The sequence below is a fragment of the Pseudomonadota bacterium genome (assembly GCA_039193195.1).
Lineage (GTDB): Bacteria > Pseudomonadota > Gammaproteobacteria > Steroidobacterales > JBCBZW01 > JBCBZW01.
Genome location: JBCCWS010000002.1, coordinates 115,344 through 229,151, shown reverse-complemented (window position 1 = coordinate 229,151; position 113,808 = coordinate 115,344). Strand labels below are relative to the sequence as shown.

102 protein-coding genes and 1 tRNA gene (1 of these 103 cut by a window edge) are annotated in these 113,808 nt (G+C 64.6%); 33 read left to right on the top strand and 70 right to left on the bottom strand.

The window, feature by feature from the left end; genetic code table 11:
- Window positions 1-87 precede the first annotated feature (87 nt).
- Both AAGA68_03255 and AAGA68_03250 read left to right on the top strand, forming a co-directional pair.
- Window positions 88-714: a FlhC family transcriptional regulator gene (locus tag AAGA68_03255; protein ID MEM9384050.1), complete on the top strand. Its 627-nt coding sequence runs from the start codon at window positions 88-90 to the stop codon at window positions 712-714.
- A gap of 292 nt (window positions 715-1,006) precedes the next feature.
- Window positions 1,007-2,836 (top strand): SLC13 family permease, encoded by a 1,830-nt coding sequence (locus tag AAGA68_03250; protein MEM9384049.1) that lies wholly within the window; start codon window positions 1,007-1,009, stop codon window positions 2,834-2,836.
- A gap of 20 nt (window positions 2,837-2,856) precedes the next feature.
- Here AAGA68_03250 and AAGA68_03245 read toward each other — a convergent pair whose 3' ends face one another.
- Genes AAGA68_03245 through dapF form a run of 11 tightly spaced genes read right to left on the bottom strand, consistent with a single transcriptional unit; the run spans window position 2,857 to window position 12,573 of the window.
- Complete coding sequence (locus AAGA68_03245) at window positions 2,857-3,297, bottom strand: PaaI family thioesterase (protein MEM9384048.1); 441 nt, start codon at window positions 3,295-3,297, stop codon at window positions 2,857-2,859.
- Window positions 3,294-4,499 (bottom strand): MFS transporter, encoded by a 1,206-nt coding sequence (locus tag AAGA68_03240; protein MEM9384047.1) that lies wholly within the window; start codon window positions 4,497-4,499, stop codon window positions 3,294-3,296. Before AAGA68_03240 ends, AAGA68_03245 begins: the two co-directional genes overlap by 4 nt.
- A gap of 5 nt (window positions 4,500-4,504) precedes the next feature.
- Window positions 4,505-6,148, bottom strand: a complete 1,644-nt coding sequence (ubiB, locus tag AAGA68_03235) for a ubiquinone biosynthesis regulatory protein kinase UbiB (GenBank protein ID MEM9384046.1) — start codon at window positions 6,146-6,148, stop codon at window positions 4,505-4,507.
- A 30-nt stretch (window positions 6,149-6,178) separates the two neighbouring features.
- Complete coding sequence (locus AAGA68_03230; GenBank protein MEM9384045.1) at window positions 6,179-6,778, bottom strand: hypothetical protein; 600 nt, start codon at window positions 6,776-6,778, stop codon at window positions 6,179-6,181.
- A 30-nt stretch (window positions 6,779-6,808) separates the two neighbouring features.
- Window positions 6,809-7,609 (bottom strand): bifunctional demethylmenaquinone methyltransferase/2-methoxy-6-polyprenyl-1,4-benzoquinol methylase UbiE, encoded by an 801-nt coding sequence (gene ubiE / locus AAGA68_03225; GenBank protein ID MEM9384044.1) that lies wholly within the window; start codon window positions 7,607-7,609, stop codon window positions 6,809-6,811.
- Entirely contained in the window at window positions 7,606-8,004 is a 399-nt protein-coding gene (locus tag AAGA68_03220) for a gamma-butyrobetaine hydroxylase-like domain-containing protein (protein MEM9384043.1), read from the bottom strand. The genes ubiE and AAGA68_03220 overlap by 4 nt, the downstream gene beginning before the upstream one ends.
- A gap of 14 nt (window positions 8,005-8,018) precedes the next feature.
- The gene (hslU, locus tag AAGA68_03215; GenBank protein ID MEM9384042.1) at window positions 8,019-9,356 is read right to left on the bottom strand and encodes an ATP-dependent protease ATPase subunit HslU; all 1,338 of its coding nucleotides are present in this window, start codon (window positions 9,354-9,356) and stop codon (window positions 8,019-8,021) included.
- A gap of 48 nt (window positions 9,357-9,404) precedes the next feature.
- Complete coding sequence (hslV, locus tag AAGA68_03210) at window positions 9,405-9,968, bottom strand: ATP-dependent protease subunit HslV (protein MEM9384041.1); 564 nt, start codon at window positions 9,966-9,968, stop codon at window positions 9,405-9,407.
- Between the two features lie 57 nt (window positions 9,969-10,025).
- Window positions 10,026-11,006 carry a tyrosine recombinase XerC gene (gene xerC / locus AAGA68_03205; protein ID MEM9384040.1) on the bottom strand — a complete coding sequence of 327 codons (981 nt, stop codon included), beginning with the start codon at window positions 11,004-11,006 and terminating at the stop codon, window positions 10,026-10,028.
- Window positions 11,003-11,713 (bottom strand): DUF484 family protein, encoded by a 711-nt coding sequence (locus AAGA68_03200; GenBank protein MEM9384039.1) that lies wholly within the window; start codon window positions 11,711-11,713, stop codon window positions 11,003-11,005. Before AAGA68_03200 ends, xerC begins: the two co-directional genes overlap by 4 nt.
- Window positions 11,710-12,573 carry a diaminopimelate epimerase gene (gene dapF, locus AAGA68_03195; protein MEM9384038.1) on the bottom strand — a complete coding sequence of 288 codons (864 nt, stop codon included), beginning with the start codon at window positions 12,571-12,573 and terminating at the stop codon, window positions 11,710-11,712. The genes AAGA68_03200 and dapF overlap by 4 nt, the downstream gene beginning before the upstream one ends.
- A 118-nt stretch (window positions 12,574-12,691) precedes the next feature.
- Between dapF and ubiD the strand changes: the two genes are divergently transcribed.
- A complete protein-coding gene (gene ubiD / locus AAGA68_03190; GenBank protein ID MEM9384037.1) occupies window positions 12,692-14,158 on the top strand; it encodes a 4-hydroxy-3-polyprenylbenzoate decarboxylase in 1,467 nt (488 codons plus the stop codon).
- Window positions 14,159-14,202: 44 nt separating this feature from the next.
- On the opposite strand, the gene AAGA68_03185 is transcribed toward ubiD, so the two are convergent.
- The 10 genes from AAGA68_03185 to AAGA68_03140 all read right to left on the bottom strand — a co-directional run bounded on the left by AAGA68_03185 (window position 14,203) and on the right by AAGA68_03140 (window position 23,142).
- Window positions 14,203-14,802 (bottom strand): AraC family transcriptional regulator, encoded by a 600-nt coding sequence (locus tag AAGA68_03185; GenBank protein ID MEM9384036.1) that lies wholly within the window; start codon window positions 14,800-14,802, stop codon window positions 14,203-14,205.
- Between the two features lie 307 nt (window positions 14,803-15,109).
- Entirely contained in the window at window positions 15,110-16,441 is a 1,332-nt protein-coding gene (locus AAGA68_03180; GenBank protein ID MEM9384035.1) for a heme biosynthesis HemY N-terminal domain-containing protein, read from the bottom strand.
- Window positions 16,438-17,613: a uroporphyrinogen-III C-methyltransferase gene (locus AAGA68_03175; GenBank protein MEM9384034.1), complete on the bottom strand. Its 1,176-nt coding sequence runs from the start codon at window positions 17,611-17,613 to the stop codon at window positions 16,438-16,440. The genes AAGA68_03180 and AAGA68_03175 overlap by 4 nt, the downstream gene beginning before the upstream one ends.
- Window positions 17,614-17,644: 31 nt before the next feature.
- Window positions 17,645-18,448, bottom strand: a complete 804-nt coding sequence (locus AAGA68_03170) for a uroporphyrinogen-III synthase (protein ID MEM9384033.1) — start codon at window positions 18,446-18,448, stop codon at window positions 17,645-17,647.
- Window positions 18,445-19,365 carry a hydroxymethylbilane synthase gene (gene hemC, locus AAGA68_03165; GenBank protein MEM9384032.1) on the bottom strand — a complete coding sequence of 307 codons (921 nt, stop codon included), beginning with the start codon at window positions 19,363-19,365 and terminating at the stop codon, window positions 18,445-18,447. The genes AAGA68_03170 and hemC overlap by 4 nt, the downstream gene beginning before the upstream one ends.
- Before the next feature lie 166 nt (window positions 19,366-19,531).
- Window positions 19,532-20,278, bottom strand: a complete 747-nt coding sequence (locus AAGA68_03160; protein MEM9384031.1) for a LytTR family DNA-binding domain-containing protein — start codon at window positions 20,276-20,278, stop codon at window positions 19,532-19,534.
- On the bottom strand, window positions 20,275-21,303 hold the full coding sequence (locus tag AAGA68_03155) for a histidine kinase (protein MEM9384030.1): 1,029 nt from the start codon (window positions 21,301-21,303) through the stop codon (window positions 20,275-20,277). Before AAGA68_03155 ends, AAGA68_03160 begins: the two co-directional genes overlap by 4 nt.
- An 80-nt stretch (window positions 21,304-21,383) precedes the next feature.
- A complete protein-coding gene (locus tag AAGA68_03150; GenBank protein MEM9384029.1) occupies window positions 21,384-22,271 on the bottom strand; it encodes an NAD(P)-dependent oxidoreductase in 888 nt (295 codons plus the stop codon).
- Window positions 22,272-22,284: 13 nt separating this feature from the next.
- Window positions 22,285-22,752: a DUF4124 domain-containing protein gene (locus tag AAGA68_03145; protein MEM9384028.1), complete on the bottom strand. Its 468-nt coding sequence runs from the start codon at window positions 22,750-22,752 to the stop codon at window positions 22,285-22,287.
- 126 nt (window positions 22,753-22,878) lie between these two features.
- The gene (locus AAGA68_03140; GenBank protein MEM9384027.1) at window positions 22,879-23,142 is read right to left on the bottom strand and encodes an accessory factor UbiK family protein; all 264 of its coding nucleotides are present in this window, start codon (window positions 23,140-23,142) and stop codon (window positions 22,879-22,881) included.
- A 190-nt stretch (window positions 23,143-23,332) separates the two neighbouring features.
- Here AAGA68_03140 and AAGA68_03135 point away from each other — a divergent pair, with 190 nt between their 5' ends.
- On the top strand, window positions 23,333-24,913 hold the full coding sequence (locus tag AAGA68_03135) for a YifB family Mg chelatase-like AAA ATPase (GenBank protein MEM9384026.1): 1,581 nt from the start codon (window positions 23,333-23,335) through the stop codon (window positions 24,911-24,913).
- 2 nt (window positions 24,914-24,915) lie between these two features.
- Here AAGA68_03135 and AAGA68_03130 read toward each other — a convergent pair whose 3' ends face one another.
- Window positions 24,916-25,686 (bottom strand): c-type cytochrome, encoded by a 771-nt coding sequence (locus tag AAGA68_03130; protein ID MEM9384025.1) that lies wholly within the window; start codon window positions 25,684-25,686, stop codon window positions 24,916-24,918.
- Between the two features lie 168 nt (window positions 25,687-25,854).
- On the opposite strand from AAGA68_03130, the gene AAGA68_03125 reads away from it, so the two are divergent.
- From AAGA68_03125 to AAGA68_03115, 3 genes are all read left to right on the top strand, one after another.
- A tRNA-Arg gene (locus AAGA68_03125) sits at window positions 25,855-25,931 on the top strand.
- Between the two features lie 99 nt (window positions 25,932-26,030).
- Window positions 26,031-27,134, top strand: a complete 1,104-nt coding sequence (locus AAGA68_03120) for a PA0069 family radical SAM protein (protein MEM9384024.1) — start codon at window positions 26,031-26,033, stop codon at window positions 27,132-27,134.
- A gap of 14 nt (window positions 27,135-27,148) precedes the next feature.
- Entirely contained in the window at window positions 27,149-28,366 is a 1,218-nt protein-coding gene (locus AAGA68_03115; GenBank protein MEM9384023.1) for a L,D-transpeptidase, read from the top strand.
- 10 nt (window positions 28,367-28,376) lie between these two features.
- Here the strand turns inward: AAGA68_03115 and AAGA68_03110 are convergent, their stop codons facing one another.
- Both AAGA68_03110 and AAGA68_03105 read right to left on the bottom strand, forming a co-directional pair.
- On the bottom strand, window positions 28,377-29,087 hold the full coding sequence (locus AAGA68_03110) for a thiol:disulfide interchange protein DsbA/DsbL (GenBank protein MEM9384022.1): 711 nt from the start codon (window positions 29,085-29,087) through the stop codon (window positions 28,377-28,379).
- A gap of 133 nt (window positions 29,088-29,220) precedes the next feature.
- Window positions 29,221-29,829, bottom strand: coding sequence for a c-type cytochrome (locus AAGA68_03105; GenBank protein MEM9384021.1), 609 nt, complete (start codon window positions 29,827-29,829; stop codon window positions 29,221-29,223).
- A gap of 73 nt (window positions 29,830-29,902) precedes the next feature.
- On the opposite strand from AAGA68_03105, the gene yihA reads away from it, so the two are divergent.
- A complete protein-coding gene (gene yihA, locus AAGA68_03100) occupies window positions 29,903-30,547 on the top strand; it encodes a ribosome biogenesis GTP-binding protein YihA/YsxC (protein ID MEM9384020.1) in 645 nt (214 codons plus the stop codon).
- Between the two features lie 200 nt (window positions 30,548-30,747).
- Here the strand turns inward: yihA and polA are convergent, their stop codons facing one another.
- The 4 genes from polA to AAGA68_03080 form a co-directional block, all read right to left on the bottom strand.
- Window positions 30,748-33,525, bottom strand: a complete 2,778-nt coding sequence (gene polA, locus AAGA68_03095; protein ID MEM9384019.1) for a DNA polymerase I — start codon at window positions 33,523-33,525, stop codon at window positions 30,748-30,750.
- A 190-nt stretch (window positions 33,526-33,715) separates the two neighbouring features.
- Window positions 33,716-35,029: a diaminopimelate decarboxylase gene (lysA, locus tag AAGA68_03090; protein ID MEM9384018.1), complete on the bottom strand. Its 1,314-nt coding sequence runs from the start codon at window positions 35,027-35,029 to the stop codon at window positions 33,716-33,718.
- Window positions 35,029-35,193 (bottom strand): lipoprotein, encoded by a 165-nt coding sequence (locus AAGA68_03085; GenBank protein ID MEM9384017.1) that lies wholly within the window; start codon window positions 35,191-35,193, stop codon window positions 35,029-35,031. Before AAGA68_03085 ends, lysA begins: the two co-directional genes overlap by 1 nt.
- On the bottom strand, window positions 35,190-35,618 hold the full coding sequence (locus AAGA68_03080) for a hotdog fold thioesterase (GenBank protein ID MEM9384016.1): 429 nt from the start codon (window positions 35,616-35,618) through the stop codon (window positions 35,190-35,192). Before AAGA68_03080 ends, AAGA68_03085 begins: the two co-directional genes overlap by 4 nt.
- 132 nt (window positions 35,619-35,750) lie before the next feature.
- Between AAGA68_03080 and AAGA68_03075 the strand changes: the two genes are divergently transcribed.
- The gene (locus AAGA68_03075) at window positions 35,751-36,461 is read left to right on the top strand and encodes a dienelactone hydrolase family protein (GenBank protein MEM9384015.1); all 711 of its coding nucleotides are present in this window, start codon (window positions 35,751-35,753) and stop codon (window positions 36,459-36,461) included.
- Here the strand turns inward: AAGA68_03075 and AAGA68_03070 are convergent.
- The 5 genes from AAGA68_03070 to nudC all read right to left on the bottom strand — a co-directional run bounded on the left by AAGA68_03070 (window position 36,458) and on the right by nudC (window position 45,777).
- A complete protein-coding gene (locus AAGA68_03070; GenBank protein ID MEM9384014.1) occupies window positions 36,458-38,521 on the bottom strand; it encodes a S9 family peptidase in 2,064 nt (687 codons plus the stop codon). The two genes, AAGA68_03075 and AAGA68_03070, sit on opposite strands and share 4 nt — an antisense overlap.
- 64 nt (window positions 38,522-38,585) lie before the next feature.
- Complete coding sequence (locus AAGA68_03065) at window positions 38,586-42,239, bottom strand: translocation/assembly module TamB domain-containing protein (protein ID MEM9384013.1); 3,654 nt, start codon at window positions 42,237-42,239, stop codon at window positions 38,586-38,588.
- Complete coding sequence (locus AAGA68_03060; GenBank protein MEM9384012.1) at window positions 42,236-43,969, bottom strand: autotransporter assembly complex family protein; 1,734 nt, start codon at window positions 43,967-43,969, stop codon at window positions 42,236-42,238. Before AAGA68_03060 ends, AAGA68_03065 begins: the two co-directional genes overlap by 4 nt.
- Window positions 43,970-44,007: 38 nt before the next feature.
- Window positions 44,008-44,811 (bottom strand): NRDE family protein, encoded by an 804-nt coding sequence (locus tag AAGA68_03055; protein MEM9384011.1) that lies wholly within the window; start codon window positions 44,809-44,811, stop codon window positions 44,008-44,010.
- 3 nt (window positions 44,812-44,814) lie between these two features.
- Window positions 44,815-45,777 carry an NAD(+) diphosphatase gene (gene nudC / locus AAGA68_03050; protein ID MEM9384010.1) on the bottom strand — a complete coding sequence of 321 codons (963 nt, stop codon included), beginning with the start codon at window positions 45,775-45,777 and terminating at the stop codon, window positions 44,815-44,817.
- A gap of 273 nt (window positions 45,778-46,050) precedes the next feature.
- Here nudC and AAGA68_03045 point away from each other — a divergent pair, with 273 nt between their 5' ends.
- Together AAGA68_03045 and AAGA68_03040 are read left to right on the top strand one after the other, a co-directional pair.
- Window positions 46,051-47,037, top strand: coding sequence for an ABC transporter ATP-binding protein (locus AAGA68_03045; protein ID MEM9384009.1), 987 nt, complete (start codon window positions 46,051-46,053; stop codon window positions 47,035-47,037).
- Window positions 47,034-47,807: an ABC transporter permease gene (locus tag AAGA68_03040; GenBank protein ID MEM9384008.1), complete on the top strand. Its 774-nt coding sequence runs from the start codon at window positions 47,034-47,036 to the stop codon at window positions 47,805-47,807. The genes AAGA68_03045 and AAGA68_03040 overlap by 4 nt, the downstream gene beginning before the upstream one ends.
- Before the next feature lie 49 nt (window positions 47,808-47,856).
- Here AAGA68_03040 and AAGA68_03035 read toward each other — a convergent pair whose 3' ends face one another.
- From AAGA68_03035 to AAGA68_02980, 12 genes are all read right to left on the bottom strand, one after another.
- Window positions 47,857-50,040, bottom strand: a complete 2,184-nt coding sequence (locus AAGA68_03035) for a xanthine dehydrogenase family protein molybdopterin-binding subunit (protein ID MEM9384007.1) — start codon at window positions 50,038-50,040, stop codon at window positions 47,857-47,859.
- Window positions 50,041-50,043: 3 nt separating this feature from the next.
- Window positions 50,044-50,505 carry a (2Fe-2S)-binding protein gene (locus AAGA68_03030; protein ID MEM9384006.1) on the bottom strand — a complete coding sequence of 154 codons (462 nt, stop codon included), beginning with the start codon at window positions 50,503-50,505 and terminating at the stop codon, window positions 50,044-50,046.
- A 202-nt stretch (window positions 50,506-50,707) separates the two neighbouring features.
- Window positions 50,708-52,108 (bottom strand): hypothetical protein, encoded by a 1,401-nt coding sequence (locus AAGA68_03025; protein MEM9384005.1) that lies wholly within the window; start codon window positions 52,106-52,108, stop codon window positions 50,708-50,710.
- Between the two features lie 82 nt (window positions 52,109-52,190).
- Complete coding sequence (locus AAGA68_03020) at window positions 52,191-54,107, bottom strand: DegV family protein (protein ID MEM9384004.1); 1,917 nt, start codon at window positions 54,105-54,107, stop codon at window positions 52,191-52,193.
- A gap of 6 nt (window positions 54,108-54,113) precedes the next feature.
- On the bottom strand, window positions 54,114-54,968 hold the full coding sequence (locus AAGA68_03015) for a general secretion pathway protein GspB (GenBank protein ID MEM9384003.1): 855 nt from the start codon (window positions 54,966-54,968) through the stop codon (window positions 54,114-54,116).
- 8 nt (window positions 54,969-54,976) lie between these two features.
- On the bottom strand, window positions 54,977-56,770 hold the full coding sequence (locus AAGA68_03010) for an AAA family ATPase (GenBank protein MEM9384002.1): 1,794 nt from the start codon (window positions 56,768-56,770) through the stop codon (window positions 54,977-54,979).
- A gap of 86 nt (window positions 56,771-56,856) precedes the next feature.
- Window positions 56,857-57,564 (bottom strand): putative metalloprotease CJM1_0395 family protein, encoded by a 708-nt coding sequence (locus AAGA68_03005; GenBank protein ID MEM9384001.1) that lies wholly within the window; start codon window positions 57,562-57,564, stop codon window positions 56,857-56,859.
- A 123-nt stretch (window positions 57,565-57,687) separates the two neighbouring features.
- Window positions 57,688-58,764: a DNA polymerase IV gene (gene dinB, locus AAGA68_03000; GenBank protein MEM9384000.1), complete on the bottom strand. Its 1,077-nt coding sequence runs from the start codon at window positions 58,762-58,764 to the stop codon at window positions 57,688-57,690.
- A gap of 26 nt (window positions 58,765-58,790) precedes the next feature.
- A complete protein-coding gene (locus AAGA68_02995) occupies window positions 58,791-59,384 on the bottom strand; it encodes a YceI family protein (GenBank protein MEM9383999.1) in 594 nt (197 codons plus the stop codon).
- A gap of 80 nt (window positions 59,385-59,464) precedes the next feature.
- A complete protein-coding gene (locus AAGA68_02990) occupies window positions 59,465-60,490 on the bottom strand; it encodes a DUF3667 domain-containing protein (protein MEM9383998.1) in 1,026 nt (341 codons plus the stop codon).
- Window positions 60,491-60,498: 8 nt separating this feature from the next.
- Complete coding sequence (locus AAGA68_02985; protein MEM9383997.1) at window positions 60,499-62,994, bottom strand: acyl-CoA dehydrogenase; 2,496 nt, start codon at window positions 62,992-62,994, stop codon at window positions 60,499-60,501.
- A 65-nt stretch (window positions 62,995-63,059) separates the two neighbouring features.
- The gene (locus AAGA68_02980; GenBank protein ID MEM9383996.1) at window positions 63,060-64,040 is read right to left on the bottom strand and encodes a malate dehydrogenase; all 981 of its coding nucleotides are present in this window, start codon (window positions 64,038-64,040) and stop codon (window positions 63,060-63,062) included.
- 148 nt (window positions 64,041-64,188) lie between these two features.
- On the opposite strand from AAGA68_02980, the gene AAGA68_02975 reads away from it, so the two are divergent.
- From AAGA68_02975 to AAGA68_02965, 3 genes are all read left to right on the top strand, one after another.
- On the top strand, window positions 64,189-65,370 hold the full coding sequence (locus AAGA68_02975; GenBank protein ID MEM9383995.1) for a hypothetical protein: 1,182 nt from the start codon (window positions 64,189-64,191) through the stop codon (window positions 65,368-65,370).
- Window positions 65,371-65,397: 27 nt separating this feature from the next.
- On the top strand, window positions 65,398-68,502 hold the full coding sequence (locus tag AAGA68_02970) for an efflux RND transporter permease subunit (GenBank protein MEM9383994.1): 3,105 nt from the start codon (window positions 65,398-65,400) through the stop codon (window positions 68,500-68,502).
- 61 nt (window positions 68,503-68,563) lie between these two features.
- The gene (locus tag AAGA68_02965) at window positions 68,564-69,622 is read left to right on the top strand and encodes an ABC transporter substrate-binding protein (protein MEM9383993.1); all 1,059 of its coding nucleotides are present in this window, start codon (window positions 68,564-68,566) and stop codon (window positions 69,620-69,622) included.
- A 12-nt stretch (window positions 69,623-69,634) separates the two neighbouring features.
- Here AAGA68_02965 and AAGA68_02960 read toward each other — a convergent pair whose 3' ends face one another.
- From AAGA68_02960 to AAGA68_02945, 4 genes are all read right to left on the bottom strand, one after another.
- Window positions 69,635-70,738, bottom strand: a complete 1,104-nt coding sequence (locus AAGA68_02960) for a hypothetical protein (protein MEM9383992.1) — start codon at window positions 70,736-70,738, stop codon at window positions 69,635-69,637.
- Window positions 70,739-70,748: 10 nt separating this feature from the next.
- Window positions 70,749-71,720 carry a helix-turn-helix domain-containing protein gene (locus AAGA68_02955; GenBank protein ID MEM9383991.1) on the bottom strand — a complete coding sequence of 324 codons (972 nt, stop codon included), beginning with the start codon at window positions 71,718-71,720 and terminating at the stop codon, window positions 70,749-70,751.
- Window positions 71,721-71,856: 136 nt separating this feature from the next.
- Window positions 71,857-74,292, bottom strand: a complete 2,436-nt coding sequence (locus AAGA68_02950) for a hypothetical protein (protein MEM9383990.1) — start codon at window positions 74,290-74,292, stop codon at window positions 71,857-71,859.
- 27 nt (window positions 74,293-74,319) lie between these two features.
- Window positions 74,320-75,168, bottom strand: coding sequence for a hypothetical protein (locus AAGA68_02945; protein ID MEM9383989.1), 849 nt, complete (start codon window positions 75,166-75,168; stop codon window positions 74,320-74,322).
- Window positions 75,169-75,338: 170 nt separating this feature from the next.
- Between AAGA68_02945 and AAGA68_02940 the strand changes: the two genes are divergently transcribed.
- Entirely contained in the window at window positions 75,339-76,772 is a 1,434-nt protein-coding gene (locus AAGA68_02940; protein ID MEM9383988.1) for a tetratricopeptide repeat protein, read from the top strand.
- Between the two features lie 57 nt (window positions 76,773-76,829).
- On the opposite strand, the gene AAGA68_02935 is transcribed toward AAGA68_02940, so the two are convergent.
- Entirely contained in the window at window positions 76,830-78,257 is a 1,428-nt protein-coding gene (locus AAGA68_02935) for a sigma-54 dependent transcriptional regulator (GenBank protein MEM9383987.1), read from the bottom strand.
- On the bottom strand, window positions 78,254-79,816 hold the full coding sequence (locus tag AAGA68_02930) for an ATP-binding protein (protein ID MEM9383986.1): 1,563 nt from the start codon (window positions 79,814-79,816) through the stop codon (window positions 78,254-78,256). The genes AAGA68_02935 and AAGA68_02930 overlap by 4 nt, the downstream gene beginning before the upstream one ends.
- A gap of 204 nt (window positions 79,817-80,020) precedes the next feature.
- Here AAGA68_02930 and AAGA68_02925 point away from each other — a divergent pair, with 204 nt between their 5' ends.
- Window positions 80,021-81,244 (top strand): NAD-dependent epimerase/dehydratase family protein, encoded by a 1,224-nt coding sequence (locus AAGA68_02925; protein MEM9383985.1) that lies wholly within the window; start codon window positions 80,021-80,023, stop codon window positions 81,242-81,244.
- Between the two features lie 76 nt (window positions 81,245-81,320).
- Here the strand turns inward: AAGA68_02925 and AAGA68_02920 are convergent, their stop codons facing one another.
- Window positions 81,321-81,560, bottom strand: a complete 240-nt coding sequence (locus AAGA68_02920; protein ID MEM9383984.1) for an EF-hand domain-containing protein — start codon at window positions 81,558-81,560, stop codon at window positions 81,321-81,323.
- Between the two features lie 214 nt (window positions 81,561-81,774).
- Here AAGA68_02920 and AAGA68_02915 point away from each other — a divergent pair, with 214 nt between their 5' ends.
- From AAGA68_02915 to AAGA68_02890, 6 genes are all read left to right on the top strand, one after another.
- On the top strand, window positions 81,775-82,224 hold the full coding sequence (locus AAGA68_02915) for a GntR family transcriptional regulator (GenBank protein ID MEM9383983.1): 450 nt from the start codon (window positions 81,775-81,777) through the stop codon (window positions 82,222-82,224).
- The gene (locus tag AAGA68_02910; GenBank protein MEM9383982.1) at window positions 82,221-83,090 is read left to right on the top strand and encodes an ABC transporter ATP-binding protein; all 870 of its coding nucleotides are present in this window, start codon (window positions 82,221-82,223) and stop codon (window positions 83,088-83,090) included. The genes AAGA68_02915 and AAGA68_02910 overlap by 4 nt, the downstream gene beginning before the upstream one ends.
- Window positions 83,087-84,034 carry a hypothetical protein gene (locus tag AAGA68_02905; GenBank protein ID MEM9383981.1) on the top strand — a complete coding sequence of 316 codons (948 nt, stop codon included), beginning with the start codon at window positions 83,087-83,089 and terminating at the stop codon, window positions 84,032-84,034. The genes AAGA68_02910 and AAGA68_02905 overlap by 4 nt, the downstream gene beginning before the upstream one ends.
- A gap of 107 nt (window positions 84,035-84,141) precedes the next feature.
- Entirely contained in the window at window positions 84,142-84,498 is a 357-nt protein-coding gene (locus tag AAGA68_02900) for a phage holin family protein (GenBank protein MEM9383980.1), read from the top strand.
- Between the two features lie 76 nt (window positions 84,499-84,574).
- Window positions 84,575-86,398, top strand: coding sequence for an ABC transporter ATP-binding protein (locus AAGA68_02895; GenBank protein ID MEM9383979.1), 1,824 nt, complete (start codon window positions 84,575-84,577; stop codon window positions 86,396-86,398).
- A 90-nt stretch (window positions 86,399-86,488) separates the two neighbouring features.
- Window positions 86,489-87,853 carry a TlpA disulfide reductase family protein gene (locus tag AAGA68_02890; protein MEM9383978.1) on the top strand — a complete coding sequence of 455 codons (1,365 nt, stop codon included), beginning with the start codon at window positions 86,489-86,491 and terminating at the stop codon, window positions 87,851-87,853.
- On the opposite strand, the gene AAGA68_02885 is transcribed toward AAGA68_02890, so the two are convergent.
- Window positions 87,807-88,268, bottom strand: coding sequence for an NUDIX domain-containing protein (locus AAGA68_02885; GenBank protein MEM9383977.1), 462 nt, complete (start codon window positions 88,266-88,268; stop codon window positions 87,807-87,809). The two genes, AAGA68_02890 and AAGA68_02885, sit on opposite strands and share 47 nt — an antisense overlap.
- 217 nt (window positions 88,269-88,485) lie before the next feature.
- On the opposite strand from AAGA68_02885, the gene AAGA68_02880 reads away from it, so the two are divergent.
- The 3 genes from AAGA68_02880 to AAGA68_02870 are packed head-to-tail and all read left to right on the top strand — an operon-like array spanning window position 88,486 to window position 91,460.
- Entirely contained in the window at window positions 88,486-90,216 is a 1,731-nt protein-coding gene (locus AAGA68_02880) for an AMP-binding protein (GenBank protein ID MEM9383976.1), read from the top strand.
- Entirely contained in the window at window positions 90,213-91,010 is a 798-nt protein-coding gene (locus AAGA68_02875) for a hypothetical protein (protein MEM9383975.1), read from the top strand. The genes AAGA68_02880 and AAGA68_02875 overlap by 4 nt, the downstream gene beginning before the upstream one ends.
- Window positions 91,011-91,037: 27 nt before the next feature.
- Window positions 91,038-91,460: a DUF1294 domain-containing protein gene (locus tag AAGA68_02870; protein ID MEM9383974.1), complete on the top strand. Its 423-nt coding sequence runs from the start codon at window positions 91,038-91,040 to the stop codon at window positions 91,458-91,460.
- On the opposite strand, the gene mutM is transcribed toward AAGA68_02870, so the two are convergent.
- Window positions 91,457-92,275: a bifunctional DNA-formamidopyrimidine glycosylase/DNA-(apurinic or apyrimidinic site) lyase gene (gene mutM, locus AAGA68_02865; protein ID MEM9383973.1), complete on the bottom strand. Its 819-nt coding sequence runs from the start codon at window positions 92,273-92,275 to the stop codon at window positions 91,457-91,459. The genes AAGA68_02870 and mutM overlap by 4 nt on opposite strands.
- A 299-nt stretch (window positions 92,276-92,574) precedes the next feature.
- Between mutM and AAGA68_02860 the strand changes: the two genes are divergently transcribed.
- Window positions 92,575-93,759, top strand: coding sequence for a fatty acid desaturase (locus AAGA68_02860; GenBank protein MEM9383972.1), 1,185 nt, complete (start codon window positions 92,575-92,577; stop codon window positions 93,757-93,759).
- A 151-nt stretch (window positions 93,760-93,910) separates the two neighbouring features.
- Here AAGA68_02860 and rpmG read toward each other — a convergent pair whose 3' ends face one another.
- From rpmG to AAGA68_02835, 5 genes are all read right to left on the bottom strand, one after another.
- Window positions 93,911-94,078, bottom strand: coding sequence for a 50S ribosomal protein L33 (gene rpmG, locus AAGA68_02855; protein ID MEM9383971.1), 168 nt, complete (start codon window positions 94,076-94,078; stop codon window positions 93,911-93,913).
- Window positions 94,079-94,092: 14 nt separating this feature from the next.
- Entirely contained in the window at window positions 94,093-94,329 is a 237-nt protein-coding gene (gene rpmB, locus AAGA68_02850; GenBank protein MEM9383970.1) for a 50S ribosomal protein L28, read from the bottom strand.
- Window positions 94,330-94,471: 142 nt separating this feature from the next.
- Window positions 94,472-95,395, bottom strand: coding sequence for a DUF4097 family beta strand repeat-containing protein (locus AAGA68_02845; protein MEM9383969.1), 924 nt, complete (start codon window positions 95,393-95,395; stop codon window positions 94,472-94,474).
- Window positions 95,392-95,988 carry a hypothetical protein gene (locus AAGA68_02840; protein MEM9383968.1) on the bottom strand — a complete coding sequence of 199 codons (597 nt, stop codon included), beginning with the start codon at window positions 95,986-95,988 and terminating at the stop codon, window positions 95,392-95,394. The genes AAGA68_02845 and AAGA68_02840 overlap by 4 nt, the downstream gene beginning before the upstream one ends.
- Before the next feature lie 14 nt (window positions 95,989-96,002).
- Entirely contained in the window at window positions 96,003-96,608 is a 606-nt protein-coding gene (locus AAGA68_02835) for a sigma-70 family RNA polymerase sigma factor (GenBank protein MEM9383967.1), read from the bottom strand.
- 203 nt (window positions 96,609-96,811) lie between these two features.
- Here AAGA68_02835 and AAGA68_02830 point away from each other — a divergent pair, with 203 nt between their 5' ends.
- A complete protein-coding gene (locus AAGA68_02830; protein MEM9383966.1) occupies window positions 96,812-97,393 on the top strand; it encodes a hypothetical protein in 582 nt (193 codons plus the stop codon).
- Between the two features lie 64 nt (window positions 97,394-97,457).
- Here the strand turns inward: AAGA68_02830 and radC are convergent, their stop codons facing one another.
- Complete coding sequence (radC, locus tag AAGA68_02825) at window positions 97,458-98,126, bottom strand: DNA repair protein RadC (GenBank protein ID MEM9383965.1); 669 nt, start codon at window positions 98,124-98,126, stop codon at window positions 97,458-97,460.
- A gap of 132 nt (window positions 98,127-98,258) precedes the next feature.
- Between radC and coaBC the strand changes: the two genes are divergently transcribed.
- The gene (gene coaBC / locus AAGA68_02820; protein ID MEM9383964.1) at window positions 98,259-99,494 is read left to right on the top strand and encodes a bifunctional phosphopantothenoylcysteine decarboxylase/phosphopantothenate--cysteine ligase CoaBC; all 1,236 of its coding nucleotides are present in this window, start codon (window positions 98,259-98,261) and stop codon (window positions 99,492-99,494) included.
- Between the two features lie 4 nt (window positions 99,495-99,498).
- Window positions 99,499-99,963, top strand: a complete 465-nt coding sequence (dut, locus tag AAGA68_02815; GenBank protein MEM9383963.1) for a dUTP diphosphatase — start codon at window positions 99,499-99,501, stop codon at window positions 99,961-99,963.
- Window positions 99,964-99,973: 10 nt separating this feature from the next.
- Here the strand turns inward: dut and AAGA68_02810 are convergent, their stop codons facing one another.
- Complete coding sequence (locus AAGA68_02810; GenBank protein ID MEM9383962.1) at window positions 99,974-100,678, bottom strand: DUF4124 domain-containing protein; 705 nt, start codon at window positions 100,676-100,678, stop codon at window positions 99,974-99,976.
- A gap of 95 nt (window positions 100,679-100,773) precedes the next feature.
- Window positions 100,774-101,427: an orotate phosphoribosyltransferase gene (pyrE, locus tag AAGA68_02805; GenBank protein ID MEM9383961.1), complete on the bottom strand. Its 654-nt coding sequence runs from the start codon at window positions 101,425-101,427 to the stop codon at window positions 100,774-100,776.
- 87 nt (window positions 101,428-101,514) lie between these two features.
- Here pyrE and AAGA68_02800 point away from each other — a divergent pair, with 87 nt between their 5' ends.
- Window positions 101,515-102,309, top strand: a complete 795-nt coding sequence (locus AAGA68_02800) for an exodeoxyribonuclease III (GenBank protein MEM9383960.1) — start codon at window positions 101,515-101,517, stop codon at window positions 102,307-102,309.
- Here the strand turns inward: AAGA68_02800 and AAGA68_02795 are convergent.
- Window positions 102,297-103,841, bottom strand: a complete 1,545-nt coding sequence (locus AAGA68_02795; protein ID MEM9383959.1) for an MFS transporter — start codon at window positions 103,839-103,841, stop codon at window positions 102,297-102,299. The two genes, AAGA68_02800 and AAGA68_02795, sit on opposite strands and share 13 nt — an antisense overlap.
- 42 nt (window positions 103,842-103,883) lie before the next feature.
- On the opposite strand from AAGA68_02795, the gene AAGA68_02790 reads away from it, so the two are divergent.
- Window positions 103,884-104,246 (top strand): Rieske (2Fe-2S) protein, encoded by a 363-nt coding sequence (locus AAGA68_02790; protein MEM9383958.1) that lies wholly within the window; start codon window positions 103,884-103,886, stop codon window positions 104,244-104,246.
- Between the two features lie 19 nt (window positions 104,247-104,265).
- On the opposite strand, the gene AAGA68_02785 is transcribed toward AAGA68_02790, so the two are convergent.
- A complete protein-coding gene (locus AAGA68_02785) occupies window positions 104,266-104,565 on the bottom strand; it encodes a DUF6763 family protein (protein ID MEM9383957.1) in 300 nt (99 codons plus the stop codon).
- A 122-nt stretch (window positions 104,566-104,687) separates the two neighbouring features.
- Between AAGA68_02785 and AAGA68_02780 the strand changes: the two genes are divergently transcribed.
- Window positions 104,688-105,464 (top strand): MarC family protein, encoded by a 777-nt coding sequence (locus AAGA68_02780; protein ID MEM9383956.1) that lies wholly within the window; start codon window positions 104,688-104,690, stop codon window positions 105,462-105,464.
- Here AAGA68_02780 and trmB read toward each other — a convergent pair.
- From trmB to AAGA68_02750, 6 genes are all read right to left on the bottom strand, one after another.
- Entirely contained in the window at window positions 105,461-106,174 is a 714-nt protein-coding gene (trmB, locus tag AAGA68_02775) for a tRNA (guanosine(46)-N7)-methyltransferase TrmB (protein ID MEM9383955.1), read from the bottom strand. The genes AAGA68_02780 and trmB overlap by 4 nt on opposite strands.
- A 3-nt stretch (window positions 106,175-106,177) precedes the next feature.
- Window positions 106,178-106,987 (bottom strand): thiazole synthase, encoded by an 810-nt coding sequence (locus AAGA68_02770; GenBank protein ID MEM9383954.1) that lies wholly within the window; start codon window positions 106,985-106,987, stop codon window positions 106,178-106,180.
- An 18-nt stretch (window positions 106,988-107,005) separates the two neighbouring features.
- Window positions 107,006-107,233: a sulfur carrier protein ThiS gene (gene thiS / locus AAGA68_02765; protein ID MEM9383953.1), complete on the bottom strand. Its 228-nt coding sequence runs from the start codon at window positions 107,231-107,233 to the stop codon at window positions 107,006-107,008.
- Window positions 107,234-107,276: 43 nt separating this feature from the next.
- On the bottom strand, window positions 107,277-107,465 hold the full coding sequence (locus AAGA68_02760; GenBank protein MEM9383952.1) for a hypothetical protein: 189 nt from the start codon (window positions 107,463-107,465) through the stop codon (window positions 107,277-107,279).
- An 87-nt stretch (window positions 107,466-107,552) separates the two neighbouring features.
- Window positions 107,553-108,497, bottom strand: coding sequence for an SPFH domain-containing protein (locus AAGA68_02755; GenBank protein ID MEM9383951.1), 945 nt, complete (start codon window positions 108,495-108,497; stop codon window positions 107,553-107,555).
- Window positions 108,498-108,677: 180 nt separating this feature from the next.
- The gene (locus tag AAGA68_02750; GenBank protein MEM9383950.1) at window positions 108,678-112,352 is read right to left on the bottom strand and encodes a CHAT domain-containing protein; all 3,675 of its coding nucleotides are present in this window, start codon (window positions 112,350-112,352) and stop codon (window positions 108,678-108,680) included.
- Between the two features lie 546 nt (window positions 112,353-112,898).
- On the opposite strand from AAGA68_02750, the gene AAGA68_02745 reads away from it, so the two are divergent.
- Window positions 112,899-113,808, top strand: partial view of a YCF48-related protein gene (locus AAGA68_02745; GenBank protein MEM9383949.1) — the 5' portion only. 35 nt of this gene lie beyond the right edge of the window; only the first 910 of its 945 coding nucleotides appear in the window; its start codon is at window positions 112,899-112,901; its stop codon lies beyond the right edge, outside the window.

The following is a 113,808-nucleotide window of genomic DNA, read 5'->3' as shown; positions in this document are numbered from 1 at the left end:
CTGATCCAAATGGCGCAATTTCCGTGTGCAATGCACCATGATTCTTGCGGTACACCTGCATGGCAGGCCACCGATAAGGAGACGAGGATGGAGCAGATTGCCGGCTACATGGATGAGTGCCAACGCACCGAATTAGCCTTGCGCATGATCGGCCACGAGGCGCGCACGTGCACGATCAAATTCTGTACGGGGCTGTCGGACGATCGAATTCGCCGGCTCTACGCTCGCTACTTCAAGGACGATGCTCAGGCGGTCAAGCGCCAGCGCGGCAAGTCGCCTTCGCGCACGGCGATCTACGTGCGCAATGCCACCTTTCAGTGCGAAGCCACGTCCCTAGCGATGTTGCTGCTGGCGAGCGATGTGCTGTCGTTGGCGTCAGACGGCCGCTTCGAGGATGCCGAGCGCGAGAATCCTCTGAAACTCGGCTTTAGTTTCTGCCTTGCCTACGAGACTTACCGCTCCCTTCACCGTACTCCGCATTTCTGTTTCGAGCGCGCGTGGGGCCTCTACCGCGCCCTCGAGCGCGGTGATGAGCTGGTGCTGATGGCTTGTGCCGCCTGCGCGGGCGTGTACGTCCATCACGTCATGGAGATGGATGAGGGGCACTGCCCCTGCTGCCGCCTCAAGGGCGTGCAGCGGCGGCGCTCAGCAAAATCAGTGCAAGACCTAGCCACCCGCCGGCGCTACGCGGCGAGCCGCGCTCAGGCGGGGTAATCGCCCGCCCTTGCCCGCCTGCCCGGGGCCGATTACCCTGCCTGGGCGTTCGCTGAGCGACGGGCTAGCATTCCCCGCGCTGAGCAGGCCAAACACGAACGCTTCGCGTTCGCCACTTCTCAATCGAGCTCCGGGGGAATCATGTCGGCATCCGTCTGCGCTGCCGCAGCAGCGTCGTCTGCGATTGCTTCGGCGCCGCGTTTCGCTTCGGTGTGGGTGCTGCGGCTTCGCTGCCGCTGAGCTTCTCCCTCACCGAACCGCACTCTAGCTTCGGCCGAGCTCCCCAGCGTCCATGGCTTCCCTGCCCGATCTGCACGGCCTCATCGTCATGCTGCTCACGCTGGGTGCGCTAGTGCTTTTCTCCCGCGATCGCCTGCCCCTGGAAACCTCCTGCCTGACCATCCTGGTTTTGCTGGTGCTGCTGTTTCAGTTCTTCCCCTACGCGCCTCAGGGTGTACCCCTCGCGCCTGCGGACTTTCTTACGGGTTTCGGACACGAGGCACTCATCACGATCTGCGCCCTGATGATCGTGGGCAAGGGCTTGGAGACCACCGGGGCGCTCAAACCGCTTGCCGTCGCCCTGTCCCAGGGGTGGCAGCGCAATCCGGTCATGTCCCTTCTCCTAACGCTCACGCTAGGTGCCCTACTCAGTGCCTTCGTCAACAACACGCCGATCGTCGTGATGTTGCTGCCGATTCTCGTCAGCGTATCGATCCAGACTCGAAAGCCTGCGTCCGGCGTCTTGATGCCGATGGGCTTGGCGACGCTCCTCGGTGGCATGGCGACCACCATCGGCACCTCCACTAACCTTTTGGTGGTCTCCATCGCGCAGGATCTGGGGCAGCCGCGCATGGGCATGTTCGACTTCACGCTGCCAGCGCTCATCGCTGGAACCGTAGGAGTTATCTACCTTTGGCAGGTGGCACCGCGCCTCCTCCCCGAGCGTCAGGCCCTGCTGAGCGATACGTCGCCGCGAGTGTTCACCGCTCTGCTCCACGTTAGCGAGGACAGCTTCGCCAACGGGCGCACGCTCGCTGAGGTGCGTAAGCGTACGGAAGATAACATCAAGATCGAGCGCATCCAGCGCGGTGAGAATCTCTACCTCACCCGTCTGCCCTCCGTGCAGATCACGGCGGGTGATCGTCTGGTGGTGAACGATACGCCGGAGCGACTGAAGGAGTTTGAGCGTGTCCTGGGTACACGGCTGCATAGCGCAGACGACCCCGAGCAGCCCATCACGGGCGACGAGCAACTCGCTGCGGTTGGTCAGCAGCTAGCCGAGGTGGTGGTGACCCGCGGCTCGCCCCTGCACCATCGCACCTTGCGGCGGACGCGCTTCTCCACACGGTACCGCTTGATGCCGCTGGCGATCCACCGAGCCAAAGGCGATCCTACGGGCAACAGCGAATTGCGCGACGTACGCCTGCGCGCGGGCGATGTCATCCTCGTGCAAGGCACGCGTGATGCAATCAATGAGCTGAAACGTTCAAACGACATGCTCGTCTTGGACGGGACCACGGACCTGCCGTACACCGAACGCGCCCGCTGGGCGTTGGGCATCATGCTTGCGGTTATCGGCTCCGCGGCTCTCGACATCATGCCGATCTCCATTAGCTCAATCAGCGGTGTGGCGTTGATGATCCTGACAGGATGCTTGACTTGGCGCGACCTGAGTTCCGCCCTGAGTGCGCCCGTCATCCTGGTGATCGTAGTGAGCCTCGCCTTAGGCTCGGCCCTGATGGCAACGGGGGGAGCTGCCTTCCTCGCAGACTCCTACGTGGGGCTGACGCAGAATCTGCCCATTCCCATCGTGATGAGTGGCTTGATGCTGCTAATGGCTGTGATCACAAACGTGGTCTCGAACAACGCCGCTGCGGTTATTGGTACCCCGATTGCGATTGGCATTGCGCAAAGCCTAGGTGCCCCGATTCAGCCCTTCGTACTAGCGGTTCTCTTCGGTGCCAATATGAGCTATGCCACCCCTATCGGCTACCAGACCAATCTGCTAGTACTGAGTGCCGGGGGATACAAGTTCAGTGACTTCCTGCGCGTGGGTGTGCCGCTGACCTTAATCATCTGGTTGACCCTGTCGGTGGTGCTGACGCTTTTCTACGGGCTATAGCGCGTCCCAGGCTCACCATGCTATTCGCGGGCAGCTCGCACCGGCATCAGCGTGACCGTCGCCTTGCTCACCAAGCGCGGACCCTGCTCTGCCTCCACCATCACCGCTGACTCGGCGACCACGATCCGCCTGCCGGACTTCAGCACTTCGCTGCGACAGCGCAACTTGTTGCCGCGCGCCCCCCGCAGCAGGTTCAATTTGAACTCGACGGAAACGACTGTTTGCGCGTCGTCGATCACCGTGGTCGCTGCGGCGCCGGCCGTGTTGTCGGCCAGGGTGGCCTGAACCCCTGCGTGCACAACACCCGTTTGTTGCAGATGGTTCGGAGTTAGCAGCAGTTCGGTCTCGACCCAACCCTGCCCGGCGTTCACCACTTCCACGCCTAGCCAACGGACGAAGGGGGCGTCAGCGGCAAGGGCGCGCACCCGTGCGAGGGCGGCTCGGGAGTCTGCACGGGTCATGGGTTGGGCCTCTTTTCGCGAGAGAGAATGAGCAAAGTGAGGGCTGCCAAGGCAGAGCCGAGCGCGGCACTCAGGAAGGCCACTGACACGCCGAACTGCTGCCAAAGCAGCCCGAATAGGGCGGTGCCTGGCAGCATCGCTAGGCCCGTGAGCATGTGGTACGTACCGAGGAGCGTGCCACGCTGGCCATCGGGCGCCGCTCGTGTGAGCAGGGCCAACTCAGCGGGGGCGCTCCAGGCCATCGCCGCCGCAAGTGACACGACCCACAAGATCGCTGCGGGCGTCGTCGCCTGCGCGGACGAAGCGCTCGCGATCCACAGCAGTAGGCCAATGCGCAGGGTCCAGCCGACTAGGATCGTCGGCAAGGTGCCAAGGCGGTCGCTGAGTTCGCCGCCAAACATAGCGACGACGGCGCGTACACCGTTGATCAGGGCGAACACCAGGAGTACGGAGGCGATGTGGTCCAGCTGCTTCGCCAGCCAGAGCACGAGAAAGGCGTCGTGCACGGCGCTGACGGCGAGCAAGGTGGCCGCTAGAAGCAGTCCACGAAGACGCCCGGGCAAGCTGGCCCATGCAGGTAGCGCTCGAGGCTTGTCTGCCGAGCGCGACCCTAGGCGCTCGCTACTCACACCGAAGAGAATCAACACCATCACCGCCAATCCCGGGATCACCGCTAGGGCGAAAAGGCCCTTGAGCGACATCCCTAGGGTGAGGGCGCCGGCACCGATCGCGGGCCCTAGGCCGGAGCCCACGTAGTCCATCGCGCGATGGAAACCGAAGGCGCGGCCCAGGCGAGCATCGTCCACGGAGGCCGCGAGAAGGGCGTCGCGCGGAGCGCCACGCAACCCCTTGCCGATACGGTCCAGGGCGCGTAGGGCCAGGACGAGGCCCCAGCTGCTGGCGATGCCGATCAGTGGCCGTACGCTACTGGCGAGTCCATAACCGGCGAGCATGAGGCGTTTGGGTCGAACACCGTTGTCAACGAGCAGTCCGGCAAGCAGCTTGAGTACACTCGCGCAGGATTGCGCGAACCCCTCCACGAGCCCGACGATCGCAGGGCCCGCACCGAGCGTTGTCGTTAGGAATAGGGGGATGACTGGCGCGAGCATCTCCCCGGCAAGATCATTGCATAATGAGATGATGCCGAGCACCACGGCGGCCCGCGGTAGGAAGCGTTGTGGGGTGACGGCCGCCTCAGCCATCGGCGCTAGTTGGGTCTGGACACGAGCATTAAGGCCAGGCCTAGGCCCGCCATTCCCCACCCGAGCCAAGGCGGCTGACCGCCGTTGAGGCCGATCAAAATCGCGCCAGCCACCAGCAGGGCGGCACCGACGTAGACACCGTGGCGCCAGCGCGCGTTCTCGCGCATGGCGCCTTGCAGCTGCTCCATCGGTGCGCTGTCCAAGCGCAGGCGGAAATCACCCCGTGAAAGGTGGTGCAACGCCTCGAGTGCAAGGGACGGCAGAGACTGCACATCCTCGCGCAGCTGCGGCAGGTGAGCGCGCAGCTTCTCGAGCGTCTCCCGACCGCTCAGGCGCTCGGTCATCCACTCCTCGAGGAACGGTTTTGCCGTGACCCAAAGATCCAGGTCCGGGTAGAGCTGGCGGCCCAGACCTTCGATGTTGAGCAGGGTTTTCTGTAGCAGGACCAGCTGCGGCTGAATCTCCATGTCGAACTGGCGAGCGGTTTGGAACAGGCGCAGTAGGAACATGCCGAAGGAGATTTCCTTCAGAGGTTTGTTGAAGACCGGTTCGCACACGGTGCGAACGGCCGTTTCCAACTCATCTACGCGGGTCCCGGCCGGCACCCAGCCGGACTCCACGTGTAGCTGGGCTACACGCTTGTAGTCGCGCTTGAAGAAGGCGAGGAGGTTGGCGGCGAGGTAATGCTGGTCTTCCGCGGTCAGGGTGCCGACGATGCCGAAGTCGACGGCTATGTAGCTCGGGTTGTTTGGCTCACTAGCGTTGACGAAGATGTTTCCCGGGTGCATGTCCGCGTGAAAGAAGTTGTGGCGGAACACCTGCGTGAAGAAGATCTCGACGCCGTAGCGCGCTAGCTGTTCCAGATTCGCATTCACCGCGTTGAGCGCTGGAACGTCGTTCACGGGAATGCCGTGAATTCGCTCCATGACCATCACGTTGGGACGGCAGAACTCGAAGTGTACCTCCGGTACGTAGAGTTGATCGCTCTCCTCGAAGTTGCGCCTCAGCTGCGCCGCGTTGCCTGCCTCTCGCATGAGGTCGAGTTCGTTGAGAATGGTCTTGCGGTACTCGCTCACCACTTCCACGGGGCGCAGTCGTCGTGCTTCAGGCCAGTACTTCTTTGCGAGTCCAGCGAGCGTCTGCAGCACCTGCACATCACTGTGGATAGTCTTCTCGATTCCCGGGCGCAGCACCTTGACGATCACCCGTTGGCCGCCGGGGAGGGTGGCGGCGTGAACTTGGGAGATCGACGCCGCTGCCAGTGGTTTCTCATCGAACTCAGCGAAAACCTCCGTTAGTGGCTTGCGATACGCTTTCTCCAAGATGGCGCGCGCTTGAGCGCCCGGAAACGGGGGTACTCGGTCTTGGAGGCGCGTTAGCTCGGTGGCGATATCGTCTGGCAGTAGATCTGGTCGTGTGGACAGTGTTTGGCCGAATTTGACGAAGATCGGGCCGAGATCCTCCAGCGCAGCCCGCAGGCGTGCACCCGCCGGTGCGCTCTCACGCCGACGCCTGCGACCGGGACGCAGGAGCAGCACAAAGCGGTAGGGCCCCAGGAGCCGCAGGTTGACGACGATGTGCTCGAAGCCGTGACGGGCGAGGACCTGGGCGATGGCAACCAGGCGTAGGAGCTGACGAATTACGGACACGTGGAGTGTGCTTTCTACCTATCGAATCACCTAACGACGGCCCATCGCCTCGACGCGCTCGCGCAAGCTGTCGATGCGCTCGCTCAAGGCGGTCAGTCGATCCTCGAAACGCTGCACCTCATCTCGCGGCGGCACGTCCCGACTCTCCTCCTTCAGAAAGTCGCTGAGGTCTCGCTGCAAGGTGCTACCGGCGCGTACGAAGAAGTCTCCAAGGCCACGCATGGCCGAGCCCAACTGGTGGGCTGGCAGGTCACCGACTAACCGTGACAGCTCCGCTTCAAAGTCCGGTCGAGCGATTGCGAATAGGCTAGCGTAGCCACCGGCAGTCCGTACGTCGCCCTGCACGTTTACCTCCACATCGCGGGCCGCTTCGAGGCTGCCCGCTTGAGCGAAGCGAGTGAGCTCAAGCAGGGGCCCAGAGACGATCGCATTCGGCTGTTCGACCACTTCGAAGCTCAAGCGCAGGGCACCCTCGACCACCGTGAAGGCGATCGCAGGCGCCTCCGTCGGATCGATCACGAGCGTTCGACCCTCGAGGTCTGCACACAGGTCATGGGCAGGCGAGGCGGCCGCGATGCGCCGGTTGAGGAGCGCTTCCAAGGGCATCAACAGGGAGTCAGGCAAAGGCATCTCGGATCTCCTTAGACCGCACGCAGTGGGCTACAGGCGATAACCCCGGTGGACCGCGACGATACCACCCATGAGGTTATGGTACCGGCAGCGGCCGAATTGCGCGTCCTCCATCATGGCCAGCAGCGTGTCCTGATCGGGGTGCATGCGGATGGACTCAGCGAGGTAGCGGTAGCTGTCCGCGTCGTTCGCTACCAGTTTGCCCATCGCCGGGAGTACATCGAAAGAGTAGCGATCGTAGAGCGGCTGGAGGGGCGGTAGGGTGAGGCGGGAGAACTCCAGCACTAGCAGCTGGCCGCCGGGCTGCAGCACGCGTCGCATCTCGCGCAGGGCACGGGGCTTGTCGGTGACATTGCGCAAGCCGAAGGCGATCGTTACCACATTGAAGAAGTTCGACGGAAAGGGCAGGGCCTCAGCGCTGGCCTGGACGAAGGCGCAGTTGGCCCCAGCGCCGGCATCGCGCAGGCGATCCCGCCCGCGTGAGACCATCCGCGCGTTGATATCTGACATCACCACCAGGCCCTCGCGTCCGACCTCGCGTAGCATCGAGCGCGAGAGGTCACCGGAGCCGGCAGCCACGTCTAAGGCGCGCTGGCCCGGGCGCAAGCGAGCGATGTCGATCGTGAAGCGCTTCCATATGCGGTGCATTCCGCCTGACATGAGATCGTTCATCAGGTCGTAGCGATCGGCGACTGAGTCGAATACTTCGCGTACGCGACCGGCCTTGTCCTCGCTGCGTACGTTCGAGAAGCCGAAGTGGGTGGTGTCTCCGGGAGTGCTGCCGTCATCTCGCCGCGGCGCCTCGTGGGCCGTGGTCTTATCGTCGCTCATGACTCATCTGCTCCATGCAATCCATCCACATGCGCCAGGTACTTCGCCCAGTTGTCATCGTGATCTCGGCCGAGCTCGTAGAGCACGCGCCAAGAGTACAGCCCCGAGTCGTGGCCATCGTCGAATACGAGGCGCACCGCGTAGTTTCCCACCGGTTCGATTCGCTCGATCACCACTTCGTGCTTATCGAGCGGCCAGTTTTCCTGACCCGGCCCGCCATGCCCACGCACCTCGGCTGAGGGGGAGTGTACGCGCAGGTACTCGGCACTAAGCGAGAAGGACCCCCCGCTCGCGTAGGAGACCTTCAGTTCGCCTCCGCTCGCTCGCAGGCGTAGCTCACTCGGCACGGGCTCCCCGAAGCGTCGCTCTGCGCTGCGCTGGTCATGCTCGCTCATGGCGGCTGGCTCGCCTACAGCACGTAGCGGGTGAGATCATCATCGGTGAGCAGATCACCCAGATGCTGATCCACGTATGCCGCGTCGATAACGATCTCGCGCCCGCCCCAGTCTGCGGCGTGGTAGGAGATCTCCTCCAACAGGCGCTCCATCACCGTGTGCAGGCGACGGGCGCCGATGTTCTCCATCCGCTCGTTGACGTGAAAAGCCACCTCTGCGATGCGCTGCACGCCCTCATCGGCGAAAGTCAAGCTAACGTTTTCTGTCGCCATGAGCGCGGAATACTGCTCACACAGGGCGCCATCGGTCTCCGTGAGTATGCGCTGGAAGTGCTCGCTGGTGAGCGCGTTCATCTCCACTCGAATCGGGAATCGCCCCTGGAGCTCGGGAATTAGATCCGAAGGCTTGGAAAGGTGAAAAGCGCCGGAGGCGATGAACAGCACGTGGTCCGTTTTGATCATGCCGTACTTGGTGTTGACGGTGCAGCCTTCGACCAAGGGCAGCAGATCGCGCTGCACGCCTTCGCGGGAAACGTCGGCGCCGCTAGCGCTCGCGTCGGCGCGACGCGTCACCTTGTCGATCTCGTCGATGAACACGATGCCCGACTGCTCCACAGCCTCGAGCGCCTTCGCCTGCAGCTCTTCTTCGTTGACCATGCGTGAGGCTTCATCGTCCGTAAGGAGTTTCATCGCTTCGCGCACGGTCACGCGCCGCGCTCGGCGCTGTTGCTGATTCAGGCCCTGGAACATGTTCTGGATCTGCCCACTGAGCTCTTCCATGCCTGGCGGCGTCATGATGTTGAAGGAGGTGGGCGTAGTGCTTACCTCGATTTCGATCTCCCGTTCATCGAGCTTGCCTTCGCGCAGCATCTTGCGGAACTTCTGGCGCGTATCGCTGCTCGAGGCGTCGGCCGCTTCGGCGAAGCTGTCGCGCTTAGATCCGGGGAGCAGTGCATCGAGCACTCGTTCCTCCGCCCCATCCTCTGCGCGATGGCGCAGGCGCGCCACCTCGCGTTCGCGGGCCAGTTTCATCGAAACGTCGGCGAGGTCGCGAACAATGCTGTCCACCTCACGCCCCACGTAGCCCACTTCCGTGAACTTCGAGGCCTCCACCTTTACGAACGGGGCGTTCTCCAGTCGCGCCAGGCGCCGCGCGATTTCCGTCTTACCCACGCCCGTGGGGCCAATCATCAGGATGTTCTTCGGCGTTATCTCGTGGCGCAGGGGTTCGTCGACGGCGGAGCGGCGCCAGCGATTTCGCAAGGCGATGGCCACGGCGCGTTTGGCGTCTTCCTGGCCGATGATGTGCTTGTCCAGTTCCTGGACGATCTCTCTCGGTGTCATCTGAGACATGGTGAAACCTACCGTTCGGTGGTCAACGCGGGCGCGGCTCAGCCGCGTTCACTCCGCGGTGGTGCTCTCCAGCTCTTCAATCGTGAGCTGGTCATTGGTGTAGATGCAGATGTCGGCCGCGATATGCAGTGCTTGCTCGACGATGCTGCGCGCATCAAGGGTGCTGTGGTCGATGAGGGCACGGGCAGCGGCCTGAGCGAAGGCACCCCCGGAGCCAATGGCCATCAGACCGTTGGGTGGCTCGATCACATCGCCGTTACCACTAACGATCAAGGAGCGCTCCTGATCCGCCACGCAGAGCAACGCCTCGAGCTGGCGCAGGGAGCGCTCGGCGCGCCAGTCTTTGGCCAGCTCGATCGCCGCCCGGGTAAGGCTGCCGTATTGCTGAAGCTTGCCCTCGAAACGCTCGAAGAGCGTGAACGCATCCGCTGTGCCGCCGGCGAAGCCCGCGATGACCCGATCGTCGCCAAGTCGGCGGATCTTCCGCGCGTTGTGCTTCATCACCGTATTGCCGAGGGTGACTTGCCCGTCGCCGCCGAGGGCAACCCGGTTGCCCCTGCGCACGGAGACTATCGTGGTGCCGTGGGCGTCGAAGAAGGGTTGATGACTCATTAATTTGTCTCCCGGCGCCTCGCGTGGACACGCGGGCCGCCGACTAGGCGTCAGCGATCAGTCTTGATCGGTGGAGCGGCGGCGCCCGGCGCGCGGATGAGCGCTTTCGTAGACGTTCGCCAGATGCTGGAAGTCCAGGTGCGTGTACACCTGTGTGGTGCTGATGTCCGCATGGCCGAGGAGTTCCTGTACTGCGCGCAGGTCCCCGCTCGATTCGAGCACATGGGTGGCGAAGCTGTGGCGGAACAAATGCGGATGCACCGTGTGATCTAGGCCTTGGGCCCGCCCCCACTGCTTCACCCGTTGCTGGACCGAACGTCTGCTCAGTCGCCTGCCCCGTTGACTGGTGAACAGAGCTTGCTCGCCCTCCCGCGCCGAGCGCACCCGAAGCCAGCGCGTCAAGGCATCGCGGGCCTGGCTGCCCACTGGCACGATGCGCATGTTGTTGCCCTTCCCAGTGACTCGGATCGTACCGTCGCGAAGGTCGAGGTCGCTGAGATTGGCACTGGTGAGCTCAGCGAGGCGAAGGCCTGAGGAGTAGAACAACTCCATGATCGCGAGGTCACGCTGTGTCAGCGGATCATCATCGACCTCCCGTAGGAGACGCGCCATCGTGTCCGGCGCCAGCACCGCGGGTAAGCGCTTATCTGCCTTGGGCGCTTGTAAGTCCTGAGCGGGATTGTTGGGGAGTTCGCCGAATTGCACGAGGGAGTTGAGCCACTGCCGAACTGCGCTAAGGCGCCGCGCCAGGCTGCGCGGGGCAAGCCCACGTCGGTGTTCCCGGGCGAGCCAATCGCGCAGTGCCGAGGCGCCGAGTTCAGCAGGGGTATCGAGTTCGCGGTCTCGACAAAACGCGAGCACGCTTGCGATGTCGCGGGTGTAGTTGCTGATGGTGTGCGCGGAGGCCCGCCGCTCCACCGCGAGTCCATGCAAGAAACGTTGGGCGCCGCGGCGCAAGGCGGGCGAGAAGGCGTCCAGGGGATCGGCTGCCGGTGCCTGTCCGTTGTCCGCCTGCTGGCTCACTTGCTCGCGGTTCACCGTTCCCGTTGGCGGATCGCCTGGGCGACCAGGCCGCCGACGCGGTTTAGGAAATCAACGCTCATGGTCGGCAGGAAGCGATCGGGGTTGATACTGCCGATCGCGAGCATGCCAATGGCGGGATCGCCGAGTGGGGTGAGGGTGGCGGAGGCCACGCGCTTCCCGTCCTCCTCGCCGAAGATGAATGTGCGCTGCGCTTCGGTGAGACGCCCACAGCGTGGTGTTTCGGAGTTCAGCAAGGAGACGAAATCACCGTTCTCATCACGTCGATCGATATGCCGAACCCATGCGCTTTCGGCTGGCGTGCCTGCCTCCAGGGCGTCTTCGAACATCAGCAGCACCGAGAACTCGGCGCTGAAGTCCTCGTTCAGGGACCGTTCGAGCTCGGCCACGGCCTCGTCGGCAGAGCGAGTCGCCAGCAACTTCTCCGCCAAGCCATGGATCTTCTCCGCCAGCGCAGTATTGCTGCCGACGATCGAGACAAGTTCTTGCAGCTTGCGCTCGAGCTTCACGTTACGAGCACGCAGGATGGCCACCTGGCGCTCTATCAGCGACACGGCGGGCCCGCTGCTCGGATCGCTCAGGCGCAGGGCGCTGAGCAAGGGGCCGTGGCGCTCGAAGAAGTCGGGGTGCATCTGCAGGTAATGAGCGATCGCCTCTTCGGAGAGATCCTGACCCGAGATTCCAGTTTTTTGTTGTGAGCTCATACTGTTACTTGTCCCCTGAACACCCATCGGGTGGCCCCTTCGAGCCACACGGGGTGGCCCTCGCCGGGCCAGCTTATCACCAGTTCTCCGCCGCGCAGCGCCAGCCTTACCACCCCCCCGACGAACTTTCCGACGCGCAGACCAACCACGGCTGCGGCGCAGGCGCCAGAGCCGCAGGCGAGCGTCTCGCCGACGCCGCGCTCGAAGACTCGCAGCCTTCCGCGGTGGTCAGTAAGGGGTTGCAGGAAGCCCACGTTCACGCCCTTCGGAAAGGCGTCTAGCTGCTGGATTGCAGGGCCGAGTTGTTCGACGGGAGCGTCGTCGACGTCCTCGACGAAGAGCACGCCGTGAGGGTTTCCCATCGAGACGGCCCCCAGTGTAACCGTTTCATTGGCCACATCGAGCCGGTACCCCCCATTCGGCCCCGGCTTCGCCGCGATAGGCACCATCGCGGGGGCGAACTCTGGCACGCCCATCGAGACGCTGACGCGCCCTTGTTCGATTCGTGCCCGGATCGTGCCAGCTGGGCTTCCAATGGTGAATTCCCCTGGGAAATCATGGCGTTCATGCAATAGGGCGGCGACGCATCGGGCGCCGTTTCCGCATTGTCCTGCGGCCGAGCCGTCAGCGTTGTAGATCCTGAACTCCGCCGTGGGTTCCGCCCCGCTTGCGGTGCGTTCGACGAGCAACAGCTGGTCAAATCCGATGCCAAGGCGGCGGTCTGCTAGGCCCTGGATGAGGGAAGGAGACAGCAGGAGTGGCCCGTGCGGCCGTTCGAGGAGGTCCAGCACCACGAAATCGTTGCCGCAGCCCTCCATCTTGTCGAAGTTCAGCTCCATAGGGGCTTCGAGCTTACCCATCAGCGCTCCGCGAACAAGCATCGTTCGTGGCTAGTGGTGCGTGATTCGTCCGCGCATGGTGGCCCCAGGAGCGGTCGGGGTATCATCTCGGCCCTTGCCAGTGGAGCCGAGCCATTTCATGAAATACAGCGACTTACAGGACTTCGTGGGGCAGCTCGAGGCGATCGGTGAGCTGCGACGGGTGCAGATCGAGGTCGATCCTAAGTTGGAGATGACGGAGATTTGTGACCGCACCCTGCGCAAGGGTGGGCCCGCGCTGCTGTTCGAGAAGGTGAAGGGGCACGATATGCCGGTGCTCGGCAATCTGTTCGGTACCCCGCGGCGGGTTGCGTTGGCGATGGGACAGGACTCGGTGGATGCCTTGCGCGAAGTGGGCGAATTGCTGGCCTTCCTGAAGTCTCCGGAGCCTCCGGCGGGTATGCGTGATGCGTGGTCGAAGCTGCCGATTTTCGGTCAAGTGCTGTCAATGGCGCCGAAAAGCACAGGAAGTGCGCCGTGGCAGCGCAACGTGTTGGAAGGTGATGCAGTCGATTTGGAGCGCCTGCCGATTCAAACGTGCTGGCCCGGCGATGCTGGGCCGCTGCTGACATGGGGCCTGACGATCACCCGAGGGCCCGCCCGAAAGCGCCATAACTTGGGCATCTATCGCCAGCAGCTGATCGGGCGCAACCGCTTGATCATGCGCTGGCTCGCCCATCGTGGTGGTGCTACGGATTTTCAGGCGTTCCAGCAGGCGCATCCAGGGGAGCCCTTTCCCGTCGCGGTTGCCCTCGGCGCCGACCCGGCGACGATCTTGGGCGCCGTGACACCAGTGCCTGACACCCTGTCCGAGCATGCGTTCGCTGGCCTACTGCGCGGCTCGCGCACGGTGACCGTGAGGAGTGACCTGACGGGACTGGATGTGCCTGTCAGTGCCGAAATAGTGCTCGAAGGCCACCTCCGGCCCGGTGACACGGCACCGGAGGGCCCTTTCGGTGACCACACGGGCTATTACAACGAGGTCAGCGATTTTCCGGTCTTCACGGTGGATCGCATGAGCTGGCGTGATCAGGCGATCTACCACAGCACTTATACGGGGCGCCCACCGGACGAGCCGGCCATCCTAGGGGTCGCTCTCAATGAGGTTTTCGTCCCCATACTGCGCAAGCAGTTCCCAGAGATCGTCGACTTCTACCTGCCGCCGGAAGCCTGCTCCTACCGCCTAGCTGTAGTCACGATGAGAAAGGAGTATCCGGGCCACGCGAAGCGCGTGATGATGGGAGTCTGGTCTTTCCTGCGCCAGTTCATGTACACCAAATTCGTGATCGTTCTCGATGACGACATCGATGCGCGGGATTGGCAGGACGTTATCTGGGCGATCTCTACGCGCGTGGACCCCACGCGCGATGTTACGATGATCGATAACACACCTATCGATTATCTTGACTTCGCCTCGCCCGTTGCGGGCTTGGGCTCGAAGATGGGTATCGACGCTACATCGAAGTGGGCAGGCGAGACCGATCGCGAATGGGGAACGCCCATTCGGATGGATCCCGCGGTTATCGCGCGCGTAGACGCGATGTGGAGCGATCTCGGTATCGACTAGGCGCGCGCGCTTGGCGAACCCCCGCGCGGCGACGGACGATTCGCTTAGGCCGAATCGTCGCGTTGCTGCAGGCGTGCGTCGTCGGAGGCGCGTTCGGACGTACCACCCCCGCTGCCCTGGTCATTGCTCCGACGCTCGGAGTGGCCGTTGCCATTTCCGTTGCCAACAACACCGTAGTGGCCGTTGCTGTGAGTCAGATGACCGTTGCCGTTCGAGTGCGCCGCGACCAGGCGATGTCCCGCGTTGACCGGTACCCGGGCATCGCGCTCTGCCTGCTCGGCCCGTGCTTGCTTGCGGTACTCCGTGGGCGTAACGCTCGCAAAGCGCTTGAAGGCACGCTGGAACGTGCGCAAGTCACGGAAGCCAACCTTACGCGAGACATTGGTGATGCTCAGGTCCGTGTCCGCAAGCAGGTGCATCGCTCTCAGGACGCGCGTGTAGTTGAGCCAGCTGTGGAAACAAACACCCGTCTTCTCGTGGAAGAAGGACGAGAAGTAGCTAGCTTCCAGATTGGCCACTCGCGCAGCGTCGACGAGGGAGATACGCGCGGTCGGATTGTCCTCACAATACCGCCTCACCCGGGCGAGTCGCGGGTTATCGCGAAACGACTCCGTCTTGATCTTGTCAGGATCGAACTCTGCCACTGCCGTCATCCCATCTTGGGGCCAGTGAGCGAGCGGGCGTGCCCCGCCGTTGTGATCTCTGGCCTTGTGCAAATCCCCGCGCGCGCCCCCTAGGGACCCGTCGCGGTAAGTCCATCTGACCACATTTGTGTCTAGATTGCATTACAGATGCATGTGTCAGGACGGGATTACACGCAATTCTTGCCGTGGGCTCCTCCGCTTTCCCGCAATGAATCCAAAGAAACGCCGGGTTCCGCTCCGCAGCCGGTAGGTTTGAGCGGCGGAAGAGGCTCAGGGGGGCTGTGGCGCAACGGGGTATCCAGGACCGCTAAGGTTTGGCGCGGCGTTTGCGCCCCCGGCTTCCGGGCCTCCGTGGCCCGCGTGTTGCACCGGCGGAGTCTGACGTCTCGTCCCCGACGCCCACCATGGCGGGTTCCGGCGGCGGGCGATCGTTGACTGCGAGCTGCTCCAGCCTCGCCGGAACGCCGCTGCTACGCCCCTCAGTGGTGTGGGCAAGAGCTGAACGAAAGGCGATCGTGGCTTCCGCGTGGCGACCTTGCTCGTCCAACAGGCGGCCGTACAGCTCGAGACTTTCGAGTCGAGGGGCTTGCTCGAGGGAGGACTCTAGGCGCGCAATCGCCTTCAGGGGGTCATGGGCTGCGCCGATCGCTGCGGCAGCGAAGAGCAGCGCCGGGTCCTCCTGGCGCTTGCGTCGCCAGGCGGTGATTTGGGGCTGCAGCCTGCGTTGCTGCGCCTCGCTTAGCTGACCGACCGTGTACAGCAGCTCCGGCTGCCACTGGTCCCGCATACTGCGTTTGATCACCTCGGCCGCCTCGGCTTCGTCGCCGGCTTGGATAAGTGCGCCGACGTAGCAGTGGGTGAGGCGAGGGTCTTTCTGCTTCCTGCCGAGTTGCTTCCAACGACGCTTCAAGCCTGGCCCGTCGAGGCGCTTCGCCGCAATCGTAATAGCGTGGCCCGTCACTTCGCTCTCGAGTGCTTGCAAGCTGAGGGCCGGGAGCGCCTTCTCCTTCTTGAGGCGCGGCAAGAGCTCGTCCAACAGGCTCCATTCCTGCCGTTGCTGGTAGATTTGCGCCTGAAGGGCGAGGCAGCGCGCGTGGCGGGGGCGGATCGTCTCCAAGCGCCTCAGCGTTTTGAGCGCGCGGTCGAGATCCCCCTCACCGATCTCGAGCTCGGCCTGAGTAATAAGAACTGCAGGGGCATCGCCCGGCGCGTGGTCGTTGGCGCGTTTCAGCCAACTGTCTCGACGCGCGCGTGCACCCTGACGCTGCGCTGCCCTTGCCGCTTCCAGGTAGGCGAGCACCGGCGCATCGCCGCGCACCGCTTGGCGAGTGAGGATGCGTTCGCCCCGCGCTAGGTTTCCGGCGCTGATCTCGCTCAGGCCCCGTGTGAGCGCACCCTGGGCAATCGCTTTCTCACGTGCGCCTAGGGCGCTGCCGATACGTCTGGGTGCACCCAGTACCTGGGCGAGTATGCGGATGGCCACGTACAGAGCCACCAGAATCATGATCAGTCCGGGAACGGATGTTTGCAGGCTCGCGTCGAGGAATCGGATCTGCACGTAGCCCCGGTCTTCGAGGAGAAAATGGGCACTGAACGCGCCGAGGAACAGCCCGATTAGCAGAACGATGCCAAGCCTCATGGCGAACGCTCCGAGGCCTCGCGCAGGGCTACTAGAGATGCGCTGATGTCGGGACGCTCGGGCGCGATCTGCACTTCCCATAGGGCGCCGAGTTGCTCGCGCATTGCGTTCACCGAGCCTGATCGCAGATCAAACCCGCCGCCGGTCAGCGTCCGTTGCGCCGCTTCTATGCTCACGCGATAGTTGATTTGATCGCCTTTCAGACATGCTAGGCGTGCCGTTAGCAGTTGCAGCTCGAGGTTTCGGTGGAGGAAAAACTTCTCGTCCGGCTCGAGTAAGGGAATCACCGGTGAGTCGTCGCGGCGAAAAGACACTAGACTCGAAAGAGCGCCCTGAAACGCTGCCCGAGCGCGGCCCCAGCCTGCCGGCTCCTGTGGATCCCCGCCCTCTACGAGAAGGTTGCGCGTACGGTCTTCCAGCAAGGGCAGTTCCAGCGCCTGGGCAGCTAGGGCCCCCAAGCTAATCGCCACGCCCGATACGTCGGTACGCGGCATCGCTTGCACAGCCCCTATGTCCGCTGCTAGCGCCTCGCGAACAGTCGTCAGGCGTGGTGAGGTGAGCGATGCTAGATGGTCGTCCGCCGCTTCTAGTGCCGCGAGGGCGACCTGCCGATCGCCGGCCAGGGCAAGCGCCGTATTGGCCGTTTGCATTAGGTACTCGGCTTCGGCCATCACCCATCGATCACGGGCGTTACGGAGCACACCGCCCGCATCCGCCAGTGCTTGCTCGTTGCGACTAATGCTCTGTCGTACCTCGCTAAGTTGTAAGGTAAGGCCCTCCACTGTGCGCCCGAGGGCCTCGATCGCTGCATCCCCCTGAGCGCTCTGTACCTCGAGGGCCGAAACGGCAGGCGCGAGTTGACGCAGGGTGCTTTCCTGATTGTCGATGCGGTTAGCGAGGCGCATCTCGATGGCGCTCGACGTATTGGCCACATCTGCGCGGGCGGCGCCGGCTGCTTCCCTTGCGGAGCCTAGGTCTTGCAGGAGCGAGGATTGGTTCTGCCAGAAGGAAAAGACCGCGATGCAGGCCACGGCCGCCAGCACCAACGCCGCGAACCCAAGCGGGTTCTGGGTGGCCGCCGACGTATCTTCATGGTTGCTGGACGAGGTGCTGGTTTGCCGGCTGCTGTCGGCTGCTGAGGCGCTCTCCGGCTCGGGTGTGGTGCTGCTCATGCCCGGCGCCTCCAGACGGAGCGGCGAAACGCTAGCGTCGTGATCCCCACCATGCCTCCATGGCGCTTAGCAGCGCCTCGTTGTCGGCGCCCCGGCTTGTCAGGGGCGGTAGCTTGAACCCAGCCACGCTCATGGCGGCCTGGGCGATCCGTCGGCTCGGCGCTATCACGTGCGATGAGCTCCGCACTAAATCGGCCTCAGCACCGAGCAATAACAACGTATTATCCAGAATTTCTAAACTAGTTGCTGTAATGATGTGTGGGGCACCCGCCGACCGAATGGCAGCCCTTGCGGCAACGGCGCGCTCGGGCCCCGGCCGGCGCCTGACGTATGCCTGCGCGTAGCGCACATCGAAACCGCGCTCGCCCAAGGTGCTGGCGAGCAACTCGCGGCCGCCCACGCCGCGCACGATGAGCACCTCGGACTGGTCTTCGGGATGCGCCAATGCAGGATGCCCCAGCAGGGCCTCGGTGGTGTAGGTGTCATTCTCCGGCGTTATATCTACGCGGATGCCGCGCGAAGCCAGTGCTTTGGCCGTGGCACTACCGATTGCGGCGACCTGCCGGCCGCGCACGTGGTTCTCAGTGAGCAAGCAACTGCCGTGGGCGACGGCGGGCACGCTGACGAAAATCACCAAACCCACGTCACGCGTCTGCGCGAGCTGGCCAACGAGCGCAGGGCGATCGACAGGCTCGGTCTCGATCGCCGGCAAGCAGACCGCCTCGCCATCGCGCCGTTCTACGGCATCGGCAAGTGCTCGATTGGAGGGCTCCGGACGCGTTATGAGGGCGCGTAGGCCCCGTAGGCTGCTGCTAGGCTGTGCATGGTCCCTCAAGCGCTGGGGGCGGCGACCAATTTCGCCGCGCCCTGTGCCAGCAACGCTTCGGCGACCTCATGCCCCAGGGCCTTCGGATCACCGCGCGAGCTGGCGCTTGCTTCGAGCAGACGCGATCCATCGAGCGCGCCCACGCGCCCCCTGAGGGTGAGCTCTCCATCATCGGCGAGCGTGGCGAAGCCCGCGATCGGAGAATGGCAATTGCCTTCCAGGGCCATATTGAGCGCGCGTTCGGCCGCGACGCAGGTGGCTGTTGGCACGTGGTTGATGGTGGCCATGAGCTCGATCACTCGTGCATCAGCCTCGCGACACTCGATGCCGACCGCGCCCTGACCGATCGCCGGTAGGGACGTCTCGATGTCGAACGCATCGGTGATGCGCGCTCCCAAGCCCAGTCGCTCCAGCCCAGCGACTGCCAGCACGATGGCATCCCACTGCTCAGACTCGAGCTTGCTGAGGCGTGTCTGTAAGTTGCCGCGCAGGGTGCCGATCTGCAGATCCGGCCGCTTTGCTAGCAGTTGAACGCGGCGGCGGAGGCTGGAAGTGCCAAGGCGCGCGGCTTCGGGTAGATCCGCAAAGCGCTCATGCTTGAGGGATACGAAGGCGTCGCGAGGATCTGCTCGCTCCAGCACGGCACAGATAGTCATGCCGTCGGGTAAGTCGGCAGGCACGTCCTTCATAGAGTGCACGGCGATCTGTGCACGCTCTTCCACGAGAGCCACTTCGAGCTCTTTCAGGAACAGCCCCTTTCCACCGATCTCGGCGAGAGACTGGGAGAGCATCTCGTCGCCCTGCGTGGTCATCGGGAGCAGGTCGGTGGCGAGATCGGGGTGAGCGGTGGCGAGGGCGTCTTGAACGTAATGCGCCTGCCAGAGGGCGAGTTCACTGCGTCGCGTGGCGATGCGTAGGCTGGACATGCGGGCTCCGGTCCTTCGGCTGCCGCGCCTGCGATGTCTCTCGCAGGGCAACGGCAATCGCAATCGAACGGAGTAGCGGCTGTAGGCGGCTACCCCCTCAGGTCAAACCGCAAGTGTGCCCGACTGTGCTCCCGACATGAAGCGCGCGAGTTGCCGGTCGCCTAAGTCAGAGTGCCCGCAGCCGTTGCTTGACGGAGGCAGCGTGTCGTCGGCTGACGCGGAAGCAACGGCCTTCGCCACTCGCCTCGGTCATCCGAACCTGGTAGTGACCCTCCCGGGTGCGCTCCAGGGCGTCGAGGTGTCGGAGCGAGATCAGCGTTTCCCGGTGGATACGCACGAAGCGCTCTGGGAACTCAGCCTCCAGTGATTTCAAGGACTCGTCGATGAGCACTTCCCCAGCGTGATGGATCACGTTGGTGTACTTATTGTCTGCACAGAAGGCGACGATCGTGTCCAAGGCGATCACCTGAAGGCGTTCGCCGCAACGCGCGCTGATGGTAGTCCGCTGCTCCTTGCTGGGGGCGGGCGGCGCCTCGATTTCGCGGATCTGGGGACGCGTCGGGCGTTTCGCCTTCTCCAAGGCATTGGCGAGTTTTTCCTGGCGAATGGGCTTCACCAGGTAGTCTGCGGGGCTCGCCGAGTAGGCCTCCAGAGCGTGCTCACCATAAGCCGTCGTAAAGATCACCGCCGGTGCGCTCGGCATGCTGCTGATTTTCACCGCAGCCTCCAACCCGCCCATGCCGGGCATGCGGATGTCCATCAGCACCACGTCTGGTTCCTGTTGCGAGCACAGACGTACCGCGTCTTCCCCGGACATGGCTTCGGTAACCTTATTGCTGGGCGCGATGTCTACCAATTGCCGGCGCAGGCGTTCGCGCGCCGGAGCTTCATCGTCGACGATAAGAATCTTCACTGACTTTCGTCCCTGGATTGGTCCATGGGCAGCGTGAGCGTGGCGCGGAAGCCGTCCTGCCCACGGTGAGTGTCGAGCCGCGCTCGACCTTCACTGATAAGCGCCAAACGTTCGTGAATGTTCGCAAGTGCCATCCGATTTCCTTGGTGCGGCGGCGCAGCAGTCTGCTTCAGGCGTGGCACCGGATTATGTATGATGAGCTGGACGCACTGCTCGATCACCTGACCCCGAATGGAGACGGTGCCGCCGTCCGTCAGGCGCTCGACGCCATGATAGATGGCGTTTTCCAGGAGCGGCTGCAGCGTTAGCGCGGGAATGGCCACGTTCATCGGAACATCCTCTACCTGCCAATCTACGACCAAACGTTCGCGAAGCCGCTGCTGTTCGACCCGCGCGTAGACTCGGCATATTTCGATCTCTTGAGCGAGTGGGATGCGCTGACCGGTATCGGACAGGCTAGCGCGCATCAGTTCCGCCACGTCTTCCACCGCGGCTTCCGCCGCCGGTGGATCGGAGCGGGTCAGGGAGGCAATGGTGTTCATGCTGTTGAAGAGAAAGTGCGGTCGCATCCGTGCCTGCAGCACGCCGATGCGCGCCTTCGCCTGCCGTTCGAGGTTCAGTCGCCACTGGTGTGCTACGTAGAAGTAGCGCAGCAACAGCGCGCAGACCACGGCGCTTACTGCCAGGCTGCCGAGCAGGAAGGGGCCGTGGCGCTGTGGGAAAAACAGTTGAGGGCCTCCTCCTGTGCCGCCGAGAGTGAGGACGCCAATCCACCAGGTCGCCTCGGCAATCACGGCGGTAACGCCGAGAATCACCAAAAAGCAGCCGATCGATAGGCCCAACGTCCCGAGCGGCGCGAGTCTTGGGCGCAAGCTGCACAGCAACGCGGTGCCTGTCAGAGCGATCCAGATCAACAGCAGGGAGATCCGCGCGAGTTCGAGCCAGAAGAGCTCGCCGATCGGGACCCGAGCGAAGGTGAGCACGATCGCCACCAGCTCGACGATCAGCACCACCGTTAGCGCCATGCGCGGTTGGCAGAAGTCGGGGAGGTAGCAGGCGTCGAGGAGCGCCGACGGGGAGGTGTCGGACCCGGTCGGGGCCTCGCTCAGCTGTCGTCGCCGGCGAACATTCCCCGTTTCAGGCGGAACAGCGATGAGATGTCCTCCTCCGCATCGGGATCGCGTGCGAGCAGGCGTTCGTAGTGCAGCAAGGTCATCTCGACCACGGGCAGCCGCACGTCGTGCTCGTCAGCGATGGCCCGACAAATGGCCAGATCCTTGGCATGTAGGGCAACTTTGAATCCTAGTGGGTAGGTGTCGTTGCGCATGTTCGGGCCCCGCTGCTGCAGGAACCAGCTGCCGGCTGCGCCCGTCGATAAGGTAGCGATGACCGCCTCAAGGTCCAGGTCTTCAGCCTGCGCCAAGGCCATCCCTTCGCTCACCGCTTGGTTGATCCCCGCCACCATGATCTGGTTGACCGCCTTCGTCACCTGCCCTGCGCCCACCGGCCCCATGTGCGTGATTCGCCGGCCAAGGGCACTGAGTACGGGCAAGGCACGCTCAAAGGCTGCGAACTCGCCGCCGACGAGAATGGCGAGGGTGGCGTTGACGGCTCCCTCGGTGCCGCCGGTGACCGGACAATCCAAGAATTGAGCGCCGCGCGTCGCCACCCGTTGCGCCGCATCGCGAGCGGTTTGTGGCGAGGTGGTGGAGCAGTCGAGAACGAGCTTGCCCTCGCGTAGACCCGGCAGTAGCTGGTCGACCACGTTCAGCACGTCCGCGTCTGCACTGACGTTGGTGATCAGTACATCGCAGTCAGAAGCGAGGTCAGCGGGCGTATTCGTCTGCAGGCAACCTAATGATTCCGAGAGCTCCGCTGCGACGCTTGAGGTGCGGTTCCAGACCCCGCCCAGCAGCGCCTCTTTAGCGAGGTTAGCAGCCATCGGGGCGCCCATCGCGCCAAGGCCCAGAACGCCTGCGCGCAGGGTAGTCATTTGCAGAGAACCGTCACGGGTTACCGCTGCACCATTGGTCGACGGCCGCTTGGGCCTGCGCTTGTTCGGCGGCGATCTGCCCGTCGTTCAGGTAGATCTGCTGACCGTTCTCATCGACGCGGAAGGGGCGTCGTGCCACGGAGAGGGTGCGCAGGCGAGAACGAGCCTGGTCGCACCGATAGCGTCGTTGCTCCCGCTCGCGTTCACGCTCGACGCTGGCTTGCTGTGCGTCCTCAGCAGCCTGCTCGCGAGCGGCCTCCTGCGCTTCGCGCGTGGCTACTTCGTTTGCTACGCGCGCCTCATCCGTACGCCGGCTGGCCATTTCCATCGCCTGGGCGCCCGGGTGTTCGGGCTTATCGCTGTAGTGCACGGTGCCGTCGGCGTCGACCCATGTGAACAGGGTCTGCTCCTCGGCCAAGCTGGCGCTCGCGAGCACAGTGAGCAGGGCGGCGGCGGCGTAGTGCGATCGTTGCTTAGCCATCACTTACAGGTCTCGAAGAAGATCCCAATGACAATTTTCAGTCTATCACCGCTGTTGGACATGAATTCTCGACGACCGCACGTTTCCGTAGGGTGACGCCGATCAACGGTAGTGACGCGGCGACGGTCAGTCTTGAGGGGACTTACCCTCCAATTCAGCGATGCGCTCCTCGAGCTGCTCGACGCTCTCGTAGAGCCGCTTGAGCATATCGTTGCGCACATCGAACTCCTCGCGCGTGACCAAGTCCATGCGGCCGAGCGCTGATTGCAGAACGGCCTTGAAGTTGCCGTGAACGTCCTCGCGTAGGGCCCGCAGTCGCTCCGGCATGGCCGCATCGAGGCGGCGTGCGAGATCGTCGATGAATCGTGGGTCGAACCCTGGGTTGCTCATGGTGAGGTCCTCGTCGCGTCCGCCGCACCAACCTTGCGCCCAGCGGACATCGCGTAACTCGGAATCTTCGTCAGAAATCCGTGCCCAAGGCGCTGGCGATCCCGCGCACACTCGGCTCGGAGTGCCGTCTCGCCTGCTCCGAGGGAGCTGGTGAGAGGCAATGCTAACAAAGGTCGCGGGAGACCTGACGATGACGCTGGCACGCGTGCTCACCAGAGCTCAGTTGGGGGTTGAGGCGCCGCAGGTCACCGTGGAGGTGTTCCTGGGCCGGGGCCTGCCTCGCTTCACGATGGTCGGGCTCCCGGAGACGGCCGTCCGTGAGGCTCGCGAGCGGGTGCGCGCCGCCATCATGCAGAGCGGCTACGAGTTCCCTGCGCGGCCGATCACGGTGAACTTAGCGCCCGCCGACCTACCCAAAGAGGGTGGCCGCTTCGATCTGGCCATCGCGGTGGGCGTGCTCGTAGCGACGCGCCAACTGCCCGGCAACGACTTGCAGGCCATCGAGTGCTACGGCGAACTCTCTCTGGGCGGCACGTTGAGGCCGATCCGAGGTGCGATCTGCGTGGCCGCTCAAGCAGCGAGGGCCAAGCACGCCGTAATCGTGCCCGTAGCGAACGGCGAGGAAGCCGCCCTGCATGGGCAGGCCGAGGTTTTCGCGGCAGCCACCCTCGAGCAGGTCTGCGCCCATCTGTGTGGGCGACGTCCCCTGCGCGCCTGCGCGCCGCCGCGCCGCCCGCCGCCTGTCCAACCCGCCGACGCTCTCGACCTGTGTGACATACAGGGTCAGGCCACGGCGAGGCGAGCGCTTGAAATCGCGGCGGCAGGGGGGCACAGCTTGCTGATGGTCGGGCCCCCTGGCACCGGGAAGTCCATGCTGGCAACGCGTCTGCCAGGCCTATTGCCTGCGCTAACATCCGATGAACAGCTGCAGGTGGCCGTCGTTCACTCGCTAGCGGGCGCAGCGGTGGGTCCGCAGCTGGAGCGACCCTTCCGCGCGCCCCATCACAGCGCGACGGCCGCCGCTATGCTGGGGGGTGGTTCGAGCTTGCGGCCGGGCGAGATCTCCCTGGCGCACGGGGGTGTGTTGTTTCTCGACGAGCTTCCCGAGTTTCGCCGAGACGTGCTGGAGGGGTTGCGGGAGCCGCTCGAAGCGGGGCTGGTGCAGCTTGCGCGTGCGGCCGGCACAGCGTGCTTCCCGGCTCGCTTTCAGCTAGTGGCGGCGATGAACCCATGCCCGTGCGGCTACCTGGGCGAGGCGCGCTGCCGCTGCACGCCAGCGATGGTCAATCGTTATCGTCAGCGCATCTCCGGCCCGCTCCTCGATCGCATCGATCTGCAGCTTCATGTGCCGCGTCCCGCGCCGAGCGACCTGGACCCGGTGCGCCCAGCGTCGCCGCAGAGTGCCAACGTCGCCCAACGTGTGGCCGCCGTGCACGAGGTCCAGCGTGCGCGAAGCGGGTGCCTGAACAACGCGCTGACGCCGAGGCAGCTGAGGCAGGTGTGCCCACCAGACGCCCCGGGGCGAGCGCTCATGCGCGCGGCGGTTGAGCGCTTTGGACTCTCCGTCCGCGCGTTCCATCGGATGTTGAGGGTGGCGCGGACGGTTGCCGACTTAGAGGGAGAATCAGAGGTGACAACGAGTCACCTTTCAGAAGCACTAGGTTGGCGGGTGTCGCTAGATGTGCACTCGGCGGGTGTTGGAGAGGCAAGAGGGGCCGCTCGAGGGCGCCCCGACCTGCAGAGCGGGGCGCCAGCGTCGGGAGAGCCGTGAAGCTACTGGCTTTCGGTCACCATGTGGTCGACCGCAGCCTTCACCTGATCATCTGAGAGGTACGCGAAGCCGCCTTTCGCTGGCATCGCGTTCCACCCGTTGATTGCGTGCGCGTAGAGGGTTTCGTTGCCCTGTGCGATACGAGCGGTCCACGCTGCGGCGTCACCCACCTTCGGCGCGCCGGCGATACCAGCTGCGTGGCAGGCGTTGCAGCCCTGGTTGTAGATCGCGCTGCCGTCGATGGCTGGGACCGCCGCGGTGACCTCCTCCTTGGCCTGCGCCACCGCCGCCTCCGCTGTGTCCAATGCGGTTGCGACACCGTCGTCGGCGCTTTCGACCGCCTCTGCGGCCCCTGATGCGGCCTCCTCGACAGGCGCGCCGACGGACTCCGTGGCTGCGACGACGGCCTCAGCGGGGGAATCGCCTTCGCTATGGCTTTCGCTAGCGTCCTCGGCGTGGTGCTCCTCGGTTGCGTCACCGTGGCCATCGCCGCCGTGACTTGAGTCACCGTGGGCGGGGGGCGGGTCGCGAAAGGTCAGAGCGGTGGACCCCGTTGGACTGACGGTTACGCCGTCCCCTGCGGCCGCGACGGTGCCGACGGGTGCCGTCCTGGCCTCGATGGCTTCAAGGCGAGCGGGGTCCGCGCTCACCCATTGATCTTGAGTGTTGCCATCGACCACTTTCGCTAACACGTAGATGAAAATCGTGAATGCCACCAGCGAGGCGAGCACGTAGGAAAAGGTCTGAAAAAACCGGATATCTTGTGCAGTCACGTTTGCAACCTTGACTCATCTGGGCCGGAAGAGATCGCGCAGTATAACGGTGCGGCAAGGCAGCAGAAAGCGCCCGTTCGCACGTGTCGTGGACGTCGTGATACCGGCGCGGTTATATTGCGCGCTGGTTCTCGACAGGGCGATCCCGCCGGTCACGCCACCCCCAAAGCGCCTGTAGCTCAGCTGGATAGAGTACCGCCCTCCGAAGGCGGGGGTCACAGGTTCGAATCCTGTCAGGCGCGCCATCTCTGACCCACGAAAGCCGGTGGTCACGCGCCGCGTCCTCAACGTTCGCTCATTTCTTGGTACTGTGTAGATAATCAGTGATCCACGAGGTGGCGAAGATGACGGACGCTCGCGTTGTAAGCGGTCGTGGGGCGACCTGTTCGCCCAAACCGCGCTTTCTCGCGATTCAGCATGAGACAACTCCCGATGGTTGGACCGTGCCCGAGCCGCAGCGCGCTCCGCACACCCAAGTGCGCCGGGAGGTGCCGCGCACTCTCGTCACCTTCAACAGGTCGCCAGACCTGCCCTTCGATCGCACGGTCAATCCTTACCGCGGGTGTGAACACGGCTGTGTGTACTGCTTCGCGCGCCCTACCCACGCTTATCTGGATCTCTCGCCCGGCCTCGACTTCGAGACCAAGCTCGTCTGGAAGGCGGACGCGGATCAGGTGTTGCTGCGCCAGCTAGCCAGCCCGTCCTACCGCTGCGCGCCCATCGCCCTGGGCGCGAGTACCGATCCTTACCAGCCCATTGAACGTCGCTACGGTGTGACGCGCCGGGTACTGGAGACCCTGCTGGCCTGTCGCCATCCCGTCTCCATCGTCACCAAGGGTGCATTGATCGAGCGCGATCTCGATCTGCTCACCGAGCTTGCGGCACGGCGGTTAGTCAACGTGGCGATCAGCGTCACGACCCTGAGTGCTGACCTGAAGCGCAAGCTGGAGCCGCGCGCCAGCAGTGGCCAGCGGAGGTTGCAGATCATCGAGACCCTGGCTGGCGCGGGGGTGCCGGTGAGCGTACTGGCCGCGCCGATCATCCCCTTTGTGAATGACGCAGAGCTCGAGGACATTCTGCGGGCCGGGGCCCGGGCCGGCGCCATCGGCGCCAGCTACGTGATCCTGCGCTTACCCCACGAGGTGGCCGCCTTGTTCGAGGATTGGCTGGAGCAACACTACCCCGACCGCAAGGGGCGCGTGTTGAACGCCGTGCGGGGCATGCGAGGCGGCCGCCTGTACGATGCTCGATGGGGGCGCCGCCAGGCGGGACAGGGTGTGCTGGCGAAGCTGATTGCGCGGCGCTTCGACCTCGCCCGTGTCCGCTTCGGCCTGACGGACTCGGCCGATCGCACGCGCCTGGATGCCACGGCCTTCGCCGTGCCACCATCCCTACTTGCACGGCTCACGCGCGCATCGCAGAGTGAGCCGCAACTCGATTTGTTCTGAGCTCATCTCGCCCTATGCATAGAGCCGTCGCTTACGTCACCTGCAACCTAGCATTTTTGTTCATCGCCCTAGAGGCAGCGCCAAGCGCAGGCGCGGCGCTGGAGCAATCGGCACAGCAGTCGGTGTTCGATAGCTTGGCACCGACGGAGCAGGGCTTGCTCAGGATTCTTGACGCGGTGAGCGCCGGTGATCGCAAGCAAGCCATCGAGCTTTCGAATACGTTAGCGTCCACGGTGAGCGGTTTTGCACTGCTCGACGCCCTGCGAGAGGATCTGCGCGCTGCGCACGACGCCTCCACGATGGCGCTGCTGCAGGCGCGCTGGTTGGCGTCAGCGGCGCCGTCGCACAGGAGCTCTTCGACGGACGACACCTCGCTGCTTGCGCATGAGGCTGTTCAACGGTGGCGCCATCGAGACTACCCCGTACCCTCCTCGGTGCCGTTTGTGCTCGCCCTCGACAGATCGATTCGTCACCTGATAGTGGTGGAGACCTCAAGCTCGCGATTGTTTCTCTTCCGCAATGAGCCAGAGGGGTTGCGGCTGGAGCGTGACCTGTACGCGTCTCTTGGGCGCCGTGGCCCGGGTAAGAACATGGAGGGCGATGAGCGCACGCCCTTGGGCATCTACTTCACGCTCAGCCGAATGGATGAGGAGGGCCTGGCAGAGCGCTACGGTGCTCACGCGTTTCCCCTGGACTACCCCAACGCATGGGACCGGCGAGCGCAGCGTACGGGGCGTGGCATTTGGATTCACGGCGTGCCGGCGCAGACCTACTCGCGGCCCCCGCTCGACAGCGATGGCTGCGTGGCCCTGACGAACCCAGACATCCAATGGATGGCGAAGCGCTTGGCACCACGGCGAACGCCGGTGGTAATCGTCGAGCGCGTGCCTTGGAGCGTAGCGGGGCCGCCCGTACCGGATGCCGCCACGTTAGGGGAGCGCATCGAGCAGTGGTTGAGGGTGTGGGCTCTGGGCGGTGACGATGCTGCGTTGGCAGCATTCTACGAATCGCCCGCGCTGGCCCTTGGCCGCGCTCGACCGATCGTTGAGGAGGCGGCCGACGCCCCCGAGATGCGGCGTCTGGCGTTGATTCAGGATCCCTCCACACCGGATCTGGTCGTGGCTAGCTACGGCGATACGTCAGGCGGTTGGTACCGCCAGTACTGGCGTCAGGACGGCGCTGGGCAGTGGCGAATCGCGGCGGAGCGGTTGAGGCCACCCCGCCGCGAATAAGGGCGGGCGCCTAGCCGCGCCCGTCGTTGCCTGCTGGGGCGCTGACGCTAGCGGACGCATCCTCCGTGTCGCTCGCACTTTCCACGGCGACGAGATAGTCGATCACGCGCAGCAGATTAGGGTAGCTGCCCGCCATGCTAGCGTCTGTGCGGTACTTACCGTTGACGTACACGGAAGGCACGCTCTGCAGGCGGTAGCGTTCCGCCATCGTGTTGCTCTTCTTCAGCTTCGCATCCACGGGGAATGAAGCCATAGCCTTCTCGAAGGCAGCTTTATCCACTCCCTGCTCGACGAAGAACGCGCCTAGCGCTTTCGGCGTCATCAGTCGGTTCTTGCGCACGTGGAATTCGCGGAAAAACTCCCCGTGCACGTCCTCGAGCACGCCTAGGCTCTCGGCCGCGTAGTAGGCCTTCGCATGCAGCTCGGCGACGCGATTGAAGCTGGCTGGCACGCGAACGAAATTGACGTTCGCCGGCTTGCGCTCTAGCCAGTTCTCTACGTGCGGCTCGAAGCTGAAGCAGTGCGGGCAGCTGTACATGAAGAACTCGGTGACCTCCACGGTGCCTGCGGGGCTGGAGGTCGGCTGGGCCTGGGGTAGGCGCTCGAAGTGCACACCCTCCTGGAACAGTGCCTGGGCGAGCCGTGTGGGCGCCTGCTCAGCACAGGCGGCGCCGGAGAAGGCGGTGAGGGCGGCCAGGGTCAGGCCGGCGAGGAACTTCATATTCTGTCTCCCTGAACAATGGGCGATCGGGTGCCGCCCTGGGTCGTCGCTAGCTCTGACGGCGGCGGCCGGCGGAAGTTCGGCGGCCCCGCCACGTAAGGCCTGGGGGCCGCCGCAGGTACCCGCATGAGTCTTAGTACAGGCCCTGCAGGTACCCGGCGAGGGCGTCGATTTCCGCATCCGTCAATCGCTGGGCGATCGCACTCATGATCGGGTGTTCGCGTTCACCCGAGCGGTAGTTTTTGAGTGCGTTGGCAGTGTAGGTCGCCTGCTGACCGCCTACGGCTGGCATCAAGGCGCCGGGGTTACCTCGCCCTGACGGCCCGTGGCATCCCATGCAAGCGGCCAGTCCCGTGGTGGCATTGCCGCCGCGATAGAGCTTTTCACCCTTCGTGACTGTTCCCTCCACGGCACCCGGGACCTTCAACGTCTGGCTGGAGAAGTACGCGGCGAGGTCCTTGATGTCCTCGTCAGAAAGATTCGCCGCCTGTGACGACATCAACATGTTCTGGCGCTTGCCCGAACGGAACCACTCAAGCTGCGTAATGATGTAGGACGCATGCTGACCGGCGAGCGCGGGCCACTCTGGGTTGAAGCTGTTGCCATCGGCGCCGTGGCATGCAGCGCAAACAGCGGATTTACCCTGACCGGCTTCTGGCGAGCCGGCGGCATGGGCGGCTCCCATCAGCAGGGCAGAGGCGGTGACCAAGGCAACTGCACAGTGCTTTGCTGCTATATGCATACTCTTTAATGCTCCGTTCCGATATCGTTGCGGTGCGCCACGGGGCGCGAATTGTACAGCAAAGGGGGCGCCCATGAACGCGACCGGGAGCCCATCCCTTCCACTTGCAAATTTTCTTACCAGCGCCGCCGAGGTCAGGGGTTTCCCTCACGATTCCGGTCGTGAAGTGGTGTTCGCGGGACGCTCGAATTGCGGCAAGTCAACCGCTATCAATGCGATTACCAATCGCCGCGGGCTGGCCCGGACGAGCAAGACGCCCGGCCGCACGCAGCTCATCAATTTCTTCGATCTCCAAGACCTCGGTCGCCTCGCCGACCTGCCGGGCTACGGTTTCGCTCAGGTGCCGCCTAAGGTGAAAGCGCAGTGGGCACAGCTCATGGAAAGCTACTTCGCTCAGCGTCGCTCCTTGGTTGGCATGATGTTGATCATGGACGCGCGTCGCCCCCTCGGACCCTTCGACCGGCAGATGCTCGCCTTCGCGCAAGCCCACAAGCCGGAGATTCATGTTCTCTTGTCAAAGGCCGACAAGCTCAACCGCAACGAATCCACGCGCACCCTGACGTCCGTGCGGCGCGAACTCGGCGAGGGCGTAGGCGTTCAACTGTTCTCTGGGCTGCGTCGGGTTGGTGTCGACGAGGCTCGCCAGGTGACGCGCCGATGGTTGGAGGGGGATTCGGCCGATCTAGCCAATTCGATTCAGGCCCGACGATCGACTTGACCTGGCGCATGAACTCTGGGAAAAAAACCCCGGTGGCTGCAGGGGAATTACAGCCACCGGGGTCAGCGGTGTCGCGCCTGGCCGGGGAAAGCCAGGCCGCGGAGCCCGTCTAGGGAGAACAACGGGCAAGCGCACTAACAACGCTCACAGATATAGATGCGGGTAGGCACCGAAGAGTTCCACCCGCGTCGCAAAAATTATCAGTGGGCCTCTTCCCAGTTCCTGCCGCCCCCCGCCTCGACCTTCAGCGGTACCGCCAACTCAGCGGCGCCGCTCATCCTCCGCACGAGCCCGCTGCTCACGTCCGAGACGGCGTCCTCGCTAACCTCGACCACCAACTCGTCGTGTACCTGCATGATGAGGCGGGCATCGCGAGCGTGTTCGTCGCTCAGCCACTGCTCCACGGCGATCATGGCGCGCTTGATGATATCTGCGGCGGTGCCCTGCATCGGCGCGTTGATCGCGCTGCGCTCCGCGTACTGGCGGCGCTGGTAGTTACGCGAATTGATCTCCGGCAGATACAGCCGCCGCCCGAACACCGTCTCCACGTACCCGTCCTCACGCGCTTGGGCACGCGTGTCGTCCATGAACCTGCGCACGCCGGGGTAGCGCTCGAAGTAGCGATCGACATACTCACGGGCGGCTGACTGAGGAATGCCCAGCTGACGCGCCAGCCCGAAAGGTGACATGCCGTAGATCAGCCCGAAGTTGATCGCCTTCGCCGAACGGCGCTGATCGGCGGTAACCTCCTCAACGCTGAGCGCACCGAAGACCTCAGCGGCGGTAGCCTGGTGAATATCACGATCCTCGGCAAACGCGCGCACCAGGTTCTCGTCGTCGGACAGGTGGGCCATGATGCGTAGCTCGATCTGGCTGTAGTCCGCGGAGATCAGCCGCCATCCTGGGGCAGGCACGAAGGCGCGACGAATGCGTCGACCCTCCGGTCGTCGGATGGGGATGTTCTGCATGTTGGGGTCTGCGGACGACAGGCGTCCGGTGGCCGCCACCGCCTGGTGGTAGGTCGTGCGTACACGCCCGTCCTGCTCCGATGCGACTCGCGGCAGGCTGTCGATGTAGGTGGACTTGAGCTTTGCCAACGCGCGGTGCTCAAGGATCAGTCGAGGTAAAGCGAAGTCTTGCGACAGCTCCTCCAGCACATCTTCCGCTGTAGACGGTTGACCGCTCGGTGTCTTGCGACTCACTGGCAAGCCGAGCTTGCCAAAGAGGATCTCCTGCAGTTGCTTTGGTGAGCCTAGGTTGAAGGTCTCACCGGCCTCCTCGAAGGCCCGAGTCTCGAGCGTCTTCAGCTGCGCACCGATCTCCTTGCCCTGTTCGGCCAGCTGCTCGGCATCCACCAGAACCCCTCGTGCTTCCATGCGACGGAGCACCTCGGCCAAAGGCAATTCGAGGTCGCGGTAGAGATTGGCGAGTGCGGGCGTTGCCTCGAGCTGTCCGATCAGCGTGTCGTGCAAACTCAGCATGGCGGCCGTTCGCGGCGCGATCCACTCGGCCGCACGCTCGATCTCAAGCTCGTCGAAGCCGAGTTGCTTAGCTCCCTTGCCGGCGATGGACACATAGTCATCCAGGGCCAGGCCACCGTACTTCAGGCCGAGCTCATCGAGTGAATGACGCCCCGTGGTGCTATTGACCACGTAGGAGGCGAGCATGAGATCGCTGTCGATAGCGGTTGCCGCCACATTCCAGTAGGCGAGCACGTGCCGGACCCGCTTCGCGTCGTGGGCGACCAGTGAGGGTGTGCCCTCCAAAAGAGGGCGCAAGGCTTCGATCAGGGCATTCACGGGCAGTTGATCGGGCACGCCTGGGTAGCGGTGCGCCGTCGGTAAGTACGCTACCCGAGCGCCACCTTCCCACGCGACCGAGATGCCGACGAGATCCGCCGCGGACTGCTGCTCCGGTCGTAGCGTGTGCACGTCGAGGGCAATGCGAGCTTGCGTGGTGAGTGTTGACGTTAGGTCTTTGAGGGTTGCCTCATCGCTCACCAGCTGCAGCGACCGCTCACTCGTCTGCTCGCCGTGGGGCGCGGAGGGCTGGGCGTGGCTGGCGCCAGGTGCATCGTGGGGTAGCTGGCGAAGCAGGGTACCGAACTCAAGCTCTGTGTAAAGCGTGCGCAGCGCGCCTACGTCGGGCGCTTCGCGGGCAAGGCCCGTCGCGTTCACCTCCAGATCGAGATCGCAGCGGATAGTCGCGAGCTGACGGGAGAGATAGGCATCCTCGCGATGCTCCGAGAGTTTCTCGCCGATTCGCTTGGCGCCGCGCACCTTGGCCTCGGCAAGCCTATCCAGATTGGCATAGATGCCGTCTAAGTGTTCGAAGGTACCGAGCAGACCCGCGGCGGACTTCTGTCCAACGCCGGGCACACCGGGTATGTTGTCAGAGGTGTCGCCAACGAGGGCCAGGTAGTCCACGATTTGTTCCGGCTGTACGCCAAACTTCGCGATCACACCCTCACGGTCGAGTTGCGTATCGAACATGGTGTTGACCAAGCGTACGTCGTCGTTGACCAGCTGGGCCATGTCCTTATCGATAGTAGATACCACTGTCTTCCACCCGGCTGTGCGGGCCTGTGTACACAGGGTGCCAATGACGTCGTCTGCCTCCACTCCGGGAACCTGCACGATGGGCATTCCAAGGGCGCGGACCGTGGCATACAGAGGTTCGATCTGCACCTTCAGATCGTCGGGCATGGATGGACGTTGGGCCTTGTACTCGGCGTAGATGTCGTCGCGAAAGGTCTTGCCGCGGGCGTCAAACAGTACGGCGATGTGCGTCGGTTCGGTCTCCTGGAGAAACTTATTGAGCATATTAACCACGCCGTAGACAGCTCCCGTGGGGCGTCCATCGGCGCTGGTCAATGGGGGCAAGGCGTGAAAGGCGCGGTAAAGGTAAGAGGACCCATCGATGAGATAGAGGGTGTTCCGTTGGCCTTGACCGGCCTTGCTGCTCGTGCTCGCTGCCATGATTGGGGTGCCTAGTGGGCCGGTTGGTAAATAAGGTGACGCTCAGCGCTACTCGCCCTTCGGGTCTGCGTAGGGGCAGCGTCCGCGGCGTTGCATCGCTTGCCAATGGCGATGCCATTGGCTGCGCGACGCGCCTTGCCGACGCTGCCCCTACGCAGACTGAGCGTTACCTTGTTTACCAAGCGACCCACTAGCCTGCGCTGCCGGTGCCAAGGCCAGCGTTCCGTGCCGGTAGAAGATGTTCACCGCGCATCAACGCCTCCAGCGGCTCGCGCTCGCGTACTAGGTGCGCATCTAGGCCGTCCACGAGAATCTCCGCCGCCCTTGGCCGGGCGTTGTAGTGTGAACTCATGCTCGCCCCGTAGGCGCCGGCCTCACCCACGGCCAGAAGCATCTTCGGCGCCAGGGGCAGGGCGCGGTCGCGGGCGATGAAGTCCGCGCTCTCGCAAACGGGGCCGACGACATCGCAGCGCACAGGCAGGCAACCCTCGCCCGCCGCATGGACAGGCGCCACAGGTACCTCGGCCCCGTAGAGGGCAGGGCGCAAGAAGTCGTTCATGCCGGCGTCGGTTAGGGCGAAGGTGCGATCGCCATTGCGTTTCACGTAGTGCACTCGTGTCAACAGGGTGCCTGCCTCGGCGACGATGGAGCGCCCCGGTTCGATCACGATCTCGCGTCCACGGCTTCCCTGACCCGCTGCCTTCACCAAGCACTGCACATAGGCATCAATGCCTGGCGTGCGCTGGTTTTGATCCCCGTTCAGGCCGAGGCCGCCCCCAAGATCGAGGTGATCAATGATGATGTCATCTGTTGCTTCGAGCTCGTCAGCGAGCGTCACCAGTGCCCCCGCTGCACTCGAGAAGGCGTCGAGCTGGCGAATCTGTGAGCCGATATGGCAGGCGATCCCGCTCACCTGCAGGCCTGGGTGTTGAGCGGCGCGCCGGTAGAGCGCGGGGGCCTCGGCGATCGGTATGCCGAACTTGTGATCGCTGAGGCCCGTGGCAATGTAGGGGTGCGTGTCGACGCTGATGTTGGGATTCACACGGATGGCGACTCGCGCCTGCGCGCTGGCTTGCGCGGCAAGTTCGCCGAGCGTGTCTAGCTCTGCTTCAGACTCCACGTTGAAGCAACGGATGCCGCGGGCGAGGGCGATGGTGAGGTCTTCGGGGGTCTTGCAGACGCCGGAGTAGACCACTCGTGCAGGGTCGGCACCGGCGGCGAGTACTCGCTGCAGTTCTCCGATTGAGACGATGTCGAAGCCCGCCCCGACGCTGGCCAGCTGCTGCAGCAGGGCGATGTTGCCGTTCGCCTTCACCGCGTAGCAGACAAGGTGCGGATGGACGCCGAAGGCCCGATCGTAGGCGCGCCAGGCGTCGAGCAGCATGCGTTTGGAGTAGACCCAGCAGGGGGTGCCGAAGCGCGCGGCTAGGTGCGCGAGGCTCACCCCTTCGCAGTGCAAGGTGCCGTCGTGTGAGACGAAGGCGTCATCCACAAGTGATGCCATCAGGCGCCCGGCTCCTCGTCGCGCTCCTCATCCTCCGCGGGCCCGCCTTGGGTCTGTTCTGCCGGATCCGGGGTTCCTGGGAGATAAAGGACACCACGTTGGCCGCAGGCGCTGACCGTGAAGGCCAGCAGGAGGGCGACGACGAGTCCCTGTTGCACCTTCACGAAGTGGCCACCGCACCGAGGACGGCCATGGTGAGACGACTGGTGCACACCAGGCGCTCCCGCCCGTCAGCGATATCGATTTGCCAGACGTGGGTGCTGCGGCCGAGGTGTTTGGGCGATGCCCGGCCGGTCACGATGCCGTCTCGGACGCCGCGCACGTGGTTGGCGTTGATATCCAGACCCACGCAGGGACTATCGGGGCCCACCACCAGACTCGCCGCCGTACTGCCCAGGCTCTCGGCCAGCACCACCGACGCCCCACCGTGAAGGAGACCGAAGGGCTGCCGCGTGCGCCTATCTACGGGCATTGTGGCGCACAGGTAATCCTCACCGATGGCGGTAAAGGTGATTCCAAGGTGCGCGAGAAGCGTGTCGTGCGACATTGCGTTCAGTTGCTCGAGGCTTGGGGCAGACTTCCAGATCATTCAGTGCACTCCCGGCGGAACCGTAGCGTTTGAAGCATACACAACCGGCCTGTGGGGCTGCGATTAGGAGGAGATTTGCCGGCGCTGGCGGCTATACTTCGCACGCGAAGGCAGATCCCGGGGGAGCGGGCCTTGTTAGAGCGGATCGAATTGGCGTATCGAGGCGGTGGTGATGCACCGCGCAGTTCGAGCGGCGAAGCCGACGAGCCAGTGGCGGGCAGCGTCATCTGGATGCACGGGCTAGGCGCCGACGGTCACGATTTCGAGCCGATCGTGCCTGAGCTCGATCTGCCGCAGGGCCTGTTGCTGCGCTTCGTCTTCCCTCACGCGCCCCACCGCGCCGTGACCATCAACAACGGCTTTGTCATGCGCGCGTGGTACGACATCTACTCCCTCGACCGCCTCAACCAGCAGGATGAGGACGGCATTCGCGAGAGTGCCGCTGCTATCGACGCTTTGATCGATGCCGAGATCGAACGGGGTGTGCCGCCCTCGAAGATCGTGCTCGCGGGATTCTCCCAAGGGGGGGTTCTCGCCTATTACGCGGGCCTGCGCCGAACCCAGCCGCTGGCCGGCGTAGTAGCCCTCTCCTGCTATCTGCCCTTTGCGGGTGGCTTGGCCTGCGCCCTGCCTGAGGGTGGTCCGCATGCACCGCCGATTTTCGCCGCTCATGGCGCCCAGGACCCAACGATTCCTGTCGCCCTCGGCGAGGCTGCGCGCGACGCCTTGGCGAAACGCGGCTACGCCGTTACTTGGAAGCGCTACGCGATGGGCCACTCCGTGTGCCTGGAGGAGGCCCGTGCGGTGGGGAGCTTCATCGCCGGGGTGATCGGCCCCGCTTAACGCGCCGCCTCGCTTTTCCCCGAGTACCGCGCGAACCAGGCCAGGATGTTGTCCACCTTGGCGATCAGCTGTGAGGGTCGGCGGGCGATGCCGTGGGAAGCGCCCGGGATACGCACCATCGCCGTGTCCACGCCGCGCAGTTTCAGTGCCTGATAGTACTGTTCGCTCTCCGAGATAGGCGTGCGAAAGTCTTGCTCGCCCGTAAGTAGCATGGTCGGTGTCTTCACGTTGCCCACCAGCGAGAGCGGTGAGCGCACCCAATAACTGTCGGGGTCCTCCCAGGGCATGGAGGCGAACCAGTAGCGGGTGAAGTATGGGTAGCCATCCGCGGTGAGGGAGAAGCTGAGCCAGTTGATCACGGGCTTGGCCACCACGGCGGCTCGGAAGCGGTCGGTCTTGCCCACTATCCACGCGGTCAGTACTCCGCCTCCAGAGCCACCGGTAACGTACAGCCGATGTTCATCGACGATGCCGCGGGCGATGACGGCGTCCACGCCGGACATCAGATCATCGTAGTCTTTACTTGGATAGGCGTGGTGAATCTCCTGGGCGAAGGCCTGGCCGTAGCTCGTGCTGCCGCGCGGGTTGGTGTAGAGCACGACGTACCCGGCCGCCGCATATAGCTGAGCCTCCGAGGAGAACGCCGGCCCGTAGGCCGCGTGGGGGCCGCCGTGGATCTCGAGGATCAGCGGGTAGGTCTCGTTCTTCTGATAGTGCGGCGGATAGACCAGCCAGCCCTCGATCTCCAGCTCGTCGGCGCTCGACTTCCAGGCGAGGCGCTCCACCCGGCCTAGCGTGCGATGGCCGAGGAGGTCCTCGTTTAGCGCGGTCATGCGCAGCTCGCGCTCGCCGCGGCGCACGTAGATATCAGCGGGACGCTGGGCGCCGCCGCCGCTCGTGTAGGCGATCGTGCCGCCTGCAACGGAGAAGCTGCCGCTCGTGTAGGGACGGCCGAGGGTGGTGCCGCCGAGGCCCTCGGCGACTACGCGCCGGTCCTTGCCGTCGGGACGGATCGCTGCGACTTGGGTGCGGCCGTGGTCATCGAACTGGAACCAGAGATTGCCGTCGTCGCCCCACTGGATATTGCCTACGGAGCGATCGAAATCCGCCGTGAGGGGACGTGATTCGCTACCGTCAGCATTCATTAGGTAAAGGCGCGTCTGCTGGCTGCTGAGGCGCTCGTCGTCGAAACCCAGGTAGGCGATCTGGCGGCCGTCCGGTGACGGGCGGGGGCTGAAGTCTGGGCCGTCCCGATCAGCGGTGAGTTGGGTGAGCGCGCCGGTCTCAAGGCGCAAAGACCAGATCTCGCTCTCCTGTGGATCTTGGTCCCAGTCCGCACTGCGATCGGCGGAGAACAGCACGGCGCTGCCGTCTGGGGTAAACACGGGCGCGCCATGATTGAAGTCGCCGTCGGTGAGCTGGTGCGGCGTCCCGCCGTCCGCGGGAACGACGAATACGTGAGTGAATCTCGGTTGCAACATTCCAGCACCGTCGGCGCGATAGTACGTGTGATCGATGTACTTCGCCCCGGGCGCCCATTCAGCGCCCTCGGGAGCCGCGGGTGGCGCCGCAAGCGGTTTCGTAGAGGCGTCCACGTCCATGGCGAAGGCCAAATGGCGGCCGTCCGGCGACCAGATGAGGCCTTCGGGGCTGCTGTCGAGGGTGGCAACGGCGGCGGTCTCACCGCTGTCGAGCCAGCGCACGCGAATGACCGGGCCGGCGTCACTGCCGGCCACGTAGGCAAGGCGCTCGCCGTCGGGCGACCAGCGCGGGGAGCCCACGCTGCCCTCACCCGTGACCAGTGGGCGATGGGCACCTGACTCCACGTCGATCACCCAGAGGCTGCCCGCAGTGCGGTCCTGCATGACATCGTTGGCCCGGCGGACGTAGATCACCTTGTCGCCGAAGGGGGAGACCTGCGGATCGTCGGCGTACTCGAGGTCGAACACGTCCATGCGATCGAAGATCGGTGGGCTCTTGTGAGGCTCGGCGAGGGCCGTGCTGCAAATCAGCGCGGCCACAGCGATCGTGGACCATCCGGCGTTGATGTGGCGGGTCATGGCAAACTCTCCCTGGGCCCCGGAGCGAGGTGCGCCGATACCCGGGGGCCCTGTGACGCCGGGATCAGTTCTCGATGGAGTACAGCACGTCGACGGAATTCTGCGCGCCGGTCTGCGTCTCCACGGCCCAGCGCCGCGATAGATCGTACCTCAGCAGCCACGTATTCAGGGTCTCGAAGAGACCGAGCCCGTAGCGCACGTAAAGCCGTGGCGACAGGTACTTACCGACCACTAGCTGGGCGTTCTCGCCAGCTTGGTCTTGTTCTACGGCGAAATCATCGAGGCCGATGCGCCGTCCGACTCGACGGGCCAGCAGGTCAGCGCCCGCCAGCCCGCCCTGGCGCGCCGCGTTCGCCAGTAGCTCCGAGTCGCCACCGCCTTGCAGCTCACTGACGGGTTTGCCGACCACTAGGTACGACAGGGCGTCGGCCTGGGGCAGTGCCGGTGTCGAGGACACGGTGATCACTTGATCGCGCAAGGTCCCGCGTACGTCCACTCGAACGGTGATGTCTTCCACCGTACGAGTGGCTTGCACGTCCAAGCCGGGATTGGTCAGGGGCGAGCGGATGAACACCACGCGCCCACGGTTGACCTCTAAGGTCTGACCGAACACCGAGAAGCGAGCGTCGGCAACGCTTAGCTCGCCATTGCCCGTTGGGATTTCGCCCGGTCGCTCCCGCACGGCGAGCTCACCTCGCAGGAGCCCCTTGAAGCCACCGCCTCGATAGCTTACCTTGTCGCCTAGTGTAAACATTAGGTCAGCTTTGGTGCGCCAACCCTCGGTCGACTCTGCTGCCGCTTGACCGACGATCACCTCATCGTTCGAGGTACGCACTGCGTTGGACAGATCGATGGGGCGTAGCTGCGCTTCGGGCACTAGGACCGACCCATCCAGTTCAATGGTCAGCTGAGCCGTATCCACTTGTGCACGCAGGGAGGGTGAGATCAGTGCGCGCACCTGTGGCGTGTCCATGACCAGCACCCGCTCGCCCTCGAGGGATAAGTCGCCGCGCCACCCTGCATCGCCCTGCTCGAAGTTTGCTTGGGTCTGCAAATCCCCTTCGCCGGTCGCAGCGCTAGCGTTGAGCGTGAGGGTGTTGCCGTCCGCGATCAGCGTGAGCTCGCCCTCCTGAACGTGGAGTCCTGCTTGGGCGATATCCCCCTCCACGCCGCGCAATTCAACACGGCCCAGCAGGCGCGGCGCGTTCAGGGCGCCGCTCGCCGATAGGTCGACGGTGGCACGACCGCGCAGGTCGCTTACGCCGGGTAGGGCGTCGGCAAGGCGCTCGGGGATCTCTAGGACTCCCTGGAGTTGCGCGTCGATCAACTGAGCGGAGAGATCGGTCGTAGTGCCGAGGATGGTTTGCGGCAAGCGCACCTTCGCGTCCAGTCGGCCCGTATCGGTGAGGTCCGCTGTGGCGGTGGCGATGAGTGTGCTCTCAATCGTGGCAAGCTCCGCCGCCAGCTCGTCCCACCGCAGAGCGCTCAGATCGGACTGCTCGGGATCGACCGCACGCAGGTTCAGCGCGCCTGACGACAGGCGCACGCCGCCGGTAATGACCGGAATCTCGCCAGCCGCCCGTTGGGCCCGAACATGCCCCGCTAAGCTCGCATCGAGGCGAATGGGCAGTCCGAGCAGGCTTGTCCATGGTTGAAGGGCGACGGCATCCAAAGACACCTGCGTATCGAGATTCCCGCCCGCGTTCGCGCCGCTGATGCAAATGCGATCAGGGTGCGGTGGCGCAGCCACGCAGAGGGGCGAGAGCCGTTGCTCCTGCTGCGACACGATCAACTTGGGCGGCTCCCCGACGCCTGGGTTATCTTCATCCGCGGCTAGTCGCCATTCCCGATCGAGGGCCTTCAGCGAGAAGTCGCGCATGGTGCCGATCCAACGCGAGTCGTCGAGATCCGCCGCGCCGTCCACGGCCGTACGCAAGGTACCTTCTGGGTTGGTGATCGAGAGGGTGAGTGCGTGTTGCTCGAGGCTACCCGCGGCGTTCGCTGTGACCTGCGCCAGGGTGGCGCCAGCGATTTGCAGTCGTTCCGCGCGCGCGTCGACGCTGAGCGCTTGACGCCCGTCGATCTTGATACTCGCTTCGGCGCTGTCCAGGGCGACAGTGCCGTCTAGCTGCAGTTCCTGGGCGCCCAGGGTGGCCACGACCGTGGGGTGCTGCAAGTCGCCTCGTAGCAGCGCATGGCCCGACACGCGGCCGGCTCCCGCGGGTAGCACTTGCTCCAGTGCCGGAATCGTCAAGCTCGCATCGAGGTCCGCAGCCGTCGGTAGCCAACCCGCGCTCGGACGTGTGGTAAGCGTGCCATCGACCTCGAGGGTGGCCTCGCCGCTGCGGGCGCTGAGCCCGTCTATCGCAAGGCGACCTACACTGTTGAGCCTAGCGCGGCCTTGTACGGCGACCGGCTGCTCGCGCAGCAATCCTTCGACGCTTAATTCGGTCAGGTCGATGGTCGGCAGTGAGTCGCCGTCTTCAAGCGAGGCCGTGACGGCGATACGCCCGTCCAAACGCCCGTCCCAGGGCGGCGCCATCCAGGCCGGGTTCAGTCCGTCGATGCGCAGCCGGGCCTCGACGGAGGGCGTTGTGCTTGCCGTACCTTGCAGGCTGATCCGGCCTGCAGGTGCTTCCTTCGCACCGAGAAGAAGCGTCAGGGATTCAATGATAAGGCCATCGGGTGTCGCTATGTCCCCGCGTAAGGCTAGCGAGCCTTCCAAGGTGGCTGTGCGCTGGTCGGAAGGGATGGTGTGGAAGGCCTCGAGGCCGAATTCCAACTCAGGCTGTGACGTTAAGGTTCGCTCCTGCAGTCGGGTAGAAAGCTCGCCGCGCATCGTGATCGGGGGCAGGCGAGCGTCCATAGTGGCAAGGTCGATCGGCTCTGCTACCACCAGGCGCGCCTCTCCTTCAAGGGTTGCCGGGCTCTCTAGCCCTTCCACCCAGCCTTCGAGCACGCCCGCGAGTGGTGCGGCGCTGCGTATCGAAAATGCTGGGCGCTTGGCGAGAGCACCCTCGACGCTCGTAGAGATCGCCAGCGGCGGCAAGCCCTCCGCACTGCCTTCCAAAGTCAGTTGCACCCGGGTGGATTGCTGCGGATCGCTCGGCCATCTCGCTTGCCCGCGCGCCTGCAGCTTGGCAAGGGTAGCCTGCGACGAAGCTAGCTCTGCCGTTAGGCGAAAGTCTTCGACGGTGGCGCCATCGGCGTTCCACTGCGCAGCTGCTTGAAGCCCTGTAATCGTGGCATGCCCGCCGCTCAGGCTCTCTACGTCCACCGCGTCGAGGACGACGGCCTCAACGCGGATGTGGATCGGAAGTTCGGGAGCACCGAGCGGTAGCGGGTTACCCGGTACCGGAGCGCTCTGGATGGCCTGTGTGGGCGCTTGTTCAACCTGCACGCGAGCAATCGCTAGCCGCTCGACGATTAGTGACCGAGGCGCCAGCAGCAGTCCCCAGGCATTGAACTTGACGGTGGCATCGGAGACGTCCACCACCAGACCATCCGCCACTACCTGCACCTGTGCGAAGTGCAGCTCGCTGCCGAGCCGACCCGATAAGCCATTTACCGTCACGCCGCTCGGCAGCGCGTTCGGCAACAGCAGACGGCTCACCGCCCAGGTCCCCAGGGGTGTGGCCAGCAGCAGGATGCCTGCGAGCGCAACGATCGCCACAGTGGCGGCGCTGCCCAGTGCCAACCAGCGAGCAGTTCGCCTCATAGCTCAGGACCGAAAGTGAAGTGGATTCGCCAATCGTCGCCGCCATCGGTGATTGGGTGAGCGAGGTCGAAACGCACCATGCCGATCGGCGACAGCCAACGCAGGCCAACCCCGGCAGCTGCTTCGAGGTTGACGCTGCCGTTGAAGGCATTGCCCGCATCGACGAATGCACCGATGCCCCACTGCCCGACGATGCGTTGCTCGTACTCCGCGCTCGCCACCAGCAGATAGCGCCCTCCCACCACCTGGTCTTCCTCATCGCGTGGGCCGAGTGCGTTCAAGGCAAACCCCCTGACGCTTCGGTCGCCGCCGGCGAAGAACCGCTCCGAGGCGGGTAGCTGGTCGAAGTCTTCGGCGATGATCGCGCCCAGTTCGCCGCGCAAAAGCAGGCGATTGCGTTTACCTATAGGATGGATGAAACGCAAGTCCGTGCGCAGCTGCAGGAAGCTAGTATCGGAGAGGAGATCGCCCAGACCGCCGTGTACATCCGCTTCTAGGTAGGTACCTCGGGTGGGGTAGGTTACGTTGTCGCTCCTGGTGCGTACGAGCGTGTATCCCGGCACCAGCAGCTGCGCAGTACTCTCGTCACCGCCTGTGATGTTGCGCTCGGCGCGGTAGCGCAAGTAGCGGATACGTTGCCAGGGTCCGTCCCGTCGCGTTTCGCGCACCCCGGTCTCGACGCGTCGGCTGTCCGTGTCGCCAAGCTCTTGATTAGCTATGCCCAGTTGATAGCTGCGCTGATCACTGGCGGGGCGCTTGAGGGGCAGGATGTACTCCGCACCGAGCTCTTGCTGTGGTAGAGACAGTTCGAGGTTGGCGAGCAGGCGGTGGCCGCGACTGTTCAGGCGGCGACTCTCAAATCCTGCGCCGATGCGGGGGCCCGTGTCCGTGCCATAGCCCCCGCGCAGATTCCATGCGCGACGCGGGCCGGGTGTGGCGGTGAGGCGGATCGGCACTACGTCGCCCTCGGGCGCCAGGGGCTCTAAGGTAACGGTGGCGAAGTAGCCCGAGTCGAATAGGCGGTACTCGAAGTCGAGCAGTGCTTGCGTAGAGTAGGGGTCGCCGGCGCTGAAGGTGGCGTAGCGACGCAGGAGCGACTCCAGTATCACCGCTTGCTCGAGCTGCAGTTCACCGAAGTGGTAAGCGATACCGGTGTCGAACGCGAGCTGGACTTTGGCTTCGGCGCGCATCGGGTCGACTTCGAGACGAGCCGTAGTGAAGGTGGCATCTCGGTAGCCAAGCTCCTGGGCGATCTCGAGCAGCTGACCCTTGCTCTGCTCGTACGCTGGATGGGATAGGCGGTCACCCTCGCGTAAGGGGATCGCGGCTACCAGACCGACCAGTCGAGGGTCGTCGGCGCCTTCCCCCCTCAGCTGCAGGTCGACTGCTTGTAGGCGCACGGCGGGACCAAGGGTGATCTCGTAGCGCGCTTGCCAAGGAGCTTGGCCCTGATCCGTCTCGATGGGCGCCGTCAGCGTGCTGCTTACCTTGGGTTCGTAATAGCCAAAGGGCCGAAGCGCCTCGGCAATCTGCTGCGGGGCGCGGCTGTGAAGAGTGCGTATGTTGAGGGCATTGAGTTCGCGACCGTCATCATCGGCTCGGGCTAGGCTTAGGTAGGCGCGAACGTTCTTCGCCTCTTCCCCATCTACGCCGCCAAGGCTGACCGACACCGTGTCCGCCATTGCCGCGAGCGCGATGAGCGGCAACAGCGAAATGGCTCTGGCGGCCACGGCCCTCGGCCGCACTCCTAGCAAGCGAATCTGGCCCATCAGGCTCTGTGGCCTAGCGAAAATCGCTCGTCGACGCGCGCCCCGGCAACGCCCCCAGCCTCGTAGCCCTGCTCGACGAAGCGTGCCTCGCCGCCTGCGCGGGCCAGGATCACGGTGGTCGCCCGCGTTCCGTAGCCGGGAGTCTCGATGAACGGCGACGACAGGGCGCGTTCGCGGTCGGGGGAGAGACCGGTGGCCGGGAGCGTGTTGTCGGGCGCAGGGTTGCGGTCGCTCATGACGGTGAAGAGGGCGTCGATGAGCGTTTGATCATCGCTCGCTCGGGAAGGTTCATCGACCAGGCTCTGGATCGCGCGGCGTATGCGCTGCGCCTTTGGCCAAGGGGTATCAAGGCGGTGATTGCTGAGCACGTACACGCCCGCAGGCAGATTTTGCCGGAGATCGCCTTCGACGTTGTTGAGGTAGGCCAAGCGGGGGGTGGGCGTCAACGTGCCCGCCAGCAGGTTGTAGTGGGCGTAGCGCTCGCCATCCTCGCGAAGGCCCGCTAGAGCACCAAGGGGATCATCGGCGCGCATCAGGGCGGTGATCAGATGCCCGCGAGAGCGGGCACCATCGCGCCGAGCTCGCGGCTCACGCACGTTGGTGACCGTGGCAAAGGCGCCATCGCCACGCAGGCCGAGCCACGTGCCGCCGGCCAGCAGATCGCGTCCTCCCAACATGTCCCGCTCGCCGGCTGTCCACCAGGTGGCAGCCTGGGTCGGGCGTTCGTAGAACTCGTCACGGTTGCCGACGAACACGAGGTCGTAGCGCTGGTGGCAGCGCCAGGCGATCGCCAGTAGGCACATGGATCAGCCGGCCCCGCCGAGGGCGCGTTCGAGCTCACCGACCAGGCGCCCTGGCTGCCCCTGGTCGTACCAGTGTGCGATGAGGCGAAAGGCGATCGAAAGCTCCATCGTTCGCCCAGCGCGAATGGCGGTCATCTGCTGCAGCAGTTGCTGGCGATCGAACCAGCGCGCGTCTTCCAGCTCTTTATCGTTGAGGCGAATTTCTGTGTTAGTTGCCTCAGCGGTGAAGCCGACCATGAGCGAGGACGGGAAGGGCCAGGGTTGGGATGAGTGGTAACGCACGTTGGTGACCTGGATGTTCGTCTCTTCCGCCACTTCGCGGCGCACCGCGTCCTCCAGGCCCTCGCCGGGCTCTACAAAGCCGGCGACCGTCGAGTAGCGACCCGGCGGCCAGCTTGGCTGGCGCCCCAGAAGACAGCGCTCGCCGCGGCTGACAAGGACGATCACCGCGGGGTCTAGGCGTGGGAACTGGCGGGCGCCACAAGGGGGATTCGTGCACTGGCGCATATGGCCACCCTCGGCACTCTCCGTGGGGGCGCCGCAGCGGGGGCAAAAGCGATGGGTTCGATGCCAAAGGACCATGGCGCGAGCGTAGGCGAGCAGGCCCGCATCCTCACGGGCGACCAAGGTGGCGTGGCGACGCAGGGACTCTAGGCGGCCGAGTTCGCACAGGGACTGGGCGAGGTGGCTTGGGCAATCCAGGGCGAAGTAGTGCTCAGAGCGGTGCACGCCGAGGAATATCCGATCCTGATGTTGCAGCTCGAGGGTGGTGATCTCGGCGTAGCGCAGGAGCCGAGCCCTAGGGTTCGGCTCGGTTTCGATGAGCGTGTGATCGTCGCAGACGGGCACGAACAGGGCGTCACGAACAGTGCGCTCGCTGCGCAACCAGCCGTCGTCCTTGCGTCGGTGTACGGCGCGTTGCGGGTGTCCGCCGGCAAACACGTTGGCTGGGAAAGCGTCTGACATCTTCGGGTCTGGTTCGAACACTGCCGGCGTGGAACTGGGTTGCGCCAGTACCGGCCCTGACAGCTGCGGGCGGGTGCTGCCCACCGCTCAAAAAAGGGGGCCAGGGGACGCGTGATATGATAACGCAGTGGCCTCAGACCCGGTGGACCAGCCCAAAATCCGCTTCCGTCGGCCCTGAGCGCCTCCCAATTCCCGACGCCGCCACCCTTCAGCGATGCATCGTGCGCCCACCGCGCGAGCGCCAGCGTGATGGCGCACCACTATTGGACGGCTATGAAAGCACTGTCGATCTCCGGCTTAACCAAGACCTACGCCACGGGCCTACAGGCGCTTCGCGGCCTCGATCTGGATGTGGATGAGGGCGATTTCTTTGCCTTACTCGGCCCGAACGGTGCCGGTAAGACCACTATGATTGGCATCATCACGTCCCTGGTCTCCAAGACAGCGGGTTCAGTCAGCGTCTTCGGCCACGACATCGATCGGGAACTCGAGCTGGCCAAGGCCCAAATCGGGCTGGTCCCCCAAGAGATCAACTTCAACCTGTTCGACCGAGTGCAGAACATCGTGGTCAACCAGGCCGGCTACTACGGCATTCCTCGCCCTCAGGCGGCGGAGCGCGCCGAGTACTTCCTGCGCGAGTTAAAGCTGTGGGATAAGCGCAACGACCGTGCGCGCGACCTATCCGGCGGTATGAAGCGTCGCCTGATGATCGCCCGCGCCCTGGTGCACACGCCGCGCCTGCTGATCCTCGACGAGCCGACGGCGGGGGTCGATATCGAGATTCGCCGATCGATGTGGGACTTTCTGCGCAAAATCAACGCAGAGGGGACCACCATTATTCTCACCACACACTACCTGGAAGAGGCGGAGACGCTCTGCCGCAACATTGCCATCATCGATGACGGGCAGATCATCGAGCGCGATGCGATGAGCAGCCTGCTGCGCAAGCTGCACGTAGAGACCTTCGTCCTCGATCTGGCTGCCCCCCAGGCCGAGGCGGCGCGTGCGGCGCTCGGCGATTTCGAAACCCGCCTCGTGGATGAGTGTTCCATCGAGATCGACGTGTTCCAAGAGCAAGGCAAATGGCTGAACGACATCTTCCAGGCACTTACGGGCGCAGGCATCCGCGTGCCGACCATGCGCAACAAGGCGAATCGCCTAGAGGAGCTGTTCGTGCGCCTCGTAGAGGACCGTGACCGTCAGCAGGCCAAGGAGGCAGCAGGGACAGCGGGGACGGTAGCCGCGGAGGGAAGCCGGTGAGCGTAGCGACCAACACGGTCGGCTTCATGACGATCGTGCGTAAGGAGTACTCGCGCATCATGCGCATCTGGGTGCAGACGATCGTGCCGCCCGTGATCACCGTAAGCATGTACTTCATCATCTTCGGCACGCTGATCGGCGAGCGCATCGGCCCTATGGCCGGCTTCGACTACATGCAGTACATCGCGCCTGGTTTGATCATGATGTCCGTGATCAACAACTCCTTCGGTAACGTGGTCTCATCGTTTTTCGGGGCGAAGTTCGGCAAGCACGTGGAGGAGATGCTGGTCTCGCCCATGCCGAATTGGTTGATCATCTTGGGCCATGTCAGCGGGGGCGTGCTGCGCGGGCTGCTCGTGGGGGCCCTCGTGACCGTAATTGCCCTGCTGTTTACCAACTTGAGCGTGGTCAACTTGCCCGTCACCATTGCCGTGGTACTGCTCACGGCCGTCGTCTTTTCCCTCGGCGGGTTCATCAACGCCATCTTCGCCAAAGACTTCGAAGGCATCTCGATCATTCCGACCTTCGTGCTGGCGCCCCTGACGTACTTAGGCGGAGTGTTCTACTCGGTGGACCTACTGCCTTCACCCTGGCAGGAGATCTCGCGAGTGAATCCTGTGCTCTACATGGTGAATGCTTTTCGCTACGGCATCCTGGGGGAGTCTGACGTGAGCATCACCACCGCTTTTACGATCATCATCGCCTTCGCCTTAGTGCTCTACGCGTTCGCGATACACCTAATGCGCCAGGGCACGGGAATGCGCTCCTAAGGGGAGGGGGCCCGCGTCGCGCGCGGGCCCGGCTAGCACACTACGGTGGTCAAGCGTTCAAGCTACGGCGCATCGGCAGCAAGCGAGGCGTCGCCCCCGTTAGCTTGCGCACGGCATTGGCGAGGGCAGGCCCGATCGGCGGGACGCCGGGCTCACCCACGCCGGTGGGCGCCTCGCGCGAGGCCATCACAGCCACCTCCACCTCGGGCATTTCGTTCAGGCGCAAGGACGGGTAGTCGTGGAAGTTGGACTGCTGCACGGTGCCCCCAGGGCCAAGCTCCAGAGCGTTGTGCAAGATGGCGCCGAGTCCGTAGCCAATGCCCCCTTCCATCTGGGCGGTCACGACGTTTGGATTGACCGCCACGCCGCAGTCCACAGCGCACCAGACCTTGTGCACCTTCGGCATGCCGTCGGCGCCGAGTGAGACGTCGACGATCTGGCTGACGAAGCTGCCGAAGGACTCCACGGAGGCGACACCGAAGGCATGACCTGCTTCGGCCTCACGCCCCCACTGAGCCATCTGCGCGACGCGCTTTAGCGTTCCTGCAAGTCGGGGCGACTTGTCGCTCATCATGGCAAGTCGACCTGCGACTGGGTCCTGGCCGCCCGCCTCTAGTAGCTCGTCTAGGAAGGTCTCCACCGCGTAGCCCGTATGCGTATGACCGACCGAACGCCACCATAAGGTAGTGACTGGGCTTTCGGTGATATACGCCGTGACCCGCATGTTGGATAGGGCGTACGGCAGCTCCCGCGCACCCTCTACCATGGTGGTGTCGACGCCGTTCTGGATCAGGCCCTCGAAGGGCGAGCCGAGGAGGATCGACTGGCTAGCGATGGTTTGATCCCAAGCGACGATATTGCCCTCGTCATCGAGGGCTCCGCGCAGGCGATGAACCGTGAGAGGGCGGTACCAGCCTCCTTGGATATCGTCCTCGCGCGAGTACACAAGTTTGATTGGCGCCTCGCCGCCGTGCGCCTTCCACGCCTCGGTTAGCTCTGCAGCGAAGTGCGAAGTGGGTTGGGCGCGACGGCCGAAGCTGCCTCCGGCAAGCATGGTGTGGATGCGTATCTTCGAGGGCTCCATGCCGGACACGGCGGCGATCGTCCCTTGGTCGACGGTCTGCAGTTGGCTCCCCATCCACACGTCGAGGTTGCCGTCTTCGCCGAGTTCCATTACGCCGTCGAGCGGCTCCATCGGCGCGTGCGCCAAGTAGGGGAAGACGTACTCGGCCTCGAAGGTCTTGGTGCCGGCGCCGAAACCGGCCTCGATATCACCGTGGCTGCCAGCGAGTGTTCCCGGACCTTTGCGCACGGTGGCGAGCCAGTCTTGCTCCAACTGTGCCGATGAACGCTTCTCCGAGCCGGTGTCGTCCCAGGTGATCTTCAGAGCCTTACGGCCCTGTAAGGCGGAGAAGGTGTCTTGGCCGTACACGGCGACGCCGGCACTGATCCGCCGAACGTCTACCACGCCGGGGACGGCGCGGGCAGCGCTATCGTCCACGCCGGCGACCTTGGCGCCGAGCCGCGGCGGATGTGCCACGAGAACCGTAAGCATGCCGGGGCGGTACACATCCAGCGTGAAGGTCGCTACGCCGGTGGTCTTCGCCGGTGTATCGAGCTTGCGCGTGTCCCGTCCAATCAGGGTGAACTGATCTGGCGACTTCAGGGCGGGTTCGGCGGGTATCTCCTCCGTTGCTGCGAGGCGAGCAAACTCGCCAAAGGTGCCCTGCTTGCCGCTAGCCTCGTGCGTGATGATGCCGCTGCTGACGGTGATCTGTGCGGCGGATACGCCCCAGGCCCGCGCGGCGGCGCTGACCAGCATCGCCCGCGCGGCGGCTCCAGCCTGGCGCATGGGCAGATAGGAGGAGGCGATGGCGGTCGAGCCGCCCGTGCCCTGCACGCCGAAGGCGGCGTTGGCGTAGAGCGCTGCGTTGGCCGGGGCGTGTTCGGCGCGGATCTGAGACCAATCCGCGTCAAGCTCTTCGGCCACCATGGTGGCGAGGCCGGTCCAGGGGCCTTGACCGAATTCAATGTGCTTGACGACCACTGTGACCGTACTGTCCTCATTGATACGAACGAAAGCGTTGGGTACGAAGGTGCTCGCCTCAGCGCTCGTGCCCGTGGCGGCCTGCAGTCTCGGGGCCAGGGGCAGGCTGGCGCCCACCACCAGCGTGCTGGCGCCGGTGATGAACTGCCGTCGCGACGGGTCGGTGGGAGGTGCGATCGATGACATGACTCAGCCCTCCAACCTGTCGGCGGCGAGGTGAATGGCCTCGCGGATGCGTACGTAGGTGGCGCATCGGCACACGTTGCCGCTCATGGCGGCATCGATGTCCTGCGCGGTGGGCTTCGGCTGTCGTTTCAACAGCGCCACTGCCGACATCACCTGACCGGACTGGCAGTAGCCGCACTGCGGTGTGTCCAGCGCTTGCCACGCCGCTTGCACGGCGACGGCCTCGTCGCCTTGCAGGCCCTCGATAGTGGTGACGGCCTGATCGGCGACAGTGCCTACGGGCGTGACGCAGGCGCGGCGCGCCTGCCCGTTTACGTGCACGGTGCAGGCGCCGCACTGGGCGATGCCGCAGCCGAATTTCGTGCCGGTCAAGCGCAGGTGATCGCGGATGGCCCACAGGAGGGGCATTTGCGGGTCGACGTCGAGCGTGCGCGGCTCGCCGTTCACGGTGATCTGAATGGCCATGGGGAATTCCTCGAGCTGGACTGCAGCAGAGGATGACGCCCCAGGGCTGGCACTGTCTACCATAAGGCCCGATCGACCCGCGGCGCGGGCTTACCCGAAGAGCGGACTGTTCCCTCTGCAGCGAAAAGACGATCGCGCGAAGCATCCTCGCGGCAACGATTGACAGGGTGTGGCTTGGGCGTGGCTAGCGGAATTGCGCGCGTCAGTTGCCTGATGAGGGTGCGCTCACGGTGGATGCCGCCATGATGGCCTGGCGGACTCGTGCATCCGGCGCGCCATTGTCGAGGCGCACGGAGTCTGCACCGGAGACCTGCACCCCAAGCTCCGCGAACAGGGTCTGCATAGGGGGAAATCCCCGTTGACTCGCGTAGCGCTCGCCGGTGCGCGTGAAGTGCCTGGAGTGGCTCAGATGGTCGAGCTCTCGAAGCAGCTGTTCGCCGGTCCACATTTGCGCTGCTGGCAGGCAGCAATCCCCCAGGGCGGCGAGTACCTCGTCGAGCGATTGGCCTTGCCGGCGCAGGATCACATCTATCTCCAACCAGAACGCGGCGCCGCTCCAGTACACGTGGCGGTGGGCCCGCTCACGGCCCATCTCGCTCGAAAGGTAGGCGAGTGAGGAGAATTTCCTCTGGGCGCGGCCGCGATCGAAGCCTGCCTCGATGCGCTCCCAGGCGCGGCGTTCGTCGAGCAATCCGGCGCGCGCACGCAATACCTCTTGGTAGTAGCTAGCAAGTCCTTCCGATAGCCAGGCGTCGTCGCGGTTGAGGTAGGGCAGCAGCAGATGACTGAACTCGTGAGTCGCCGTCCAGTCTTCGCGGAACTCCCGCAGTGGGCGGGAAGGGTCGACGAAAAACAGCGCCGCGCTGCCGCCGCCGCGCACGATTTGCGCCCACGGGACGGCCTCATTCCCTCGGCCGTAGGGAATGACGAGTACCTGAACATCTGGCACCGGAAAGCGCCCGTAGAGTTCGGTGACTGCGCCGGCGGCCTCCTTCAACCACTGCGTCATCTCCCGTGCTCGAGTACCGGCTAGGGAGGCCAGGTGCAGTCGCGCGCCGGCGACGCGCAGGGTCCGCGTGTCGAAGCGACCGAATGCGGTACGCGCTGGCCAATAGCGTGAGGTCTTACCGACGCGGTAGGTGTGCCTTGGCGCATCGTTCACGCGCTGCCACGGCACAGAGACGTTGAGTCCGGGGGGTAAGGCGAAGCGCAGCTCGATGTCCTCATTCTCTCGTGAAGTGAGCGGGCGCCATAGCCATAGGGTTGAGCGTGTGACGAGATCTGACTCGTAGCGACTGACCAATCGCGAGTCGTTGGCGCCGAGTGCGCGCTGCAGCGAAACTGCATAGTCGAAGCAACGTCCACCGCCATCCCCACTCAGGCTCAGCCGCCCGTTGCCTCGCCGACGCAGATTGTCCGAGAGCGATGATTCGATGAGGAAGCTGCTCGCACGGCTGCTGCCCGTGCCGAGTTCGCGCTCGCGCGTACCTGCGTCGAGGCAGGCGTGCACGGAGATGCGTTGGAGGTCAGCGTCGACCTGAACCTCGTAGCGGTGAAGGCGCTCGTCGGCGCTCGCGCCGAAGCTCAGCGGCGCACAAACCAATAGCGCGAGCCGCCGGAGGACTCTCAAGTCGCCTAGCGAAGGTGGACACATGGGCAGCTGGCGACCTCCCGTAGGATACCTCTCAGACTTCGAGCCCGAGCTGCACCGCGAGTTCCGCCGGCGGTAAGTAGTGTTGGAGCCCCACCACGACCAGTCCGGGGCCACCGTGCACGCCGAGGGCGGTGCCCACCTCCGTCTGGTGGCAGCTCTCATGCGAGGGGTAGGCAGCGCGCAGGCGCTGAGCTAGCTCTTCGCAGTCCGCTAGCGCGTCTCCGTGGCCGACGAAGATACGCAGGCGAGAGTCGCTCGCGTGGCGAGCAGTGAGGAATCGAGTCAATCTTTCGGGAAGTCTCGTGCGGCCAGCGAGCACGCCGACTGCCGTGATACGCCCGTCGCTGCGGTTTCCCAAGATAGGTGTTAGGCGCAGCATATCCGCAACGGCTTTGACACCCGCCGGGACGCGTCCGCCGCGCACGGCGTAGCGCAGGTCGCGCACGTAGGCGTAGGCCTTGGTTCGCTTGCCGATTGCATCGCAAAGGGTCAAGGTGGTCTCGAGGTCGTAGCCGGCCTTCGAACACTCGGCGGCATAGACCGCAACGAGGCCCTGGCCGAGGGTGGCGTTACCCGTGTCCAGAACGTGGAGCTTCTCTGGCGTGGTCGCCCTTTGGGCTGCGCTGGCGGCTGCCTGCCAGGTGCCGCTCGCCTTCGAAGTGACGTTGACCGAGAGCACGGACTCGTAGTGCGAGGCAAGGAAGTCGAACTGCCGCCGTAGATCCGCCGGGCTCGGTTGCGATGTGGACGGGTGTTGGGGATCCGTCTTCATCCGCTCGAACAACTCCTCCGGGGTCAGCGTGACCTTATCCAGGAAGTTGGTCTCGCCGAAGTGAACGCGCAGCGATACCAGGTGGATGTTGTGCTCTTCGATCAGGTCCTCAGGCACATCGCCGGCGCTGTCCATCAGCACCGCTACCTTTTGGGCGGATTTGCGATGGACGAGACCGGCTTGCGTATGCATGTCGTCGGCCTTTTGGCCGCTCACCAGCCCTTGGTGCGCCGCGAGCTCGAACACCTGATCCGGATGGTCCGTGTGGATGTGCAGCCTCACCTTGCGGCGGCTGCCTGCGATCACCACGCTGTCGCCTATCGCAGCCGTTTGCTCGCGCAATTTGCGGCGATCGATGTCATCGCCGGTGATCAGGCATTCGGTGCAGTAGCGAAACTCAGATTCCTCATAGCTTTCCAGTTCGGCTGCGAAGGCATCTGCCTCGGCGAGATCAGCCACGTGCGTCTGTTCGCGCAGGGATCCACTACGCAGGTAGTCGTCAACTCCTTCGAGCAAGTCGACAAAGCCCTTTGCACCTGCATCCACCACGCCGGATTTGCGCAGCACTTCGAGTTGCTTCGGGGTGTTGGCAAGGGCGCGGCGTGCGGCGGCGAGGCCGTGCTGGAGGACGACTCGCATATCCGTGGCGCCGGTCTTGGGTTGGCGCTGCTGCGAGAGGGCTTTCGCGTACTCGGTGAGCACGGAGAGGATGGTGCCTTCACGCGGTTGAGATAAGGCTTCTCGCGCGTAGCGCGCTCCGCGCTTCACGGCGGCCGCGAACTGCGTCGCGTCGAGGCGCGGGAGATCGGCCGTGTGGTCGGAGAGCCCTTGGAAGAACTGGGCGAGGATGGCTCCGGAGTTGCCTCGCGCGCCGTCGAGGGCAGCGTCCGCGACACCTGCCAGGAGGCGTCCGGCGTGCTGCTCCGACTCGTCAAGGCGCACTAGCACTGTGCCTAAGGTGGAGGCGATGTTAGTGCCCGTATCGCCATCGGCCACCGGGAACACGTTGATCTTGTTCAATGCGTCCTTGTCTGCCATCACTCGAGCAATCCCCGCGCGCAGGCCGCGCGCCAGGCGCTGACCATCGAGGTAGTTGATTGCGGGCGCGCGCAGACGATTGTCGATGAGTTGGGCTTCGCTCACGTGTTTCTCGTACTGTCCTTCGTCGTCGAACATGAAGTCCTACCGTGACTTGAGCAGGTAGCGCTGGCCGCGATAACGGATGACAGCGCCTGCGTTGCTGATGTCGTCGACGATCGCGCCCTCAGAGGTCTGGTCGCCGATCGCGTAACGTCGCATGTTGATATAGACGTAGCTGTTCGCTGGGTCCGGGCTGGTGCTCAGCATGTTGAGCGTGAACTGCGTCGGCGCCGAGGCGAGGTTGGCAACGCTGGGCGACACTCGAGTGGGTTCCGGCGGGGGCGCCGCAGGCGCTACTTGCGCAGTAACCGGCGACGGCGCCGCCGGCGTGGCGACGGTGATGCTCCCCCCGCCTGCCGTGATGCCTTCCTCGGCGAGCAAGTCGCGCACGACCACCGTGCCCGGCGTCACACTGCCGGGCGTTGGCGAGCTCGGGGTGGCGGCGTCGGGGGAGCGGGCTTCGACCACCTGCACGCTGCCCGCGCTCACCGTCGGCACAGTCGATGTGCTGGGGTTCGCTACCACGAGATCATCGGCCCTTGCCAGGGCCGTGAGGCTCGACATCTCACGTGGCGTGTCGCGCGATGCCCTCGGTGTGCTCGTTCGCCTTTGCCTATCGGGCTGAGCGACGACCTCCTCAGCCGTCTGCGGGGCGGGGGTGGTTTGGGCGAAAGTAGGGGCGTTCGGGTCGCCACCCTCACCCGTTCGCATGGCTGTCCAGGTGACGGCCACAGCAGCGATGATCACCGCGCCGGCCGCGGCTCCGATCAGCGCCCCCTGGGGCAGCGGTACGGCGTCACTGCGCGTGCGGCGGCCACTCGGTAGAGAGTAGACCGGCTGGCTCTGCGTGTGTCGCTGCGTCTCGGCGCGGCGCAAGGCATCGAGAATGAGTGACATGCCGGTACTTACTCCTGCTCACCAGGGGACGATCGGCGGCCGCTCGCAAAGCGGGCACTGTCGCCACTGCTCGTGCCATCCGTGGCACGGCTGTCTGATAGGGTAGGGACACCGTCAGGCTCGAGGGCGGCGTTAAGCACGATCAAGGTGTGTAAGCCGGCCAAGCCATCCACGGTTAGTCGCGCCTCCCGCTGAAAGTCACGCACCTGCGCGGTCAGCGCAGAGTCGTACAGATCTGGCGTGGTCGAGCCGCTCGTGAGTAGGGACTCTCCTGACAGGCTGGTGAGTGATTCTCGAAGCCAAGCGACGCCAGGCCCTCGCGAGCCGGGGCGCAGCAGGCCGTCCGCATCCGGATGGGGGCGCCACAGGAGCAGATACTCACCCATCCACCGCGGCGTTACGTCGTTGAGCGCGAGCGTGTACGACTCATCGCCGATCAGCAGGTCGATCTCTCCGGCCTCCAAGCGTGTGGCCACGACGTGATGACGCTCCCCGCCGAGGTCGACCAGAGAGAGGATCGCCGGTCGGTTCATCGCTTCCAGCAAGGCCCAAGAGCCGAGCTGGACTTCGCAGCGCAGGCGTTCTCGGCGAGCCCAGTCGCAGGGCTCCTGATCCAGAGCGACGCCAGGTAGACCCCAACGCGCGAACAGAGCGTCGAAGGCGCGTGCCGTGGTTGTCTCGCTCGCGTAGGTCACCAGCAGCTCGTCCAGGGAGGGCGCAGGTGGGGCTTGCTCTGCTGCCGCAACAGGGTCGCTCGTGTCGATGGCGGTCGCCGAGCGCGTCGAGTCGGTCTGCGCAGATGCGAAGGCGTCAGCGGTCGGCGGAGGAGAGGGCTCGAGCGCCACCCTAGCCTCGCGAGTCTCAGCGACGGCGTTGGGCGGTAGCGGCGCACCGTTGTTCGCCAGCCACCAGCCGCCGAGGCCAGTGGCCACGGCAGCCATACCCGCGGCGGCGGCCAGCGGCACCCAACCAGGCCCTTGCCCGTCGCGGGGGTTGATGCGCGGTCCCTGCACCTCTTCGCTCGCACGACGTACGAGGCGCGGGCTCACCTGGCGTTCCATCTTTGAGTAAGCACCGAGCAGGGCGCGATCGCACACCACGTTGACCAGGCGCGGGACGCCGCCGGAGACCCGGTGCACTTCTCGCAAGGCGGCGGGCGCAAAGATGTCGGTGGTCGCGCCGGCCACATCCAGGCGGTGGCGCACGTAGTCGGCAGTCTCCTGGGCCGACAAGGGCCCTAAGTGGTAGCGGCCCGTGATCCGCTGCGCGAGCTGGCGCAGATCTGTGCGGGCCAAGGTCTCGCGCAGCTCCGGTTGGCCGATCAGGATGATCTGCAGGAGTTTGGCCGTTTCCGTCTCCAGGTTAGTCAGCAGGCGGATCTGCTCCAGTACGGAGCGATCGAGGTTCTGCGCCTCGTCGATGACGAGCACCGCGCGCTTGCCTTTTGCATGGCACAGGAGCAAGTGAGCGTTGAGGGCGTCGAGCAGCGACTTGTGGTCCTGCTCGGCGGGGGTGATGCCGAACTCGTGGCAGATCGTGCGCAGGAACCCGATAAGATCGACCTGCGGATTGAGAATGGCGGCGACCTCAACCTGCTCGGGAAGCTTGGCCAGCTGAACCCGCATAACTGTGGTCTTGCCGGTGCCTACCTCGCCCGTGAGCTGAATGAAGCCTCCGCTCTCGAGTACCCCATATTGGAGATGCGCGAGCGCCTCCGCATGCCGCTCACTGAGATACAGGAAGCGAGGGTCGGGCGTGATCGAAAACGGTTTTTCACGAAGGCCGAAATAGCTCGTGTACATGGACGAAAGCGGCGGGCCGCGATGCTTCAAACGGCCGGCCAGTGTACCGCGAAACCAGCTAATTCAGGGAGTTCGCTGCGAGTCGATCAAACAAGGCCGCGAGCTGCAGGGGAGGCTGGCGTGGCCTTCGGCGGCTCGATCCCCGCCACCTCTGCGTAGATCGAGAGCCCTCGTCGGGTGGCCCCATCCTGCTCGGCGCCGTTGCTTGCGCTGCTTTGGTTGAGCTCCGCGCGGGCTTGAGCGGCCATTTGCGTCGCCGCGGCGGCCACCGCCCGGTCCTGTGCTGACGGCTCGGCTGGGGCCAGGGCAGCGCGTCGAATGCGCTGGGCTTTCTCCAGCGTAGCGCGGGGATCTCCTGCGACTGGGCTGGTATCGATCAGTACTTGACCGCCAACGGCGTACTGTCGCCCATCCGGCCCTCGCACGTATGTGTAGGTGGGCGCGCCCCGCGCCAAGCTGCCCGCCGCCGCCGCGTGGGCGGCCTCATGCGCGCGAACCTCGCGGTCCCTTGCCCGCAATTCGCGCACCTCGCGTTGCTCCGCCTCGGTCAGGGTTGGCTGAACTTCGCGAGCCTCGCCGGCGACCTGCTCGCGCGCATCCGAGAGCGATTTCCCCGGTCGTTCACCGCCTTCTCGTCGCGCATTCCCACCCTGGCTGCCGACGCCTGCCTGACCTGCATCGCCTGCGCTACCGCTCTCGCTTGCCGCGGCCACAGGGGCCACCTGCGGCGGTTCCGGTGAGCTGGGCGGCGGGCTCGGAAACAGCTCCGCGGGGGGGTTGATCGGGAACGACATGCAGGCCTCGTGGCTCTTCCACTCCTGCCTTCGCTAACGGCGCTGGCGAGATGATGTTGAGGCTCGATGGAGTTACGGGGCGAGACTTGTGGGCCGGCTCACGCCCAGCGTCAGATGAGTTCGTCAGGCGCCGAACAGATCCAGTTGATCGCGCTGCTGCAGTTCGCCGACGCCGACGCCGAGTAAGCGCACGCTGAACTGGGGCTCACTGGCGATCCACTCGTCGAGCAGTTCCTGGGCCACGGCGAGCAGGCTCGATCCATCGTCGGTCGGTGGCGCTATGCGCCGTTGGCGGGTGAGGGTGGTGAAATCGCGGCGGCGGATCTTGACGCGCACCAGCGCGCCGCGCAGGCCCTTGGCGTTGAGCCGTTCGACGACGCGGGCCGTGAGCACGGTCAGCTCCTCGTGCAGTCCCGCTGGTGCGGTGATGTTCCGCTCGAAGGTGTCTTCGGCGCTGACACTGCGGTCTTCACGATCGCTGACTACCTGTCGATGGTCGATGCCGACAGCGCGATCGCGAACCACGCGAGCATGATTACCCAATACAGGTCTAAGGCGTGCTTCGCTGGCGGCGTGCAGCTGCGCCAGCGTATCGATGCCAATCTCCTTGAGGCGATCCGCCGTTCGTGGACCGATCCCTGCTAGGCGTCTCACGGGCAGCTCGGCCAGTACCTGGCTCGCCTCTTCCGGGCGAATGTGAACGAAACCATCAGGCTTATCGAGATCAGAGGCGATCTTGGCGAGAAGCATATTGTGGGCCATGCCCACGGAGGCGGTGAGTGCTGTGCGCGCTTTGATCTGGTCCTTGATGAGCTTACCGATGGTCTCGATGTTGCTGGTGGTCACGGCCTCGGTAACGTCTAGGTAGGCCTCGTCCAGGGAGAGTCCTTGTACCTGCGAGGCGTGCTCGTGGAAGATAGCAAACACCTGCGAGGAGACTTCTCTGTAGCGCGCCATGCGAACCGGGACACGTACGAGCTCGGCGCATCGTTCGAGCGCCTGACGGATGGGCATCGCCGAACGTACCCCAAAGCGGCGTGCCTCGTAGCTGGCCGCAGCCACGACGCCTCGATTGGTCGTGCCGCCGACGACCAGTGGCTTGCCGCGTAGTTCGGGCCGATCCCGCTGCTCGACGGAGGCGTAGAACGCGTCCATGTCGACGTGCAGGATCGCCCGCTCGGGCGTTTGAGCGACGCCCATATCGACTCGCTGACCGCGCCGCGACCCTACTCCTGGGGGCGGAAGTGCAGGGCGAAGGTCACGGGCACTGCCGGGCTGATGCTCGGCAACCCAGCCACGGCGCGCAGGCGCTCCACCCCTTCGGCCAGGGTGAATTGCCCAGCGTTGACGATCACCGGCAGCCGGCTGGTGACGATGAGTCCACCGTCGGCGGCACCGACCACGTCCACTACGAGGCGGATCTTGCCCTCCTCACCGTGCAGGGCGAGGGAACCGGGCACCTCGATGCTGTTGCGCTCGCCTGGGGCGAGGTCGTGCCAGAGCGCAGGATCGATGTCGGCACGGATAATGGCCTCGGGGAAGCGGCCGATCTCGAACAACATGTCGCGCATGCGTCCGTTTCGTACCTCGATGGCGGTATCCACGCTGGCAAGGTCGATCACCAGGCGAACGCCACCCTCCTCGCCCAGGCGACCGGTCACATTGGCGAAGCGGTGAACTTCGGCAACAGTGCCGGCTTTGGTCGAAATGAAGTTTACCGATGCATCGGCCGGCGCTAGGCGGTATCCGGCGGCAGAGGCGCCAGCGCCTGACAGAAGCGCGAGCGCAGCAGCGCACAGGGCGCAAGTTGATCGAAACATCTGAGGGAACTCCTTCCCGAAGGAACTAAAGGACAAGCGTGCTCTTGCCCAACACCTTAGCGGTTTTGACGGTGTCGGATTCAGCGCGTGAACGACTCCACCGCCAAGACCAGGCCGATGATCAGGGCCGTGCCCAGGCCCACGGTGTAGGCGAAGCTGAGCAGCGAGAACTTTACGGCCGTGAGTATGCGCCCCTGGCCATAGACGGTGCGCATGGCACGGTACAGGTACCACGGCGTGTATACCGAGGTGTAGGTGATGAGCAGCGCCTTGATCCAACCCCACAGGGGCAGGCCGGCGAGGAGCACCGTGAGACCCACCAGCAGAAACACGAACGAGTGGTAATGGGCGAGCAGGATCAGATGCTCCACGTACCGGCGGCCGCTGAACAGGTAGAGCACGCTGAGCGACAGGGCCATCAGCGGCAGGATGGCGAGCAACATCGCCGGTAGGGCGTCGAGAAACTCGCCCGCGAAGCGCTGTGGCCCTCCCTCTCGGGTAAGGAGTTGGCAGGCACGTTCAGCGCGCTGGCGCAGCAGCGCGCGCAGCCACGGTGCGCTGATGCCCTCCATCTCGATGTCCAGGTCAGCGCACTCATCCTCCGCCGGCCCCACTGGGTCGCTGGGCGTCTCAACAGCGCTGGCGGCTGGCGCAGCGGGCGTGACCTGCGGCGCCTCGTTGCGTGCGGTCTCTTCGATCTGCGCGTCGCCGAGGTCCGCGCTGCTTTCGACGGCGCTCGAAGACACGGATTCGCCATCGGTCCCTACCGCCATCGAGGTGGTGATCTGAAAGTTCTCCCCCAGCCCTTCGACGAGAAGTGGGACAGTGAAGATAGCGAGAAAAAGCAGGCTCGTGAGCAGGTAAAGGCGTACGGGCGGAGTGTAGGCATGGCGCCGCCCCGACAGGTAGTCAGCCGTCATCGCGCCGGGACGGAACATCAGGTAGGCAAGGGTGCGCCAAGCGCGTGAATCCAGAGAGAACACATCGCGCAGGTATTCGCGCGTAAGGTCTCCGATAGACATGATCGGGCTCTTGCGCGGCTGGCCGCAGGCGTAGCAGTAATCGCCCGTCAGCTCTGCACCGCAGTTGCCGCACCGTGTGCTCATGCCGTCGGTCAGGTCCCCGCCACACTGCGGCTGCCGCGAGGGCCCTTCACCGGTCGCTTGCGCCGGGTGCCGAGTTCGTAGCTGTCGAAGTCGTCGACGGCCAGTAACTCGCTCACGCGCTCGGCGTGTTCGGTGAGCGTCCTGACCTCACTCGCCTCCAGCACACCGGCGCGCCCGGCCGCAGTGACCTGGTCGGTCCACTTCGATCCCTCACCCTTTGCCACACGGCCTTCACGGATGGCCGTGCGAAGTCGCTCCTGCAAGTGGGTCAGTGCGTCGAGCTCCTCCAGCAAACCGTCGAGCAGGCCGATAGGATTGTGTGCCTCGCGAGCTAGATAGGTGCCCTCGACGATGCGTAAGCGCGTGCTTGAGTAGGTGGTCATGAGCTCGGCGACTCGGTGGGTCAAGGCATCCGAGGGCGGCCGCAGGTCCCGACCACCTGGCAGCAGGACCAGCTGCGCCAGGGCCCGGATTGCGCGTCCGGGCAGATTGCTGACCAGCGCCGCGAGGGCCCCTTGGGCGCGTGAAAGCTGTGTCTCGCAGCACCAGCGCACAACGGGCAGATCCTCCTCCGGGGAGCCCTCGTCCTCGAAGCGTTTCAGTGCCGCGCTCGTCAGGTAGAGCGCGGAGAGAACATCCCCCAAGCGTGCGCTGACCGCCTCGTGGCGCTTCAGGCGTCCTTGGTAGGTGCTGAGTGCCACTTCCGTGGCGAAGGCCAGTGCGGCGCTCATACGCGTCGTGTGTTGGTAGTAGCGCCGCACGCCACCCTCGCCCGGTGTCGGCACCCACCTCGCCCGCGTGGCGCCGTCGACAAAGGCCCGTGCCGCCGTAGTCAGCGTATGGCCTAGGTGTCCCAAGAGGGCCTGGTCGAAGCGAACGGCATCGCCTTCGCTTTGCTCCTCGGGGTTGCCTGCGGCGGCGCGCATCTCCTTTGCCAACCACGGGTGGCAGCGCAAAGCGCCCTGGCCGAAGATGATCATTGAGCGGGTCAGGATATTGGCGCCCTCCACCGTGATCATCACGGGTACGCTCTGATATCCTCGCCCAAGGTAGTTCTTAGGTCCGAGCATGATGGCTTTGCCGCCGTGGATATCCATCGCATCGTTGGCCACCTGCCGGCCAAGCTCGGTGATGTGATACTTCATGATGGCCGAGGCGACGGCGGGTGCTTCCCCAAGATCGATGGCGGCCAGGGTCATGCGGTTCGCCGCCTCCATTAGGTAGGCGTTGCCGGCGATGCGAGCAAGAGGTGCTTTGATGCCCTCGAATTCGGCGATGGGCCGACCGAACTGGCGTCGCAGCGCTGCGTAGGCACTGCTGGCGGCCAGCGCGGCGCGAGCCCCGCCGGTCGCGTTGGCGGGCAGTGAGATGGACCTGCCAGCCGTGAGGCACTCCACCAGCATGCGCCAGCCATCGCCAGCACGTTCGGCGCCGCCGACGATGTAGTCGACTGGGATGAACACCCGCTCCCCTAACACCGGACCATTTTGGAAGGGGTTGTTCAGGGGGAAGTGCCGGCGCCCCGTGCGCACTCCGGGCGTGCTAACTGGGATCAGCGCCACCGTGATGCCCAGCTCGACTGCGCCGCCTAGCAAATTCTCTGGGTCACGCAGCTTGAACGCCAGGGCGATCACCGTGGCGATAGGGGCGAGGGTAATGTAGCGCTTGGCGAAGTCGAGGCGAATGCCAAGCACCTCCTCGCCTTCGTGAAAGTCGTAGCAGAGCACACCGATGTCGGTGATGGCGGTGGCATCAGATCCGGCCTCCGCGCTGGTCAGGGCGAAGCAAGGCACCTCCTGACCGCTCGCGAGGCGAGGCAGGTAATGCTCTCTTTGCGCGTCCGTGCCGTACTCGAGCAGCAGCTCAGCGGGTCCGAGGGAGTTGGGCACGGCCACAGTCGAGGCCGCGGTGATCGATCGGGCGGCGATCTTGGCCAGCACGCAAGAGTGGCCCCAGGCGGAGAACTCCAAGCCGCCGTAACGCTTGGGGATGATCAGCCCAAAGAAGCCGTTGTTCTTCAAATACTCCCAGACCGTCGGCGGTAGATCGCCCTCCACGTGGGTGATCTCCCAATCGTCGAGCATGGCGCAGAGCTCGCTGACAGGGCCATCCAGAAAGGCCCGTTCGTCCTCATCCAGGCGCACACGGGGGCACCCGAGTAGGCGATCCCAGTTCGGTTGGCCGGCGAACAGCTCGCCCTCCCACCACACGGTGCCCGCCTCTAGTGCCTGTCGCTCCGTGGCCGATACGGCAGGCATCGCGCTGCGATAGCGACGCAGGGCGGGTTTGCTGAGCAGTGCGCGGCGCAAGGCATTGACGTTGAGAACGCCGAGGGTGAGCAGCGCGAGGAGGGTGAGCACGCGCCAGGGCAGCCACACGCCGGGCAGCAGCAAAACGGGGCTGAGCAGAATCACCCCCACCAGAGTGCTCTGGCCTAGGGATGCCTGGCGGTAGGCTAGGCCCACGCTGACACCGGCGACCAAAAGCAGCCAGAGGACGGTCACGTGCGGATCACCTTGGTGCTGGTTGGCGTCGCGAGCTCCGGCAGGGGCCGCGCCGCCCGATCGGCCTAGGCGAGCAGATCTGCGATTGCGGCCCGCTCCTCACGCAGCTCCGCTTCCGTGGCCGCCATCCGCTCACGGCTGAACGCATTGATGTCCAGGCCCTGGACGATCTCGTAGCGCCCGCCCGTGCACGCGACTGGGTAGGAGTAGATCACGCCTGGCTCGATGCCATAGCTGCCATCGGCGGGGATCGCCATGCTGGTCCAGTCGCCCTCGGCCGTTCCCTTCACCCAGTCGCGCACGTGGTCGATGGCGGCGGAGGCAGCCGATGCGGCGGAGGACGCGCCGCGAGCCGCGATGATGGCGGCGCCGCGCTTTTGCACGGTGGGGATGAAGTCGTCGGTAAGCCAGGCTTGTTCGACCAGATCGGTGGCGGCCTTGCCGTCTATCTTGGCGTGGTGCACGTCCGGGTACTGGGTCGCCGAGTGGTTGCCCCAGATCGTCAGGCCCTGGATCTGGCTAACGTGGGTGCCGGTCTTGGCGGCCAGCTGAGCCTGGGCGCGATTGTGGTCCAAGCGCATCATGGCGGTGAAGTTGGCGGGATCGAGGTCCGGCGCATTGGCGGAGGCGATCAGGGCGTTGGTGTTGGCTGGGTTGCCGACCACCAGCACGCGCACGTCGCGGTTGGCGACGTCGTTTAGCGCCTTGCCTTGGGTGGAGAAGATCTTGGCGTTCTCCATCAGAAGATCCCCGCGCTCCATGCCGGGCCCGCGCGGCTTGGCGCCGACAAGCATGGCGTAGTCCGTCTTGTCGAAGGCTGTCTCCACCTGGTCCGTGGTCACCACGCCGGCGAGCGTGGGGAAGGCGCAGTCATCGAGCTCCATCGCCACCCCTTCTAGGGCGCCGAGCGCCGGCGGGATTTCCAGCAGCTGCAGGATCACCGGTTGATCGGGACCCAGCATCTGGCCGGAAGCGATTCGGAAGCAGAGCTGATAGCCGATCTGGCCGGCAGCTCCGGTGATGGAGACGCGCACGGGCGAAGTCATGGAGAAGAGCTCCCTAGGCGGCAACCGCCTTCGTTTTAGGTGGCGAAGAGGGCCCGAGCGTGCGTGCCGGCCCGTAATCTGCAGAGCTCGCATGGTACCACTGCCGCTGGCGCCTAGCTGGCCTTGGCGGGCACCTCGATGCTAGCGTATGCGCTCATATTTTCGCCTTTTCCGCTGTTCACTGCACGTGCTTCTTCGCTTCCTTTCTCGTCGTGATCCCGGTCCGCATCAGCGTGGCGCTCGCCTGCTCGGGAGCCTGCTGCTGTGCGTTGGCGTCCTGGCCTCGGGGCCACTCCTCGCGGACGATGACGACGACGAGCCGGGCGAAGGCGAGGGGGCGGTGCGCGTGCTTGAGGGTGGAACGGTGGCGGTGGTGCTCGACGACGAGCTGCGCGACGCCATCGGCGTGCGCACGCAAGCCCTGGTGGCGAGCGAGCGGCGGGAGAGCTACGGTGCCTGGGTGCAGGTGGTGAACACGGTGCCCCTGATCGAGGCCCGCAGCCAGTACGCCCTGTCCGTGGCCACCGAGTCGGTCACCGACGTGGACATGCAGACCGCCCGCGCGGAGTACCGGCGCCTGGTGGAGCTCGGCGAGCGGGGGCGCATCGTGTCCCCCCAGGACTTGCGCCGCGCCGAAGGCGAGTTTCAGCGCCAGCAGGCCCTCGTGCGCACCGAACAGATTCGTCAACTCACGATTCGCGACGAGCTGGCCCAGGCCTGGAGCCCGCAGCTGGCCGACGCCGTGTTGGCGGACGAGGACTCGCTGATCCGGGCCGTGGTGGAGCGTGAGAGGGTGCTGTTGCGCCTCACCTTGCCCCCAGGTCGCACCCTGATCGCCGACGAGGGCACGGGCGAGGCTGCCCGCGTGGACGTGCGCCTGCCCGACGGCGCCGGGCGGGCGCCCCGCCGCCTGGCCGCGCAAGTACTCGCGCCCGCCACCGAGACCGACGCCCGCCTGCAGGGGGAGACCTGGTGGCTTTCGGTGCCGAGCCAGCGCTTGCGCACGGGTATGCGGTTGTCGGCGCAGGTGGAGGCCGCCGACGGCACGGCCGAGCGCGGCGCCCTGGTGCCGAGCCAGGCGGTGGTGTGGCACGACGGTCGTCCCTGGGTGTACGTGGCGGTCGAGGGTGAGGATGACGACGAGGAGGCCGACCACGGCGTGGCCTACGCGCGCCAAGACCTCTCGCAGGCCGCGGAGCAGTTCGATGGCTGGTTCGCGATGACCGGCGTCGCGCCGGGGCAGGAGGTGGTGGTGAGTGGCGCCACGACGTTGCTGTCGGAAGAGTATCGCTGGCAAATCCCCACCGAAGACGATGATGACGACGACTGACCGTCATCGCCCTGAGTCACCCGCCCAATGCTGACCCAACTCGTCCGCTTCTCTTCTCGCCAGGGAGGGGTGGTGGTCATGCTTGCCGGGCTCGCGATGGCCTACGCGGGCTACCTGATCTCCACTGCCGGCCTCGATGTGTTCCCGGAGTTCGCGCCGCGCCAGGTGGTGGTGCAGACCGAAGCCCCTGGGCTCACGGCGGAGCAGGTGGAGCGCCTGGTCACGCAGCCGATCGAGTCTGCCTCGAGCGGCCTCACGGATCTCGAGGAGCTGCGCTCCGAGTCGATCCAGGGGCTGTCCGTCATCACCCTGGTGTTCGCGCCCCACACGGACGTCTACCGCAACCGTCAGCTGGTGGGCGAGCGCCTGGTGGCATCGGCGGATCGCCTGCCCGACGGAGTGCAGGCGCCGGTGATCGTGCCCCTGGCCTCGTCATCGGCCACGGTGATGACCATCGGCCTCACCTCGCAGACGCGCTCGCCCATGGCCCTGCGCTCGCTGGCGGATTGGACGGTGGTGCCCGCGCTGCTCAGCACGCCGGGCGTCGCCGACGTCAATGTCTTCGGCGGCGAGGAGCGCCAGCTCCAGGTACAGGTGGACCCGCGCGCGTTGGAGCGATTCGAAGTGTCCCTGGCCGAGGTGCAAGCCGCGGTGGAGCGCGCCGTGGGCGTGCCGGCGGCCGGCTACCTCGATAACGGACAACAGGAGTTCGCCCTGCGCTTGACGGGGATGCCGGACACGGCGGACCGCCTGCGCGACCTCGTGCTTACCCGCGCCGAGGGCGGCACCTTGGCCCTGTCGCAGGTGGCGCGGGTGATGGAGGCGCCCGCGCCTCGCATCAGTGCCGCCGCGATTCTGGGCGAGCCGGCGGTGATCATGATGGTCATCGGGCAGTACGGCGCCAGCACGCTGGAGGTGACCCGGGCCTTGGAACAGCGCCTGGGGGAGCTCGACCCCGTGTTGGCGCAGGACGACGTGGTCCTGCACGGCGACATCTTCCGCCCGGCGGACTACATCGAACGGTCCCTAGAGAGCATTCTCGATCACCTCGCCGTGGGCGCCGTGCTGGTGCTGGTGGTGCTGGGCGCCTTCCTGTTCGACGGGCGCGCGGCCTTGATCTCGGCGGTCGCCATCCCCCTGTCGCTCATCGCCGCGGCCGCTGTGCTGACGGGGGTGGGGGCGAGCATCAACATCATGGTGTTGGGTGGCCTTGCGATCGCCTTAGGTGAAGTGGTCGATGATGCGATCATCGATACGGAGAATATCTTCCGTCGCTTGCGTGAAAACGCTTCCCTGGCGGCTCCCCGGTCGGCGGCCGATGTGATCTTCCGGGCCTCGATGGAAGTGCGCGGATCTGTCGTCTACGCCACCTTTATCGTGGTGCTGGTGTTCGTTCCCCTGCTCACCTTGGGCGGGGTGGCGGGGCGCCTGTTCAATCCCTTAGGTCAAGCGTACATCCTCGCGGTGTTGGTGTCCTTGCTGGTCGCGCTCACGGTCACGCCCGGGCTATGCTCCGTGCTCCTCGCCAACGCGCGCCATCTACCCACCCAGGCGCCGCCCCTGGTGCGTTGGATGCAGCCCTACTACGCAGCGGTGCTGCGCGCGGTGTGTCGCGTGCCGGCGCTGGCCGCGTTGTTCACGGCGGTACTGCTCGCCTGGGCCCTGCTCACCCTGCCGCGCCTCGGCGCCACGTTCCTGCCCCCTTTGCGCGAGGGGCACTACATCGTGCACACGGCCAGCATGCCGGGCACCTCCCTCGACGAATCCCTTCGCATCGGCACGGCCCTGGTCAGTCGCTTCGCCCAGCTGCCCGGGGTCATCAAGGCCTCCCAGTGGGCGGGACGCGCGGAACGCGGCGCAGACACCTATGGATCCCACTACAGCGAGTACGACATCACGCTCGAAAGCGACCTGAGCGGGGCGGAGCAGCAAGAGCTTTTCGATGCGGTACGCGAGGTGCTCAATGATTTTCCGGGCATCGTCTACGAGGCCAATACCTTCCTGATCGAGCGTATCGATGAGACCGTCTCCGGCTATACAGCGCCGGTGGTGGTGAACGTCTACGGCACGGACCTCGACGAGCTCGATCGCACGGCCTTCGCCGTTGCCGCGCAGATGCGCGAAGTGCAGGGCGGGGCGGAGGTGCAGGTACGGGCACCGCCAGGTCGACCGGAGTTTCAGGTCCGCCTGCGGCCGCAGGCCCTGAGCGATCTCGGGCTTCGCCCGCAAGACGTGTTGGACGTGGTGCAGGTGGCCTTCGGCGGCGCACTCGTCGGCCGCCTGTTCGAGGGCAACCAGGCCTTCGACCTTGCCGTGGTGTTGCTGCCGGAGGCGCGGCAACGGCGCAGTGACCTCCTCGCCCTGCCCCTCACCACCCTCGATGGCCGCCAGATACGCCTCGCAGAGGTGGCCGAGGTCACCCAGGTGACCGGGCGATACAACATTCTTCACCGTGCCACGCGGCGCGTGCAGTCGATCACGGCTCAGGTGGTCGATCGCGACCAACAGGGTTACGTGGACGAGTTGCGCGAACGCATCTTGGAGGAGGTATCCTTGAGCCCCGGAACCACCATCGAATTCACCGGCGCGGCGGTCGCTCAGTCGCAGGCCCGGCGGGAACTGCTGGTGTACGGGCTGTTGGCGGGCGCTGGCGTGCTGGTGCTGGTATTGCTGGCGTTGCGCAGCGTGCAGGCGACGGCGCTCGTCCTTGCCAACGTGCCCTTCTCCCTGGTCGGCGGCGTGGCCGCGGTGCTGCTCGATGGGAGCGTGCTCACCGTCGGATCGATGGTGGGTTTTGTGACGCTCTTCGGCATTACCGTGCGCAATTCGATCATGCTCCTCTCTCACTACCGCCACCTCGTCACCGAAGAGGGTGCCGAGTGGTGCCTGGAGACGGCGGTGCGTGGCGCGCAGGAACGATTGCCGTCGATCCTGGTCACTGCTCTGGTGACGGGTCTCGCGATGCTGCCCATCGCCATTGGCAGTGATAACCCCGGGCGCGAGATAATGGGGCCCATGGCGGTGGTGATCATCGGTGGCTTGGTGTCGTCCACCCTGCTGAACCTGATCGTGCTGCCCGCCCTGGCCTTCCGCTACGGCGGCCTGGCACGCTGGACAGACGCTCGGGCCTGAGGCGCTGAGACCTAAGCGCCGGGCGGATGCGTTCTTTACCGCGATCCGACGAGGAGGATCTATGGCGAGCACGGCGTTTCCCCGCCTGATCACCGCGCTCTTCGCGTGGATCGCCGCCATTGGCTTCACCAGCACGGCCGCATGGGCGCAAGAGCCCGCGCTCGAAGCCACACCGAGCGACGAGCTGCCCGTCGTGCGCGTGGGGCTGCTGCGCTTCGGCACGGTGAACTGGGAGCTCGACACCCTGCGCCACCACGGCTTCGGCGAAGCGCGGGGCGTACGCGTCGACACCGTACCCCTCGCCTCCAAGAGCGCCCTGACCCTCGCCCTGCAGGCGGGTGAGATCGACCTGATGGTCGGGGATTGGCTGTGGGTGGTGGGCGAGCGCCAGCGCGGCGGTGAGTACTCCTTCGTCCCCTACTCCACGGCGGTCGGTAGCCTCATCGTGCGCGAGGGTGCCGGCATCGAGCGCCTGCGCGATTTGCGCGGGCAGCGCGTGGGTATCTCTGGCGGTCCCAACGACAAGAACTGGATTCTCCTGCGCGCCTACGCGCGGCGCTCCCTACGCGAGGACCTGCGCGGTGTCACTGATCAGTTATTCGCGCCGCCGCCACTGCTCAACGACCTGCTCGAGCGCGGTCAAATAGACCTGGCGATCACCAACTGGAACTATGCGGTGCGCTTGCAGTCCCGCGGATTCCGCGCGTTGGTGCGTGTCCGGGATGTGTTGCCGGAGCTCGGTATCGCCGAGCCGATCCCCCTCCTTGGGTGGGTGTTCCGCGAGGAGTGGGCGAGCGCGCATGGGGAAGACCTGAAGGCCTTCATCGAGGCAAGCTACGCGGCCAAGCGCTTGCTCGCCTCGTCCGACGAGGAATGGACTCGCCTACAGCCTAAGTTAGGCTTAGGTGTCGTCGAAGCTCAACTGGATGAACTACGCGAGGGGTACCGCGCGGGTATCCCCCAGCGCTTCGGCGAAGCGGAGCGGGCAGCTGTCGGGCGGGCCCTCGCGGTACTGGTCGATGAGGCGGGCGCCCGCGCTCTCGGGCTCGAGTCTGACACGCTGCCGGAGGGCACCTTCTGGCAGGGCTTCGCCTCCGGCGAGGATACGAGCTCACCGTAGCCGTCAAGGCGGCTAGGCATCCGGCTGCAGGAGGTAAGGGGCTGCGGCCTCGCTCATCGCACGAAAGTCGTGCCCCACGCCGTCCACCACGGCGAGGTGCCAGCGCAGGGGCGCTTGCTCGCGCTCGGCCAGGGCCTGCGCCGTGCGAAAGAAAAACTGACCTCGACTCAGGCGGTGTCGGCCTTGCTGATCGACCAGGGGCGAGTGGAGCAGGGTGCCGCCGGCACCGTCGTGGTTGTCCTCGGCGCCGAGCAAGATGATGAGTTCTTTACCCAATGCATTTAGTAGTGTCTCAGATGTCAAGCCGGTGCCGTTGAGACCCACGGGAAGCGCATCCTTAAGGCTTGGGAGCGTGTAGAACCCGGCGTTGGCGGCGATCACGCGGCGAGCCTTCGATTGAGGTCGGCAGAGCACGAAGCGGTGGGCGACCTGCGCGCCGGCGGAGTGTCCGAACACGTCGTAGTGGGTGGCGCTTGCCCCCGTGGCCTGCTTCAAGTGCTCGAAGATGCGGTCGAAGTCGGCGAACAGCCAGCGCGCCGGATCGGGATTGGCGGCGAAGGCGATGTCCCCATCGTCGACCACGTCGAGCACCTCGCCGCGACCTACTCGCCGCGGTTGTACATCGGGAAACGTGAGGTCCTTGATCAGGCCCCCCATGTGGTACTCGGCGAAACCGTAGGTCTCGGCGGGGTACTCCAGGGCGGCGATCAGCTTGCCGCTGCTGCGCGCCATCGCGAGCCACACGTTGCGGTACTCGGCTGCATCCCGCCCACTGCCAGGCACCACCAGCAGCACTGGCGCATCGGAAGTGAAGCCGGGCGGTAGGTAGTAATGGACCGTGATCGCGGCGCTCTCCTGCCCAGCGCCGCCCGGGAGGCGAAACTGTCCCGCGCCTTGGGGCAATGCGGTCGGGGCCATGCCGAGGCGCTGCTCATGAATGGGCCTTAGCGTCATGTCGCATTCCGGGCATTGGCCGGGGGCACTGAACTCGATCCCATCGGCCGCGCACCCGCAGGGCGGACACTCGAAGGACTCTTGTGCCGCCCCGCGGCGCGGGCCGCACGCGGCCACGCCCGCCAGGGCGAGGCTGGCGGCGAGTAGCTCTCGACGATTCATTCGGGGCTCCTTAGCCTGACGCGGTCGTTCGCTTGAAGCGAGCGGCATGTTGGTGGGGGGTGCAACCGAAGTGGCTGCGGAAGGCCTTACGCAGGCCGTCTTCGCTGGCGAAAGCGGTCGCTCGCAGCACCTCGCTCATGGCGACGCCCTGTTCGAGCAACATGCGCGCGCGATCCAGGCGCAGACGTTTCACGAACTGCGCCGGCGGGGTGCCGAAGGTGTCCTGGAAGCGTCGGGTGAACTGGCGCTCGCTGAGCCCTGCGCGTTCGGCGAGGCGACTCACCGGCAGCTCGATGTGCAGGTGCGTGGCCGCCCATGCGCACACCTCTCCGAGGCGATCGGTGGCGGCGAGCTGCATGCGCAGGGGATCGGAGTACTGGGCCTGGCTGCCCGGTCGGCGCAGGTACACCACCAGCTCGCGGGCGCTCGCGGCGGCGGCGTCGCGGCCGACGTCGGATTCGATCAGTTCGAGGGTGAGGTCAATCCCGGCCGTGACGCCGCCCGAGGAGCACATGCGGCCGTCGATCAGGAACAGAGAGTTCGCATCCACCTCGATGGCGGGGTAACGCTTTTGCAGCGCCTGCGCGTGGGCCCAGTGGGTCGCCACGCGACGCCCGTCGAGCAAACCGGCTTCGGCCAGGGCGTAGGCGCCCGTGCACACGGAGGCGATGCGCTCGAACCGGTGCTCGTGACGCCCCAGCCAGCGGGCGAGGGCGAGCAGGGTGCGTGGCTCGCGTATCCCCACGCCGCCCGGCACGAGCAGCGTGTGCGCCTGCGGCGCGTCCGGCAGGTCACGGTCGGCCCAGAGCTTGAGGCCGGACTCGCAGACCAGGGGGGTCTCCCCGAACCCCCAGCTGGTGAGGGCGTAGGAGCGGGAGCCGTCGGCCCGGAAGGCGGCGGCGAAGGCTTCCCAGGGGCCGGCCACGTCGACGGCGTTGACCCCTGGGTAGAGCAAGGTGGCGATGGTGATGGGTGCTGACATGAGGCCAGCATAGGGCGGATGCTGGTGGCGGAAACGACGCTTTTCAGTCCATTTGAGACATTGGCGCCCGCGGCGAGGCTGCCAGCTGCCGGAGGCGGACTCGAGCATCCACGCCCACGTCAGTTCTCGGACTGCTTCAAGATCCTTTCTTGCGCAGCGAAGTCGGTGGGCTCTTTCGTATGGAGGGCGGCCTGCGGCGTTTCTCGAGCGGCGGACGTTCGCTGCGCCACGGGGCGCTGAGCTGCAGCGCGTGCGCCGGAATCTCTACGGTCACGTTGGCGCCCGCGATGCCGTCGGGCAGGTGTTCGCGCCCTGCTTTCACGGTGAATCCGAATGGACGCGCCAGCGTGAGTTCGGCAGTGCCATCTGCAGTGAGATCCGTTACCGCGGCCGTTAGGTCCCTCGTCTCGCGGAACGGAAGCGTGTAAACGCCGAGCTTTCCGAAATCGAGTGCGAGTTCGCCCTGCATTGCCACCTGCGGTGCCGCCCACACGCGATCGCCGCTGCTCGATGCCTCGAAATCCACGTCGGTCATCAGGGCGGCTTCGAATGTCTTGAACGTCGCCACGGCGCGGACACTCGGGCGTAGGCGATCACCGGCCAACGTCACCTCAAACGGTGGTGGATCGACGAGCCAGAGCATTTCCAGCACAGCCCGAGGCATGGTCATCTGCCAGCGCCTACCCAGGCACTGCGCCATGGCCTCCGTGAGTTCCTCGAGCGCCTGGCCGGGTGCTGCCTCCGCCGGTGCGTCGATCGTGCGGTGTTGAAGCCCAGTACTGGTGCGAATGAGCGCGCGTAAGGGGTAAGGTGCTGCGAAGAACTCATCGAGCGCTGCCTGACCTGGCGTTCGCGGAAACTGAATTTGCACGGTGCCATTTGGGGTCGGGGTGCCGGTCGCGGGCGTCCCGTCGGGCCAGTCCAGGCCGTACATCCGCGCGACCCCGATGGGTTGATCGCTGGGCGGATCGCCGAGGATGGCCGGGGAGCTACACATCTCCCCCTGTCCGTCGATGGTGAAACTGCCGCCATAACCGGTGTGCAGGTTACTGCAGCTGCCCTGGACGCCGAATAGAAGCGCACCGTCACCAACCTCGAGCGGTTTTCGCGGCACGCCGGGATTCACCGGTGTGTTGGCGAACGCCGGCTTAGGCTCAATCGTGATCTTGCCAGACAGCGTCATGCTCTCGCCGCCCAGGGACCCGGCGCGAGCCCCTTCCAGCGAGATCCTACCGTGGGATGGGCCGTCGAAATCGACGGCGCGCGACAGATCAAAACGTTCCGGGCACAGGAGCTCACCCGAAGGCCCTGCAACGCAGAATGACCGGCAGTCTGGATCAAGCGCATCGCAGCTGTCGCCTACGCCCTGACTGAGCGCGTCGGAGAGCGCTCCAAGCACGGCCTCGCTCACCGCGGTAAAGGCAGGTCCGTTCCCAAGACCGGCCTGTACCGCGCAGACTTCAAGATCCGCCTGCGAGGCCTGCGCCGCGATGGAAACGTCATGCAGCAACCAATCGTCTGTGGCCTGATCGTCACGAAAGACGTCGACGATGTTGATCACATCAACGTCGACATCGTTCGGGCAGACGGTTGCGCCTGCAGGTACCTGACCGCTCAGGTGAATATCGAAATACTCATCCGGCGGGTAGATGCGCAATTCTGCGACCGGACCGGCCGTCAGGCGGAATCCTGGTATCGCATCGCATCCGGGGTCATCGTTGTCGTTCTGCTCACACAACACGCCGTCGCCGTCGAAATCCCGCTCACAGCCGGCCCGCTTGGGGTTCGCTACACAGTCAAGTTCGCGGGCCATTTCTTCCCGGACATGCCGTTCTATGACGTCCTTCCCGAACCGAATCGACCAATCCTCACTAGAGAGCAAATTGCCTCGGTTCGGCAGCGTCAGGCCCGGGCCGCCGTTTTCAGCGTAAGGGCCATCGATCTCGAGCCGGATGAACAGCCCGAATTCGACCACTCCAATTACCCATCGGCTGAATCTCGCCCCATCCGGCAGGAACCGTTCGATCAGTTCCATCGGAAGGTCGTAGCACGGGATGTCGCCGAGTGCGCTGACAAGCGCCGGTGGGAGCTGGTCAGGCGCGATGCTCTCAAAGCTGCCGTATTCGACACCATCCAGCGAAGCGCACAGGCTAGGCCTGGTATCGCCCTCGATTCGCCAGTTGTACTTCAACTCCACCGGCCAGGTGTCGTAGAACGATGGGGCGGGGCTGAGGATGTCGCTCGCGTCGCAATCGCGTGTCAGGCAGTCCGGTGGGCGCATGAAGAACTCCGCAGGGACCGACGTGCCGTTCCAGTCGGTGATGCCGGGTCGCCGCGGAATGTCGATGCGGTCCAACACGACGGGTGGGCTGCCCGGTTCGAAGACGAACTCGTCAAGCGCGCAGACTTCCTGAACGTAGAAGTAGTCCCACAACAGCTTCTCCAGAACGTCTGTACCGATGTGAATATCCACAATCCCGGTCTGGGCCATCGTGGAGGTCGGCGTCCAGCAACCTATGAGAATTGAAAGCGCGCCAAGGGCTAACGGGCGCCAGCACAGTACATTCGCCATGGTGAACTCCATTGCCAGGATCCTCCCTCAGGTTCCCGCGGCGGCTAGCTGCTCCGCCCGCCGTGCGCCCCCGCTGCGGTGCGTGGGTGACGGGCACCACCAGCCGATCGCCGCGGCACCAAGGCCCAGGCCTAAGCCCATCGCCATCACCTGGCCGACCGGCAGCGCCGCGAACGCGTCTGCCAGGCGATCCCAGAGCGCCGTGGGACCGAACCAGGCGAAGCCGACGTACATCAGCACCGAGCACCCGATGGCCAGGAGAAAGGGATCCGCCGGATTACGTCGCTTGATATCGATAATCAGCAGCGCGAGCAGCGCGAGGGTGGTTAGCCCCATCGCTGCATCGATCGCCATGCCAAACTTGGCCAATTCTTCAGGGGCTCTTATGGCGAAGCCGGGCACGAAGTTGGCGAGCAAGCGCGCCAGCGATGGGCCGGCAAGGGGGGTCAAGGTCGCCAGCATGTAGCGCGCGTGGCGTTCCGGGTCGCGCCGGTGGCGCAGGGCCAACCCGTAAAACAGGGCGAAGGCTAAGGTGGCCACCCAGTCGGCGACGGCGAGGTCGTGGCCGAAGAGAAGATTGAACGGCGAGTTCTCGCGCAGCAGAGTGACCTGCGTGACCAGCAGCCCCCCGGCCACCATGAGGGGGGCGAGCAGCACACTGGCTCGACCGAGCCAAGCGTGGAGGCGCCAACGACGACGGTGGATGGACGCGCTTTGGCAAATCAGCAGCACGATCCAGGCGGTGGCGGTGATGCCGTGTAGATGGTGCGCCGCAGGCGCGTCGTCGAGCACCAGAAAGTAGGTCGGTGCGAAGGCGGCCAGGGTGATCACCAGGAAAGCGAGCACGAAGTAATGGGCATGGCGAAAGGGCAGCACGTTGGCACCTCGATGAGCGATGTTCGAGGCAAATGCTTTGGTCTTTCGGTGGCGCTCAGCAATGCCGGCGGGCGGTCATGGGCGCATCTGGCCGCGCTTGGCTGTGCCTGGCCGCATCGGATCGCGGAGGCTGGGGTGCCCGTGGCGGTTGGCGTTCGCAAGGTTGCGCGATGACCGATGGCAATTCAGGTATCGCCTCGCCCCGCCTCGTGGGGTGGAAGCGCATCGCGGCTCACCTACGCTGCGGTGAGCGGACGGCGCGGCGCTGGGAGGCGCAGGAGGGGCTGCCGGTCTACCGTCACGTGCACGAGACCAAGAGCACCGTCTTTGCCTTGCCCGGCGAGCTGGACGCGTGGCTCGCCGAGCGCGCGGCCGACGGCCCGGCGCTGGGGGTGACCGAGGTAGCGGCCGAGGAATCAGCGCCGCTGGCGATGCCATCACGGCCTGGCGCGAATCGGCTGACGGTGCTGGTGGCGGGCATGCTCGTGGTGGCCCTGGGGGTGATCATCGCGCTGCGCTACGTACCTGAGCGCCAGCCGCGGCCCACGCCGGGCGTGGTCCTCTCCGCTGATCCGGTGGCCAACGGGCTCTACCACCGCGGTCGCGCCATGTGGGAGCAACGGGGAGTCGAGGCCAGCGAACGGGCGATCAAGATGCTGAGTGCCGCCGTGGAGCGCGATGAGGAGTTCGCCGCTGCCTGGTCGACGCTGGCCATGGCCTGGGCCACCTACTCCACCTACGTGATCGAAGCGGACCACGGCCGCGCCTTGGACGAGGCTATCGTCGCCGCCAGCCGCGCCCTCGAGCTGGACCCCTCGCTCGCCGAAGCCCGTTCCCTGATGGCCTTCTTCGCCCAGCGCAAGGGCGATTGGGCCGAGTCCCAGCGTATCTACGAGCAAGCCCTGGCACTGGATTCGGACAACGCCAATCTGATCCTGTGGTACTCGAGCCATTTCCGCGAACTCGGCATGTTCGAGCGCGCCAGGGAGCTCACCGCGCAGGCGCGCGAGCTCATGCCCACCTCGCCGGCGGTGCTCACAGAAATCGCCATGAACCACCTCCAGGCCTACGAGACGCAGCGCGGCGCCGAACTGCTCGACGTCATCCGCGAAGATCTCGGCATCGAGACGCCGATCCTCTGGTTCGGCACGGGCATGGTGGGGAGACGGCGCGGCGACCCCCAGTCGCTGAGCGCCTGGGCGCAGCGATCCCCGTTCCCGGGGACGGCGACATTACTAATGGAGTTCATCACTGTCGAGTTGGATGATGGTGACGCTGTCGATGCTCTCGCGACGAACATCGAGGCGGCGTACCAGGACGGGCGGTTGCCGGGTTTCGGGGCGGTGCATCTGTTGATCGAGCTCGATCGGCCGGAGCGAGCCCTCTCGGTGGCTGAGCGGGAGGCGGAGGATGGAGAGTTCATCAATTCCGCTGTCTTATACGATCTACAGAAACCCGCTCTGCGACTATCGGATCGATTTACCGCCGTGGCTGATCGGTTGGGGATGATTGCTTATTGGAAAGAAGTTGGAGCGCCGGACTTCTGCCGTAGCCAGCCGGACACGCCGGTGTGCCTGGTCATCGCCGGCGACGGTCGCCCCTAGGAGCTAGCCTGGATTAGTCTCGTCGCCCTCGCGACGAAGACTCATGAATAATCCAGGCTAGGTGCCGCTCAGGCCGTGCTGCTTGAGGCGGTAGCGAAGGGTCTCCCGCGTCACGCCGAGTTCCCGGGCGGCCTGGGAGACATTGCCATCGGTGCGGGCGAGAGCTTCTTCGATCAGAAGTCGCTCAGCTTCTGCTAGCGTAAGCCCGCGAAGGGCGTCCATGCCCGTAGGCGGCTTGCCGCCGTTGCCACTTTGCAGTCCCGCGTCCGCGGCAACCAGTGCGGGGGTGAGTAGTTCGCCGCCGCCCATCAGCACGGCGCGCTCCATCACGTGGCTGAGCTCGCGAACGTTGCCTGGCCAGTGGTAGGCCTTCAGCGTGTTCGCTGCCTCGGGGCTGATCGCGGGGGTGGGCAGGCCGAAGCGTCGAGCGGTCGTCTCGACGAAGTGTTCCGCTAGCCTGAGCACGTCGTCGGGGCGCTCGCGCAGGGACGGTGACTCGAGGGTCAGCACCTTCAGACGATAGTAGAGATCGGCACGGAAGCGTCCGGCCTCGATCTCCTGCTCCAGCTCGCGGTTGGTGGCTGCGATGAACCAGGCGTCGACGTTGACCTCGCTCGAGCTGCCCACGCGCCGCACGCGCCGCCGCTCCAACACCGCCAGGAGCTTCGATTGGGTTTCCATCGGCAACTCGCCGATCTCGTCCAGGAAGACGGTACCGCGCTCGGCGGCCTCGATCAGGCCGGTGCGCTCCTCGGTGGCCCCAGTAAAGGCGCCCTTGCGATGACCGAAGAGCTCACTCTCGACGAGGTCCGCAGGGAGCGCCGTGCAGTCCACGTGCACGAAGGGTTGCTGTGCCCGTTCGCTGCGCTCGTGCAGGGCGCGGGCGAGCAGGCCCTTGCCGGTGCCGGTCTCGCCGAGGACGAGGACGTTCGGCGGCGTGGGGGCGGCGCCTAGGCGGGCGATGCGCGTCACCTGCTCGCGCAGAGCGGCGGCGGCGGAGGTGTCGCCCAGGTAGTCGGCGGCCACCTCGCCACCGGCCTGGCCTCGCTCGCGCGAGCGTGACGCGGCCAGCTGCCGGCGCACTTCGCGTTGGGAGAGTACGCGCTGGATGTTCAGGGTGAGTTCGTCGAGGTCTACGGGTTTGCGCAGGTAGTCGTCTGCCCCGGCCTTCATCGCGGCTACGGCGTCTTCCAATCCGCCGAAGGCCGTCATCACGATCACCGCGGGATTGCCGGCCCCTAGGGGATCCTGCGCATCGCTGAGCTGCTCCAGCAGGTCCATGCCCGAGCCGTCCGGCAGGCGCATGTCGAGGAGCACGAGATCGATGGCGTCCTGTTTGCCGGTCGTCCGTAAGGTGTCTCGGGCCGACGCGATGTCGCCTGCGATCAGGACCTTGTAGCCCGTTCGTTCTAAGTGGCGGCGCACGGCGGAGGCGAGGAGGGTCTCGTCCTCGACCAGAAGCAGGTGGGGTGACGCCTGGCTCACGGCGAGGGTTCCTCAACGTTACTAATTTCCCTCGGTAGCTCGACCAGCGCTCGCGTGCCGCCCTCGTCGCGTTGGCTGAAGGCGAGGCGCCCGCCGTGGCCGCGGATCACCTTGTAGGCGAAGGGGATGCCGAGCCCCGTGCCGCGACGCTTGGTGGTGGGGCCAGGGCGCAGCTGCTCCGGTTCCGTCTGGGGGGTGAACCCCGAGCCGCTGTCGAGTATCGCCAGGTGGGCGTCGTCGCCCGCCAGGCGCGTATCGATCCTCACCGTGGCGCCACGGGGCGATGCTTCGATGGCGTTGTTGATCAAGCCGTGCAACGCCTGTTCCATGAGGTCGATATCGACCGTCAGCGACTCCTGTGCGTCCGCGTGGATGACCTCGAGGGAGACTCCTTTTTCCGCGGCGCGCGCTTCGCAGGGCGCCATCGCGCCGTGGATGAGTTGAGGCAGGGTACAGGCGACGGGGTGTGGTCGAAGGGGATGCAGATAGCTCAGAAGTGAGTTCACCCAGCGCCCGAGGCGGTCGACGGTGGCAATCACCTCATCGCGTACCTCATGCCATTCTTCGGTGTCACTCATATCCACCACCTGCACGGCCGCGCGAATGCTCGCGAGGGGGTTGCGAATGTTGTGCGCAACAACGGGCACGAGGGCGCCGAGGGCTGCTTGACGTTCCTGGGTGACGAGGGCATCGCGGCTCGCGATGAGCTCCTGCGCCATGTCGTTGAGGGTGAGGCTCAGCTCACGCAGTTCGCGCACGGCATCGTCGGCATCGATCTGGGTGTCGAGCGCGCCCTCGCGCATGGTGGCGGCGCCCTGGCGGATCGCTTCCATGGGCCCGACGAAGTGTCGGCGGAAGCGTCGCCGGGTCCACAGCAGTAGCCCTAAGCCGATAGCGATGGGAATCGAGATCAGCATCGGCGCCAGACGGTTGAAGCGGTCCAGGCGCTGCTCGAGCTGCTGTCGCTCCTCGATGATGGCCGCGTTGAGAGCGAGGAACGCGGTTTCGAAGTCGCCGAGTATCCAGCGTTCGTAGGCGGGGTCTAGTTCCTCCGTGCGCGCCTGCTCGGTGAGGTCGGAGGCGTCGGCGAACACGCGGTTCATGGCCGTTTGCATGCGGGCGTACGCCCCGCGCATGTCCGTGATGGCCTCGCGTTCGGGAGCCTCCGTGGCGTTTTGTTCCAAGCCGTTGAAGGAGAAGTCTATGCCGTAGAGCAAGCGCCAATACTTGTCGAGGGCGTCGGGGTCTTGCTGCAGCTGGGCGCGCGTGACCTCCTTCACGCCCCGGTACACATCACCGCGCAGGGACTGTGCCCCCGAGAGCAAGGTGTTGATGCGCACGGCTTCGGAGGAGGCACCGTGCCAGAAGCTGGCCCACAGGCCGCCGATGCCGGCGGTGATCATCAGCAGGGCGAGGAATCCGCCTTCGAGCGTGTTGACCAACGCACGCAGGGAGCGAGCGGTCGGCTCACCCGGGCGCGGGGCCGGCGATTTCGAAGACGCGGGAGCGTGTGCGGCCGGGTTCGCCTCGGCGGGCTCACCGGCGGAGCTGGATACCATCTCGGCGCCTGCCTGGTGTCGTGGTCGATGGGTGCATGACCTTGTCTGCGTTGGACTATACTGCCGCCTTTCTAATATTCGCGACTCCTAACCCTGCGTTTTGGGGCGTCATCCGTTGAGGTGGCGGGACGCGGGAGGGTCGCGAGGGTCGCGTCGCCGGGGGCTTGGACGACGTCGAGCACAAAAGACTAATGGGGCGTTCGCATGAGAGTAATCGTTCTGGGTGGGGATGGCTTTTGTGGCTGGCCGACGGCCTTGTATCTGTCCGACCAGGGGCACGAGGTCTGCATCGTCGACAACCTCTCCCGGCGCAACATCGACAATGAGCTCGAGGTGCAGTCGCTCACGCCGATCCAGCCGATCGGCAAGCGCATCGATACCTGGCGCGAGCTCACGGGGCGCGAGATCCAGTTCGCCAACATCGACATCGCGCACAATTTCCAACGCCTGCGGAACCTGATCGAGGAGTTCCAGCCGGAGGCGATCGTGCATTTCGCCGAGCAGCGCGCGGCGCCCTACTCCATGAAGGGCGAGGTGCAAAAGCGCTACACGGTGAGCAACAACCTGAACGCTACCCACAATGTGCTGTGCGCCATCGTCGAAGCCCAGCAGGACATCCACTTGGTGCATCTCGGCACCATGGGCGTCTACGGCTACAGCACCACCGGCATGGTGATCCCCGAGGGTTACCTCGAGGTGCAGGTGCAGGCGGAGAACGGAGAGCTGGTCTCCCAGGAGATCCTCTACCCGCCGCAGCCGGGCAGCATCTACCACCTAACCAAGACCCAGGATCAGCTGTTCTTCTGGTACTACGCGCGCAACGACGGCGTGCGCATCACCGACCTGCACCAGGGTATCGTGTGGGGCACGCAGACGGAGCAGACCAGCCGCGACGAACGCCTGATCAACCGCTTCGACTACGACGGCGACTACGGCACGGTGCTGAACCGCTTCCTGATGCAGGCGGCGATCGGCTACCCCCTGACCGTGCACGGCACGGGCGGGCAAACCCGCGCCTTCATTCACATCCGAGACACCGTGCGCTGTATCGAAATCGCCCTGGAGAACCCACCGGCGAAGGGCGACCGGGTGCAGATCTTCAACCAGATGACCGAGACCCACCGGGTGCGGGACCTGGCGGAGAAGATCTCATCGCTCACAGGGGTCGACGTCGACTACCTGCCGAATCCACGCAAAGAGAAGCCGGAGAACGACCTGCGGGTGGCCAACGACTGCTTCCTGGACCGCGGCCTCAAGCCCACCACGCTGGACGAGGGCTTGATGGACGAGGTGCGCGATGTAGCGTCCAAGTACGCGGACCGTTGCGACCGTTCGAAGATCCCCTGTACCTCTACGTGGGTACGGCAGGAAGAGGGGGATGCCTGCGCGAGCGATAAGGCTCCGCCGGCCCAGGCGGCTGCACGCTAATCTTTGGCGCGCTGGCAGGGCTAGAGTGATCCCCGCCTGCGCCTGCCCGTCTCTCAAGCGAGCGCGAGCGGGGCGCTTAGTACTCCCACCACACCTGCTTCCACCAGGTGATGAATTCCTCGTAGTCGATACAGCCATCGCTGTTGGTATCGATCATGGAGAACGCCTCGGCTGCCTGCTGCACGGATGACTCCGGGCTAAGCACCTGTAATAGCTTAGAAAACTCGGAAAAATCGACGGTGCCGTCGCCGTCCGTGTCGGTGAATTCGAAGTTGTCGCGGATGGTTTTCAGCTCGTCTTCCGGAATCGGTCGCATGGTCTGCCGGGCTCCTGCTCGGTCGAGTGGTTCGGGTTGAGGGCCCCGCAGTTTACCCGTGTTTTCACGATCTCGGTCGCGCTTTGAGCGGCTGGGACTTGCGTCTAGCGGCCTAGGTGTTATAGTTGGGTACAACACTAGTTCACTAAGCCGGTTGGGCTCACCCCCTGACGGAACGGGAGGCCGCCCCAGGCCGCAACGTAAGAGACTGACGATGGAACCGAAATGGAACGATACGCAGCCGATCTATCGGCAGCTACGTGACCGGGTCGTCGCGATGATCCTGGAGGATGTCGTGGGCGACGGTGATGCGCTGCCGTCGGTGCGCCATGTGGCCGCCGAGTACCAGCTCAATCCCCTCACTGTCATGAAGGGCTACCAAGCGCTGGTGGATGAGGATCTGGTGGAGAAGAAGAGAGGACGTGGCATGTACGTGAAGTCCGGGGCCAAGGCGCTGCTGCTTAGCGATGAGCGCAACCGGTTCATCAAGGAGACCTGGCCTGGCGTGGCGATGACCATCCGCCGCCTGGGGCTGTCCCTAGAGGAGTTGCTGGCTGCCCCCGTGCACGAGGCGCAGGATCAGGGAGCGTTGAGCCCTGGTGGCGCCGCCAACGACGCCGGCGAGCCCAAGCCCGCCAAGGAAGATGGAGACGACGCGCCATGACCACCCCCCTGATCACCGCCCGCGGCCTGAGCAAGCGTTTCGGTCGTCAGGAAGTGCTGCACGGTTTGGACTTCGATATCGAAGAGGGGCAGATCGTTGGCCTCATCGGACCCAACGGCGCGGGTAAGACCACCGTCCTCAAGGCGATCTTGGGGTTGCAGCCCTGCGACGGCGAGCTGAGCGTGCTCGGCCTCAACCCCTACACGCAGCGCTCGCAGCTCATGCAAGAGGTGTGCTTCATCGCCGACGTCGCGACTCTGCCGGGCTGGCTTCGTGTGCAAGATCTGCTCGCCATGATGCCTGGCCTGCACCCGCGCTTTGACGCCTCTCGCGCCCTTGACTTCCTCGAACGCACGGAGGTACGCCCCAAGGCACGCATCAAGGAGCTGTCGAAGGGTATGACCGTGCAGCTACACCTGGCCATCGTGATGGCGATCGAAGCGCGCCTGCTGGTGCTCGACGAGCCTACCCTGGGCCTCGATTTGCTCTATCGCAAAGCCTTCTACGAGACCTTGCTCACGGACTACTTCGATGAGAAGCGCACCATTTTGGTCACCACCCATCAGGTGGAGGAGATCGAGCGCATCCTCACGCATCTGATGTTCATTCGCAGTGGCCGGCTCGTGCTGAACTCCTCGATGGAGGACATGGCCGATCGCTACCTCGAGGTGCTGGTGCACCCCGATCAGGTGGAGAAAGCCCAGGCCCTGCGTCCGGTGTACGAGCGCAGCATGTTCGGCAAGAAGGTGTTCCTGTTCGAGGATCAATCGCGCGACACCCTGGCTGGGCTCGGGGAAGTGCACAGTCCGAGCGTAGCAGATCTGTTTGTGGCCAAGATGGCGCCCAGCTCGAAGGTGGCAGCATGAATACCGCCCTTACCCTAGTCCGGCGCGAGCTGCTCGAGCATCGCTCGATCTTCTTCGCCCCCGGGATCCTCACGCTGATCATCCTGGCCGCATCGCTGTTCGCGGTAGCCAAGGGCTTGAGCGTCGGTAGCGAGGTAAACGAAGCCCTGCGTGAGCTGCGCTCAGCGGATCCCGAGCGCGTGCACATCATGCTGCGCAGCCTGCTCGCGCTCACGCTCATCCCCTTCGCCTTGCCCTTCAATCTGTTGATGAGTGCAGTGGCGGGCTTCTACCTGCTAGACAGCCTGTACGGCGAACGCAAGGATCGTAGCGTGCTGTTCTGGCGGTCCCTGCCTGTGTCGGACACGCAGTCTGTCTTAGCCAAACTGCTGACCGGGTTAGTCGCCGTAGGCTTGGTGGAGCTGGTGGCGGTGATCATCGCCTACGCCTTGAACGGCCTGGTGCTATCGGTAGGCTTGATCGCACTGGGGGAGAACCCGATCACCCTGCTCTGGCTGCCTGCGCCCTGGATTTCAGGACCTCTGTTCCTGCTCTACGTGGTGCTGGCGCAGGCCCTTTGGTTCGCTCCCTTTGCGGCATGGTTGCTGCTCGTCTCGTCGGCGGCACGCAACGCGCCGTTCCTGTGGGCGCTCGGGGTACCGGCGGCGCTCATGTACCTCGAATGGTTGCTGTTCCGTACCCAGAACTTGGTCGATTGGATCGGCGGTCATGTGCGGGACTTCGGTTACTACGCGCTGAACACCGAAGACGATGAGGTGCGCTTCAATGGCGACGACTTCGCCGACGTGTTCGACGAGTTCGGGGACATGGAAGGCCCTCTATCCCTGCTCTCGGTTCCTGATCCGATCGCCCTGCTCACAGCGCCAGGTCTTTGGATTGGCTTGGTCATCGCCGCGATCTTCACCCTTGGCGCGATTCGCCTACGCCGTTACCACGACGTTTGAGGGACTGCCGCCTGGCGCCGGTGTTCCGGCGCCAGGCATTTTGCGCTTGATCACTCGCCTGCGATAATCAGCCCTTCTGGTCACCCGACGCGGCAGGAGGGCGTTGCATGCGAGGCATGCTAATTCAGCTGCTTGTTACGGCGTTCGCGCTGTGGGTCGCTGATGAGCTCCTAGACCGTGTCATCATCGATGATCTACCCACGCTGCTCATCAGTGCTGCGGTACTCGGCCTAGTCAATGCCTTCATCAGGCCCATTCTGACGTTCCTGACATTCCCCTTCACGATCATTACGCTCGGCTTGTTTCTGTTCGTGCTCAACGCTGCCATGCTGCTACTCGCCAGCAGTCTCGTACCAGGGTTTGAGATCCAGGGCCTGGCGACGGCGTTCTTCGCGTGGGTAATCGTGAGCCTTGCTAGCGCCATGGCCTCGATGCTGGTCGGCGAGCAGTCAGCGCGCGACTGAACCCTACGGATCATCTCGATGTCCCTTCCCTTAGCGCGCAGCACGTCTTCGAAGCTCAGTGAGTAGCAGGCGACCTTTGGTCGAACCCGCCCGCGGCATACGCCAGTTCCTGAGCGTCTTCCGCTACAGCAGTAGGGCAGTGGAGCTAGTCTGGTCGACCAACCGCCGCCTGACCATCGCCTTTGCCTTGCTCACACTGGTTGCCGGCGTGTTGCCTGCGGCAGTCGCGTGGGTAGGCAAGCTAATCGTGGATGCAGTGGTGGCAGCGATGGCCGTGCACGAGGCGACCGGCGAGACCGCGCTCGACGCCATCCTGCGCTACGTTGCCATCGAAGCGCTCCTTGTCGCCCTGCTCGCAGCCACTCAACGCGGTATCAACGTATGCCGATCCCTGTTGCGTGCGATGCTGGGTCACCGCGTGAATACGATGATCCTCGAGAAGGCGCTTACCCTGCAGCTCAGCCACTTCGAGGATTCGGAGTTCTACGACAAGATGACCCGCGCGCGGCGCGAGGCATCTACGCGACCTCTCGGATTAGTTAATAAGACCTTTGATGTCGTGCAGAACGGCATCTCGCTGGTCTCCTACGCGGCGATCCTCCTGCAGTTCTCGCCATGGGCGGTGTTGATCATCGCCGTGGCTGGCGTACCCGCGTTCCTGGCGGAGACCAAGTTCTCCGGCGACGCCTTTCGTCTCTTTCGCTGGCGCTCTCCCGACACGCGCAGACAGATATATCTCGAGACCGTGCTGGCGCGGGAGGATAGCGTCAAAGAGGTCAAGCTGTTCCAGCTCGGCCGGCAGCTGCTGGATCGATACCGTGGGATCTTCGATAAGCTATTCGAGCGCGACCGAGCCCTCACGGTGCGCCGTGACTTCTGGGGTTTCGTCTTGGGGCTGCTCAGCACCGGTGCGTTCTACGGCGCCTACGGTTGGACCGCCCTCGCCGCGGTTCGCGGCGCCATCAGCCTGGGTGAGATGACCATGTATCTGCTGCTGTTCAAGCAGGGTCAGTCGTCCGTGTCCGCCGTCCTTTCCTCGATCGGTGGTATGTACGAGGACAACCTCTACCTCTCCATCCTCTACGAGTATCTCGAGCAACCGGTCGCGGCCCTCGAGGGCACAGCCACTGTGGGGCCGAGCCCCGGCGATGGTTTGCGCTTCGAAGAGGTGAGCTTCACTTATCCGGGCGGCACCACGCCGGCATTGGAGCATGTGAGCTTTCACCTTCGCACGGGCGAGAGTCTGGCCCTCGTCGGCGAGAATGGATCCGGCAAAACCACTCTGATCAAGCTGCTCACGCGTCTCTACGAGCCATCCGCTGGGGTCATCAAACTCGATGGGCTAGATCTGCGCCAGTGGGATCCTCACCGCCTGCGGGAGAGGATCGGGGTGATCTTTCAGGACTTCGTGCGCTATCAGTTTCTCGTGGGCGAGAACATCGGGGTGGGTGACGTCAATCGCTTCGATGACGAGCAGGGGTGGCGCGACGCAGCGTCTCGCGGGCAGGCCGACGTGTTCGTCAACAAGATGGACGAGGGCTATGCGACTCAGCTCGGGCGCTGGTTCCCAGGGGGTCGCGAACTGTCGATAGGCCAGTGGCAGAAGATCGCCTTGTCCCGGGCCTTTATGCGACGCGATGCGGATATCCTGGTTCTAGACGAACCCACCGCTGCGATCGACGCGGCGGCGGAGGCCTCCATCTTCGAGCACTTCCAGACCCTCTCGGAAGGGCGCATGGTGATCCTGATCTCCCACCGGTTCTCCACTGTTCGGATCGCCTCGCAGATCCTGGTGGTCGATGACGGGCGCATCGTCGAACGCGGTACCCACGACGATCTGCTCGCGCGTGGCGGACGCTACGCGAAGCTGTTCCTGCTCCAGGCCGAGGGCTATCGCTGACACGAGCGAATTTTCGCGCTGCCCGGCGGTCGGTAGACTATCGCCAGCCGTTTCTCATCCATCGATCAGCGAAGGCCGAGTATTTCCAGCATGAGTGCACCTCTGACCCGCGTCCGTCCGTTCCGCGTCGTTCTCGCCCGCCAGGCTATGCTCGCCATCGGTGCGCTGGTGATCAGTGGCCTGGTCACCTCGTGCACCGAAGAGGGCACGGCCAGTGCGCCGCCTGAAGAAGGAGACGCTGCGCAGGCTAGCACCGCCCCCGCCATTCCTGCGCTGCCACCGGCGCTAGGGCCCTGGCGCGCGACGGTGCAGCTGCCAGGCGGTGAGCTGCCCTTCACCCTTCGCTTGGCCGAGTCGGCCACAGGTCTGACGGCGACGGTGGAGAACGGGGAGGAACGGGTGCCCGTGGGCCGCGTGGTGCAGGAGGCGGGCGAGCTGCTGTTCGAGTTCCCGGCTTTCAACAACCGCATCGACGCGGCCCTGCGCGACGACGGCTCTCTGGTGGGTGATCTAACGCTCATCAAGCGTGGCGGCGAGACTCAGGTGATGCCCTTCGAGGCCTACCCTGGTGCCGTGCATCGCTTTCGCGTGACCAACCCCTCGCGGGTGGATCTGCACGGGCGTTGGGCCGTGACCTTCACTGACGATGAGGGCAAGCTCTCTCCCGCTGTCGGCGAGTTTTCACAGGCGGGTGGTGAGCTCACCGGCACCTTCCTGACGCCCACGGGGGATTACCGATACCTGGCGGGCAACGTCGACGGCGACACCATGGCGCTCTCCACCTTCGACGGAGCCCATGCGTTTCTCTTTCGTGCCCGCATGCAGGAGGACGGCACGCTGGTTGGCGACTTTTGGTCCGGTACCCGCTGGCATGAGCGCTGGCGCGCACGGCGCGATGAGAAGGCAGCCCTGCCCGACCCCCAAACACTCACCTTTCTGAAGGCGGGCTACGACAGCTTCGCCTTCGAGTTCCCGGACCAAGACGGTCAGCCGGTCTCCCTGGATGACCCGCGCTTCGCGGACAAGGTGGTGCTGGTGACCTTGGCGGGGAGTTGGTGCCCGAACTGCCATGACGAGGCCGGCTATTTGGCTGAGTACTACCGGCGTAACCGCGAGCTTGGGGTCGAGGTAGTGTGTTTGATGTACGAGCACTTCGAAGACTTCGACACGGCGGCGGCCCAGGTGAAGCGCTTCCGCGAGAAGTTCGACATCGAGTACACCACCCTCGTCGCGGGAATTTCAGATAAGACCAAAGCTGCGCAGACGCTGCCGATGCTGAACCGGGTGCTCGCCTTCCCCACCACGATCTTCGTCGATCGCGCGGGTGAGGTGCGTCGCATACACACGGGTTTCTCCGGTCCAGGCACGGGCCAACACTTCGTCGATTGGGAGCGTGAGTTCCTAGCCTTTATGTCGACTCTGCTGAGCGAGGCGGGCTCAACGGCGAGTCGCTGAGAAAGCGCTCCGTCCACTGCAGCACGCAGAGCACGCGGGGGGTGAGGCGCTCGGCTGCGCCGTCCAGGGAAAACCATCGAAACTCGTGGTGTTCCGGGCGGCCGAGCTGCGGGTTGATCCCCAGCACAACGTGCTGTTCCTGAGTGAGGGCTGCGTAGTAGCGGGAGACCTTGCCGGGGCCGTAGGGGCCCGTGTCGATGAACTCGTGACCCCACACGAACTCCAGGTCCGTGATGCCGGTCTCCTCCTCCACCTCGCGCGTCGCGGCGTCCAGTGGGCTCTCACCGGCCTCCACCCCGCCCTTTGGAAAGTCCCAGTGGCGATAGGCACGCAGTAAGAGCACCCGAGGCCCCTCGGGTGAGAGCCGCACGGGCACGACGCCAGCGGAGAACGCTCTGATCTTTCGACCTCCCATGGGAGCAGTATCTCAGGCCTTAGCAGCGACGACTGTGGGCTACCCGACAGCCGGAGAACCGTCCGCGCCAGGTTGCTGTCGACAAGCGCGCGGTTTGAAGCCATATGCTGCCTTGGGCGAGACTAGGAGGTTCTACACAGTTGACACGCGGTGGGCCGCGATGGCCTCGCCCCGCCGCCTTTCCGCCCGCGCCAGCCCACTTCGGAGTGCCCTACCCATGTCGAGCGCTGAATCGCCCCAGGACGAGCGAATCTGGCTTCGGGAATATCCCGCAGGCGTCCCCGCAGACATCGAGCCGCAGCGCTACGCTTCTGTCAAAGCGGTGATCGAAGAGAGCTGTAAGCGCTACGCGGATAAGCCCGCCTTTAGCAATATGGGCTACGAGCTCACATACCGTGAACTGGATCGAGCGAGCGCAGCTTTCGGCGCGTGGCTCCAGCAGGGCGCGGGTCTGAGCAAGGGCGATCGGGTGGCCGTGATGCTGCCCAACCTCCTGCAATACCCGGTGGTGGCCTACGGGATCTTGCGCGCTGGTATGACGGTGGTAAACGTCAACCCAATGTACACCCCGCGCGAGCTAAAGCACCAGCTGTCCGATTCGGGCGCATCCGCCATCGTCATCCTGAAGAACTTCGCCAGAACGCTCGCCGGCGTGCAGGGCGACCTGCCGGATCTCAAGTGTGTAGTCACCACCGAAATCGGAGATATGTTGCCCTGGCCCCGATCGGCGCTAGTCAATGCAGTCGTAAGGTATGTGAAAAAGCTGATTCCGCCGGTGCAGTTGGCGGGAGCCGTTGCGCTTTCGAGTGCGCTTAAGCAGGGAGCCTCCACGACCCTGCAGGACGTTGCTCTCACCCACGACGATTTAGCGTTCCTGCAGTACACCGGGGGTACGACGGGCGTTGCCAAGGGCGCGATGCTGAGCCATGGCAATATGGTGTCGAACCTCGAGCAATCGTCCGCCTGGCTCTCGCCGTTGACGAGCGATGGCTCGGACATCGTGATCACGGCGCTGCCGCTCTACCATATCTTCTCCCTAACGGCGAACTGCCTGGTCTTTACCAAGATCGGCGGTAAGAACGTGCTGATCACCGACCCGCGTGACATGGCCGGCTTCATCGCCGAACTGCGCCGTCATCGCTTTACGGCGATCACCGGCGTCAACACGCTGTTTAATGGTCTGCTGCACGCAGAAGGGTTTTCGAGCCTCGACTTCGGTCCCCTGAAGATCACCCTCGGCGGGGGCATGGCGGTGCAGCGGGCCGTGGCGGAGCGGTGGGCCGAGGTCACCGGGAAGCCGCTAGTAGAGGCCTACGGTCTCACCGAGACCTCCCCTGCTGCCTGCATTAACCCCCTCACGATCGATGCCTACAATGGATCGATCGGCGTGCCTATCTCCTCCACCCGCGTCACCGTGCGCGATGATGATGGCAACGCACTGCCACGCGGTGATGTTGGCGAGATCTGCATTGGCGGACCGCAGGTGATGAGGGGCTACTGGCAGCGCGCCGAGGACACGGCGAAGGTGATGACGGACGCGGGCGATCTGCGCACGGGCGATATGGGCTACGTGGATGAGCGCGGCTACGTGTTCATCACTGACCGCAAGAAGGACATGATTCTAGTCTCGGGCTTCAACGTCTACCCGAACGAGATAGAGGACGTGGTCGTGCGGCATCCTGCCGTGCTCGAGGCTGCTGCCATCGGCGTGCCCGATGCCAAGAGCAGCGAGGCGGTAAAGCTGTTCGTGGTGTGCGACGAAGGCCAGCAGCTCGACAAGGCGGCGGTGATCGCTCACTGCCGGGAGCACCTCACCAACTACAAGGTGCCGCGCCACGTGGAGTTTCGCGAAGACCTGCCGAAGAGCAACGTCGGCAAGATTCTCCGTCGAACCCTGCGTGATGAGGAGCTGGCCGCGAAGGCGGCGCCCACGGAGCAGGCCTCTTGAGTGAGTCTCGCGGCGGTAAGGGTGTTCACTTAGCAAAGCTTGCGAAACTATTAGGTAGAAGTCACGAGGTGCGCGGCCGTCAGGTGGACATGCATCCACCGGACGAGGCGATGCTCTGGTTCGAGGGATGGCAGGCGAAGCGCCTGGCCATGACCTACGAGGATCTCGAGGCTCAACCCCGCTACAAACCGGCCGTTGATTTCTTTCTTTCCGATATCTACGGTGCTCGTGACTTTAGTCGGCGAGACGATGATGTGCGCCGGGTCTACCCGCTGATGTCGCGCGTCCTGTCGGAGGAGGCGATCGGCTCGATCACCTTGGCGATGGACCTGCACGCGATGAGCCAGGAGCTGGATGAGAAGATGCTCGTTCAGTTGCGCGATCACCTCGGCGTGGCGGTGGGCACGGACCTGCAACCTGAGGACTATGCGCAGGCTTACCGACGCGTGGGCGAGGTAGAAGAGCGCCAGCGCCAGATCGAGCTGGTGGTGCAGCTTGGACGTACCCTCGACCGCGTGGTGCCAAACCCGATGCTCTACACCGCCGTGAAACTGGCTCACGGGCCAGCGCACATGATGGGGTTCGGTGAGCTGCAGGACTTCGTGGAACGCGGTTTCGTCGCCTTCCGGCACATGCACGGAGCGGATCGGTTTCTCGGCGCTGTGCGTGATCGAGAGCTAGCGATTCACCATCGCTTAATGGCCGGTGAGTTGCCGTCTCGGTGGTTCATGGGAGGCGATGCCTTGGAGCAAGACATGGCGCAAGCCGAGGCCGCCACGGGCGGGGGCGCCTAGAAATGGGGCGTGGAGCCCGCTAACCGCGTGTCCGAACTCCACGCGGCTGTCCAAGCCCATTACCTTAGGGCCGCTTTCTGCGCTGGGTTCTGGCTGATCGCCCTCCTTGGCGGTTCCGCCTGGGCGGTTCAGCATCTCTACCGGCCACTCCCGACGCTAACGCCCAGCGCGTATCTCGTGTGGGTGCTCAGTGGATGGCTGCTGGCGATCAACTTGTGCACCTGGCAATTCTGGCGCTTGGATAAGCGTCTCGCCAGCGACGCGGGCCAGGTGCGCGTGCCGGAGGCCTTGCTATTGCTGCTGTGCGTAGCAGGCGGCGTGGCGGCAGCCCTCGCGGCTATGCGTTTTCTACGCCATAAGTCAGCTAAGCGTTCCTTTCAGTGGCGCCTGCTGCCGATCGTGTTGCTTTGGGTTGGGGCCGTTGGCGCGATCCTGTGGTTCTCGGCCTAACGTTGGCATTGGAGGCAGTAGTAGCTCGCACGCTGCCCGATCACGCGCTGGCGAATCTCGGTGCCGCAGGTGCGGCAGGGTTCGCCCTCGCGGCCGTAGACGGCGAGTTCGAGCTGGAAGTAGCCGGGGGAGCCATCGCTGCGCAGGAAGTCTCTTAGGGTGCTGCCGCCGCTGTCGATCGCTCGTTGCAGAACCTTGCGCACGGTCTGCGCTAGGCGCACGTAGCGGGCGCGAGAGATGCGTCCTGCGGGCCGTGTTGGTGAGATCCCTGCCTCGAATAGAGATTCGCTCGCGTAGATGTTGCCAACGCCCACGACCACGTGGCCGTCCATCAAGAAATTCTTCACCGCTCCGCGGCGACCGCGCGAGCGCTCAAACAGATAGTCGCCGTCGAACGCATCTCCAAGGGGCTCGGGGCCGAGCTCGGCGAGCAATGGATGGGAGGACACTGGGTGAGGTGACCAAAGAAGTGAGCCAAAGCGCCGCGGATCGTTCAAGCGTAGGGTGGCCCGATCGAAGCACAGGTCCACGTGGTCGTGGGGCTTCAACGCTGGCTCCTTACCTCGCTCTATCACCCGGACGCTGCCGGACATTCCTAAGTGCAGCAGTAGGTTGCCGCGGGGCAGGCGGAAGATGAGATATTTGGCGCGGCGCTCGAGGCCCTCTAGTGGCTGGCCCGCGCTGGCGGCGGGCAGCGATGGAGGCACGGGCCAGCGTAGGCGCGACTCGCGCACCACTACCTCCTGCAGGGTGCCGCCCTCCACGTGCGGGGCGATTCCACGGCGAGTGGTCTCTACTTCGGGTAACTCAGGCACGTGTCTCCTTCCGTACAGACCGCAAATCGTCGGCTTGTGATCTCGGCCGTCGAGGGACTGGGGCCGGCACGTTAGCATCTTGGGCGAAGGGGGCGCCTTCGAGAACGCTGCCGCCTCCTTCGGTGATTGCGGATATCGTGAATCCGATCATCAACCTACGTTGGCATGTTGGCTGCTTTGCCCGGGTCATCACAAGATCATCTCGCGCGATTTGTCAGCTGGCGTAGCGCTCCGCTAAAGTGCCTCTCGCACCACCGCTTATTGCGGTGCAGTAACGACGACACTCTCCCGAGGACTGGATGGAATATCTCGACGGCTTGCTGAACCTCAAGTTCTGGGGCGTGACGATACTCACGCTGACTTTCCTGCAGATGACGATCGCGTCGGTCACCTTGTACCTGCACCGCGATCAAGCTCACAGAGGCGTCGATCTGCACCCGATCGTCCGCCATGTAATGCGCTTCTGGCTCTGGCTATCCACAGGCATGGTCACCGCCGAATGGGTGGGGGTGCACCGCAAGCACCACGCGCACTGTGAGACGGAAGACGATCCTCACAGCCCTCAGGTTCACGGCTTGAAGAAGGTGCTATTCGAGGGCGTGGAGCTATACCGCAACGCGGCCAAGGACGCGGAGTCCGTGGCGAAGTTCTCGCGCGGCACGCCGGACGATTGGATCGAGCGAAACCTCTACTCCCGCTGGCGCTTCGCCGGGCCCACCTGCATGGCGCTGATCGACCTGGCGCTGTTCGGGGTTGCCGGGATCACCGTGTTCGGCCTGCAGATGCTCATGATCCCGTTCTTTGCGGCGGGCGTGATCAACGGTGTTGGCCATCACACAGGCTATCGAAACTTCGAGTGCGAGGACGCGTCCACGAACGTCACGCCTTGGGGCCTGTGGATCGGCGGCGAGGAGCTGCACAACAACCACCACGCCTTCCCGAGCTCCGCCCGGTTCTCCGTGCGCAAGTGGGAGTTCGATATCGGCTGGCTCTGGATCCAGATGCTCTCGGCCGTCGGCCTAGCGAAGGTGCGACGGGTGTTTCCCAAGCCGGTGATCGCTGCCATGGACGAGCCCGTCGTGGACCTCGAGACCATGCGCGCCATCATCACGAATCGCATGCACGTGCTGCGTGACTACGGCAAGCGAGTGACCCTGCCGGTGCTCGCGACGGAGGCTAAGCAAGCCGATGATGCCCGCTGGCGCCAGCTCTTGCGCCGTGCGCGCAAGCTGATGATCCGCAGCCCGCAGCTGCTGGACGATCCCTCACGGCGCGAACTTGGCGACGTGCTCGCGAATAGCGAGCAGCTGCAGAAGGTGCACGAGTTCCGCGAGCGCCTGCGCCAGATGTGGAGCGGCGTGCACCCTCACGAGCGCCTCGTCGACATGATGCGCGAGTGGTGCGCTGAGGCTGAGGCTAGTGGTATCCGGGCCTTGGAAGAGTTTTCCACGCGGCTACGCCGCTACCGCATGCAGGCTGCCTAAGGGAAGGGTGCTAGGCTCCTCGCGTTGCGGAGCCATCCCTTCCAGGGTTAGGAAAAAGAAAGGCCGCTCCGGGGAATCTGGAGCGGCCTTTCTAACTCAGGACACTAGTTTCGGACTCGACATTCGCCCAACGGGCGGCACGGCGGGCGCCCTATTTGATCTTCGCTTCCTTGTACGTCACGTACTGGCGGATGCGGGGGTCGAACTTGCGCACTTCCATCTTCTCCGGATGCAGGCGCTTGTTCTTGGTAGTGGTGTAGAAGTGCCCGGTGCCGGCGCTGGACACAAGGCGGATCTTGTCGCGGGCAGAGTTGGCCATGGCTCGCTACTCCGTCAGATTTTGTGGCCGGCAGCGCGCAGGTCCTTGAGGACTGCTTCGATGCCGCGCTTATCGATAATGCGCATACCGTGCGTGGACACGCGGAGCTTCACGAAGCGCTTCTCGCTCTCCACCCAGAAGCGGTGGTCGTGAAGGTTCGGCAGAAACCGACGGCGGGTCTTGTTGTTGGCGTGCGATACGTTGTTACCGGTCGCCGGACCCTTGCCCGTGACCATGCATACCCTAGACATGGCGTCTTTACCTGTTGGAAATCGTGGTTCCGCGGGGTGCACCGTAGTGCTCGCCCGAAGATCGAGAACCGCGCATACTAGCGGGGGCAGCACCGTTCGGCAATAGGCTGGGGTCTGGTGCTTCGGTGACGCGCGTGGGTGCTCAGTCGCAGTCGCGTATGTCGATGCTGCCGCTCATCGTGTTCACAGCAACCCGTACGCTGCCGTCCCCTTCGCGAAATCGTAGTCGTGAGCCGGGGCCCCAGCCCTCTTCCTTAGGGCGCTGACGCGTGACCCGGTCCACGATGTCGCCGGAGAAGGACTCCAGGTCGAATTCGACGTTCTCACGCTTACACAGGTGCAGGGTCACCTCGCCGGAGACGGACCCGGCCCGCAGGCGGGCGCGATCGCGGAGGTGGCCGTACAGGGTGATCTCGCCGGATACGCTCTCGAGCTTCGCCTCATCCAGCACTTCGCTGCGTACGCGAGCATCGCCGGAGATCGTACTCACGCGCACCTCGCCGTTGACCTCTAGCACCTCCGCATCGCCGCTAACCGCGTTCACGTAAAAGCGGCCTTCAGCACCGTTGCCGTCGAACTCGATGTCACCGGATACCGTTTCCAGTTGCACGTCGCGGCTAGCGCTGTCGACGTCGATGTCCCCGCTAACGCTCTGAACGCGCTGGTCTCCGTGGTGCCCATCTACGGACACGTCCGCACTAACGCTTGAGATCTCGAGGCGGACGTTCTCTGGGACATCGATCCTCAGATCCGCATCACGGCTGTCGCTGCGCCCATACCAGCGTTTGTCTGCCTCGACGCGAATCTCCGCATGGTCCTCGTCGTGTTTCACGATGAGCGATTCGGGATCGCCCTCGAGCTCGGCTACCAGGCGAACCTCCTGGCGCGACCAGGCGCGCACCTCGATCTTGCCCTGCACGTTGATGATCTTGAGGTGGCCACCATCGGCTAGGGCAAACTCTCGCTCCACGGTGGTATCCGCGACCGCTGGCACCGTGGCTGCGCTCGCCAGCGAGGCGCACAGGAGCGCCTTGGCCAGTGACAGGGAGTTACGCGTCTGGCTCATATCTCGATGACCTGTTGGGCGGTTTGGGCCAGCCGCTGCACGGACTTCAGCAAACTCAGCTCTTGCTGGCAGGTGGTGACGAGCAGCTGCTGTAAGGATGCGTTGTCCGGATCTTCGGCCAAGGCCAGCTCGATGGTGGTAAGGGCGGCGCGGATCTCGAGCAAGTTTCCCGCCACCACGCGCCGTGATGCGGGATCCAGACGCTCTAAGCTAGCCTCCAGGATCGCCATCAGCTCGCCTCGGGCCATCGTGTAATCCACCGGCAGCACGCTGGCCTCTATGGGCGTCAGTGCCTCGGTCGGCGGAGCTAGCCGGGCCATCAGCTCGTCCTGGTTGTCCAGCGGTGCGTAGTGGGCACGGGTGGCGACGAAGGTGGTCAGACTGGCAGTGGCGACCAGCAGCACGGTGGCCGCGAGGCCCCACAGGCGTCCGTTGCCATGGGTCGCCGCGCGCGCCGCGCCCGATCGGTGTTCCTGCGCTGCGCGGGCGTCGTGGTTCGTTAGCCGCTTCTCGATCTGAGGCCACAGGTCATTCGGCGGGGTTAGCTGCTGCGGCAGTTCGCGAATCGCCTGGTCCAATTCTTGGTCGTTCATGTCCAATTTCTCCTTCAGCGCACGAGACGCTGCTTGAGCAGCTGGCGTGCCCGGTGTAGCTGCGCCTTGCTGGTGCCTGCGGCAACGCCGAGGGCATCACCTGCCTCCTCGTGCGTATAGCCGTGCAAGGACACCAGCACAAATACCTTGCGCGCCTGTTCCGGAAGCTCCGCGATTGCCTGTTCCAGATCGAGCTGCGCGGCGTTGTCCGGTGCTGGCGCGGCCACGCGATCCAACGGATCGATGTTCTCGCCGTCCTCGTCGCTGTGTGCACTCACTAGTTTCAAGTGGGCGCTGCGACGTTTCCACTTGCGCTTCAGGCCTAGGGCCTGATTGACCGCGATACGATGGAGCCAGGTGCTGAAGCGGCTATCACCAGCGAAGCTCGCGAGGGCGTTCCAGGCATTCACGAAGGCCTCCTGCACGCAGTCCTCTGCCGCGGCTGCATCTGCCGTCAGGCGCAGGCATACGGCGTAGAGCCGGCCGTTATGCCGCCGATAGAGGGTTTCGAAGGCTTGCGTGTCGCCGGCGCGGGCGAGGCCCACCAGCTGCTCGTCGCTCCGCTCGTCCTCGGATTGGTTCGCTCGGATGTCGATCACCGTTGCCGTCATAGTTTCCATCGCGTTCCGCGGCTGTTCGTGGGGCCTTGGATGCTTCACGCGATAGGAAAGGTTTGAGTCCGAAGGCGCTGGAATCAAGCGCCCGACCCGTCGGCATCGCTATTCGACCGCTGAATATGGCCGATCAGCGGCATTTCCGGGCAACTCGTGCGTAAAACAATTGTCGCACCCTCATACCGTGGGCGCGATGTGGGGGAAAGCGGGTGGCTCAAGCAAAGATTTGTCGCAAGCGGCTTGCGCAGGCTGCAGCCCAGCACCTCGTCCTGACGCTGGCAGCCGCTGTGACGTGCGTCGGATCCGCCATCGCGCAAACCTCAGCCGGTGAAGCCGCGGCACCCTGCGCGGGCGAAGAGTTCCGCACCTTCGACTTCTGGCTTGGCGATTGGCAGGTACGCACGGCCGACGGAAAAGTGGCTGGAGCTAATCGAATTACGCGCCGCGAAGGCGGCTGCGTGCTCCTCGAGCAGTGGATCGGCGCGTCGGGCAGCACTGGCATGAGCATGAACTTCTACAGCCCTTCGAGCGGTCGCTGGAACCAAGTCTGGCACAGTGCCTCCGGCGCCTTGATCGACATTAGCGGCGGCTGGGACGGCGAGTCGATGGTGCTCACAGGCACCATCGAATACGTGGCCACCGCCGCCATCCAACCGTTTCGAGGAACTTGGACGCCGCTCGACGATGGCCGCGTACGCCAGTTTTTCGAGCAATCGGATGATGGGGGCGATACCTGGCAGCCGTGGTTCGAGGGTTTCTACGCACGCCGCGACGCATCGCCTGAACCCTAGCCCTTGCGCAGCGTACCCCTGACAAGCGAGTGTTGAAGGTAGCTGTATGGATTCGTAAGGTGAATCATAGTAACCCGCGCTCGGCGAGCGATGTGCACTCCTCGTCTCCCACAACCAGATGATCGAGCAACCTCACCTCGACCAATGCCAGCGCGTCGCGAAGCCGTCGCGTAATGGCCTGATCCGCATGGCTGGGCTCGGCCATGCCGCTCGGGTGGTTGTGAGCAACAATCATCGCAGCAGCATTGTGTGCTAGGGCCTGACGCACGACTTCACGTGGATGCACGCTCGCCCCATCGAGCGTGCCCCGGAAGAGCTCCTCGAAGCAGATGAGGCGATTGCGGTTATCTAGGTAGAAGCAACAGAACACCTCGTGCGGCAGGTCTCTCAGGCGGGCACGCAAAAACTGGCTGGCGGCGTGCGGCGTGTCGAAGGCGTCGCGACGATCCAGGCCTTCCTCCAAGTGACGCCGCACCAACTCCACTGCCGCCTGCAGCTCGGCGAACCGAGCGCTGCCGACGCCGGCCACGGCACACACTTGTTCACGACTCGCGTTGAATAAGCCTCGGACGCTGCCAAACTGCGCTAGCAGCGCGCTAGCGATCTCGTAGGCGGATTGCTGGCGATTGCCATGGCGCAGGACGATCGCCAGCAGTTCCACGCTGGACATCGCGCGTGGGCCAAGCTGTAGCAAGCGCTCGCGGGGGCGTTCACGGGGTGGTGGAAGGATCAACGGCGGTACGCGCGCGGGGCGCCTCCTGCTGCCTGGGCCGAATCAGTCGCAGTTTGCGCGAGCAGTAGAGGTTTGCGCTCCGGCTTATCGCTATGATGTGCCCACTAATCCGATCGGTGAGGGGAGCGGACCTTGGCCGCAGCCGGCAAGCTAGAGGGTAAGCGCGTCCTGGTGGGCGTGAGCGGGGGAATCGCGGCGTACAAGAGTGCGCTGCTCGTGCGACGTTTGCGTGAGCAGGGCGCCGAGGTGCAGGTGGTGATGACCGCCGGCGCCGCACAGTTCATCACGCCCCTGACCCTGCAGGCGCTCTCCGGTAATCCCGTCCGCGACGCCCTATGGGATGAGGCGGCGGAGGCTGCCATGGGCCACATCGAGCTCGCCCGCTGGGCGGATCTGGTGCTGATCGCGCCCGCCACCGCCCACCTGGTTGGTCGCTTGGCGCACGGGCTGGCAGACGACCTGCTCTGCACCGTGTGCTTGGCGACGGAGGCGCCTGTGGTGCTGGCGCCAGCGATGAATCGCGTGATGTGGCAGCACCCAGCCACCGAAGCCAACTGCCAGGTGCTGGCGCAACGCGGGGTCGCCCTGTTGGGTCCGGGGGAAGGCTCCCAAGCCTGCGGTGAGGAGGGTGCCGGGCGGATGCTCGAGCCGGAGGAGATCGTCACCGCAATCACCGGCCAGGCCGGACCATTTGCGGCCTCAGGCGACAGAGAACTAGGCGGTCTGCGCGTGCTACTGACGGCGGGTCCGACGCGAGAAGCTCTAGATCCCGTGCGCTTTCTCAGCAACCGAAGTTCGGGAAAGATGGGCTACGCCGTGGCGCAGGCGGCGGCGGAGGCGGGCGCGGAGGTAACGCTTGTCAGCGGCCCCACTCACTTGGGGACGCCGTCAGGTGTGACCCAGGTGGATGTGGAGAGCGCGCGCAGCATGCACGATGCGGTCATGGCCAGGGCGTCGACGGCGCATATCTTCATCGGCACGGCGGCGGTGGCGGACTACGAATGTCGTGAGCCTGCCGAGCACAAGCTGAAGAAGGCGCAGCTGGGAGATCTTATGGTGCTCGAGCTGCATCCTGCACCTGACATTCTCGCGGCAGTAGCAGCCCTGGCGGAGCCACCGTTCACGGTGGGCTTTGCTGCAGAGACCCGCGACCTAGAACGCAATGCGCGCGCTAAGCTGGAACGCAAGAGGTTGGACATGATCGCGGGTAACGTGGTCGGCGCCGCGCGCGCCTTTGACTGTGCAGACAACGAGATCACCGTGTTTTGGGTCGACGGAAGCCGCCCCCTCGGCCATCTCCCTAAGCTCGACTTAGCCCGCTCCCTGGTGGCGGTGATCGGCGAACGCTACCGAGCGACGAGAGGATAGACGCATGCCTGATGAGCAACGTTCGATCGCGCTGAAGGTGCTGGACCCCCGACTGCGGGAGTTCGGCGTGCCTGAGTTGGCCACCAACGGAGCGGCAGGTCTGGACGTGCGTGCTTGTATCGAACAGCCGCTGAAGCTGGAGTCCGGGGCGACGGAACTCATCCCCACAGGGTTTGCGCTGCACATTGCCGACCCATCGCTCGCGGCGGTGCTCCTGCCGCGGTCGGGGATCGGTCACAAGCAGGGCCTTGTACTCGGCAACCTCACCGGACTGATCGACTCCGATTACCAAGGGCAGGTCTACGTGTCCATGTGGAATCGCGGTCGCTTCGCTCGCGAGATCACACCGGGCATGCGGATTGCGCAGATGGTGTTCGTGCCGGTGGTGCAGGTGCGCTTTGAAGAAGTGGGCAGCTTCGAGGCTAGCGACCGCGGAGAAGGCGGCTTCGGGCATTCAGGGACGGCGTAGGATCGGGAACTTAGCGCTGGCCGCTCGCGCCGGCGCGAGTCTGTCGCAGAGCGTCAGGGCTCGCGAACTCCTGGTAGATCTCTAGGTCTGACTCAAATCGTCGTTCTTGCTCAATTAGCTTGCGGCGCAGGGTTTCCGCATCCTCTTGGCGTTCGCTCAGGGCTTGGTTGGCGACCTGCAAATCGAGTAGAAGGTCCGAGGGCATCGGCGGCAGAGAGCTTTCAGACGAGTAAGGAAAATTGAACTCTCTCGCTTTGTCCATGAGCGAGCGTAGCTCGTCCCGCAGCTCTCGCACCTTGTGGTCATTGACCGACTGGCGGTAGTACAGGGCCTCCATACGCGACTTGTGGTAGCTCCTGAGGTCCCCGATCGTGGCGTAGGATCGGAACAGGTTGTCGCGGTACTCCGCCTGGCGCTTCGTCAAAGCCGCGCGCGCTGCGTCGCGTTCCGCCTTCTTACGCTGCTCGGCCAGTTCCTCCTCGGTCGGGGCGCGAGGTACCTTGCCGGTGACTACGCCTTGGTCGTTGAGCGTCTCGCTCTCGCGGTCTTTCTCCTCCGGTGGCAGGCTTTCCTCGATGTGGATGACGCCGTTTTCGTCCACCCAGCGCACGTACTCCTTGGCGCTCGCGGCACCGCCGAGCACGCAAGCTAGCAGGCATAGCCCCGCAAGGCGGACCCACATTTTGTATTGCGGACTGAACACGTTACGCATCATCTCAGGACTGATTGGGCCGACACCTCGTCACGGAAGCCTGTCCCTCAGCGACGACGCGTACCGACAGTGTACCGCCGCGCGAGGGCGTGGACACGTCATTGGAACCCGTACCTTGCCCGGTAGTCTTCTAGGGACTTCAGAATCTGTGATCTGTTCCCGTCGGCCCGCAACCATTGTGTCAAATCGTCAAGGGAGGCCACGCTTGCGATCTGCAAGCCCAGCTCGCGCTGCGCTTCATCGATGGCAGAGCGCTCGCCTTGACCGCGCTCCTGCCGGTCTAGGGCGATCAGCACGGCGGCCGCTTCGGCATTCTGCCGGCGAATGATCTGCACCGACTCGCGAAGCGCGGTGCCGGCAGTGATCACATCATCCACCACAAGCACCCGACCGGCGAGGGGGGCGCCCACCAGGTGCCCACCCTCGCCGTGGTCCTTTGCCTCCTTGCGGTTGAAGGCGAAGGGCAGATTGCGCCTGTGTTGCGTGGCCAGGGCCGCCGCTGTGGCGGTCACCAGCGGGATACCCTTGTAGGCAGGACCGAAGAGCATGTCGACCTCGAGACCGCGTTCGACGATCGTGTGCGCGTAGAAGCCGCCAAGCTTGGCGATGGCCTCGCCGGTGGAGAACAAGCCTGCGTTGAAGAAGTAAGGGCTGACGCGGCCAGACTTCAGCGTGAACTTACCGAAGCGCAGGGCGCCCACCTCTTCGCATAGGGAAAGGAACTGATCGCGGATGGAGCTGCTGGTGTTCATGGGCCTCGTCGACGGTGGCGTAGGACTCTCGGCCCCGTATCATAAGCCGCCGAGCGCCAGCCGGCGCAGCGCGAAGGAACCTCATCGATGCGTATCGTCACCGCCAACTTGAACGGCATCCGCTCGGCCGGGCGCAAGGGCTTCTTCTCCTGGATGACGCGCCAGCGCGCGGACGTGGTCTGCGTGCAAGAAACCAAGGCCCAGCGCGAACAGCTGGACGACGCGCTTTACCATCCACGCAGCTTCCACAACGTCTTCGTGGACGCGCAGAAGAAGGGATACAGCGGCGTCGCGCTCTACGCGCGGCGTGAGCCTGACCAGATCATTACCAGCCTGCAGGAAGCCAGCCATGACGGAGCTGTCGGCTGGGCCGAGTTCGACGCGCAGGGACGCTACGTGGAGGCGCGCTTCGGCAAGTTGAGCGTGGTGTCCTTGTACCTTCCTTCTGGTTCCTCCGGCGAGGAGCGCCAGCAAGCGAAGTGGCGGTTCTTAGATTTGTTCGGTCCCCACCTCGAGCGCCTCGCGCAGGGCGATCGCCAGTACGTGATCTGCGGCGACTGGAACATCGCGCACAGGCGAATCGACATCAAGAATTGGCGCAGCAATCAGAAGAACTCTGGCTTCCTGCCCGAGGAGCGTGCCTTCATGGACACGCTGATCGACAACTACGGCTACGTGGATGCTTTCCGCGAGGTCGACCAGCGTGAGGAGCAGTACACCTGGTGGTCGAATCGCGGTCAGGCCTACGCCAACAACGTGGGATGGCGCATCGACTATCAGATCCTCTCGCCTTCCCTGGCGGGCAGCGTCAGTAAGGCGCGCGTCTACAGAGAAAAGCGCTTTTCGGATCATGCGCCGCTAATTATCGACTACGCCTTTTGAGCCTCGCCCTGAACAAAGTCTGGCTGCGTTTCCGTCCACTTCAGTAGTCGATAGACCCAGGGCAGAAGCAGGTATGCCGGGATGCCGGCTAGGAAGGTGAGGAGAAAGGTGCTTTGATAGCCGATCACTTCGGACAGATTTCCTCCCGCCCATCCGGCCACGGATCTACCGAAAATGAACATGGAGGAGAGCAGTGCGTACTCCGCGGCGGAGCGGCGCTTGTTCACGATAGACATGAGGAAGGCCAAGAACGCGCCGGTGCCGAGGCCTTGGGTGAACGACTCCACGGCCGATGCTGAATACATGATGGTCTGAGCGAAAAGGTCCGGCGGCGTCTGCGGCGAGAGTGGCAGCACCAATGAGACGCCCCAGTAGCCGAGGTTTGAGATCATCTGCGTGAGACCGAGCATCCAGAGTGCCTTGAACACACCGATGCGGTCGGTGATCGCACCGCCGATCAGCCCGCCCGCCACGGAGAGGGCCAGGCCGATGTTGACCGAGACCAGACCGATCTGGGCGGGTGAGAACCCAACGTCGAGCCAGAACGGCTTGACGATGAACCCGATCGTAGTGTCGGCGAGCTTGAAGGTCACGATGAACAGGAGCACCACCAGCATGCCGGGGCGGCGTAGCATGCCGATGATGGCGCCGAACATGAGTCCCTGTTCGACGGACTGTGCCCTGTCGCGACCACCATCAACCGGGGCGCTTCCCGGCGTACCGCGCTGACTGGCGAGCAGGGTGAGGGCGAACCAAAGCGCGACTGACCCGGCGAGGGCGTACCACCAGAAGCCGGCGATATCATCAGCAAACTTTACGGATTTGTTAACTATCCACGCGGTGCCAAGGAGCATGGCGATGACCGAGGCCATCGCCGCGGGCGTGCGCACCACGGTGAGCAGCTCCTCGCATAAGCCCAAGGTAGGGGGCTTCGCCAAAGACTGTTCGGCGGGTGCCAGGCGACAGGCAAAGGCGCACAGGACCAACAAGGCGCACGTGCAGGCGTACACGCCAGCCCAGCCGATCAACTCCTGCGTGGCCAGGGCGAAGCCCGCGGCGATCATGCCTGCGCGGTAGAATCCCACGCGTAAGCCGTTCGCCACGCCGAGCTCCCGCTTGTTGACCAGTTCAATCGTGTAGGCGTCGATGGCGATGTCGTTGGTGGCGGACATGACCACAAACACGCCGATCATCATCCACACCCAGGGCCCGAAGCCCAGGGAGAAGGCGAGGGGGCTGAGCAGGGCCGCCATGATCAGGTCGACGGCGAACATCCAGTGCCGGAAGCCACGCAGGTGGCCGACGATCGGTGCCCACAGATACTTCAGCGTCCAGCCCAGACCGAGCAGGCTCAAGAACCCGATCTCGCCAAGCTCCACGCCCTGATCGCGGAAGTACACGGGCAGGATTTCGTAGAAGACGCCTAGGGGGAACCCCTGCGAGAAGTAGAGGACGGCGATCCAATAGGCCTTGCTCTGCCAGAGCGGGTTGCGCTTCAGGGAGGTGCTCGCGACGTTGGCGTTATCTGGCATGCTGCATGGACTGGCTTCGCGCTAGCTTGCGGGAGTGGATGGGTGAGTGATGATAGTGCTTGGGTCGACGTCGCGCCCTTGGAAGAGTTCGATGATCCAGGCACGCGGGGGTTCACCCACGAGGATTGGGACCACTGGGGCTTCGTGGTGCGTGTAGGCGATGCGCTAGCAGCCTACCGCAATGCATGTCCCCACGCGGGTCACCCGATGAACTGGGCGCCCGACGCCTTCCTGACCGCCGATGAGCAGCATCTCATCTGCGCCTCTCACGGCGCTGTTTTCGACCGCTTGAGCGGGGAGTGTGTAGCTGGCCCCTGCCCCGGCCAGCGCCTGCAGCCTGTGGCCGTGCGCGTTAACGACGGACGTGTGGAAGTTGCGCCAGCGCAGGCGGCTGGCGCGGGGTAGGACTTGGCGCCCTCGCGGATCAGCGATCGCCAGCGTCGAAGAAGTCGAGCGGGTCGAACCAGACGGCGTGCGGACAGTCGTCGTATTCGACGCCGTAGTCTTCCTTCTGTAGATCCATGGAGCCGGTGTAGTCCTCCGGCGGTTCTATTTCGGTCGGCTCCTGGTCGTCCCAGACGTCGACGTCTATCTCCTCGACGGTGCCATCGAAATGCTGGGTCTCGATGGTGCTCGTGGGCTCGTCGAACGCGACTACTTCGAACACGCGGCCATCCGTGTGCCGGTACCAGCCTCCCACACTCGGAACGACTAGGTTTGCCATCACGCACCCCGTTTTTGTTGCAGTGCCTCGCAGACGTCACCACTCGCCCCCATAATACGCCCCTCCTCGCCCGAGGGAAGTGGAGTTCCGGCATCTGTCGCCGGCTTTAGATAGCGATTGTCATGTTCGAGTCGTTCGTCAAAACCTTCGTCGTGTTTTTCGTCGTCGTAGAACCGATCTCACTGGTGCCCGTGTTCGCGGCCCTCACCCGTGGCGGCGGCGCGGTGTTCCGACGCCGCATGGCCGTGAAATCGGTGGCGCTGGCGGCGGTGATCTTCGCCCTGTTCCTATTCAGCGGCGATCTGCTACTGCGGGCCCTCGGCATCAGTTTGGACGCGTTCAAGATCGCCGGCGGCTTGCTGCTCTTTTTGCTGTCCGTGGACATGGTGTTTGCGCGCCAGTCGGGGCTGCGCTCGGCCACCGTCCGCGAGCAGGAAGAGGCCCGCTACCGGGAGGACATCTCCGTGTTTCCGCTGGCCTTTCCCCTGATCGCGGGGCCCGGTGCCTTGGCCACCCTGGTGCTCCTCGGCGCAAGTACGGACGGTGATCCGGTGGCGATCGCGGTCTTGGGCTTGGTGGTATTGGTGGTGCTCACCATCACCTTGCTGTTGCTGCTGGGCGCCCGTCACGTGGAGCGGGTGATCGGTGTGACCGGGGCCAACGTGATCAGCCGCCTTGCCGGCGTAGTGCTGGTGGCGCTGGCGGTGCAGTTCGTGATCGACGGCGTGCGCGATACGGTGATCACTACGCGTCGAGCCGTGGAGGCGCTCGAGATCCAGCCGACTTGCGCTCCCACCTCGGAGCAACCGGCTGTGCAGGCCACTACGGCGCCGGAGACGGGGGGCGTTGCGCCTGAGGCAGACGCTGGGGCCGGCCCGAAATCGAACCCAGAAACCTAAACGCGACGATAGGCAAGATCTACCACATCGTGGCCTAGACGCTCACCACGACGCTGGAAGTGTGTCTGCGGCCGAGTGGTCGCGGCTGCCAGCTGGTCCTCAGCGACGATGCGCTTGAGGGCCGGATGGGCGTCAGCGACTTCGACCATGGCCTCGCCGTAGGGCGCCCAGTCCGTTGCCATGTGCAGAACGCCGTTCGCGCGCAGGGCGCGGCCGACCAAGTCGAGAAAGGCGGGCTGCACGATGCGCCGCTTGTGATGGCGCTTCTTCGGCCATGGGTCTGGGAAGAGCAGCATTACCCGATCGATGGAGCCGGGCGCCAGTCGGTGCTCGAACACCTCGACCGCGTCTTGCTGCACGATGCGCACGTTGGTGAGTCGCTGTGCTTGGATGCTGTTGAGGGCCCGGCCTACGCCCGGTGGGTACACCTCGACACCGAGGAAATTCTGTTCCGGGAAGCGCTCGGCATGCCAGAGCAGCGAGGCGCCATTGCCGAAGCCGATATCAATGCAGCAGGGCGCTTCCCGACCAAAAGCAACCCCTAGGTCAATTGGCGTGGTGTCGAGGGCAATCCCGAGGTGGGGATAGAGACGCTCGAGGGCCTCGCGCTGGGCGCGCGTGAGGCGACCGTCACGACGGACGAAGCTGCGCACGCGGGCTCTCGGACGATCCTCCGGCGCCGCGCCCCCGCCATCCTCCCGTTCGGTCACGACTTAGAAGAAGATGCCTTCGATGGGCGATGAGGCGGTAGCGTATCGTCTCTTCGGGATGCGCCCTGCGCGGAAAGCCAAGCGGCCGGCCTCGACCCCGAGGCGCATCGCGTGGGCCATCATCACCGCGTCGCGCGCGCCGGCAATGGCCGTGTTCATCAGCACGCCGTCGCAGCCAAGCTCCATGGCGAAGGCGGCATCAGAGGCGGTGCCGACCCCCGCGTCCACCAGCACCGGCACCTTCGCCTGCTCGACGATGGTGAGGATATTGTAGGGGTTCTGGATGCCAAGGCCGGAGCCTATCGGCGCAGCCAAGGGCATGACGGCGACGCAGCCGATTTCCTCAAAGCGCTTGGCCATGATGGGGTCGTCGTTGGTGTACACCATGACGTCGAAGCCGTCTTTCACGAGCGTAGCCGCGGCCTCCAAGGTGGCCGGTACGTCTGGGAATAGAGTCCTCTCATCGCCGAGCACCTCCAGCTTCACCAGGGAGTGGCCGTCGAGCAGCTCGCGAGCCAGGTGGCAGGTGCGTACCGCATCTTTGGCCGTGTAGCAACCGGCGGTGTTAGGCAGCAGCGTGAATTCCTCCGGTGGCAGCGCTTCCAGGAGGCTGGGTTCGTCGGCGTGCTGGCCGATGTTTGTGCGACGGATCGCGACCGTGACGATCTGCGCTCCGGCGGCCTGGGTGGCAGCGCGCGTCTGCGTAAGGTCCGTGTACTTCCCCGTACCGGTGAGCAGTCTTGATCGGTACTGGGTGCCGGCGATGGTCAAGGGATCGGCGTGCGCCGCCGTGGAAGAAAGGGTGTCATTCATGGGGCTCTCCGCCGCAGGTCAGCCGCCGCCCACGGCGTGCACGATCTCTATCCGGTCGCCGTCTCGAAGGCGCGCCTGGTCGTGCTGCGAGCGGGGCACGATCTCGCCGTTGCGCTCTAGGGCGAAACGCCGCCCCGCTAGGCGCAGGGCCTGAACGAGATCTGCGACCGTCGCGTCTGATGACAGGCGCACGGGGTCGCCGTTGGCGAGCACGGTGATCGCGTGGGAGTCGGCGTGGGTGGTCATGGCGCCGCAGTGTACACGACGGCGCCCAGCCACCCAGTCGCCCCTACTGCTCCCGGTCGCCGTCGTCTTTCGCAGGCGCGTCCGGTCCCGGCAGACGGCCCGCTTCCTTTAGGGCGCGGCGGACGATGAACTCGAGTTGCGCGTTCATGCTGCGCAGGTCGTCATCGGCCCAGCGGCGCAGGGCGGCAAGCGTGCGCGGGTCCGTGCGGAAGAGGAAGGAGCTTCTTGCCACGGCTTGGTTTAACTCGTGGGGCGCGGGGTGCATCCGCCCCCGGTGGGGACGGGGCCTGGCGCGGTTAGTTCAGGTGCCATCGGCGGGTCAGCTGTAGAGCGAACCGGCGTTCACCACCGGTTGCGTGTGCCGGTCGCTACATAGCACGACGAGCAGGTTGGAGACCATCGAAGCACGCTTCTCATCGTCCAGATCTACGATCTGCTCCTTCACCAGACGCTCCAGTGCCATCTCCACCATGCCCACGGCGCCGTCGACGATCCGCGAGCGCGCGGCTACCACCGCTTGCGCCTGCTGGCGCTGAAGCATGGCGGCGGCGATCTCCGGCGCGTAGGCCAGGTGGCTGATGCGGGCCTCGACCACCTCGACGCCTGCTGTCTCCAAGCGGTCCTGAATGTCCTGACGCAGCTCAGCGCAGATCTCCTGCGTGCTGCCGCGCAGGGAGGTGGCGTGGTCTTCGCTGTCGTACGGGTGGCGGCTGGCCAGGTTGCGCAGGGCGGCTTCGCTCTGCACGGCAACGAAGTCCTCGTAATCGTCGACCTCGAACAAGGCCTCGGCGGTGTCTACCACCTTCCAGACCACCACGGCGGAAATTTCGATCGGGTTGCCGTCGCGGTCGTTCACCTTGGACGGCCGGCCGGAGGTGCGAGCCTTCTGCTGCACGACCTTGCCCTCGGCGTTCTTTCTTTCGGGCGTGGTGATGGAGCCGGTCTCGAAGTTACGCACGCGGCGGCTGATGCGCTTCTTGGAGAAAAAGGGGTTCACCCAGTAGAAGCCCGACTCGGTGATCGAGCCCTTGTAGTGGCCGAACAGCAGCAGGACGCGGGCGTCGTTGGGGGCGATGGCGACGAAGCCAAAGATGACCGCCACTCCTGTCGCCATGAGCACGAGCGCTGCGGGCACCCCATACACCTTTAGGCCTGGGTTGGCGGCGGCGTGAATGAGGAGGGTGAGTCCGCTGAAAAACAGGGCGGGGCAGATGACCAGGGCCAGCCATCCGGTGGCGGCGTTGTAGGTTCTTTCTGTGGACATGAGCGCTTCTCCAGCGGCTGAGCGATATCTAAGTGATATCACTTAGATAGCTCTAGAGGCAAGGCGGACTCAGGTAGTTGGTGATGATTTAGTAGTTTTCAATTACTAGTTTATAAAATTTAGAGCATATATTTTTCTAATAAGTTATGCAAATTATGAATTTAAGTGGAAACACCTCGCTCACTCTGTTGACCGTCTTAGAGCGAGTCCACGAGGAAACAGCGCAAAATTCCCCTCGCCGTAAAGCAGGTAGTTGGCCCAATGAGCTGCGCGTTCCTTTGGCATTGCACCCCTTCCTACCCGCACGGCCTCTGCCACGGACTCGCCTTCCAGAAGGCGCTCGTAGAACTTCTCGGCGAAGGTGCGCGCGGCGAGGTCACTCACGAACCAGTAGGTGCCAAGATATGCCTCGATCCCTGATCGCATAAAGAACTCAGCGAATGCCTCCGCACGCTTTGCCAGATCTTCCTCCTCCTCTGCCGAGCCGTTGCCCTCGGTGCCGTCCCCGCCGCGAACGCGGGCGCTTTCGCAGCCGTTGATCACCGCCAAGCGCGGCAGGTGCGTAAGCCTCAGCAGGTCTGCGACCTGTAGCGTTGTGCCTCCCGCCAACCTTAAGCCGCTGTTGCCCGCCCCTTCGCCATCGAAATACGCGTGGCCGCAGTAGTGGAGAATTTGCGCTGACCCGAGTTCCTGGAGCACGGCGTCCCTAGTCGCTTGCGCGCCTTTGAGCGTGACGACCTCGATCCCGACGCGCTCTTCCAGAGCCTCCTTGACGGTAAGCCCCTCCTGTTCTGCACCGGGCAGGTCCTCAGTCGGGTCTACGATCACGAGCACTTCGGTGACACCGGGCATCGGTGGGGTAGCGATGATCTGACGCCCTCGAGCGCCTTCGATCACCAAACGGCGCGTGAGTCCAACCTCCGTGGCCACTCCCGCCCCGTCATTGAAGCGCAGCGTCTCGAAGGGGATCTTCGACGCTTCGGGGTTGTGCACCACGTGTAGCGGCTGACCTTCCAGGATGGCGGCGAGCTCTGATCTGCTAGTGCCCAAGAGCAGATCCGCCACCCGGTCCCCGTACTCGCCAACGGCCTCCACGGAGGGCACGGAACGCCCAACTTTGCCGCCACCGACAATCAATCGCGCTATCTCCTCGGGGGTGACGGCGCGCTGATGGCCGCGACAGGCAGACGTACCTGCGGGCGGCACCAACACCGTACTCAGCTCTCGGTTATCTTCAGAGAGATTCGCTATCAGGTAGGTGGCGCGGCTGCGCGAACTCTCCCCTCCTCGATCATCCAGCGCCTCGCCTTCGCGACTCGTCAGGTGAACATCGCCAGCCCACTTCGCTTCGAGATGAGCGTGAATCTGTTTGTAGCGAATGGCGTCCGCTTCATACCAGACGACGGTCGTCGTATCGCGAAGCCGGACGAACGCGCGCAGCATCTCGTCGATCACCTGTACCGAGTGACTCTCCAGGGTGCCTCCGTAGGCGACCGTCGCCATGCGACGGAACTTAAAGCGCTTCGCGCGTTGAACCGCATCCCGTGCGGCTGCGCCCACGTCGAACACGAGAGCGCCGTCTCGCGGCTGCGCTTTGGGCACTAGACGTGCGATGTGCACCCACTCGGCGGCAATGTTCGCGTTAGCGGCCCCGATGACCGTTTGGTACGGATCTGCCCAAGTGCTGATCCGGTAGTCCAGGGCCTCGTCGATTCTTCCCGCTACGCCTCTGGTAGGCACGCCCTCGGCAATTGGGACGGAGATGGCGTCCACGTCGTCGGCCCTGAGCACATCACCACGGACCAGCTCCACCTTGAGCTTTCCTCGGGTCTCCTTTGTCTCCACGCGCAGAAGCCCACGCATGATTAGGCTGGCGATCTCCGCTGGATCTGTGCTGTAGCGCAGTCGGTTGTTCTCGCTCGGTGATAGTCCGTTTGGTGCATACACGCCAACCTCTGGCTTCCGGTAACGCTTGGTCAACTCACGGATTCTCTCCGCCAGTTCCTCCATGCTCGCTGGAAGCCCTAACGACCTAAGGTAAGGACTGCAAGAAATAGCTCTGCTGCGTTTGGCGAAGTACTGCGATCGATCGGTCCAGAAGGCCGCTTGCAGCTCCTTGGGACAGTTCTCTCCAGCCATTACCTGGGCGAGCATGCTCGCGGCCCCGCCGAATCCGCCCACCGCGTATACGGGTTTCTTGAGCAGCAGCATTTGCCACGCCTCCTCGACGATGCCGGGATACAAGCCTCCGTACCCCGCCTCCCGGTTACTTAGACGCGGGGCCGGCGCGCCACCGATCATCACGGCGGCGTCGAGCTGCCGCGCCATGAAGGCCCGCATCTCTGAGTAGTAGAGGGCCGGCGGCACTTGCTCATCTCCGGTCGCCTGCGGCCACGGCAGGGGATTGGAGCGCTTGTCATCGTCAGCGACGCTGTGGGCGTCGAACGCCCAGTCCGGATCTGCTTCCTCGATCGATGTGTTCGACGCCAGATAGCTGTTCAGCCACTTCACCGGCGTCGGCGCGTTCTGCGCGTATGCGTGTGTCAGCTGGACCAGCTGCTCGGTGAAACCGAGCCTACGGAAATCGCCACCGTAGCCTATAGAGGCACCAGCGGAGAGAAGGCAACGCGCGGTGTAGGTGATGGCGTCGTGCATGTGCTCTTGAATCACACCGTCGCGATTATCCGTATCAGGGTTATCGGACAGGGACATGCCAACGTTTAAGTTGGCGAGCGACTCCACGAGCTGTTCATCTTCCGTCCGCTTGCCAGATGCGAAGTCCAAGCGGCGATACGCGGTCGTGGGCGTTAGCAATGCAAGTCGTCGGTCCGCGGCGCTCAACACGCTGCGTTCCGGTCGTGGTAGCTCTGGATCAGGATGCAGAATCAGCCGCGTTGACGCCGAGCGAACCCGATCGCTTGCAAGGTCGAGTAGCTCTGGAGTTCTCGGAATCGAGACGAGTTGAGGAAGATCTGCGAGCTTACCGATGCGCTCGGCCTCACGCTCGAACATGCGCGCCTTGATCCACTCACTGAGTCCTCGAGCCACTACATCGCGGGCGCGGCCCGCTCGCCACACCATCGTCGGCGTGTTGCCGCCGTAGCTGGAGCTGCGGCACTCGCCGTCCTCGAGGGCGAGAACAGTCAAGCAAGCGATACGCTCGCTCTTCGCCCGGCGCAGCTCCTCCAGGCACCAGCCCCTATCGCTGTAGTTGTCACTGCGCACGGACAGGAATAGGGAGTCCTGATCCAAGGCGCTCCAGAGCTGCTCCTTCAGCGGATGTCCTGGGTAGAGCTCGCTGACGTCCCAGAAGCTGCTGAGGGTCGTGTTGTGTATGTAGCTGCGGACACCGTTGATCAGCTCATCAATGAATGGCAAATCGATTTTTGCGTGAGAGATGAAGATTCGCGGGTTTGCGCTGGCCTTGCTGAGCACCCTCGCGATAGCGGCGATGACCGCATCAACGATTGCTTCCTCTGGATTCTCTGGAGCGAACAAGCCACTGAGCACCGGTGCCTGTAGTTTCGGCTCCAACGCGCGCGCCGCCCGATCTAGGATGACCGGGATCACGCGCCCGGGCCCCAGCGCCTTGTTCCAGCTGTTGATCAGCTCGATGGCCCGCTGCCGTGCTTTGGGGCTAGTGGTGGTTCGCGCATCTATTGGGCAGACGATTACCGCATCTTCACTCGCGTCCGTATCGATGGCTTGCCCATTGACGCCAGGACGAATAGGAACGCCGGCCCCAAAAGCCAGGCGATCGCCAAGCGGCCGCGTGAGTGCCCCGTAAAGGGCAGTACCAAGCTTGACGGCGCGCGGGCGGGAGGCCCTCGTAAAGTAGGCTGTGTATACGATCAAGCTTGGTCGAAGCGTTGGTTCCTGCGGCATCTTGCTCCGCCTTAAAGTTCAGCGCGTGTGGCGGCTTAGGCCGCTAGGTAATTTGGCGATCCACTATGTTCTAGTGTGCTCGAAGTAGTGCGCATCCGGCACTTCTAGTTGTCTAATTCCGCCGTTTGGGGTCAGCGCGCCGCTTATCGGCACACTGCTGTGCCTCAGGAGTAGTGTGTTGTTTACGTAAGGGTTGGCTCGTCACTCGGATCTGGTCCTCTGAGCTTGTGGGGCTGCTAGTAAGAAAGATGACCTAGTAGGTGGACTTAATCTCTCGATTTAGCAGGTAAACCATCAAGTCAATTAGGTAATTAACGGTGAACGTGCTGAATAACTCCATTGTGCAGACGCAGCAGCGTGGAGTGAGGAGCTACGTGAGATATTCCGCTCATTCGGTGCACTGCTAGTTCGGCAGCGGTGCTGCGTAGGCGACGAGTCGCTCCCTGAGAAAGCTGACCCCGCCACGCTGAGCCCGCGGCGAACCATGCACTCAGCACGCATTCGGAGCAATTTCTCATGACGACGTCGCAACCAACCACAGCCCCAATCTCCCGCTATCTGGCATATATGTGCCTCCTAGGCGGCTTGTTCCTGCTTACCAGCGGTCTGTACGGGTTTGATCCCCGTCCGTTAGATAGTCACCTGTTCGTGGATGAAGTGAGTACGCAGCATGGCGTTCGCTGGCAGGGAATGGCGAATCCGAGTGTTGTGCTGCGGATCACCGATCCTGGTGTGCATCCCGATATCGCCTTCGAAGTGCCCAAGGGACGATTGGTGGATCTACACTTGACCAGCGCGGGCCACATCACCGCCACCAACGACCGCGGCACGCTCTGGGAAAGTCAGGACGGAGGAAGGCGCTGGCAGCGATCTCTTGCAGGGCCGGGGCGGCGAATCGCCGCCGTCGCCTGGGGCAGCGCCGAGCTGGCCATAGCGGTGGGACCTTCGGGCAATACCTACCGCACCGAAGACGGTGGCGTGAGCTGGCAGCGGGTGGCGACGGAGGTAGGGGAGGACCTATTTGGCGTCGCTTTTGTGGATCCGCAGCAAGTGTGGGTGAGCGGGGAACACGGGCGACTCTTGCGCAGCGATGACAGCGGACTCACCTGGCAGCCGATCGTGTCCGGCACCAAACGCGCGCTGCGCGACATCGACTTCGATGCGCTTGGTCAAAACGGATGGGCCGTGGGCGATGGCAACGCGATCGTGCGCACCCGCAACGGCGGTCAGCGTTGGTACGAGGAGGATGCCCCCACCGGGGTGTCGCTCGATTTCCAACGGGTCTGCGTTGAGTCGTCGCGACTGACGGTGATCTCGACCGACTGGCACGTGCTACGGAGCGAAGATGAGGGTCAGCACTGGGCGCTGGTGCCCGAGCAGCAAGGGGCGCCCGCCCACGCGGACGTTCTCCAGCAGCCGATGGCGA

What these genes read in the sequence shown, in the direction of transcription:
- AAGA68_03220 (MEM9384043.1), bottom strand. Translation starts at nt 8,004, where the DNA reads ATGAGCGAGCATGACCAGCGCAGCGCAGAGCGACGCTTCGGGGAGCCC.
- dut (MEM9383963.1), top strand. Translation starts at nt 99,499, where the DNA reads ATGCCTGATGAGCAACGTTCGATCGCGCTGAAGGTGCTGGACCCCCGA.
- AAGA68_03120 (MEM9384024.1), top strand. Translation starts at nt 26,031, where the DNA reads ATGACGGACGCTCGCGTTGTAAGCGGTCGTGGGGCGACCTGTTCGCCC.
- AAGA68_03250 (MEM9384049.1), top strand. Translation starts at nt 1,007, where the DNA reads ATGGCTTCCCTGCCCGATCTGCACGGCCTCATCGTCATGCTGCTCACG.
- AAGA68_03175 (MEM9384034.1), bottom strand. Translation starts at nt 17,613, where the DNA reads ATGAGCAGCACCACACCCGAGCCGGAGAGCGCCTCAGCAGCCGACAGC.
- AAGA68_02995 (MEM9383999.1), bottom strand. Translation starts at nt 59,384, where the DNA reads ATGTTTCGATCAACTTGCGCCCTGTGCGCTGCTGCGCTCGCGCTTCTG.
- lysA (MEM9384018.1), bottom strand. Translation starts at nt 35,029, where the DNA reads ATGGCATCACTTGTGGATGACGCCTTCGTCTCACACGACGGCACCTTG.
- AAGA68_03135 (MEM9384026.1), top strand. Translation starts at nt 23,333, where the DNA reads ATGACGCTGGCACGCGTGCTCACCAGAGCTCAGTTGGGGGTTGAGGCG.
- AAGA68_03240 (MEM9384047.1), bottom strand. Translation starts at nt 4,499, where the DNA reads ATGGCTGAGGCGGCCGTCACCCCACAACGCTTCCTACCGCGGGCCGCC.
- rpmG (MEM9383971.1), bottom strand. Translation starts at nt 94,078, where the DNA reads ATGGCCAACTCTGCCCGCGACAAGATCCGCCTTGTGTCCAGCGCCGGC.
- yihA (MEM9384020.1), top strand. Translation starts at nt 29,903, where the DNA reads ATGAACGCGACCGGGAGCCCATCCCTTCCACTTGCAAATTTTCTTACC.
- AAGA68_03105 (MEM9384021.1), bottom strand. Translation starts at nt 29,829, where the DNA reads ATGCATATAGCAGCAAAGCACTGTGCAGTTGCCTTGGTCACCGCCTCT.
- hemC (MEM9384032.1), bottom strand. Translation starts at nt 19,365, where the DNA reads ATGTCCAGCCTACGCATCGCCACGCGACGCAGTGAACTCGCCCTCTGG.
- AAGA68_03110 (MEM9384022.1), bottom strand. Translation starts at nt 29,087, where the DNA reads ATGAAGTTCCTCGCCGGCCTGACCCTGGCCGCCCTCACCGCCTTCTCC.
- AAGA68_03030 (MEM9384006.1), bottom strand. Translation starts at nt 50,505, where the DNA reads ATGGCCATTCAGATCACCGTGAACGGCGAGCCGCGCACGCTCGACGTC.
- AAGA68_02770 (MEM9383954.1), bottom strand. Translation starts at nt 106,987, where the DNA reads ATGAATGACACCCTTTCTTCCACGGCGGCGCACGCCGATCCCTTGACC.
- AAGA68_02990 (MEM9383998.1), bottom strand. Translation starts at nt 60,490, where the DNA reads ATGAGCACACGGTGCGGCAACTGCGGTGCAGAGCTGACGGGCGATTAC.
- AAGA68_02960 (MEM9383992.1), bottom strand. Translation starts at nt 70,738, where the DNA reads ATGAATCGTCGAGAGCTACTCGCCGCCAGCCTCGCCCTGGCGGGCGTG.
- AAGA68_02975 (MEM9383995.1), top strand. Translation starts at nt 64,189, where the DNA reads ATGCGCTCATATTTTCGCCTTTTCCGCTGTTCACTGCACGTGCTTCTT.
- rpmB (MEM9383970.1), bottom strand. Translation starts at nt 94,329, where the DNA reads ATGTCTAGGGTATGCATGGTCACGGGCAAGGGTCCGGCGACCGGTAAC.
- AAGA68_02915 (MEM9383983.1), top strand. Translation starts at nt 81,775, where the DNA reads ATGGAACCGAAATGGAACGATACGCAGCCGATCTATCGGCAGCTACGT.
- pyrE (MEM9383961.1), bottom strand. Translation starts at nt 101,427, where the DNA reads ATGAACACCAGCAGCTCCATCCGCGATCAGTTCCTTTCCCTATGCGAA.
- polA (MEM9384019.1), bottom strand. Translation starts at nt 33,525, where the DNA reads ATGGCAGCGAGCACGAGCAGCAAGGCCGGTCAAGGCCAACGGAACACC.
- AAGA68_03065 (MEM9384013.1), bottom strand. Translation starts at nt 42,239, where the DNA reads ATGAGGCGAACTGCTCGCTGGTTGGCACTGGGCAGCGCCGCCACTGTG.
- AAGA68_03155 (MEM9384030.1), bottom strand. Translation starts at nt 21,303, where the DNA reads ATGGCGCTAACGGTGGTGCTGATCGTCGAGCTGGTGGCGATCGTGCTC.
- AAGA68_02880 (MEM9383976.1), top strand. Translation starts at nt 88,486, where the DNA reads ATGTCGAGCGCTGAATCGCCCCAGGACGAGCGAATCTGGCTTCGGGAA.
- AAGA68_03035 (MEM9384007.1), bottom strand. Translation starts at nt 50,040, where the DNA reads ATGTCATCGATCGCACCTCCCACCGACCCGTCGCGACGGCAGTTCATC.
- AAGA68_03010 (MEM9384002.1), bottom strand. Translation starts at nt 56,770, where the DNA reads ATGTACACGAGCTATTTCGGCCTTCGTGAAAAACCGTTTTCGATCACG.
- AAGA68_02925 (MEM9383985.1), top strand. Translation starts at nt 80,021, where the DNA reads ATGAGAGTAATCGTTCTGGGTGGGGATGGCTTTTGTGGCTGGCCGACG.
- AAGA68_03255 (MEM9384050.1), top strand. Translation starts at nt 88, where the DNA reads ATGGAGCAGATTGCCGGCTACATGGATGAGTGCCAACGCACCGAATTA.
- AAGA68_02950 (MEM9383990.1), bottom strand. Translation starts at nt 74,292, where the DNA reads ATGGCGAATGTACTGTGCTGGCGCCCGTTAGCCCTTGGCGCGCTTTCA.
- AAGA68_03200 (MEM9384039.1), bottom strand. Translation starts at nt 11,713, where the DNA reads ATGAGCTCACAACAAAAAACTGGAATCTCGGGTCAGGATCTCTCCGAA.
- AAGA68_03055 (MEM9384011.1), bottom strand. Translation starts at nt 44,811, where the DNA reads ATGTGCCTACTGGCGATCGCCTGGCGCTGCCACCAGCGCTACGACCTC.
- AAGA68_02840 (MEM9383968.1), bottom strand. Translation starts at nt 95,988, where the DNA reads ATGAACGACCAAGAATTGGACCAGGCGATTCGCGAACTGCCGCAGCAG.
- AAGA68_03045 (MEM9384009.1), top strand. Translation starts at nt 46,051, where the DNA reads ATGAAAGCACTGTCGATCTCCGGCTTAACCAAGACCTACGCCACGGGC.
- AAGA68_03140 (MEM9384027.1), bottom strand. Translation starts at nt 23,142, where the DNA reads ATGAGCAACCCAGGGTTCGACCCACGATTCATCGACGATCTCGCACGC.
- AAGA68_03150 (MEM9384029.1), bottom strand. Translation starts at nt 22,271, where the DNA reads ATGACTACCCTGCGCGCAGGCGTTCTGGGCCTTGGCGCGATGGGCGCC.
- AAGA68_02930 (MEM9383986.1), bottom strand. Translation starts at nt 79,816, where the DNA reads ATGGTATCCAGCTCCGCCGGTGAGCCCGCCGAGGCGAACCCGGCCGCA.
- AAGA68_02795 (MEM9383959.1), bottom strand. Translation starts at nt 103,841, where the DNA reads ATGCCAGATAACGCCAACGTCGCGAGCACCTCCCTGAAGCGCAACCCG.
- AAGA68_02785 (MEM9383957.1), bottom strand. Translation starts at nt 104,565, where the DNA reads ATGGCAAACCTAGTCGTTCCGAGTGTGGGAGGCTGGTACCGGCACACG.
- AAGA68_02835 (MEM9383967.1), bottom strand. Translation starts at nt 96,608, where the DNA reads ATGGAAACTATGACGGCAACGGTGATCGACATCCGAGCGAACCAATCC.
- ubiE (MEM9384044.1), bottom strand. Translation starts at nt 7,609, where the DNA reads ATGAGCGACGATAAGACCACGGCCCACGAGGCGCCGCGGCGAGATGAC.
- AAGA68_02980 (MEM9383996.1), bottom strand. Translation starts at nt 64,040, where the DNA reads ATGACTTCGCCCGTGCGCGTCTCCATCACCGGAGCTGCCGGCCAGATC.
- AAGA68_02845 (MEM9383969.1), bottom strand. Translation starts at nt 95,395, where the DNA reads ATGAGCCAGACGCGTAACTCCCTGTCACTGGCCAAGGCGCTCCTGTGC.
- AAGA68_03245 (MEM9384048.1), bottom strand. Translation starts at nt 3,297, where the DNA reads ATGACCCGTGCAGACTCCCGAGCCGCCCTCGCACGGGTGCGCGCCCTT.
- AAGA68_02905 (MEM9383981.1), top strand. Translation starts at nt 83,087, where the DNA reads ATGAATACCGCCCTTACCCTAGTCCGGCGCGAGCTGCTCGAGCATCGC.
- AAGA68_02810 (MEM9383962.1), bottom strand. Translation starts at nt 100,678, where the DNA reads ATGATGCGTAACGTGTTCAGTCCGCAATACAAAATGTGGGTCCGCCTT.
- AAGA68_02940 (MEM9383988.1), top strand. Translation starts at nt 75,339, where the DNA reads ATGACCGATGGCAATTCAGGTATCGCCTCGCCCCGCCTCGTGGGGTGG.
- AAGA68_03005 (MEM9384001.1), bottom strand. Translation starts at nt 57,564, where the DNA reads ATGTCGTTCCCGATCAACCCCCCCGCGGAGCTGTTTCCGAGCCCGCCG.
- AAGA68_03230 (MEM9384045.1), bottom strand. Translation starts at nt 6,778, where the DNA reads ATGCCTTTGCCTGACTCCCTGTTGATGCCCTTGGAAGCGCTCCTCAAC.
- AAGA68_03020 (MEM9384004.1), bottom strand. Translation starts at nt 54,107, where the DNA reads ATGTTCGACGACGAAGGACAGTACGAGAAACACGTGAGCGAAGCCCAA.
- AAGA68_02910 (MEM9383982.1), top strand. Translation starts at nt 82,221, where the DNA reads ATGACCACCCCCCTGATCACCGCCCGCGGCCTGAGCAAGCGTTTCGGT.
- AAGA68_02755 (MEM9383951.1), bottom strand. Translation starts at nt 108,497, where the DNA reads ATGTCCACAGAAAGAACCTACAACGCCGCCACCGGATGGCTGGCCCTG.
- AAGA68_02885 (MEM9383977.1), bottom strand. Translation starts at nt 88,268, where the DNA reads ATGGGAGGTCGAAAGATCAGAGCGTTCTCCGCTGGCGTCGTGCCCGTG.
- thiS (MEM9383953.1), bottom strand. Translation starts at nt 107,233, where the DNA reads ATGACCACCCACGCCGACTCCCACGCGATCACCGTGCTCGCCAACGGC.
- AAGA68_03015 (MEM9384003.1), bottom strand. Translation starts at nt 54,968, where the DNA reads ATGTCACTCATTCTCGATGCCTTGCGCCGCGCCGAGACGCAGCGACAC.
- dinB (MEM9384000.1), bottom strand. Translation starts at nt 58,764, where the DNA reads ATGGGCGTCGCTCAAACGCCCGAGCGGGCGATCCTGCACGTCGACATG.
- AAGA68_03180 (MEM9384035.1), bottom strand. Translation starts at nt 16,441, where the DNA reads ATGAGGCTTGGCATCGTTCTGCTAATCGGGCTGTTCCTCGGCGCGTTC.
- AAGA68_02970 (MEM9383994.1), top strand. Translation starts at nt 65,398, where the DNA reads ATGCTGACCCAACTCGTCCGCTTCTCTTCTCGCCAGGGAGGGGTGGTG.
- AAGA68_02955 (MEM9383991.1), bottom strand. Translation starts at nt 71,720, where the DNA reads ATGTCAGCACCCATCACCATCGCCACCTTGCTCTACCCAGGGGTCAAC.
- AAGA68_02920 (MEM9383984.1), bottom strand. Translation starts at nt 81,560, where the DNA reads ATGCGACCGATTCCGGAAGACGAGCTGAAAACCATCCGCGACAACTTC.
- AAGA68_02900 (MEM9383980.1), top strand. Translation starts at nt 84,142, where the DNA reads ATGCGAGGCATGCTAATTCAGCTGCTTGTTACGGCGTTCGCGCTGTGG.
- hslV (MEM9384041.1), bottom strand. Translation starts at nt 9,968, where the DNA reads ATGAGTCATCAACCCTTCTTCGACGCCCACGGCACCACGATAGTCTCC.
- AAGA68_02890 (MEM9383978.1), top strand. Translation starts at nt 86,489, where the DNA reads ATGAGTGCACCTCTGACCCGCGTCCGTCCGTTCCGCGTCGTTCTCGCC.
- hslU (MEM9384042.1), bottom strand. Translation starts at nt 9,356, where the DNA reads ATGTCTCAGATGACACCGAGAGAGATCGTCCAGGAACTGGACAAGCAC.
- AAGA68_02860 (MEM9383972.1), top strand. Translation starts at nt 92,575, where the DNA reads ATGGAATATCTCGACGGCTTGCTGAACCTCAAGTTCTGGGGCGTGACG.
- AAGA68_03080 (MEM9384016.1), bottom strand. Translation starts at nt 35,618, where the DNA reads ATGATCTGGAAGTCTGCCCCAAGCCTCGAGCAACTGAACGCAATGTCG.
- AAGA68_02780 (MEM9383956.1), top strand. Translation starts at nt 104,688, where the DNA reads ATGTTCGAGTCGTTCGTCAAAACCTTCGTCGTGTTTTTCGTCGTCGTA.
- ubiD (MEM9384037.1), top strand. Translation starts at nt 12,692, where the DNA reads ATGAAATACAGCGACTTACAGGACTTCGTGGGGCAGCTCGAGGCGATC.
- AAGA68_02965 (MEM9383993.1), top strand. Translation starts at nt 68,564, where the DNA reads ATGGCGAGCACGGCGTTTCCCCGCCTGATCACCGCGCTCTTCGCGTGG.
- AAGA68_03145 (MEM9384028.1), bottom strand. Translation starts at nt 22,752, where the DNA reads ATGGCTAAGCAACGATCGCACTACGCCGCCGCCGCCCTGCTCACTGTG.
- AAGA68_03070 (MEM9384014.1), bottom strand. Translation starts at nt 38,521, where the DNA reads ATGACCCGCCACATCAACGCCGGATGGTCCACGATCGCTGTGGCCGCG.
- dapF (MEM9384038.1), bottom strand. Translation starts at nt 12,573, where the DNA reads ATGGGTAAGCTCGAAGCCCCTATGGAGCTGAACTTCGACAAGATGGAG.
- nudC (MEM9384010.1), bottom strand. Translation starts at nt 45,777, where the DNA reads ATGTCAGACGCTTTCCCAGCCAACGTGTTTGCCGGCGGACACCCGCAA.
- AAGA68_02800 (MEM9383960.1), top strand. Translation starts at nt 101,515, where the DNA reads ATGCGTATCGTCACCGCCAACTTGAACGGCATCCGCTCGGCCGGGCGC.
- AAGA68_03115 (MEM9384023.1), top strand. Translation starts at nt 27,149, where the DNA reads ATGCATAGAGCCGTCGCTTACGTCACCTGCAACCTAGCATTTTTGTTC.